The sequence below is a fragment of the Rania fehmarnensis genome (assembly GCF_056494185.1).
The window spans coordinates 6,994,863-7,110,205 of record NZ_CM151398.1 but is presented as its reverse complement, the minus strand read 5'-3'; the positions used below and the strand labels follow the sequence as shown (position 1 = coordinate 7,110,205).

Below are 115,343 nucleotides of genomic sequence, written 5' to 3'. Positions count from 1 at the left end.
ATGTAATCGCGCAGCTGAGCAGGGGTCATATTGATGCCCAGCGACGCGGCGCGTGCTAGAGTCAGCGTTGCAATACCGGTGGTCAGTGGAGTGGCAGACGAAGTACCGCCGAAACCGTTGGCCCCAGTGCCGGTGTAGTCGCCTGGGTCGTAGCCAGGCGCACCAAGGCGGTCGGTGGTGTCAATAGCCAAGTAACCACTGCGAGTGTCGTTGCTCGGCGCAACTATGTCCAGTATTGGACCGAAGTTGCTATAGTTGGAGCGAGTGTTTTTGTTGTTGCTGGCCCCAATTGCAAACACCCCGGGAATGTTGGCCGATTGCAAGGCAGGTTGCTGTATCGCGCCGAATCCATTGCCGGTCGCGAAGAAATAGGAAGTCCCTTGGCCTTGTCGCCCAGATGTCGTTCCCCAAGTCAATGCCGCGTTGATCGCCGCGCTATTGGCACCACCGCTCCAGCTGTTGTTGACTGTGTCAGCAGCCGACCACGTGCCTAAACCATTGGCTGTTCGTCCGGCAGAGTAGTAAAGCGCTGCAGCAATATTGGCGTCATTGGTGGCGCCATCGTTGCGAAAGATGGGCGCTGCCATAATCTTGGAACCTGCGGAGGAACCTGTTACCCCAATACCATTATTGCCTCGGGCAGCGGACACCCCTGCCACGGCCGTGCCGTGATTGTCATTGACGATTCCGGGTTCGGGCTGGGTGCCGGGGGTATCGGTGAAGAAGTTCCAGCCGTTGATGTCATCGATCCATCCATTGCCGTCGTTGTCTTCCCCATCCGGAATTTCCACCGGATTGACCCACAAGTTCAGATCAGGATGGCTGGCCACCGGGGTATCGATGATACTAATGACCATGTTGGCCGAACTGCTCGGAATTCCACTGAACACATCCCAGGCTTCCGGCATGTCAACGTCCGCGTCGACGACACCGCCACCCTGTCCGGTGTTATGCAAGTGCCAAAGATTCTCAAAACGGATGTCATTGGGGGTGTAATTTGTCTGCCAGCTTTGATAGAAGTTCGGTGACACAAATTGCAGTTGTGGATCGTTCTCAATTGCGTTGAGCACGCTCAACGCAGCAGGACCAGTACCGGCTGCAACCGTGGCGATGAATTGATCCGGCGTGCCTCGCAACGGACGATAAGTCGTAAAGGTTGGATTATCCGTAAAGTACTCAGCAGCGGTAACACCCGGTTGGAGCGATACGATCAACTCGTCGAACAACACTGCGTTGGAACGCGATTCTTGCGCGAAGAAAGCTGGAATGGAATCTTCGATTAATCCCGCAGCCTTGAGTTGATTGGTATCAATCGCACTACTGTCGATCGATTCATAGAGTGCAAAGCTACCGTTGAGCTCGCGATCAAATTGCAAACCAAAGCTGCCAAGGGTCTCCGAGGTCACACCGGGGCTCAGCTTGAGGGCCATCTTGGCTGGATGAACGACCAAGGTAACTGCATCGCCATCGACGCCGTAAGAATAAGCAGGAGCTAGCGCTGCCAACTGGTCTTCCAGCGCAGCCACTGCTTTCTCGGTTGCGCTTTGATCCTGATACTTGGTGGACGTTAGTTCCAGGCCCAAGTCGCTGGCCAACAACTGGCGGGCTTCCAATCGCTCACATGTCAAATACTTTTTAAGCCGATACTGATTTCGCTTCGCAATTCGATTCTGACGAGCATGCATAGATGTATTCCTAGAATAAAGGCCTCGGGACTGAACAATCTAAGAACTTGTCGAGGTTGCTTGGCGACCGCTTACCCTATTTCAGGTGAGCATCATCAGTCGCTTTCAACAAAAAAGTTTTGGGTGCCAACAACATAGTTGGTCCAGCGGCAACAAGATAGCTCGGGGCAATCTTTATGCGAAAATAGTGAGAATTTTTAATACGCGTTAAACCTGCGTTTTCACAGCGAAATGCCATCTTCAGCCCCCCAATCGCGGGGCAGCTTTGGAGTGCTGTGGCCTCAGCCACAGCTTTGATGTGCTAACCCAACTGTACCGCGGCCTGTGCGAACCAGTGGTCACGAACGTCCTTCATTCGCGGAGACTGCGGACTAGTCACACTCCTAACTAAGCCGTAGGCGTTAGCCTCGGTTATTTGTATTGCTGTGGGGTGGCCACAGCTTGGATGTGCTAACGCAATTGCCCGCACGCACGAAGCGACGCTCATGACCAAAGGTTCGTACGGGCTGCGGAACAGTCAACACTTACATCAAAGCGGTGCCTTGGGCACCGCACTCCAAGGACTTCGGGTACGATACAGCCCGAGTATGCGTCCCATGGATGATCTGAAAAGGAAAGCCCGGATTGAGTACGAACTTCGATGTTATTGTTATCGGATCGGGTATCGGTGGGCTGACAACCGCTAGTTTATTAACTCAAGTGGCCAAGAAACGCGTACTGGTATTGGAAAGCCACTTCAAGCTTGGTGGGTTGACGCACTCTTTTCAGCGGCATGGCTATCACTGGGACGTCGGTCTGCATTACGTTGGCGGCATGGCTGAGGGCGAAATGACACGCCGCTTTATGGACCTGGTTACCGGCAGCGGCGTTCAGTGGCTGAAGATCGAAGATCCACTGGAGCACTTTGTTTATCCCGAGCACCACCTGCGCGTGCCGTCTAACGAAGCCGACTATAAACGCACTCTCAAAGAACACTTCCCCAACGCGGCCGCCGAGATCGAAGCCTATTTTCGCCTGGTTCACAAAGCAGCCGGTTGGATGGCACGCTGGTTCGCTACGAAACAGATGCCTAAGTTCCTTGGCGCGATGCTGAAGTATCCCGGCAAGAAGTTGCCCCTGATGACGACCAAAGCAGTGCTGGATCAAACGATCCGCGATCCACAGCTACGATCAATACTCGCTTCGCAATGGGGTGACTATGGACTGCCGCCCAGGCAGAGTGCCTTTGGTGTGCATTCAATCGTGGCCAAAGATTATTTCAAGGGCGGTTACGTGCCCCAGGGCGGCGCTTCGCAGTTGGCCAAAACGATCGTACCCATTATCGAACAGGCCGGCGGTCAATGCCTGGCCGGCCACAAAGTGACCCGGCTGGAAGTGCAGCATGGTCGCGTCACGCAAGTATGGGCCCAGCGCAAAGGCCAACAACTATCGTTCACGGCCCCGCTAGTGGTTTCAGCGGCTGGGGCATTGAAAACTTTTCGCGATCTTGTGCCGGCCGATGTGAATATGCCGGAACGTCAACACTTAAATGACCTCATGCCGCCGCCCACTGCCACCAACATTTATATTGGATTCAAAGCAGACCCGCGTTCCATCGGAATGGATGCGGGCAATTATTGGCTGGCCGAGAGCTACGACCACGATGCAATTCATGCCGAGCGATCCAAACTGGACAATGGCCAGCCGATACGACATTGCTTTTTGTCTGCAGCTACGTTGCGCGAGCCGCAGGCTGACAAACATGCGGCCCAGATCATTTGCTTCAGCGACTATGCTAGTTGGCAAAGCTGGTCCACCCAACCTTGGCTCAATCGCGATGCGCCATACCAACAGCGCAAATCGCAAGTAGCCGAGCAAGCCTTGGCGTTGGTCGAGCGACACTTGCCGGGCTTTGGAGAGCTAGTCGACTACTTCGAAGTATCGACGCCGGTTTCGGTTGAGAGCATGACAAGTCATCCAGGTGGAGCGATCTATGGTCTGGCTGCTACGCCGGAGCGCATTAGCGAAGGATTATTTCATGCGCAAACTTCCATCAAGAACTTGTTGCTGTCTGGGTGCGATGTGGGCAGCGTGGGAATCGTCGGCGCGATGATGGGCGGCGTGATGTCAGCAGCTTGGGCCTTGGGACCAACCGGTTTTTTAAAATTGTTGTCAGCTGCCAAGCGACACGTAGCGGCGTCTCTCCGAGACGCCGATTTGTACACATCCGAGTCTCGGAGAGACTCGGCTACGCGGGGCACATAACTGTGCATGAGTTAACTCAAGAGCTAAAGAGCCAAGCGGCTCAGCTGGGCTTTATTCTCAGCGGTGTCACCGCGGCCGCTCAGCCCACGCGTTATCAAGAGTTCTTGCGGTGGTTGGACTCAGGCATGGCTGGCCAAATGCATTACCTCGATACGCGTCGTGATGCCTATGCGTCACCGGCCAGCATTCTGGATGGTTGCACAACGTTGGTCATGTTGGCTTACTCCTATCGCACGACGGAACCGGTAACGCCCGCAGCGGGATCGGGTCGCGTGGCCCGCTATGCGTGGGGTGAGCCGGACTATCACGATCTAGTATTCGAACGCCTGCAACAACTCAAGTCATGGTTACATGCTCAGCAACCTCAGGCACGTGTGCGGGGCGTCGTGGATACTGCTCCACTACTGGAGCGCGACTTTGCCGAAGCAGCGGGCCTAGGCTGGATCGGTAAGAACACATTACTGTTGAATCGGAAGTGGGGCAGCTACTTTTTTCTGGCAGCGCTGCTGACCGATTTGCCGCTCACACTCGATCAACCGTTAACGCAAGGGTACTGCGGAACCTGTCGCGCGTGCTTGCAAGCTTGCCCAACCCAAGCCTTTCCGGCACCCTACGTGCTCGACGCGCGGCGATGCATCAGCTACTTGACCATCGAGCATCGCGATACGATCGACCCAGAACTTGCCAGTCAAATGGGAGACTGGATGTTTGGTTGCGACATCTGCCAAGAAGTATGTCCCTGGAACCGTCGCCTTGAATTGTCCAGCCAGGCCATTCCGCAGCCTATGACCAGCCTGGCACCGGCCGAACTGCTGGAGATCATCAGCCTCGACGACGAACAGTTTCGACAACGCTATCGAAGAACTCCTCTGTGGCGAGCCAAACGCCGCGGAGTCATCCGCAATGCCTGCCTGGTGCTCGGCAATCAACGTTTCGTGGCCGCCCTACCAGTACTGGAACAACTGACACGCGACGAAGATCAGCTGATCCGTCAAGCAGCTCAGTGGTCCATAAACGCCATTCAAGCCGCTGCCAGCGAGAATACCCAGTAGCCACCGCTGCCAAGCGGTGGATGCGACTAAATTGTCAAAGTGTTCGGAGATGAAGAGTGACTTATGGCGAAATAGTGACTTTATTATATTGTGAATAATAAGCGGATCTAATCGAAGGGTCTCCCCTTCTCCCTCAATGAGTACATTGAGGGAGAAGGGGGGCCCTGCGGTTAGCCATTACTTTATATGTAAAGTAATACGGCTTAAAACCAGGTTAGACTCTTCGTTGTGGTGTAGGGTCCACCGTCTGGCGACGGTGGCTACGGTTTGCCCACTGCATTAAGGGATACGCACGATGATGACGCGATCTTTTTGATCGATAACTTCGACGTTACCGAAATCGATCGCTCGGGCTACGATTTGAATATCACCAGCAAAGTCCAAGGTGATCGTCGCATTGGTACCAGAGCTGGAATAGCTGTAGTTGCTTGTCCCGACCTTCTCAGCCAGTGTTTGAGCGGTCTTCTTCAAGTCACTCTTGACGTTGATGAGCGTTAACTTAACCGAAGTAGCCGTTTCCATCTTCGGAGGCACGAAGTCGCCACCGGGCATTCCGGGGCGGCCATTGTAGGCATCGCCACGATGAGGCCACCCACTACCCGGTATGCGCGGCATGAATCCAGGACCCGAAAACGGGCTGCGCGGAGCATAACCCGGCGGAATGTTACCTGCGCTTGGAGGTGGCGTCGACGGCGAGTTGTCCGCAATGGAATTACTGCCGAGCGGACTATTGCCCACAGCTCCACTACTGCCCGCGCTGGGCGAGGTCGCAGGTACGGTAGAGTTGGAAGCCAGCGGAGAGTTGACCAGCTCATTGGAATCGACCAGCGGCGCATAAGGATTTACGTCGGTCATCGACGGCATCTCAATATCAGGTGCCAAGTCGAGACGGGGTTTGGCGACCAGGTCACGTTCGACCTGCCGATTCTCGTAAAACGGATCGCCGGCGGCGTGAATGTTGGTTGCGGCGCGTTTCTGTTTGTTCTCGGCGAATTGATCGCGGATCTTCAGCTCGCTGCTGCCGTGCGTGGCGTCGAGAATCCGCTGCCGAGCATCCAGGAAATTAGCGACTGCATCTTTCAGCAGTTCGTCTGGCTGGGCATCGCGTTTGATGCGCACAATCAAGGCGCGTTGGGCGGCCATGAAAGCGACGTCCTTCTCAACGTATTCGCGCGGCACTACTTCCCAAGAGTTGGAGGGCAACTTGCTGCGACGAATGGCTAACTGCAATACCTTTTCCGAAAGACCATCGATCTTGGCAGCCGCAGCAGCGCACTGACCAGAACGCCGCACATTGGACAAGGCTTTCAAGTACTCATGCACCAAGTCGGCTTCGTCGTAGTAAATCTGTTCAGGTTGGTTGGCCGGGGTCGGTAAATCGAACAGACCTTGAGTGAGGTACTTGATTGCGGCCAGGGTCATCACTTGAGCATCCAACCAACCGGGCGTGTTGGTCAGCTCCTGCATTTTCTGCGCATCGAACGCATTGACAGGCGGCGGTTGTCTTGACTCGCGGATCGCCTTCATCCGAGCTTCGATCTGGGTGCGATATTTCTGCTCGATCACTTTCATGCGATCGCGAAAGGTGACGCGTTCTTCACGCGAAGCCCAGTTCATGCGCACCGCTCGCACCAACATGTCTTCAAACTCGCGTCCCTGCTCCAGCCCGCGTTTGCGCATCGTTTCCAGATCAGTTTGCACGCCGTTGAGTGTATCAAGCGTTTGCTGACCATTCCGTTCAGTCAGTTGGGCGATTTGGTCCAATAGTCGGGTATGCGATATCGGAATCAGACTGAAAGTTGACCAGTCGGTATTGGCGACCCAATGCCAGCCAAACAGGCCGATGGTCACGAGCAAGGCCACGCCTATAACGCCGCTCACTCCAGCCAGGATGGGTTTGAGATTCAGCGGCTTGCGCTTGCGAACCAGGTTGTAATTGATCGGCGCCATCGGCAACGGCGAACCCAAGGGATCGTTCAGCGGATCGTGCAAGGGATCATGTATCGGTGCACGCAACGTCGGTGAATGTGGCGCAGGCGACGAATTATCCAGATACGGGTTAGCTGGTTTCTTGGGGGCGGTGGGCACGACTGGTTTAGCGGCGACGACCGACCCCGGCTTGCGTTTGACCACTTCGGCCCCGACGACTCCATCGCGCGGTGGAGGCACTTTGGCTACGAACAGTTTGGCACAGGCCGGGCAAGTCAGCGGCACGCGTTCTTCGACCGTCACGGTCGCTTCAATGGCCGCCTGACAGGCGGGACACTTCAGTCGAATAATGCGTTGCATAAGAGATTGGTCGCGATTTCGGGCCGAGGGAATACCGCTAAGTTCTCTACAAGTGTAATGACCGCGGCCGGCAATCGCAACCTGACAATTTCAGCGGTACTAACCATCTCCACAGCCAAGACCCCTCCCGAATCTCGCTACGGCTCGATTCGACCTCCCCATGCTGCGCATGGAGAGGTGACCGTCACCTCTCCCAAGCTTTGCTTGGGGGAGGTCGGAGCCAGCGTTAAGTTAGGCTCCGGGAGGGGCTCGTTACCGAAGTGGAAGTGTCAGCAGCAGGATGCACCACACAAATTGTTTCGCTGCAACGAGTTAAAAGCTGTACAATTTCTACGCTCCCGTAGGGGCGGGAGGGGGCACTACGCCGGTACGTAATAGATTTGGTACAGCATCATATAAACCATGACGCCCGTTACCGAAACGTACAACCAAATCGGCCAGGCATAACGCACAATTTTTCGATGAGCGAGGCGATTGTTTTTCAGTCCCTGCACCATCGCGGCAATCGCCAGGAAAGGAACCGTCACAGCCAGCAGGACATGGCTGAGCAAGAGTGCATAATAAAAGTAGCGGGCCGCCGCTGGAGCTACCGAGGGATCGGTCGGAAATTTTTTGCTCGGCACCTGAAAGTGATAGGTCAAATAGCACACCAAGAAGAGCGCACTGACCACAAAGGTCGCGATCATCACATTGCGATGCGCTCGCTCCTTCTTCCGCTTGATCAGTATGAAACCGATGACCAGCAACACGCTAGCGAGCGCATTGAGCGAAACGTTGATGTGCGGTAACCACTCGGTCACTTGGTTTGCTCCGAAACTAATTTGGCCATATCGCGCTGCAGGGCTTGCCACTGGCCTGGATCGGACCACGTGTAGTAACCGTAGATCTTGCCTTGAGCATCGACCAGAGCAAATTTCTCTGGGTGACCGCGACGCATGACACCGATCTGATACATCTCGCTGCCGACGCGCGAAATGTAATCCATATCACCGGTAAAGAACAGCCACTGCTCGGGGTCGGCCTGAAATCGATTTGCGTACTCAGCCAGTACTTCAGGACGATCAACTTCGGGATCGCATGTTATTTCGATCAACCGAATTGGCTGGCCCTTAAACTTGTCTTGCAGAATCTTGAACTTCTCGTTTTGACGAACGCAGATCGATGGACAAGTTGCATAAAAGAACCCGATGACATAAGGCTGCCCGAGAAACGACTGGCTGCTGATCAGCTTGCCACTGCGCTCGGTCAGTTCAAACTCTGTCAACCACGGCTTTTCGGAACCCTTGGGTCCGCCGGCTTTGGGTTTAGGTGATTCGACCACCTCATGAGGATCTGGATTGGCGCGCGACTTGGCTTGATCGCTAGAGGTCGATATCGGTTGCGTCCGTTTATCGGGGCGATTCTCGGTAATCCGACGCACCGTACCATCTTCATCTTCGATATAGGCGATGCCAGCCTGACCGGCAGCCGGGGCACCAGGACGGTAACGAACTAACATGACACCGCCCAAAACTAACAGCGATAGGGCCACTAGGCTTAGTAGATTGCGTTTCATTGCACCTCTCCTCGAGCGTTGCGACTAACCATGCGCCATGCGCCGACAAAGGTTAGCAACATGAAAACAAAGGACACGGCCCAACACGCAGCAGTTCCTGGAATCCAATACGCAGCGGAGGCTGTGCTGAGTTCAGGTACCAGGAGGTGTCGCATTCCTCCAATGATATACGTGACCGGGTTGAAACGCATGGTCCAGTGCATGAGCGTTTGACCGATTGGACTGCCGGCCGATAACGCAGGCACTGGGAAAAATGCTCCGCTGAGCAGCCACATTGGCATCAATACCAGGTTCATAATCGCGTGAAACCCTTGGGTCGATTCCATCGGCCAGGCAAAGAAAACTCCCAATGCGGTCATGCCCACAGCGGCCATAGCCAACAAGACCAGCAGCGGCACCAGGTTCCAGTTAAACGCCACGCTGCCTAAGAGCAGTGCCAGCACCAGAAACAGCACAGCCTGCACCCAGGCGATAGCTGCCCCACCTAGAATTTTGCCTAAAGCGATTGTCCAGCGCGGCACAGGTGCGACCAGGACACTTTGCAGAAATCCCTCGCGACGATCTTCAATGATCGAAATGGTGGCAAAGATGGCCGTGAATAATACGATCAGCGCCATTGTCCCAGGCAAGTAATAAGACATGAAGTCTTCACCGGCGCCTGGGCGAAAGGCGCTGTGCATACCGGTTCCAAAGAGCAGCCAAAACAGAATAGGTTGACCAACGGCGCCGATAACTCGATTGCGCTGCCGAAAGAACCGCGTCCATTCGCGCCAAGCCAACATCCACACGGCACCACTGGCCGATCCGTGAGGAGTGGCCGATTCTAACAAGGGCCCGGTCGATGATCGTATCGTGGTGCTCATCGCCGCGCTCCCGCTGCTGTGCCGCGCTTGGACGATTTCTTGCCGCGCGCATTATCATCGACCGTGGCAGCGTTATTGTCCCAGAACTGGTGACCCGTGCGGGCGATAAAGACATCTTCGAGACTGGGTTGGCTGAGCGACAGACTTTCAATCGTATTACCCAGTTCACCAGTCAGCGGTGCAATCCACTGCGCAGCATGGCCACTGGTGACGCGAATCTGATCCAGTTGCATGGTCGCTTCGACCGATCGAGCCTGGAACCATTCGATGACTCGTTTCGGGTCGTGTGCTTTGATAATCAAGACACGCTCGCCCAGTTCGCTGCGTAGCTGAGCCGGCTGGCCTACAGCAACCATACGTCCGGCGTGCAAGATGCCGATGCGCTCGGCTTTCTCGGCTTCTTCCAGCAAATGCGTGGTGAGCACGATGGCTACACCATGTTCATCGCGCAAACGCACCAGCGCATGCCACAAATCCAAACGCGCTGCGGGATCCAGGCCAGTACTCGGCTCGTCCAGCACCAACAATCGCGGCGCGTGTAACATGCTCTTGGCGATATCCACGCGGCGCTGCAAACCACCGGAGAGTTTTTCCAGATACCAATCCAGACGATCAGTAAAACCTAACTCGGATGCGACCTGGTCGATGCGGGCTTCGCGGGCCGCGCCGCGAAGTCCAAAGAGCGCGGCCTGACAACGCAGGTTTTCGCGCACCGTTAGTTTGCGATCACAACTTGGATTCTGAAACACCACGCCCAGCAAACCACGCACGCTGGCTGATTGAGCGGGTAACGCCTGGCCAAAGACCTGCAGTTGTCCATGCGCAACTGGGACAAGCGTGCATAACAGGCGGAAGAACGTCGTCTTGCCGCTGCCGTTAGGCCCCAGCAGGGCAAAGATCTCGCGGGGCTCTACGCGCAGGCTCAGTCCAGCCAGGGCAGTGTGCTCACCATAGCGATGCACCAGATCAATCGCTTCGATGGCTGGAATGTTGGCGTTCAATTCTTCAGTTGGTTTCCGTAGGCCCAAGACGACCACTATGGATGCTCGGCCGCCGCTACCGGGGACTCAGGCTGACTGACTTTCAACTCCGGACCGACCGTATAAGGCATCGGCTCGGGGGCTGCCAACAAGCGATTGGCATCGTATTGCTCCGTGCGCTGACCGATGTCGGGAATCAGTGACAAACACAACAGCAGGCTGACGACCATCGCCGGAAACGTAACCACATATTTCCATTTGCTTTCCCACCACAAGTGCATGAAGAAAGCCACCACCAGGTATGCCTTGGTGAATGAAACCGTCATCATTACAGCGCGACCCACATTCTGTGGTACTCGTTCTTGCCAGAACGGCGTATAGGTCAGCAGCGAAGCGCACGTCAAAACGCACAAGGCAATGAACACTTTCAAAGCCACCGGCCCAATCGATCCATGATCGTGATCATGAGCGACGGCGTCAGTGGGATCGTGTTGGACTGCAGCAGACTCGTGCATAGCGAGAGTTCAATCAATACTAGAACAAGTAGATCAGCGGGAACAAGAAAATCCAGACGATATCGACAAAGTGCCAATACAGCCCCGAATTCTCGAGCAAATTTGCGTGGGCAGGTCCCAAGTTCAATGTCAGGATAATTACGAAGACCACCAAGCCAATCAGCACGTGAATCGCGTGGATACCGGTCAACAAGAAGTAGGTTGATGACCACATGTGACCGCTGGGGATGCTCATGGGCAATTTCAGCCAGGCATAGTGATGATTCAGTCCACCATGCACATGTTCCAATTCAGCTCGAAACTCTTGGCGAGCTTTGGCTGCGTTCAGTTCGCCCTGCAATCGCCCTTTTTCAGTTTCGGCGACCGTCGCGGCTTGGGCGCTCTCAGCCACGGACGCAGCTGCGGCCGTCGATTGCGACTCAATCGCGGCGAGCCTGGCAGTTATCTCAGCCCGGCGGTCAGGCTGAGCTGCTACAGCCGCAGGTGCCGATTCAGATTCAGGCACTTGAGTATCCGCAGTTGGCTCGGCTGGGTTAGCTTGTTCGGTTTGCTGGTCGTCTGTATCGTCAGCATCGTCTGCATCGCTGGCTGCATCGCTGGCCGTTGGCTCGGTGGCCGGCTCTGCTGGACTGTCGTTACTCGGTGTAGTTTCCGCAGGTTGATCAGCGGTTGGCTGCTCAGCCGTCGGTTCTTTATCTGGTGTTGCGGCTGGTTCTGGCGAAGCAGTAGTCGCAGAATCTTCCGCTGCCGCCTCCGAACTCGCAGGCTCAGGCGCAGGCGTAGGTTCTGGCAGAGCTGCCAATTCTTCGTTCAGCTTGGCCGCCTCGGCCGCTAATTGATCGACAACTGTCTGTGCGGCATTCATCTTCTCTGTGGCTGCCGCCCCCGTGGTGGTTAACTCCGCCATGGCTGCATCGGTATCGCGGATTAGTTGCGTGAGCTGGGTAGATTCCATTTTGGAATACTGCCCCGCGACCTGCTCGTACATCGCCAGAGGATAGATGTCGTTGGCCAAGGCCACCATCGCGCTTTGACCGGTGATAGCATCGGGATCGCGACCGACGGTTCGCGAAGTCCATTTGGCGGCCACATCGGAGAGTCGATTGACGACTTTCAAACGTTCAGCCCGCTGGGCCTCGTCGGCTTGCAAGCGCGCCAACTCATGGCGCATCAGTGGGGCTTCACGTTTGAGTTTGGCCAACGCCTGGCTCTTGGTCATCAACTCTTTTTCGAGCGTTACCAGTTCAGCTTCGGCCGATTTCAGTTCTTCGCCCGCAAGCGGTTCAGGTGACTCGCCACTTGTTTCGCCTGCCAATGGTTTGATGCCGGCAGCCGTCTTGCGACCGTCAACAACTTTTTTCGCCAATTGCCCGCGCGAGTCGCGCAGCGTTTTCACTTCATCACTGAGCGAGGTCAATTCATCGGGCAGTGATTCAACTTGACCAACCAGTGTGTTCTGACGCACGTTGGCTGTATTGATCTGTGTCGAAAGATCTGCCAGTCGTTCCGTCACGGCGCCGACGTAATAGATATCAGGCCGATCGTAAATGTTGCTATGCGGCGGAAACGGTACCAGGGCGTGGACATACTTGGCTCGATATTCATAAGCTTTGAAGCCTAAAAACACACAACCCAGCAGCAAGGTTGCCAATACCCAACGCCAGGCTTGCAAGCCAAGATTGCGTTTGGCGGCGTCGTGGGCCAGCACGATCGACACACTGGAACAGATGAGCACAAACGTATTGACCGCTCCCACCCATTCTTCCACATGCACGTCAACAGGTTTGGGCCACGACCCGGTCGGCACCCCGAAACGTACGACGATGTACGTGCCAATCAGCGCGGAGAAAAACATGATCTCGGTGGACAAGAACAGCCAGAGCATGGTCTTGCCACGCGACATGGGCAAGGCTGGTTGATACACCAGCGTTACATGACCGTGACCATTTCCATGACCATGCTCACCGGAAGCGTGGTCATGTGGATGTCCAGCCGACGATCCAGATGAAGAAGCGGTATTATCGATCGTCGTGGAACTCATGCTGGCCGCAAGCTAAGGTGCATCGAACTCAGGGTGTTGGGATTCGGTTCAATTCAGTTTAATTTGAGATGACTATCCAAACAGGCGTGCCAGCAGGATTACCAGCATCATCAGTGGCAAATGCATCAGGCTCACACGCAACATGCGGCGGGCCGTTTGCGCATTCTGATTGCGACTGAATTGGATCGATGATTGCAACATCCATCCCGAGACAGCCAGACCCAGGCAGCACAGAATGGCTCGCCCAATATCCAGTGGCGGTAGTGCCGCCACTGTTAGCGGCATCAGAATCGTCGAACCAATAATCGCATGCAGCGACGCGCCCAGACCACTTGGATCGGTAACCGTTATCATTTTGTAACCGGCCGATGCATACTGTTCGCGGTACAGCCAGGCAATCGACATAAAGTGTGGCAACTGCCAGGCAATGAGAATTCCCAGAAGTGCCCACGCGCGTGGATCCAGCAGACTGCCACCGGCGGCTGTCCAACCCATCCATACCGGCAGCGCGCCCGGCAACGTACCGATCAACGTGTTGGACCAGTGACGCAGCTTCAGTGGCGTGTAAACAGCTACATACAAAAACCAGGTTGCCAGTCCGCAATACATGGTTGGCAAGTTGACCAGGTAACCCAAGATCAGCGAACCGGCAATCACCATCACCCAGCCCATCCAAGCAGCTTGGCTGGCGGCGACTCGTCCTGTCGGCAGTGGTCGGCGACTGGTTCGCTGCATAACTGCGTCGCGGTCACGCTCAATCCATTGATTGAGCACGCTGGCACTGGCGGCAGTTAGCGTAGTGCCCAAACAGGTCCAGAGCACGACCCAGGCATCGAGCGTCAGGCCGGTGGCGACCATAGCCATAATGGCCGTGAGCAGAATCATGACCAAGATGCGCGGCTTGGTCAGTTCGATGTAGTATGCGACCCGGCTGGAGGTGCGAGCAGGCATCGTCCCCAGCGCGCTAGCCGCACTTTGCCCTACGCTATTTGTCTTTTCCACTGCCATGTACTTTCAGGCCGAGATTGTATCGCCGCACTCAAGGCTCGCGTCCGCCAAGCTGCAACTGCTGCGATGGTTGAAAAACAGATGATAAGTGAACCAGTGGCCACGTGAGCCGTGACTATGATGCTTTCGAAATATCCCCGAGCCTGGATCGTATAACGCGCCAGTTCATCCGGCGCTCCTGCCCAAGGCGACTGATAGTTTACCAGCCAAGTGCCAATTCCTAAAGCGACTTGAACCAGGACCAGGAGCACCAGGCCCGTGGCAGCTCGTCGCGTCGGCGGCGCCGCCAAAGGAGTGGCGGACCACCACAGCACAAAAGTCAGCAACACAATTAATCCAGCCATGGTCAAATGCAGATGCACAAAGCTGGTGAAATACTGAGGCGAAGCATTGCCCGTAATGTGCCGCAACTGGGCCCCCACCGTTAATTGCATGAAACTGGTCACTGCCATTAATGTGGCAATCCAGCGGGCCAGGCCGCCGGTGTTCCAATAGCGGTTTTCGTGGGTGTAATACCAGAACTTTGACGTCACCACAGCCGTGGCCGTCGCCATGGCGAAAAACAGCGAAGCCGTGCAACCATGAATCAACGCTAAAGTACGAGCATCTAAGCGCACCCGCATGCCACCCAGCACTCCTTGGCCAATGATGGCCAGCAGCACTAGCAAGGTCCACCAACGGAACCATGTGCGTTGGTCAAAGATCCAGGCTGATACGACCAGTCCGATCGTTATGAGGCCCGCTACTGTTCCCAACAAGCGATGGCTGTGCTCAGCCAAAAGATCAAACGGACCAAATAGCCAGGTTTGCGGCGGATACAAAAACATGTTGTATCCGTAAGTGGTTGGCCAATCGGGCACAGCCATACCGGCATCATACGTAGTTACCAGCGAACCGACCCATATCAGCGGAAACACTGACAGCACCAACGCCAAAGCGAACAGATGAACGGTGCGCGAATAACCGGCTGGTCGGTAGTCGGGATAGACGGGCATTAGTGGGATGCCTCCCCGGCCGGACCGCTAGGACGTTCCGTTTGTGGTCGAAAATCGCGATCGCCCGCAGTGGGATCACCATACTCATAAGGGCCGCGATAAACAATCGGTTGGAAGTCGAAGTTGCCGTGTCCCGGAGGACTCGGTGCAGCCCATTCCAGCGTATTGGAGTTCCAGGGATTGCGACCAACTCGCTTGCCCCAAAACAGGCAAGTCAAAAAATTGAGGGCAAAAATCAACTGGGCCGCCATCGACGCAAAAGCACAAATCGAAATGAATTGATTCAGTGGCTGCATGTCAGCAAACAGCTCGAAGTGATACGGGTCAGCATAACGTCGCGGCATGTTACCCGCTCCCAGCAAGTGCATGGGGAAGAAGGTGCCGTTGATGAAGATGAAGGTCAAAGCAAAATGCACTTTGCCCCAAAACTCGTTCATCATGCGTCCAAACATCTTGGGGTACCAGAAGTAAATACCACCAAAGATCGCCATCGTGGCCGCGCCTACTAGCACATAGTGAAAGTGGGCCACGATGTAATACGTGTCGTGAATTACGATATCAACCGGCGTGGAGGCCATTAGAATGCCACTTAAGCCGCCAATAATGAACATCGATACAAAACCTAATCCAAACAGGAGCGGTGTGGTCATCTGTATGCGACCACCCCAAAGCGTACCCAACCAGTTAAAGACCTTAACCGCACTGGGAATGGCAATCATCACTGTGGCTGCAGCAAAGGTAATGCCCAGCACGGGACTCATACCGGAGGTGTACATGTGGTGGCCCCACACGATAAAGCCCAAGCCGGCAATGACGCACAGCGCCATCACCATCGGCCGATATCCAAACAGCGGTTTGCGCGAGAAGGTCGACAATATATCGCTGACCATGCCCATGGCAGGCAGAATCATGATGTAAACAGCTGGGTGCGAGTAGAACCAGAACAAGTGTTGCCACAGCAGTGGCTGGCCACCTCCGGATACAGCGGCTGAGTTATTGGCCGACGCCAGTTCAGGCAAATAGAAGCCTGTGCCCAACAATCGGTCGGTCATCTGCATAATGGCTCCGGCTGTCAACACCGGCAGAGCAAAGGCTTGCAGAATGGCCGTGATGAATAGACCCCAAACCGTCATCGGCAGCCGCATCATGGTCATGCCCGGTGCCCGCATCTGAATGATGGTCGTCAAGTAATTGACCGAACCCATCATCGAAGCAATCCCCACGCAGGCCACTCCACCGAGCCACAACGTTTGGGCCATGCCACTACCCGGCGATGATTCGGTCAGAATCGAAAGCGGGGGATACGAGGTCCAACCTGCGCCTGCACCGTAGGGTGGCACAAAGAAGCTGAACCCAATCAGCATGAACGCAGGCCACATCATCCAATACGAAAACATGTTCAGGGTCGGAAAGGCCATATCCTCGGCCCCAATCATCAACGGGATGAGATAGTTACCGAAGGCTGCGGTCAGAATCGGAATGATCACAAAGAATATCATCACCGTCGCATGCTGAGTAACTAGCGACGTATAGAACTCGGGTGATATTTGCCCGCCTTCGCCACTGAAGAGCATCGGTCCCACGATCGGCATGTTTTGCCAAGGCCAGGCCAATTGCCAGCGAATTGCCATCGCCAACATGCCGCCCACGAAAAACCATATCAGTGTCGAAAACAGAAACTGCAGCCCGATGATCTTGTGATCAGTGGAAAAGATGTACGAGCGCAGGAAATGCACAAAACCGCTGCCGGAGTGCGACGCAGAACTGCTCCACTCCACTTTGGTATCGACTGCCTGGTTGCCGGGTACGGTTGCACTCATATTGTTTCGCCTGCTTTATTCAATTCGGCCGATAGTGTCAGTGGCCGCCATGGCTGGTTGTTCGGCTGGCGAGACGCTTTTCTCACTTGGCGCACCGCGATCGTAACTGCGCTCAAACTGGACTTGTCGCAAGTGTTCGAGATAGGCCGCAAACTGTTCAGGTGTTTCGACGACGAAGCGGCCCTTCATCTTGTAGTGGCCCCACCCGCATAACTCGGTGCAGACAATTTCATAGTTGCCAGGCTTGTTGGCCTGGAACCACACAATCTGCCGGGTACCAGGGATCATGTCGTTCTTAAGTCGCAAGGCCGGAATGAAGAAACTGTGCAACACATCTGCCGCTTTGAGCGATCCGACCATCCGCTGTTCCAGGGGCGCGTGTAGTTCGTTGACTTCACCCAAAATGTCGTCGGCTGTATCGAGCAACTTATCTGCGCCCGCGTAACGAATACGCCATTCGAACTGTCGACCGACCACTTCGAAACTTGGAGGCTCGGGCTGATCATCGACAGTTCCCAGCTGACCATCGGGACCAGGCAACATGGGGCGATTAATCTTTACATCGGCATAGACTTTGAATTGATAGACAGCCAAGACGATCAGAATGACCGCCGGTATGACCGTCCACCAGATTTCCAAGCGATGATTGCCATGCACAAACTTGGCCTTCTCTGGATTGGTAGCCGCGTCGTATTTCCAGATAAACCAAAAGAGCGCTAGACTGGTGCCAATGAAAACGATGCCGATCAGGGCCAAAATAATATCGTGCAGGTGATCGATTTCGTTGGCCAGTGGATTGATGTTCTCAGGGAACCACATGGCCAATGGGCCGCTAGTGGCGAACATGCCCATCAAGAACATGGCCGTACCCAGCACTGGCACTAGCAGAAACAGGATGCCCCAAACTTTACCCATGCTCATCGCTGGTGTGCCTCTTACGGTTTTTCACGAGTGAAAGGGGGCACGCCAACCGCTGCGTGGCTGATGTGTTCGTATGGCAAGCTGAGCACGTAATTGACTACGTCCCACACTTCCGATTCGGTCAGACCCAGTGGGTTATTAGACTTCATCGCCGCCGCGGGCATGGTCGTGCCATCGATGCCCAACACGATGCGCATGTAGATATCGATCGGTTGGCTGCCGCCGCGATACATGCCGCTGCGCAAATTGCGCGGCACGATATTGCGCGGCTTGAGAGCCCCCAGCTTTAAATAAGGTGCTAACTGTTCGCGGTTCTTGGGATCGAGATTGAGCGTCTGCATCCAATCCTTGGTCCAAATATCAAAATCGTTTTTGGCCCCATCACCTAGAGCCGTGTTGCCATGGCAGGTGCCACAGTTAGCTACGTTACCGTGAAATATGCGGCGACCATTCGCAATCGATTCCAGCAGTTGCTCTTGCGCCTCGCGCGAACCGTCTTGATCGCGAGTGGCTAGCGGAAAGTCTTCATCGGGTGCTTCGACTACCAATGCTTGATCGGCGGCTTTGTCCCAGCTTTCAGCCACGTTAACGACTGTTTCGTCAATGGTTTCCAGCTGGGATTCAAATTCGTCAGGGTCCTTCTCTCTCAGCCCACGATCATAAAAGTGTTCGCCTTCGCCGAACTCGACGTCTTTGGCTTGGAAGAGCAGGCGTCGTTCGACTTCGCCCCGAATCGACAAGTAGATGACGTAATCGGTCAGGCAGTCCAATTCTTCCGGCTTGAGCAATCGGAACGAGGGCATGCTGGTGCCCATAATACCTTCTTTGAGAATGCGTTGCAGATCCTCCCGAGTTGGCTTACGTCCCACCGGCGTCGACTTGAATTTGAAGATCCCAAGTCGGAAGTCGCGCGGGTAAGGATTCAAAAACGAAGCGGTCGGTCCTAACCCATTACCGGTGGTTCCATGGCAATGCACACAGTGCTCGCGATAGAGTCCGAAGTGTTTATCCTTCTCGTCGCTACGCACAGCGCCGGCGGCCCGCTGGAGATTCTCCAAGGAAACCAGCGCGGCTAGATGATCTTCGGCCAACATGGCCGGTGGAAGCTTGGGATTATCGGGAGTGCCGAAGTAATCGGTCAACAGATTCGAGACTTCATTGACTGCGACATCGAAATTCTCGAGTTGGTCTTTCTCGGCCAGCACTTTGGCATGCAGATGATTGGGCTGAAATTCAGCCACCGGCACTTCGCAGCCCGCCAAATAGAGTGCGCACAGCGGGACGATCGCACTTAAGACTATTTTTCGACTCACCAGTTCGCTCGCATCAAGGGTTGGCACAAGTGCCCACTGGCCCACCTTGGGCGGCCGCAGGCAACTATATAGTGAACCAGCCCAGCCCCAAGCTCGCAACGCGAAATGCAGTGGGGCAAATTGTCGCCACCGCAAATACCTCGATCGCGACGGGCCGCTGTCCGCGAAGAAACTACTTGACTGATTCCATCAGCAATCCTAATCCAACGCCGCCCATCGAGAAGGCGTTCAGAGCAAAGTGCAGCACAAAGCTTGGCCAAATGGAATGCGTAGCTCGGTAGAGCAATCCGAGCACAATTCCCAAAACAATTAGCGGGACGAAACTCACTCCGTAGTCATAATGGGCCAGGCCAAACAGGGTGCCAGCCACAAAGACCGGCCAGATAGGTGGTTTGAGATCAGCTGGCAGGGCTAAGGGGCCTACTGGTTCCAGCGTCGCCAGTGGCATGGTTAACCCGGACGCGTAGGGATTGGGGTCGGGGGCGATCAGCAGCGGAGGCTGGTCGCTCATAACTTCAGCTTCAATCACATCTGCGTGGGCTTCGGTCATGACCGAGCGGCTTTGCTCTCGATTGGCGCCCAGCAGCCACCACAAACTGCCCAGCGTAAAAGGAATCGATTGCAGCCAACCCTGCAGCAAGACTCGAAACAGAAACTCTTCCACCAGCGGGGCGGCTACAACAGCGCAAAAGACCGCCAGCAAATAGGAACTGAGCGTGCCATCTTCAGTCAACTTGTTAATCAATGGGTGATCATACTCGCGGCCAAACGCCAGGCTGACGCCCGCCATGATCAATAATACAATCGGCAGCCACATCGTAGCGGCTCCCATACCCAGGGCGATCCGTTGCCAAAGTCGGAGCAGCGAGAAGCCAATGTGGTCCAGTGTCGCCGAATAACGCAGCAGCAACCAGCCCATGGTCATCACCATTGCGGCCAGCAAAGTGAGCGAACCAACAGCCATCGCCGTGAGCGTATCAGTCTCTTGGTCTTTCAATTGACTTAGTTTGATTCCATTGGCATCGGCCCAGATCTTGAAGCCGATCACTTGCGAGGAGAGCACTAAGAAGCCTGTGAGCACCAGGTCGAGCAGTCCCCAGCTACGAGGGCGCCAGGGCTCGACTACTAAAACTGGTTTGCCACCCACCCAGCGCACGACCGCCCAGATCCACATCGACAGGCAGCCGGCCAGTAGGGCGACCACCAGCAGCGAAAACAGCGTGAGCAGCAAAGCCAATCCAGGATTGGCCTGCAGCATTTCGGGCGTCAGCTCAACGTCGCTTTTAATGATCGGTCACTCAATTCTAAGAAACTCCGCCCAAAACCTCGAGCAGTTTGGGCGCGTTGGCTTCGACGCTGAACTGCTGGGCAACCAATTGTCTTCCTTGTTCGCCCATCTGCTGTCGCAATTGTGACGAAGATAGGAGCTTTCGGAAAGCCTCAAGCCATTGTTCGGTGTTGGCAGCCGCAAAGCCAACGCGATTTCCGGCCAAGATATCTGCATTGACGCCGATGGGCGAAGCAACTGCGGGAATCTGTAGCGCAAGATACTGGATCAGCTTGGTGGCCGCTTTATATCGCATCCACTCGCGGTCCGGTGGCAGAGGCATGATGCCGATGTCCATCTGGCTGAGATGTTCTAGCTCTTTATCTGGATGCCAGGGCTCGAATCGCACGTTGACGCCACTCAAGTCGAGTTGCTTGAGATGTTGGTCGTGGTTGGCAATGACCAATAGCTGGTAGTTGATTTCTTTGGCCAGGCAGCGAAGAGCTTCAGCACATTGGGAAATGAAGGCCGCATTGGGTGCCGTACCGATCCAGCCGATGGTAGCTGGTGATTGGGCGGCGATGCCAGCACGTGGTGCCAAGGGCAACGTGTAGCGCTGCAAACTGACCGAGGTGGGGATCAACGTAAAGTTGGATGTGTGTTGACTTACATACTGACTGATCGAGGGAGTGGCGGTCACCACATGATCACTCATCGCGATCAGTTGTGGAATTTTATTGGGGAATTCCAGAAAGATACCGTCGTCGACATCCAACACTAAGCGCCGGGTCGCGGCACGAAAGCGGCGGTCCATGTTGAGGGTGGCTTCGTGATAGACGCCGCGTTCCAAGTAGATGCAGTCGGGTTGAAAGAAGCGCGCGCGTAGCAACTGTTGCCAGCGGTTAATCCGCTTGATCAGCGTGCTGACTCGCCAACCAATCTGCGGCCAATAATCGTAGACCGAGGGTTGGCTGGTCCACACCCGCACGTCATGGCCCTGAGCGCGAAGATACGGCACCATGGCTTGGAATCGAAAACGGGTCGAAGGCACGTTGGCCCCAAGCGTCACCATCCCGATGCGCATGCTTGGCCTCTAGTATGAGAGCCGCCAGCCATCAACCGACCTTGGCTCGACTGATCGATACCAGGCGATCCAATAGTGGTGGGCAAGCTTGTTCGAGCATATCTAGTACATTTTGAAAACCTTCCGATCCACCGTGATAAGGGTCCGGAACATCGCGCGGTGCGTCGGCGGGCAGAAATTCAGAAAGCAAATGTAGTTTGGTACTCGGTTCCCCAAAGACGGTGGCCAGCTCGCGATAGTTATTGCGATCCATGGCAATGATCAAATCGAAACGAGCATAATCGCGCCCCGTGGCCTGCCGAGAGCGGCTGGTTAGTTCGAAGCCGCGCGCGGCAGCGGCCATACGCATACGCCGGTCGGCAGGCTCGCCGATATGAAAACTGCTGGTCCCCGCCGAATCGACCTGAATCTCATCGTCTAAACCGCGTTTTTGGATCAGATCTTGCATTACACCTTCGGCAGCTGGTGATCGACAGATGTTGCCGAGGCAAACAAACAAAACAGATGCTGGCATAGTAATGGGCTGGTACTGGAATCAGTTTGGCGCAAGAGTTCGAACGCCGAGCAAAAAAGTTGTAGCATTTGCCGGCAATAGTGAATCTTGGCCTAGATTTTTATACCAAAGTCAGTTAGTAGTTAAGGGTTGTGGGAATCTACAGTTCCCTATCCGGGTGTTTGACGTGGAGGACAATCCGGCATGCGCACGAATTTCGCAGTAGGTGATCGGGTAATCTACACTCGCGATAAGTATAGCAATAGACCCGGGCCACGTGCCAAAAACGTCTCTCCGACCGTCCACGGCGAAACCTACGCATATCAAGTCGATAAGTTCTGGGTGGTTTCCGCTTTCACTCCCGACGGTTCTATCGTCCTACGCACACGTCGCGGCAAGCAGCATACCATTGCAGCTAACGACCCCCGCTTGCGCAAAGCTCGCTGGTGGGAAAAGTTGCTCTACTCAGGCCGCTTTCCAGACGCGAATCCGACCCTCTCCCTGCCAGCCGGCGAAGTCTCCAACGCCAAAGCTGGCTAGAATCGTCACCTCTCCCGCGCAGCGGGGGAGGTCGCAGACGAGGCGTTAGCCGATGTCTGCGGGAGGGGGCACAGCACTAGGCAAGACTCCCGCGGTACTAACCACCTGCACTTCCAAAGACCCCTCCCGAATCTCGCACGGCTCGATTCGACCTCCCCAAGGCGAAGCCTTGGGGAGGTGACAGACGAGGCGTTTAGCCTTCGTCTGCGGGAGGGGGCATAGCACTAGGCTAGACTTTTGCGGTACTAACCACCTGCACTTCCAAAGACCCCTCCCGAATCTCGCTAAGGCTCGATTCGACCTCCCCAAGGCGAAGCCTTGGAGAGGTGACTGTCACCTCCCCTGCGCAGCGGGGGAGGTCGCAGACGAGGCGTTCAGCCTTCGTCTGCGGGAGGGGGCATAGCACTAGGCTAGACTTTTGCTGTACTAACCACCTGCACTTCCAAAGACCCCTCCCGAATCTCGCACGGCTCGATTCGACCTCCCCAAGGCGAAGCCTTGGAGAGGTGACTGTCGGCAGATTTAGCGACACGCACTTGGCAGGCCGGCTATAATAAAGGGTGTGAAGCAAACTTTTGTAGCCAAAGTGGGTGCATGTCTAAATCGATCTGGCCTGATGCCGAAAATACGACAGATCTGTTACGCGAAGCCAAGGACGGTGATAGCGACGCTGTCGAGCGGCTGTTGACGCGACATCGCGAGTCGCTGCATCGCATGATCCAGTTGCGATTGGATCAACGTATTAAACGTCGCGTCGACGTGAGCGATGTCGTTCAGGATGTGCTGATCGAAGCCAACCGACGGTTGAAAGATTACCTGCAGAATCCGGTGATGGCTTTCCATTTGTGGATTCGGCAAATTGCCAAAGATCGGCTGATCGATGCCCATCGCCGCCATCGCGTATCAGCCAAACGCTCGATTGACCGCGAGCAGTCGATGCAGGTCTCGGGCAATGTCGACCAGTCATCGCTGGATATCGTTGGACAGTTGTGCGATCCAGGCATGACCCCGGCGGCAGCTGCTACGCAGCGCGAACTGGCAGTGCATGTCGAAGGCGCGATTGCCCGGCTGGGAGATACCGATCGAGATATCATCTTGATGCGGCACTACGAGCAATTGAGCAATGGTGAAATTGCTGCCGCGCTGGGACTGACCGAGCCGGCGGCCAGCATGCGTTACTTGCGGGCCATCCGCCGCTTGCGCGAAATTCTGGACGCCGATGCGGCTGCTTCGCAATCGGGTTCCGAAGGGGGCTGAAGCTGTGACCGCTCCCGAAGTACAGGCCAAGCACGCGCACGATCCTCTTGCAATAACTACTTCATTGCCGCCCAGTGATGACAGCGAAGTCAGCGATGATGCTCTGGAACAACAGCTAGCTGAGATTGTTACCGCACAGCTCGATCAAATGCAACGAGGTAAGTCGCTCGACCTGAACCAGCTGATTGCCCAGCACCCCGAACTCGAAACGCATTTGAAAGAGGTGTGGCCCGCATTGATGTTGGCCGATGTCGCGGGCTTTAATGCCAGCGATGAAATTAAACAAGGCAGTTCACGCGGCTCTCACGGCAACGTGATCCTGGGAAGCGATCAGACGCCGCAAGCCCTGCCCTGCCGGATGGGCGACTACGAATTGCAAGAGCAGATCGGCCGCGGCGGAATGGGAGTGGTCTTCCGAGCTCGACAAATTAGCTTGGGACGATTGGTCGCCGTCAAGATGATTCAGCGCGATCGCCTGACCTCGGCACATGAGCACGATCGCTTTTTGGCTGAAGCTCGAGCCACTGCCAGTTTGGATCATCCGGGCATCGTGCCGCTGTACGAAGTTGGTGATTTCGAAGGTCATCCTTACTTCAGCATGCAACTGATCACTGGTCAAACCCTGGCCGAGCGCTTGGCCGACGGCCCTTTGCCGCAACGCGAGGCCGCCAAAGTTATCGCCAATGTCGCCCGCGCCATCGATCATGCCCACCAACAAGGCATTTTGCATCGCGATATCAAGCCTTCGAACATCATCATCGGCGCCGATGGTCGGCCATTGGTAACCGACTTTGGTTTGGCCAAGTTTATTGATGCGAACACGTCGCTAACGCATACCGGCGCGATCGTTGGCACGCCATCGTACATGTCACCTGAGCAAGCAGCTGGTCGCGGCGCCTCCAGCGGCCCGGCTTCGGATATCTATTCGCTAGGTACAGTCCTCTATCATACGCTCACGGGACGGCCACCCTTTATTGCGACCTCTCCGATTGAGATGGCGCTGAAGATCATCGAACACGATCCTCCTCTATTGCGTTTGCTCGATCCATCGATCGATCGCGATTTGGAGATGATTGTCATTCGCTGTCTGCAGAAGCCGCCCGACTTGCGATACGCCTCTGCCGGCGCGCTGGCTGATGATTTGGAATCGTTCACGCGCGATGAACCTGTCGCGGCGCGTGGTGGAACCTTTTCCGATATTGTCGGGCGTTGGTTTCGCGAGACGCACCATGCATCGGTGCTGGAAAACTGGGGCGTACTGTGGATGTGGCACAGCGTGGTGCTACTAGTGGCATGTATCCTGACGCAATCCCTGGCTTGGGCGCACGTCGAGAATCGTTTGTATTATGCCGCCTTGTGGACGATCGGCTTGGGTGCCTGGGCGGCCGTCTTTTGGGCCATGCGCCGCCAGGTAGGCCCCGTTACTTTCGTCGAGCGACAAATCGCACACGTGTGGGGCGCCAGCCTGGTAGCGATCGGCATGTTATGGCCTTTGGAATGGTGGCTGGAACTGAAGCCACTGACGCTCTCGCCGCTTCTGGGTGTGATTACGGGCATGGTCTTCATGATCAAAGCCGGAATTCTGACCGGCGCCTTCTATGTGCAAGCGGCCTGCTTGTTCCTGACCAGCGTGGCCATGGCAGTCTTTCCCCAAGTTGCGCATATCATTTTCGGAGTCGTAGCCGCTACTTGCTTTTTGGTGCCTGGCCTTAAATATTATCGTTTGAGAAATGCGCTCGAGCGCGGCTAGAATCAAGGACTCGTTTGCCCTTTCTGCCTTTGAGCCAACAGCCATTAAGCCCCAACCATTAAGCCAAGTCCCATTACGGTGTAGCTAGAGATGAATATCGCCTTGCGCTTCTTGATCATCTGGTGGCTTGCAGGTTGTGCCTGTGTCAGCGGACAAGATCCGAGTATTCCACTCGAATCCGCAGCCCAGAATCTAACACCGGCCGTTGATGAGCCCACTCCCGATACCAACACATCCGAGGACAAAGTTGAAGACAAAGTTGAAGACAAAGTTGAAGACAAAGTTGAAGATAAAGTTGAAGATAAAGTTCCCGCTCGAGCCCAGATAGATCCGCTGCTGGTTCGGCCCTATAAGCATGCCATGGTGATCGATGTCAATGGGCCCATTTTCGGAGCCTTGCGCGCGTATTTGACCAATCGCTTGGAGCAGGCTCAGCGCAAGAACATCGATTTGATTATCTTTCGCATTACCAGTCCCGGAGGCGATTTGGATGATTCTGAAGCCCTGGCCACGATGATCAGTCAAGTCGATTGGGCCACGACCATCGCTTTCATTCCCGAAGAAGCATATAGCGGTGCAGCTATTCTGTCGCTGGGCGCGGATCGCATCTTCATGGAGCCTCGCGCTCTGTTGGGTGACGCGGGCCCAATGTTCGTCGATAAAGGTGCGTTTCGCTTTGTCGAACCGAAATTGATGAGCAAGATCGCGGCTGAAGTCCGACAGATAGCTGAGAGCAATGATCGCCCCGGCGCCCTGGCTGAAGCGATGGTCGATCACAAACTGGTCATCTACGAAGCCACCGAAAAGGTCACAGGTAAATTCGAGTACCTGACGTCCCATCAAATTGCACAGCCCAATATCGCGGCCCTTTACAACATCGGACCCGCCGTACCTGAAACCGGGCAAGAGCGATTCTTGACCGTCAGCGGGACACGTGCAGTTGAATTGCAGCTGGCCGAAGCTACGTTCGGCTCGGAACAAGAACTATTAAAGGCGCTCAAGTTTGATCAGATCAGTTATACGCAACGTAACTGGGTGGATAGCACAGTCTTCATTTTGAATCGTCCCTTTGTGACTGGTCTGTTGCTGCTGATTGGACTGATCGGACTGTACGTTGAGATGACTGTACCCGGCATCAGCGTGGCCGGTTTGTTATCGCTGTTCTGTTTTGGCATTTTCTTCTGGAGTCATGCACTCGGCGGAACCAGCGGTTGGCTGGAAGTAATGTTGTTTGCCTTAGGGGTGAGCACACTGGCGATCGAGATCTTTATCTTGCCGGGTACCGGGATCTTTGGATTGACCGGCGTGGGTTTGATCGTGTTATCGCTGGTGATGGCCAGCCAAGACTTTGTGTTTCCGCAAACCAGCGTTCAGTGGGAAACGATGGGCCGTAACTTGTTGGTGGTCGTGGGTACCTTGGCTTTGGTGGGCATTGCGTTTATTGTTCAAGTCATGGTCTTTGACTGGATACCCGGCATGGGCAAGTTGCGTTTGCAAACCCCCGATGGTTTGGGCACGCCCGAAGCGGAGAGCCTGGCTGCCTTAACCGCCAGCATGACGTTTTCGCCCGAGCTCGGCCGGCGTGGTGTAGCCGATTCTGTTCTGCGACCGGCGGGTAAAGTGCGTTTTGACAATCATATTGTCGACGTTGTGACCGAGGGGGACTTCCTCGATCCAGGCACAGAAGTGCACGTGATCAAGCGCGAAGGCAATCGCATTATCGTACGTCGCGTTTGAGCAAAGCGCGCCGCAAAATGCGCTAGCGCTCTGTCTGATGTTGCGAGCGAGTGTTGCACAATGCTGCATTCTGCGATGGAAATTCCATGCAATCACCGCTGGTATGGCAATTGCAAATAGCTCAGCTGCCTATTCCGCTTGCCTCGCGCTTCCAACTATCTCGGATTCGAGGATCCTATGCAGCGCAAGAATTTACTCATCTGGTCGGGACTCTGCTTTGCCTGGTTCAGTGTTCCACTGCTCGATGCCAAAGATCCATCGACGTCAGCCAAGTCGTTAGCGAAAACGGAACGCTCGTCGGAACGTATCAAGTTAGAACGCGCGGTGGATTTGTTCACCGCCATGGACTCTGGCGAAATCGAAGCTGAGTTGATTGCTCCTTCGGCACGACAGATCTACTTGCGCGTGACGAACAAGACTTCCGATTTGCTCACGATCAACTTGCCCAAGACCTTTGGTGGTGTGCCGATCTTGGCACAGTTCCAACCCAATGGTGGACCCGGGATGGGACAGCCCTGGGGTGGCGGACCAGGTGGTCAAGGACAACTTGGTCAGTTTGGACAACTCGGTCAAGGTGGAGCTGGTGGTGGAGGCGGCAGTCAAGGTTTGGGCGGCGGCTTTGGACAAGGTCAAGTCGGCAATCAAGCCGGAGGCAACCAGTTTGGTAATCAGCTGGGCAATCAATTTGGTAACCAGCCCGGCAATCAATTGGGACGAGGATTCTTTCGAGTGCTTCCCGGTCGCGTGGGCAAAGTAAGCGCTCAGACCGTATGCTTGGAACATGGCAAGCCAGATCCCAACTCGAAGCGCAAGTACCAAATCGTACCCTTGGAAAAGATGCCTCAGGCCGATGCCAGGATTGTCGAAGTCTGCCAACTACTAGGTAATCGGCTAATCTCACAAAACGTTGCCCAAGCAGCGGCCTGGCACGTAACTGACGGATTATCTTGGGACGAACTGGCCGCCAAGAATCGTTCGGAATCCCAGTACACGGGTAACGTCAAATTCTTTACGGCCAGCGAACTCGATTCCGCCAGGTTATTACTTGAGCAGATGGAGCAGGTCGCCCAGCAATCGATCAGGAGCTATGCTAGTCGATGACTTCGAACATCGATGGCATCCATCCCGGCAGCCTCAGCCGCGGCCAAACCTAGATCGGCATCTTCATATACCAGGCAGTCGTTCGGCGCGACGTTCATGCGCCGGGCGGCTTCCAGGAATACGTCCGGAAACGGTTTGTGTCGCGTGGTATCTTCTGCCGACACAATCGTATCAAACCAATCCGCGCAGCCGATGGCTTCGAGTTGACGTAGGATGATGCTCCGAAATCCACCGCTGGCGACGGCCATTGGCAGCTTGCCGCGATAGTGCGCGGCGACTTCCAAAATGACATCGATGGGTTCGAGCATATGGATCAACTCCAAGAAGGCGGCTTCTTTTTCATCGGCGGCCACACTGGCATTGATGGTCACGCCCTGTTCTTGAGCGAGTTGTTCAATAATGCGGTCGGTAGGCACTCCGGCCAGGGCATAGAATCGCGACTCGGGAAAATCGATCCCATAGCGGCGCATGGTGCGATCCCAAGCGAGGAAGTGGACGGGCATGGAATCGGTCAGTGTGCCATCACAATCGAAAATAATGGCAGCATAGTTTCGCGCAGGAAAATGAGGCTTCATCAACGTTGTTTACCTAAGGCACTGTTGTGCCATATCACTATGTTTGGTTTCCCAACCGGTTTTATTTCACTCTGTAAGTGGATGCGCCCGCGAGCCTAGCTCCAAAGTCCCAACACAGGCTGGCCGCCTTCGACGATCTGGGTCGGTCGTGACTCTGCATTAAGGACGCGCATCTCGTGATCGATGCCTAGGGCATGATAGACGGTGGCTGCTAGATCTTCCGGGGTCACGACATTTTCGACTGGATAGGCTGCGTCTTTATCCGAGCGACCATAGGTCTTACCGCCGGGGATGCCACCGCCGGCAATCAAAGTCGAAAATAGTGTGCTCCAGTGATCGCGTCCCCACTCCGCATTGGCCTTGGGCGTGCGGCCCATTTCACCGGTGGCAATGACGATCGTTTCGTCCAGCAATCCGCGCTGGGCCAAGTCAGTGATCAGTGCGGAATAGGCTTGATCAAATGTCGGCAGCAAGCTCTTCTTGACATCGTCGCTATTGCGATGCGAGTCCCAACTGTACCCATCAACACAGTCATAGTGGACAGTTACAAAACGCACTCCGGCTTCGATCAAGCGGCGAGCCATCAAGGCTGATTGGCCAAATAAATGGCGACCATACAGGTCGCGCACCGCCTCGGTCTCGCCGCGAATATCCAGAGCTTGGCGAGCAGCTGAAGAAGTAACGAGCGAGTAGGCGCGTTGGCGAAAGGCATCAAAGGGCGCTGGAGCGTCGCTGGTTTCGATCCGCGCCCGGGCGGCGTTGAGTTGTTCTAGCAGTGAGTGGCGCGCGTGCAATCGATCCAGCGTAATGCCATCTTGACCAGCCATGCCGGATATTGCAAACGTCAGTTCCGTATCCGAACAATTGCGCCAGTAAGGATTGTCTTGCAGATCGCGTTTATCGACTTTGGTTGTCAGTGGATTGTAACGCTGGCCTAGCCAACCAGCATGTTCGCCCGGCCGCGGATATTGACCGGCTTCTTGCAGGCGACCTAGCGAATTGGGGACGACCATATACGAAGGGATGGCTCGCGAAAGACCAACGGCCTGTTGGTCGTGGTACTCAACGATTGATCCCATCGAAGGCCAGTCTTTGGGAGTGGGAGCAAAGCCGCCTCCAATTGGCACGTGCCACCGTCGACCAGTTTGGATGTAATGAGCTCCGCCGCTGTGATCATTGAATGAATGCGACATCGTGCGCACCACGCAGAAGCGATCGGAGATATTCGCAGTGCGTGGTAAGTGTTCGCTGATCAATAGTCCGGGAGTGCGCGAACCGATTGGCCGAAAGGGGCCGCGGATTTTTTCGGGCGCCTCCGGCTTCATATCGAAGGTTTCAAGCTGGCTGGGACCACCAAAGAGCAACAAGAAGATGACCGACTTGGCCTTGGGAGGAATGCGCATCAAGGTTTGTGGCTGGGCGGCAACTTGCGCCCGCGCTTCGGCTGCCAGTAGGCCGGGCAAAGACAACCCCAACATCCCGACGCCACCTGCCCGCAGGACCTCACGCCGCGAGACCCCATCACAAACGCGATGACTGGATCCAATAATGCTCAGCATATCCCGCCACCCCTTCTAGTCAAAATGCCGACAGCCGTTGCGCACTGGCGATGCGCGTGGCAATTCTGAATCGTGTTTTGCACCATGTTCAGTAGGACACTTATCGTACTACAAAACACGATCGGCCGCTTTCTCGGTTCACTGGAGTCATCTGTTAAATGTGCGGCTGGCTATAAAAGACATTTCAGTAGACATGAAATCTGTTGGTCGGTGTGTAGAGCAGAGAGGCTGATTCTTAGGCGGGCGGTGCCGGGGGGGACGGTGGGTGGACGAATGGCCGGTACGTAACAGCCGGACCCTTTCAGCCGATCTCGCCACTTGAGGGCTTGGCTCGAATCACCCACGATGATCGGGATGATGGGCGAATGACCATCAGGGACTGGCCAGCCTTGCTGCAACTCGGCGCGCAACTGCTTCGAAAGCTGAGTTACTCGCGCTCGCTGCGGGTCGAGCTGGCCCATGATCTCAACTGCCGCGATCGTAGCCGCTACCACCGGCGGTGCGATGGCAGTGCTATAAATATAACTGCGACAATGATTGACCAAAAATTCGATGAATTCCCGCGATCCAACCACAAAGCCACCGCAGGTGCCCAGCGCTTTGCTGAGCGTTCCCAGTTTACCCAACCAGCGATGATGCAGCTCTAGAGCGTGTCCAAGTCCTCGACCTTGCGGACCCAATACGCCGGTCGCGTGCGCTTCATCGACCAGCATGCCGACATCATAGTGCTCGCATAGTTGTGTCAATTCCACCAAGGGCGCCTCATCGCCATCCATGCTGTAAATCGACTCGCATACCAGCAACGCGCGTTGATACCGATGGCGCTCGGAGTGAAGAATCGTCCGGACTGCCTCTATATCATTGTGCGGGAATACTCGCTTGTGGGCTCGACTCAGCCGGCAGCCATCGATCAGGCTGGCATGATTGAGTTGATCGCTGAGTACTAAGTCGTCGCTCCCGACCAGCGCGCTGATCACGCCTACATTCATCGCGAAGCCGCTGGTAAAGACGAGTGCTGCTTCCGCCTGTTGCCAGTGGGCCAATCGTCGTTCCAGTTCCGCCAGCGAAGTGCTGTATCCGGTCACCAGAGGACTGGCTCCCGCGCCCACTCCGCCAGCTGCCAGGCTGTGCGAAACCGCCCCGCTCAAGCGGGCATCGCGCCGCATGCCAAGATAGTCATTGGTCCCAAAGTTGATGAGCTCGCGGCCGTCGGCCTGTAGGATTTGAGTACTGGAGTGATCTACGTGCCAAGTTCGACGACGCAACGAGTCGCTTGCCAAGCGATTGGCAAGAGCGTGCCGAAAGTATTCTTGCCACTGCATGTAAGATGATTAGGAAGAAGGTGGTGTGGCTTTGGCTCGCTGCGCCTTGTACGCTTCGATTGCTTTGGCTCGACGATCAGGATCTTTCTTTGGGAATCCCACTGTGCGTTCTTGGATGCCCACTACATCTTCGATGACGATTGCTGGAAAGAGCGCATGCAAATCGAATCCAGCCAGTTTGCCACCAGCAGCCATGGCCATATCTCCAATTGTCTGCTGATACAAAAACTCGTTGCTGTCTGGGACAATCAGAGGCTGGGCATTCGGTGGTGGTTGGGCATCGACACGCACATCACCAAAAGACGAAGTCGGCAAGAACTCATCAACAATTTTCGAATTGCCAATGAATTTATCGATCAGCGGAAGATCGTCTGCATCACCAAAGTTGGAGAGGATCAAGAGAGAGCGCGCCATCAGGTCAGGTTCTAAATCGGCCTGGAGCGCTCTCCGGGCCATGTGGCTGCCTTCGGGAATGCGAAACAGCTTGGACCACACGAAAATCTCACCACAGTAAGCCACTGGAGCTCGGCGAAACCAGCCGCCAATCGTCTTGCGGGCCGCTGTCGTGGCGCCCGGAATGTTCATCAGGCGATCGAGAGCACCTTTTATACATTCCATGCGGATTGCTTCATGGATGTCTTGCAGTGGCTCGGCCAGTCGCTGCTCGGCAACCAAGAGCGCAATCAGATCTCCAGCGTTGGATTCTTCCAGGCCATTGCTCAAGTCATGCCGAATTTCCCCGCAGGTCTTGCCCACCACCGCGCGCAGTCGAGCTTGAGGATCTTCGGGCAATCCATCAAACAGGCCCTGAGGAACTGTGCCGCCATCGAGCGATTCAAGACATAGCGCCAGAATGCGTCGCCGCTCGAGCATCTTCAGGAAAAGTCGTTTGGCGGGCCGCGACGTCCCGGCCACCATCGAAAACGATTTCCATCCCGGCAAACCATAACTGGCTGTTGGATCGGGATCGCGTTTAAAACTCTTTGAGATACTCTCGAAACTGTCCTGCTCGATACGCTGGCGAATCGCCTGGGCCCGCTGTCCTATTTCGATATCTGTGCCGCGCTGCGCGGCGCTAAGGGCCAAGAGAGCCGGTTCGCCAAGTTCCAATAACTTGGCTGACGCTTGTTCGCGGTCTTGAAACTTCGTAGAGCCCAGTTGCTCGATCAGCTTCTGAATTTGCTCTTTGGTAGGCTGTGACGCTTCGTCGCTGAGTATGGCAGTCGTCGATTTATCCGCTGGCGGTGCGGCGGTCTGAGCTCGACCAGTAGCGATTGCTGCAAGCAGCACAATCAAGCTGGGCAATCCAATTCGCGGGCTCACTAGTTCGTCTCACATCAGTTGAAGGGCCGTGGCACTACTGTCCAATTGTAACAATCTGCCCGCCGCGTTGGGAGCAGAATCTTGGGGCGGACACCTACTTTGGCTTACGCTAGCGTGCTGTTGCCGGTATAAATTCTTACATTCACATACTCCCCTAGCTTTACTAGCTCGCCCCAAAACGCGATCGATGGTACCGCTTGTTAAACCGTCCAATAATCGACTACTGAGGGGCGGAGGAAACTTCTATGCAACTTGATCGTCCCCTAAACCCAACCGAACGCGTCCTGATGGGGCCTGGCCCGAGTACGGTGCCCCAACGGGTGCTGCGAGCCCTGGCAGCGCCGACGCTTGGTCACTTGGATCCGGAATACCTGGCCATCATGGATGAAACTCGCCAGATGTTGCGGCAGGTCTTTCAAACAAATAATGAAATGACATTGGCCATTTCCGGCACCGGCAGCGCCGGAATGGAAGCTGCCGTTTGCAACCTGGTCGAAACCGGTGACGAGATGATTGTCTGCGTCAATGGAGTGTTCGGCGGGCGCATGAAAGATGTGGCTCAACGCTTTGGCGCAGTGGTGCACACGGTCGAAGCACCCTGGGGACAAGGTATCGAACTGGAACAAATTGAGACCGCCCTGCAGGCGCATCCCAAAACCAAGATCGTGGGCATCGTGCATGCCGAGACCAGCACCGGGGAACATCAACCCCTAGAAGCGATTGCCAAACTCGTCCGCTCGTCCGGCCGATTGCTGGTTGTCGATGCGGTAACCAGTCTGGGTGGCATTGATATTCCAGTGGATAAGCTGGGCATCGATGTTTGTTACAGTGGAACTCAAAAATGTCTCAGTTGCCCACCGGGCCTGGCACCGATCACGTTTTCTTCCCGCGCCGTTGATGCGATCGATCGTCGCAAGAATAAGGTAACCAGTTGGTACTTGGATGTTTCGATGCTCCGCAGTTATTGGAGCAATGAACGCGTATACCATCACACCGCTCCGATCAACATGACCTATGCGCTGCGTGAAGCCTTGCAAATTGTTTTGGAAGAAGGGCTGACAGCCCGCATCGCGCGCCATTTGCGTCACCATCAAATGTTGCGCGCAGGCTTGGAAGCGATGGGCTTGGAGTTTATTCCTCAGCACTCGCTAACCACGCTCAATGCGGTCAAAATTCCCGCCGGCGTTGATGATGCTACCGTTCGCAAAGCACTGCTGAAAGAATTCAACATCGAGATCGGTGCAGGCTTGGGACCCTTCAAAGGCCAGGCCTGGCGGATCGGTCTGATGGGAGCAAGTTCCACAGAAGCCAATGTCACCTTGGTTCTCAGCGCGCTGGAAAAATTGCTCATCGAACAAAGTTACAAACTATCGCCTGGAGCGGGTTTATCCGCTGCCCATGCAGCCGTTGCCAAAGCGTAATTGGACATCGCTACATTTCACACTGAGTAGCCACCGTCGCCAGACGGTGGACTCGCTGGGTAGCTACCGTCGCCAGAGAGTGGACTCGGCGGCGAAATCCATCGCTTGGAAGCGTTGGCTACCACTGGATCATCACCAACTAAAAGTCAAGACTCATGAGTATCGACTACAACGCCTTTATGCAACTGTTGCGAGAGATCTTGCCCGATGAAGATCGCTTGCTGGAAGCTCCAGCTGCGTTGACGGCCTTTCAAAGTGATGGTCTGACTGCCTTCTCCGTGAAACCGAAAGCGATTGCAATTCCGGCCACCAGCGAAGACGTGGTTGCGATCATCAAGTTGTGCAACGACTTCAATGTGCCGTTTGTGGCGAGGGGCAGCGGTACCAGTTTGTCTGGTGGTTCGCTGCCGCATGCCGAAGGCATCGTCATCGCGCTCAATCGACTCGATCGCATATTGCGCATTGATTTGCCGGGACGATTGGCGGTTGTACAGCCTGGTGTGATCAATAACAAACTGACCAGCGCGGTGGCCCCAGCCGGATTGTATTACGCACCGGACCCTAGCAGTCAACAGGTTTGCACGCTCGGCGGTAACATTGCCTTCAACTCGGGCGGCGCGCATTGTCTGAAGTATGGCATGACCAGCAACCACGTCCTGTCCATGAAGATGGTGCTAGGCGATGGATCGGTCATCGATGTGGGCACCGAAGGCGGCGAGGCAGTCGGTCCCGACTTGTGTGGCTTGATGGTGGGCAGCGAAGGTTTACTGGGTATCGCTATCGAAATCACTGTGAAACTCATGCCCAAACCCGAGAGTTTTCATACAGTCTTGGCCGGCTACAAAGAACTGACAACAGCCGGTGAAGCGGTCGCCAGAATTATCGCTAGTGGCCTGCTGCCAGCTGCTTTGGAAATCATGGACGTGCTGAGCATGCGGGCAGCTAGCGCGGCGGTGGGTGCCAAATACCCCAGCAACGTGGAAGCTGTTTTGATTGTTGAATTAGATGGAACTGCGGAAGCTGTCGCCGCCGAGAAGATCAAACTGTCGGAACTGATCGCCGCTAGCGGTGCCAGTGAAGTTTGGGTCGCGCGCGATGCCGACGAACGAGCCACGATTTGGAAAGGACGCAAGAGTGTCTTCTCCGCAGTCGGTCGGCTCAGCCCAGACTTTATCGTACAAGATGGCGTGGTGCCACGTGGCAAGTTGGGCCATGCTCTCGAAGAGATTCAACGTCTCAGTCGAGCAGCTGATATAAAAGTGGCCAACGTGTTCCACGCAGGCGATGGCAATCTGCACCCGCTGATCATGTTCGACGGCCGCGAGCCGGGTGCATTGGAACGGGCTGAACACCTGGCGGCGCAGATCGTTCAACTGTGTATTGATCTCGGTGGCTCGATCACGGGCGAGCATGGCGTCGGTATGGAGAAACGTCAATTCCTCAGCGGTCAGTTTAGCGAAAACTCGATCGAGGCCATGAAAGCCCTACGGCTGGCCTGCGATCCGCTCGAGATCGCCAATCGAGGCAAGATGTTTCCTAGCGCCGAAGCACCGGCCCTTTCGCTTTACGGTGCGCATCCTCTGGAAACGGCTGGCATTGCCAGTCGCATGTAACTCCAGTTCTTTCACCCATCGTTGTGCTCGAGGTGCTTGTGTCCAACAGCGTGCGTCCCGAAAGTTTTCAACAAATCGTCGATGCTTGTGCATCGGCCCAACACGTTTTGCCCATGGGCGCTGGAACGAAGTCAGCCCTGCTGGCCAACGCCTCAGATTCGAGCAACCTTGCCTTAGATATGCGTGGCTTTGCGGGTATCGTCAGTTACGATCCTTCGGAGTTTTTGATCTCGGCCCGCGCCGGTACATCGATTGCCGAACTGAGCGAAGTATTGGCCAAACAAGGGCAATACTTGCCGTTTGACCCGGTGTATACCCAGCGAGGCGCGACGCTGGGTGGTTCCATCGCCAGCGGAATCAGCGGTCCCTGCCGCTTGCTATATGGATCACTGCGCGACTTTATGCTCGAAGTCCAACTATGCGATAGCGCCGGTCGGGAAGTGCGCGGTGGCGGCAAAGTGGTCAAGAATGCTGCCGGATTCGACTTGCCTAAACTCGTCGTGGGCAGTTATGGGCGCATGGGCGTGATCACCGAAGCCACCCTGAAAGTTTTTCCCAAGCCTGCAGGCTTCCAGACGATTCGAGTACCTGCGCCTAGCCTGCGCTCGGCGCTGGATATTGCTATGAAGCTGCTGGCCATGCCTCTGCCATTTGCGGCCTTGGAAATCGAAGCTCCATCGACGATTGTTTTGCGCTTGGCTGGACCCGTAGACTCACTAAGTGGAATGGCCAATCGTGTCTTGTCAAGTTTGCCTGCGCGTGGAACGGCCACGTGCGTCGAACCAGGACCTGACGAGGCGAGCCATTGGAGCGAGCGGGCTGAACTGAGTTGGAGCAATGACTCGGCTGCTTTGGTACGTGCCGCCGTCGTTCATCATCAATGCCTCGACCTATGGCAAGCTCTTTCGCAATGTGGCGATGCCTATCGATGTGTGCTCTCGTGCGGCGCGACCGTCGCATGGATCGCAACGCGATCCCTTGACGACCTGCCGGCCCTGGATGGGCTGCTCAGCCAGTTAAAACTGGCCGCAGTTGCCGTCCGTGGCCCCGAGACACTAACCCTACTGGGCGATCGACGTTGGGTCACACCCGCCACGCGCATCCAAGCCGCGTTGGACCCAGCCAAAAAGTGGTTGGCCTACGCATAGTCAAAGGGATCTGGCGAACAGTTAGTCCAGCTGTTAACTTTCGAATTGCAAAAAAGGGGCGTGCATGCATGCTTGTTCCTACTCCTACTCCTACTCCTACTCGAAAATTCTGCGAGTAGGAGTACGAGTAGGAGTACGAGTACGAGAGAACCCTTTGCAATTCAACAGTTAAAGCTGTACGATCTCGAAACGGTAGGTGGTCGCAGGGCCGCGCTAAAAAGACCTGCCCCTTTTTTAGCTGGCAACCGGTACGAGCACTGCGTGTTGAAAGTACATCACATAGATGCCTTGCCAGGCGATGAACTGGGCGATGTACAAGGCACCGACGTACGTTAGTGCGGCGGCTACGCATAACAATCTCGATGACCAACGCATCACAAAGTTGCGTGGCTTGGGGCGACGCGCGCCGTAACCCATCGCGGCTCCCAGCGCAATTTTGGCCGGGAACATCATCGATACGAAGAACAAACTTGGTAACCAGGTTAGTTGTTCTGGTGTGGCTTCGATACGCAGCAAGTAAAGCGGTATCGAGAGTGCAAAAAGAAAGATCAACGAGAATCCCATCGCCAACGGCGCATGACGGAATCGCTGTCGAACTTGTCGCAAGTTGAAGATCTCGCTGAAGCGATTGCGCTCGGCCATCAGGATTTGCAGGAACGGCAAATACAACATGACAAAGGTCAAACTGAGCGCACCGATCAAACCAACTAAACCGAGCAGTCCCGCCACTTTCACCTGTTCGGCTCGCAGGCCGATGATCATCAGCGACACCGGCACGACTAACCATATCAAAGCTCCGGTTGCAGCCCGCAGGCCTAACCACCAGAGTTTCACAAACTGCGTGCGCTGGAACAGCATCCACAAATCATCTGCGGCCTTGTTCCATGTCGAAGGTCTCCAGATCTGCTTGATGAATTTGATAGGTGCGGGCCATAGCAAATGCCACCATCTGCCACCGCGCATCGCGGCCCAGCTAATCCATGCCAACCACACAAAGGCGATGACAAACGCGCCGCCTCTCCAGGCAGCCGACTGTGCTGTCTCCGGCCGCAGCAACTGAACTGAGTAAGAAAGATCCGTTACCAATAGAACCGGTAACCACAACAGGGCGGCCCACATACCGAAGGTTGCCAGGCGACCGGCCAAGTGCAAGCCAGGCAGGGCGGTCGACCAACTGCGTCCTGCCGACAGATTGGCTGCCGCCCGCAACAAGTATCCCAGGCTGGCCAATTGAACGATGGGCACGGCAGCCACGATCGCCAGAAGGACCATCAAGCTGGCAAAGTTCCAAACATTTCCAGCCGACGTCGTTGGCCAATGCCACGCGAGCTTGTTCAGCCAGCTGCGATGCCGAGGAAGCGGCTGTTCCGCGGCGTTCAATACGTGGCTCGCGCCAGCTCCTTCGTCCACCAGCACAGCTTCTGTCGCAGGCAGCTCAGGCGGCGCGACCTGTGGCAGCACGACGGCCTCGACCGGCGATGACTGGTGACCATCAACAATTGGCGGATCAACAGCTGCATTGTGCGCTGTGGTCGGCATGATGGTCTCCGAAAGTTACTGACCAAGTGGATATCGCAGCAATTCTACGATGATAACCCACCTGTTATTCGGAGACCAAAGAAAAATCTTGGCCACTAGAAATCTAAATTCCCAATGTAGCCACCGTCGCCAGACGGTGGACACTCGTGGCCGCGAAACCCACCGCTCGGCTGCGGCACCTACCTAGGCTGCCATACGCTGGGATTGCTCGGCCGGAATCGCAATGCGAACCAAAGCCTCACCCTGTTTGGTGGCAGCCAAGACTATGCTATGCGGATGCGTGATATGCAGCAGCCATTGACCCACTGGTCCGGAAAGCGGCGATGCAGAGTCGAACTCGCCATCGACGATGACCAGATCGCTGGCCCCGATCTTGTGGGCCACGCGCGGCATGGCCGATTTCAAGTCACCGGGAATCAGATTGGCTCGCAGGCCCAACCCCGTGGCTTGTTGGTGAGCTTGTTTGAGCGTGAGGTGAACTCCGCCATCCTTGGCCGATTCGAAACCATCAACGCCCACGTAACGCAGTTGCTCTACACCCGGCTTTAATTGAGCGAGCTGGCAAATGCGCTTCATGCGCTCGCCATTGCCCACTCCCACCTCCAGGACGGAAGCAATCGGGGTGGCCAGGAGAGCGCGAAACATTTCGCGGTCTGTGACTGGACCAGCCAACCGTTGCCAATAGAACCGTTGAAACCAATTCAAGCGGCTCATAACTGCGCAAGCTCCCCTGCTTTGAGTTACCAAGCTTTAATCTGGTCCAAATCCATTTAGACCATCCACTGATGCCGAACAGCCAACGTCCCTGCCAACTGATCGGAGCAAGGCATCCATTGCCAATTGTTCGCGAGCGAACAACTAATCAATGCATCATCGATGCCGCGTGCATCCTTGCTCGCAAGCATCCATGCCACACTCTTGCAAGAGGCGAATCCTTCGCCACTATACTAGCCATCCCGGCTACTAGAAGAGTGTTTGCCAGTGTCGAGCGAACAGTGGTTTCGCCGACACAGGCGTTATCGGCAACCGAACTCCCTTGGGCTGCTAGATGTTTTTCAGCTCGGCAAGGTTTACCTTACTTGCCTTGTTCTCGGAAACCTTCCAAGTCCTCATCCAACTGGTCTTCTCTGCGAGCTCCGCTTCTCTGCGTTTTAGAGATCGTACAGCTTTTAAGTCAGTTGTACGGAGGGCTTGATGTCACCTCTCCCAAGCTTTGCTTGGGGGAGGTCGGAGCCAGCGTTAAGCTAGGCTCCGGGAGGGGGCTCGTTACCGAAGTGGAACTGTTTGCAGCAGTATGCACCACACAAATTGTTTCGCTGCAACCACTTAAAAGCTGGACGATCTCTTCAGAAACAGGGAACTGTGAGTTTGGCGACTACTTCTTGCGATAGAGTTCCACGTGATAGGGTCCACGAAATTGCAACATGAGGGCATCGGAACGCGCGTAGCGATCGAATACAGCTCGCATGAAATGTTCTTCGCCAGGCCAAGGGTAAACGAAGACCAAGGCAAAGTCGCTCAATTGCACATCGTGTTTGGAGTACGCCGAAGGGATTGTATGGGTCAGGCTGACTAAAGGGTCGGTGTCTTCGGCCAACTGCCGGGCGCCTGCGGGTAGAAAATTTCCCTGCCAGATTTCGGCTTGCACATGGTTCTCGTTTAGCAATCGCCGCGCATGTTCGCAGAGAAATTCTTCAGCTTCGATACCGATGGCATCTAAATTCAGCAATGCAGCCAGGCCGGTGACCACGCCGAAACCGCAGCCCCATTCGCAGAACAAGCGGCCATCAGTCCAGTCCCTTTCAACTACGGTGCGCAGAGCTTGCGCGACGTAATCGAAATCGCACTCGATGTATTGCGGCAGAGGTTTCTTGGGGAACTGATCCCAATACCATTCAATGCGGGCTCGACCAGCTTCCAGCCAACTCGACAAAGGAGCCTCGAGTTCGCGTTGATCAACGACCAGGTCCAACTGCTTGAGCGTCATGAGAGCTTGAGTCAATCTGTAAAAGATCTTCGAATTTATTTGGAGCAGGAGAGGCTTTAGGGGATTTTCGACTCAGAGCGGTGGCTCTTCAATTCCTTAACCAACTTGCCCTGAATGTCCAGTAGAGTGCATGATCACTAGTCGATACCCCGACAGAGGTCTTGTCGTAGGCTACTGCCCCTTGTTGCAGGCAAGACCCATCAGCTCGAGGTCTGTTTTTGAAATCGGTCGACGGCATGAATTTCACACGTTCAAGTTCTGAAACGATGACCAATTTCCAGGCGACTCTGGTCAATGTTGGCTACGGTCAACTGGCTTTGCGAGATAGCTTGGGAAGGATTTCCCAAAAGTGGACGTTGTCCAATCCAAAGTGCGTTATTGGAACCGGCACGAATTGTAACGTTTCCTGCAACTTGCCAGGTATCGTTGATCATCATGCACTTTTGGTAATTGGAACTCGCCAAGTGTTCCTGCGTGCCTTGGCTCCTGGACTAACCCGCTGTGGTGAGAATATCTCCGAAATTGTCATTTCTGGCAATGAAGCGGAATTTGCATTCGAGTTGGCTGGCCATCACTTCGTTTATTACCGCCATGCCAATACCCAGCCGACGCGCAAAGAGTTCATCGTCGAACCCGCCCAGACAGTGACTGCCAGCTTGTCGCCCGAAACCTCCAACAGCCAGAGTGTCAGCCGTTCGGTTCCCTCCCCTCTCGTACCGACCACCCCTGCCATGACCGCTCCAACCGCAACCGCCACATCTACATCATCAGATCGCCTGCGTTTCACCTTTGTACGCGCCCTAGAAAAGAACCGCGCACAAACACAGGCTGGCTCTTCAGCTAATGCCAATGACAAAACTAATTCAGGCGATCACCCAGCCTGGGTCGAGGAAATTGTTCGACAGGCGCTTCGCCCCGTCGAATCGCGATTGGATGATTTGTCTGCTCCGCTCATTAACATTCAACGTCGACTGCGCCGCGACGCGCGGCAACGCAAACTGCGCCGCAACTCGCGACGGGCCAACCCAGCCCAACCGCAGTCGGCTGCCCTGCCACCGGAACTGATTCAATCTCAATCCAACGTCGAGAAACTTGTCGGTCAGCACACTAGTCGCTTGGAACAAATCAATCAGCATGTCAACCAATTGGTGACTCGCTTGTCCAGCGTTGATCAACTGCTCAACAACTCCACCAGCAGTCACCAAGACCTGGCCCGCAAATCGATCCAATCGAACTTTGAAATTAGCAAGCTGCAACAAGAAATGCTGACGCTGTTTGCCCAGCTTCAGTCGCAACTGGAACGACCCTCAACGAGCGACGAACAACGCTTGTGGCAATCGGGGGTTGAAGCGCAACTAGCCGAACTTCAGTCGTCGATGTTAGCGTTGGACGACATTAAACATGCGCTCGAAATGGCCGTTTCCCAAACAACTTCGATTCGTAGCGATCTTGATCTGCAACGTGATCAGATTGTCGATGCAATTCAGCGTCCCGATGTAGTCGCGCCTTCGATCGATCAAATCAATCAGTCGATCAACGAAACGGTCGCGCGTTGCCTCAGTCAAGAGCTGAACGATGGGATCCAAGCATCGCTGCGCAAGTCCCTGTTGGGGCCTTTGACCCAAGAGGTATCCGACAGCCTGGCCGCCAATTTGGCGAGTCAGTTAGCCGCCATCACCGACCAGTTCGCCGGCCTGACCAGCCGCCTGAACGGAATCCCAGGTGAATTGTCGAGCACGCTCGCCGGAGTGCTACAGAATCAACAGCCTCCGGTTTCAGCTTCAGAGCTGTCCGAACGCATCGCCGCGTCGCTGGGCCAATCGATCAGCGATTCACTGAACTCCTCGCTGTCGGATTCACTAAACGCATCTCTCAGCGCGTCGCTGAACGAGTCCATCCAGGCATCGCTGGGCGAATCGCTCATGGCCTTGCCTTTGCTGACCACGCCTGGCAGTGAATCAATCGGACAACTGAACGATATATCAAACGCGGCGCTGCATCAGTCGTTATCCACTTCGCTGGGGCAATCACTCAAGACATCGCTGACCGACGCGCTCGGAGAAACGCTCGGCTCGTCGCTCAGCCAGTCGTTATGCGAATCGCTGAATGAATCGCTCAGCTCGCGCTTAAATGAGTCTCTGAGCGCTTCGTTGAACTCGCTGAACGCAACCCTGGTGGCATCGGTGGCTGCAGCGCTTAGCGAGACACTGCCGACGGTCGTGGCCCAGTCCCTCTCGCAATCATTGCCCCAACCGATTTCTCAATCGATCATTCCCAGCGTTACCGAATCGCTCTCGCAAGCCTTGTCGGCTTCTTTGACCGCATCCGTTTCGCACACGATCGAACAATCCTTGGCTTCGCTACCACAGGTTGTTCCAGTCCAAAACCACATCCCATTGGCAACCAGTCAGCAACTGGCTCCACTGGCTGCGACTGCGTACGAAGTGCCAGCTGCGCTGAGTTTGCCTACTGTTAGTGAACTGCTACCTGCGCAGGCTGGTGCGCCTGAGATCGACTTGACGCCAGTCGACGACGAACCCGGCTTCCAGTCTCAGCCCTACCGGGGGCTGTCTTATCTATCAGAAGCCTATCAGCAGCCCTCGTCGCCCTCGGTCGTTTACGATTCGCAGCAAATCGAAGCAGCGGGTTCCATTTCTGCCGATTATCAGTCGGACGCGTATCAACAACCGGTAGTTGAATCAGCTGAGCTTGAAGAAGTAATCGAACTGGAGCCAGAGATTGAGCTGGAAAACAACCAGTCGTATCTGTCCTCGGAAGTAGTCGAGGCAGCACCTGAGACCAGCGAAGGCTTTGAAGTCGAGTCCGATCTGCCTGGCGAACTGCCGAGTTGGTGGACCAAGCAACAAACAGATTCGCGACCGGTTACCGGCAGCCAACCGATCGAGCCTGAAGTCGAAGCGCCGGCGCAGTCCAATTGGCCCGGCCAAAACTACTTCGAACGCAATTATTTCCAAAGCGGACAAGAACCCGGCGCAGTCGCGGCAGAGGATCAACTTCCACCGGCCGATGTCTATGGATCGCAGCCAGCCAGCGAAGGCTACGCATCCTCCGCTTTCTCCGACGAGCAACTGGAAATCGTTCCTGAGGTCGATAATACCTTCCCCAGCGGCGTTTACGAACCTGGCGCAGCCCAAACCGCCGCCGAGGGTTTTGATTCATCGCCGTACAACCCCTATGCGCCTATTGGCTATGAACCAGAAGTCGAAACCGGCCAATACTCGCCCAATAGCCAGGCAGCCGATCTGGATGACAACGAGCAGGCCGAAGCTGCCTACGCAGGCGTCGGTCCGGTTGGTCACGGCGGATATTCACCCGAAGCTTACGGGCCCGAAGAAGAGATGCTGGACGCATATCAGCCTGCACCGGAGCGGCCTACGCAGTCGGTACAGGCCGCCGAAAACCCCACGGTGCGCGCTTCAGAAGTCGGTGGCGAACACCAAGAAGATGGCGATGAGAGCGTCGAAGATTACATGCGCCGGCTATTGGCTCGCATGCGCGGTGTAAGCGAAACCGAAATCAGTTTGCCAGGCATCGATCAAAACAAGCCCAGCAATCAACCGGCCCCCAAAGATCCTTCGGCCGTTAAGCCATCCGCGACAACGGAGCCAACCGCCAACGCTGAACAAATCACGGAAGACTGGACTGAGCCATTCGATCCCGATAAGTACGTTCCGCGCGGTGCGGCCCCTGAAAAGAACAAGGACCTGAATGCTCTGCGCGAACTGGCCAACAACTCCGCCCGCTCGGCGATTCAAGTCAGCGCTCGGCGCCGACAGGGCAGCGCAATCCTGCTGAAGTCGGCCATCGCCTTCGTCGGTCTCTTCGCCGGTGTCGCCTTGGTTTCGATCAATGGAGCACGCATTAACATTGCGTTCATCGCCACTATTGCCTCGTTCTTAGTGGCTCTGATCTGGGGTTACGATACCATCACCTCCATGCGCCCGCTTGTTCAGGCTATGACGGGTCCCAAGGACCCCAGCCCTGAACCTCAAGAGCCAGTGTAGCGGAAGCCGTCAAGGCTTTCGAACCTGAAACGCTCGACGCGTTCCGCTACCGAGAACTCTGTAGCGGAAGCCGTCAAGGCTTTCGGATCTGCAATGCTCGAAACGCTTGACGCGTTCCGCTAGTGTGGCTTTCGTACCACATTTTTGAGACGGGTTGGGAAGGTCCGGCCCCAATCGAAAACTCTTTTGCTACAATCTGCTTACTCGGCTGACGGGGAAAAGTTGTTCCGCGGGCGCGCTGTTTGCCGATAACATCAACATTTCGCTTTCTCACTTCGAGAGCCAGCGTTTATCTGTCGCGTATCTTCCCCATCTTAACGGCAGCGAGGCTATGACTCATAACGTGCGTTTGTGTTTGGTATTGCATAACCACCAGCCCGTGGGCAATTTTGATGGGGTCATTGAGCAGGCATACCAAGATAGTTACTTGCCGTTCTTGGATGTATTTGAAGACTACGGCGCGCTCAGAATTTCGCTGCATACCTCCGGTCCTCTGATGACTTGGCTGGCCGAAAAGCATCCCGAATACGTGCGCCGCGTGGCGGCGCTGGTGGCGGCCGATCGTATTGAGATCATCGGTGGACCGTTCTACGAACCGATAATGCCGATGCTGCCTAGTCGCGACCGTATCGGGCAAATTCGCCGTTATACCGAATACCTTAACGAACTGTTCTCAACGGATGTGCAGGGCATGTGGATGCCCGAACGCGTTTGGGAAAGTCCACTGACAACCGATATCGCTCGGGCTGGCATTGCTTATACGGTGTTGGACGACTATCACTTCAAAGCTGCCGGCTGGGGCGAAGACGATCTGCACGGATACTTCGTTACCGAAGATGATGGCAGCCTGCTGCGCATCTTCCCTGGCAGCGAAAAACTGCGCTACCTGATTCCATTTGCTGCCGCTCAAGACACGATCGACTATGCTCGTAGCGTCGCCAATGAGCATCCCGATGCCGTTTTGGTCTTTGGTGATGATGGTGAGAAGTTTGGTACCTGGCCCGATACCAAAGTGCACGTGTACGAGCGCGGTTGGTTGCGCAGCTTCCTGGATGCGCTAACGGACAACCAATCCTGGTTGCAGACCTGCCGCCTGAAAGACGTGGTCGACGACCAACCGCCACGCGGAAAGATCTATCTGCCCGATTGCAGCTACCGCGAAATGACCGAGTGGGCATTGCCGGTGCCCCAACAAGATTTGTACGAAGATGTGATGCATGTGCTGCACGAGCATCCACGTTGGGCAGACATGCAACGTTTTGTTCGCGGCGGTAACTGGCGCAACTTCAAGGTACGCTACACCGAAGCCAACGAAATGTATTCACGCATGATGTTGGTTAGCCGCAGGTTGGAGCAAGCCAAACAACTGGGTGCCGATGCCCAGGTGTTGGCAGAGGTCGAAGACCAGCTCTATCGTGGGCAGTGCAATTGCCCGTATTGGCACGGTGCCTTCGGTGGCATCTACTTGCCGCACTTGCGCAATGCCATCTATCGCGAACTGATCCAAGCGGATACTCAACTGGATCGCTTACAACATGGCGACGGATCTTGGGTCGAAGCCACGACGGAAGATTACGACTTCGATTTGCGGCCAGAAGTTCGACTGGCCAACGATCAGATGATCGCCTTTGTCGCTCCCGCGCAAGGCGGCATGTTGTACGAACTGGATATTCGTGACGTATCACACAATATCTTGGCGACTCTTCAACGCCGACCTGAAAGCTACCACCGCAAAGTGCTGCGGGGTGCCTCAGGTGCTGACCAGGCGGTCTCCAGCATTCACGATCGGGTGGTCTTCAAACAAGAAGGTCTCGACAAACGATTGCAGTATGACCGCTTCCCTCGCAAGAGTTTCCTCGAACACTTTTACGATAACGACGTAACGCTTGATCGCGTGGCTGAAGGCCTGGCGGACGAGCGTGGTGATTTCGTAGCGATGCCTTTCGAGGCCAAGTTGCGTCGTGGTGCTGGCAAGATTCAATTGCAGATGACTCGCGAAGGCAACGCGTGGGGTATTCCACTGAAGCTAACCAAAGCGATCACGATGGAAGAAGGCGATCCCCGCCTGTTTGTGGCCTACATGGTCGAAGGTGCTCCGCGCGATCGACAAATTCATTTGGCCTTGGAGTGGAACTTTGCCGGTATGCCTTCGGGTGCAGACGACCGTTTCTTCTATAACGGCAGCGGCCAGCGCTTGGGACAACTCGGTACGCGATTGAACTTGAGCAGCGAACGTCATCTGGGCTTGATCGACCAATGGCAAGGACTGGATGTTTTCATCTCGCTCAATCGGCCGGCCGGTTTCTGGACATTCCCAATTGAGTCGGTCAGCCAGAGCGAAGCCGGTTTTGAACTGGTTCATCAATCGGTTTGCGTTATGCCACACTGGTTAGTGCAAGGTGATGCCGAAGGCAAGTGGTCGGTACAAATGGAAATTCGTATCGTGCATTCGCACCAGCCATGCACCGATGCGATGACGCATCAGACCGTGGCAATGAGCTAAAGCGAGCGCTGATGGCCGAACTAATCGATTGCGGTCCGGTAAATGTTCTGGTCTCAGCCAGACACGGACGCATGTTGGTCAACCGTCACGACATTTACATAGGACGTTCGATCATCGAACTCGGAGAGTTTTCCGAGGGCGAGGTAGAACTGTTCAAGCAGGTCGTTCGCCCCGGCAGTTTTGTGTTCGAAGCTGGGGCAAACATTGGCGCACATACGGTGCCACTGTCGAAACTAGCCGGGCCCACTGGCCACGTATGGGCCTTCGAGCCGCAACGGATCGTCTATCAAACGCTGTGTGCCAATCTGGCTCTCAATAGTCTGCTAAACGTAACGGCTTTGTGCGCGGCAGTTGGCAATCAAGCGGGGCAGCTGCTGATCCCAGGTATCGATTACACGCGCGAGAACAACTTCGGGGGACTGGGACTGGAGGGCCGAACCAGCGGTGAGCCCGTCCAAGTGCTGACCATCGACTCAATGCGGTTACCCCGGCTCGACCTGTTGAAGGCAGATGTGGAGGGTATGGAGCAGGTTGTGCTCGAGGGTGCGCGCGAAACCATCACCCGCTGCAAACCCATTCTGTATGTCGAGAATGACCGTCAAGAAAAGTCAGCCGCCTTAGTTGCGCTGATCAAGCAGATGGGATACATCGCTTACGAACACTTGCCGCGCATGTATTCACCGACCAACTTCTTTGGTCAAAACCAAAACCCCTTCGGCAATATCGTCTCGATGAATCTATTGGCCATCCATCAATCGATCCCCGCCAATATCCAGGGCTTGAAGCAGCTGTAGAGTGGTAGTCGGCAGCTGTGGTTCTCATGAGTTTTCTCCGCGGGCTCTGCGCACTCTGCGTTTCAAATACATTTTTAAACGCAGAGACGCAGAGGATCGCAGAGTAGGGTATCGCGGTGCGATTGGGCCGCCAACCTTCAATTACTTGGCTTTGAACGTATAAATGCGTCCACCGGTCGTTGATGAAAAATAGACTTCGCCCTTTTCATCTTCACCGAAGGTCACGATTGGCAGCGCAGCCGGCCAGGCGACGACTCGGTTCTCGGTGGCTTTGCCCGAACCATCTAGCTTCAAAGCCCACAGTTTACCGGAGACGTAATCACCATACAGGTAATAACCAATCAGTGACGGATATTTGGTACCGCGATAGACTTGGCCGCCTGTGATCGACTTACCCCAGGCGTCGGTGTGTGGGTATTCCCAAACGGGATCGACAAAGTCTTTGGACTTGGTGACCAAGTCGTTGTCTTTGAATTCTTTGGCACCTGGCCGTGCGACGTGAGTTGCTTCTCGTTTGCTCCAACCGCAGTTTCCGCCTTTGGGAACGATGTTGATTTCTTCCCACAGATTTTGTCCGACATCGGCACACCACAGCTCACCGGTCTGGCGGTCGAACGAAATGCGCCATGGATTGCGAACTCCATACGCAAAAACTTCGCCACGCGCGTTGGGTGTTTTCACGAAGGGGTTGTCTTGCGGAATGCCATAGGCCAGACCGGGCGACTTGTTATCGACATCGATCCGCAAGATCTTGCCGAGGATGGTGGAAAGATCTTGAGCCGACTTGAGCGGATCGTCGCCCATGCCACCATCACCAAAGGCGATGTAGAGGTAGCCGTCTTTACCGAATTCGAGTGTGCCGCCATTGTGATTCCAGAACGGCTGCTTGACCGTCATCAGCACTTCTTCGCTGGCTGGGTCAGCTTGCGTGCGTTCCGCGTTGGCTTTAAAGCGAGAGATCACCGACAGGTGTTCTTCGGCTTTGCTGGTGTAGTACACAAATAACTCGCCGTTCTCTTTGAACTTGGGATGGAAGGCCAGCCCCAATAGTCCTTCTTCATTCATGCGGTCATCATAAGCGACCTTGTCTTCGATCTCGAGAAACGGTGTGGGTTCCTCGACTTGTGGGTCGTTGGGCATGACATAGATCGTACCCTTTTGGCCGACGACAAACACGCGATTGGTACCGTCACCCGCATGGGTCACGACCACCGGACGATCAAATTGCAGTTTGGGAAAAGCGACTTCGACTTCGACATTGAGCGGTGTTTGGTTGACACCTTTAGCCATTGAGGGTTCGGCGGCCACGCTGTTCGATACGGCACTGCTCAGCCAGGCCGCACTCAAACCGAGGCAGCCAACCAGGAGTCGAGATTTCAACATAGATACCTGCTTTTCGAGTTGGGGTTTATCTTGTTCAGTTGTTCCTACGCACAGATTAGGCAGGCCAGGACGAACATGCAAGTGTCCCCGACCCATATGCACGTCAACACCTCCCATTCGGGATTAGAGTACACACGGGAACCGGGGATAGTGCAATGCCGCCTGCGAGCTTGAAGCCGTTTGTCGCGAACCGCTACACTTACATTGGCTCCACTATTGGCTCCACTTACAAATTCTCGGCTGATCGCTCACTTTTCGGACGGTATTTATGATTCGCTGGCTAGCTTGGTTATCCCTCGTGGCCGTGTCGCACTCGTTGTTGTCCGCCGAGCCAAAATTGACTCAGACGGAAGTCTTTGTTGCGGGCCAACACAGCATTGCCCTATACCGCATTCCAGGCCTGGTCGTAACACCCAAGGGAACAGTCCTAGCCTATTGCGAAGCTCGGCGCGACAGCCGTTCCGATTGGGGCGAAATCGAAGTTCACTTGCGCCGGTCCACCGATGGCGGAAGGACCTGGTCCGATGCGCAGCATGTGGCCCATCGAGCGCCGCGCATCGAAGGTAATCCCACCAAATCCACCGGCGGCGAAAAAGAACAAACCGTCAACAATCCCGTAGCCATCGTCGACTCGCCATCGGGGGCCATCGAGTTTTTGTATTGCATCAACTATGCACGGTGCTTTTCCATGCGCAGTATCGACGACGGAATTAGCTGGAGCGAGCCGGTCGAGATCACCTCAGCCTTCGAGCCACTGCGAAAAGAATATCCATGGACGGTAATAGCCACGGGCCCGGGGCACGGCATTCAACTCAAAGGTGGTCGACTGGTGGTGCCTATCTGGTTGGCCTATGGCAAGAACGGGGCCCATCATCCGTCGGCCACCGCCACTATTTATAGCGACGATCACGGTCACAGTTGGCAATGTGGCGAGATTGCGGTGCCTGACGTCGAGCCCTTTGGCGATCCCAACGAAACCATGCTCACCACGCTCAGCGATGATCGAGTGATGTTGATGACGCGTAGCGTCTCCAAAGCTAATCGCAAAATAGTCGCGACTAGTCTGGATGGCGCCAGCCAGTGGAGCCAACCACAGTTCCACCCTCAGCTTTGGGAACCAATATGTATGGCTAGCATCGTCAACTATCCGTTGCGGAAAGGTACGTTGCTGTTCAGCAGTCCACATTCACTCGGTCGGGACAAAGACGGAGAGGAGATTCCCGCTGGCCGTGGTCAGCGTGAAAATCTGTCGATCAAGCTCAGTCGCGATGACGGTCAGACTTGGCCCATCAGCCGCACGCTCCAGCCCGGACCAAGCGCCTATTCGGATCTGGCCGTATTGCCCGGTGGCGATGTGCTCTGCTTGTATGAAAGCGGCAACCGTATCATGTGTGCCCGCTTCAACTTGGAATGGGTGAGCCAAGCAGCACATTAAAATCGCAGTGATAACTTGCGTGGACACTCGCGGTTACGTCGCGTCGCACTCACCAGTCACGCACTTCTTCGGACACTTTCCAGTAGTCGTGCCATTATGGTGTCGCAGAGAGATTCATTTCTTCTCGCGCTGCTCGATGCGCTCAAGTGCCCAGATAGTGGCAAAGTGGCCTGGGGCAGGAGGATCGTCTTTCCAACGCACCAGGCTCTGGCGAGTAGCCGGATCGGCGACCCACCCCAGCGCAATAGTCGACATGAAGCGAACGCTGGGTGATTCGGGAAAAGGCCCGATCTTATCGGCGATGCGAACTTCTAATTCGTCGGTTAGTTCTTTGTTCTCGCCATTTTCCCACAAGCGCCCACAAGCCCAAATCGCAGTCATGCGGGTGATCAACCCACGGTTCGGATCTTTGGGCACAAACTGGATCAGCATGGGCTTGGCGGCTTCGAATCGTCGCAGTCCCATCGCTTCGAACAAGTGAGCCATCCGGCGCAGGTCGCGCTGTTGAAACTTTATCGTGGTCGGATCGTTCCGGCCTTCGATCCAAGTTGTCAGGAGATCACACCACACCGTCAAGTGCGCGAAGATCGCCTCCAAACTGGCTTGATCCGTAGCCAGATGCCTGAGCGCCCAACCGGCCGTAATGCAGACTTCCGATCTCGAATGATCCAGCAGCTTGAGTAGCTGTGGTACATGCTCGGGCCTCTGGAATTCGACGGTCAGGCGAATAGCTTGTTCAAGTGGTCGCCAGCTTTCACTGTTTAAAACTGCTGCCAACTGATCATGTACTTGCTGTGTGTGTTCAGGCGATCGATTGCCATGCGCAATAATTCGCAAGCGCGCCTGGTCACGCAAGCTCGGATGCGGATCATCCAGAGCAGAGATCAAGCTTGGCAACGTGTCTTCATTGTCTAGCTCGGCAATTTGATCGATGGCCAGCGAGCGAACTTGCGAGTCAGCATGTTTCAGGCGTGCCTTGGCGGTGCTCTGCGCTACCGCAGGATTCTTTCGACAGAGCCACTGGTAGGCGGCGCGTTCGGCAACCGGAGAGCTTTTGTCGGCGATCTCTTGAATAAAGGTGCTGACACTTTCTGCCGGTGCGCTGGCCAACACGCAAACCGCCAGTAGCTCTGGATATTGAGCCCCAGATTTCTTCAACTGGGTAGCCAACTCGAGTTGGCTGTCCTGAGCCAGGTTGCCGATGGCGCGCGCCGCGGACACTCGCACTGGCTCGCCTCGCGTTTCATCCAGCACGATTGACTTCAGTGCGTCTAGATCTTCGGTCGACCCCAAGGCGGCTACGCCGTCGATTGCCAGTTGCAATTGCACCGGGTTAGCCCGTGAGTCCTTCAGTCGCGCACGCCAGGTCGCCAGCGCCTGAGGTTTGCGCCACTTCAAACAAGCCGCTTCGACGACCGGTTGTATAAGGCGGTCTCCACTGCCGATCTTCCAGTACAGATCGACATGTTCGCCCGTATCCATTTCGCAAGCTGCGGCCACTAACTCTGCGCGGACATAAGGATCGGTTTCGCCACTTTCTAATCTCGCATTCGTGGCCGGCAATAGCTCAGAACGATTGAGCGTCGGGCTGTCCGGCACGCGCAGAATCGCTTGAGCGGCTCGCATGCGCTCCGAGGAATAGGGCGATGCCAGTTGCCTGGCGTTGACTTGAATGTTGGGAGTCTCGTACTCAGAATCCCAATTGATGTTCAATTGTGGATCGCTCTGCCACAAGTACTCGACCGGCACCGGATCGGCGGCATGTAAGGCTGCTGAAATCGAACCGATCCATACTAGTAATATTCTGGTTAAATTTAGCATGTTCTCTTAATCGGGTCGCGTTAATTGCCAGGTGCGAACTGCCAGGATAAGCAGGCAACTCACCGTCATTCCAATTCCAATCCACCAAGAGGTGGGCAGCAATGAATACTCTTCAAATCCAGGCGTACGAATTTCAGCCAGGGCGGCAGCCGCAGGATTGATCAGCAAGACGCGTTCGACAAGCTCAGGACCAAAGGGCTTACCACGAGCGAGCCATACCAATAGCGTGCCGGCAAAGAGAGCCAACAACACACCGTAACTGGTCGCCGTCGCCGCGGCGGCTGATTTCAAGAACGCGCTGACCATGGCGCTAATCGCAATGATCAACATGGCCGACAGGATCAGTGACACGAGCACTCGCTGAACTTGTGGCGCGATCGAAGGTTGAATCCACATCATCACCACGTAACCGGGCAATGTCGCCAGCAAGATAAGCGCCATGGTCCATACTACGCTCATCAGTTTGCCAACCACGATCCGTACGGCCGACATGGGCGTCATGCGCAACAAATTCCAACCACCGGTCTCTCGCTCGCCAGCTATCAAACCCGCTGCCAGGCTGGGGCCAAGCACAATCAGCAGTGATGTTTGCATCAAGACCAAGGTGGCGGCAATTCTATTTACGCCCCAACTGACAGTGCCAGTGGCAGATATGACCGTTAACAACAACGAGACAATCGCGCAGATGGAAACCAACCGCACCAACCAGTGAAGCCGACCGAATTTACGCGTGCGAAATTCCTTGACCATTACCGGATTGATCCACAGCGGGATACCCGCGGATCGGGATTGTGGATCGATCAAGTAACTCACTCGACGTACCATGCGTCCCTTTTCGCGATCTTGGGACATGACCCCGGTTGGCTTGGGGCGATCTGATCGATAGGGGCTGAGCGCGTTATAGGTGGCAATGGCACAGACTGCACTAAAGAGCACTGCGGCTAGGCAATACCCCATCCAACCTTCGGCTAGCGCCAGATCGGAAGTGACAGCATCCGTGCTCGTTAACGAACGCAGCGCGCCCAGCGGCGAGAGTTGCGTCAGCAGGCGAGCGAGCACACCTGAGATACTCGCCACGTTGCCAATGATCGCCGATGGAGCCAACGAGAGCACCACTAAGGCCAACACTGCGGCATACGTCCAGCGCAGGCTCGAATCGCTAGTCGCGGCCCGCGAACTGACCCACAAACCTACGGCGCTGAATTGCAGCGACATCGCAAACAGCACAGCCAAAAGCGGCAGGATTTGATCGCGTGCGGTCAGGCCACCCATGGCATAACAAGCCGCCAGCGCTGGCAAACTAACCGAGATGATCAGCCCAGCCAAAATAAAATTGCTGAGCAGCTTGCCCAGATAAATATCCCAGCGATTCATGGGCGAATTCAGCAGTAGCGCCAGCGTACCGCGCCGTCGCTCCGTGACGAGCGCCGTAGCCGGAAAGGCGGGCACGAGCAGAAAGATGGCCGCTGCCAAGGCATAAGCCAGCGGACCGAAAACCTGCATCGATCCTTGGCTGACGGTATCAGCCTGGCTGAGCAAATTTGTTTCGTTAACTACGCTTACACGTGAATCGCTCGGCCAGCGTATCCACACCAACACGCTCGCCAACAAGGCACACGCAATAATCGAGGCCACCGTGCGCGTGGCTCGCAGGCGATCTAATAGTTCGCGACGAAGGACGGCAGTGTTCATCATTGTTTAGGACCAGCTACACTCAGGAAGGCGTCTTCGAGGTCACTGGCCACTTCACGGAACTGGGCGATTTCGATTTGTTGGCCGACCAGGTGTTGCAACAATCCAGCCAACTCGCCCTCGGTACGCGAAGTAGGAAAGCGTAGTACGCGCTCCGTTTGACTAACACTGAGCGTCTCGTCAGCCTGCACCCAACCTGCCAAGACCTGCTGCGCATGCTCGATTTGTTCGGGCCGTAGCAATTGGATTTCAAAGCTTCGGCGCGGACAAAGTTGGCGCATCACGTCGTCTAAACCTCCGAAGGCTCGCAACTTGCCCCCAGTGATAATCGCGACGGTATTACAGATGCGCGCCAACTCGGGCAGAATGTGACTAGTGACAATCAGAGTCTTCCCACTGGCGGCCAGCTTCAGCAGTAACTCACGCATTTCAATGCGCGCTGTCGGATCCAGTCCGTTAGCAGGTTCATCCAGAATGATGACTTCAGGATTATGCAGCAGCGTTCGCGCGATGCCAACACGTTGTTGCATACCATGACTGAGACTCTCAACAAATTTGTCCTGCATATAAGCCGAGTTGGTCGTCTCGAGAACTTCGTCGATCCGCTTCTTGCGATCTCGTACCGATATGCCATAGGTTGCGCCAAAGAAGTCGAGATACTCACGCACCCGCATGTTGTCGTAAGAACCAAACCGATCGGGCATGTAACCCACCAACTGTTTGATCTTGCGTGAACCTTGCGCACAATCGACACCAGCGATCGACGCGCGGCCAGAGGTCGGTCGCGATAGACCGACCAAGATCTTGATACAGGTTGTTTTGCCAGCGCCGTTGGGGCCAATAAAACCCAGGATTTCACCACGGCGCACACGAATGCTGAGCGCATCCAACGCCGTGAATTCACCGTAACGTTTGGTCAACTGATCGGTTTCGACAACGATGTCGGGACTGCTCATTGTTGGCTTTCGAGATTAACGTTGGGCGACTTGCCCATCAATGTTGATACGAAGGTAGTCGACCTGCCAGTTGGCGACTTGACTACCCATGTCAAGAAGGGACCTGCCTTCTGGATTGGTGATGTCCAGTTCCAAGTCGATGAATCCGCCACGGGCCAGTGCCAGTACGGCAGGGTCAGTGATGCGAACTTGCAGCGCACTGAGAGGGCTGTTGAACTGTTCCAGCTGCACGCGTTTATTATCGACGATGGCTGATAGTTTTACAGTACGCTGCGGGGCGCGCATTTGTAGTTCGACTTGAATTTCGCTGGCTTGCAGCGGTTGAACTTGGGTGGGGATTTCAAAACGCAGTGCGATCTTGGCACCAATCGATGTTTCCTGTCGCCACCAACCAGCGGTGTTGGAAAAGTTGGCCGCAAACGAGCCCTCAAACTGAAATGTACGAGCTCGTAAAACCGTATGCGGAACGTGCACCTGTTGGCCAGAGGGCACCGGCTCCAATTTCAATGGCAGCACGACCAAAGCGGACCCTCGTTCGTCGCGAGGTTGATCCCACTTGATCGGAGTCGGCCAGAGTTTGGTCCAACCCATTACGGCTGGATAACTCGGATAACTTAAATCGCTCTCGGTGGCTTGCAATTGTTTGTAGAACTCATCGCGTCGAGTTTGTTCGTCATTGACGATCGTAGTGCCCAGCCAAGAATCAGCCAGCGTCAAATGTTTGGTACCAACCGGCGTCTGCTTGCCCGGCTCTAATCGCTGCGCCGGCTGCGGATCACCGGCCCAGTATTGCACCACGGCATCTTCCAAAGGTTCCATGCCCTCAGGCAATTGGATCGATAAACCTTGCTGATCGATGACTCCAACTACATCTAACGTTTGCGGTGGTATAGCAAACTTGGTTTGCATGCGCCACAGTCCATTGGGCCAACCAGAACTAGATAGCTCCCACTTGCCATGATCGATCCAGGTCCAGCGACGCAGGTCTAGTTGTTCCGTCGTGCGCGGCCAGTCGACCAGTGAATCGCTTTCCGCAGTCAGCTTGGCCTGATCTACGCCCGACATATACGTGGCGGTCCACTCGGTGCCTTGCAATATGTCGGAACCAGGTTGAACTTCGATCAATTGAACATGGGCAGAGGTGTTGGGGATGTCGCGGCGCAAGTTCAGCGAGGCTACCAGCAGAGGCAGCGCTGACGCGATGGATATCAATGGCACTAGCCAGCCCAGTGAAATCAATTTACCGAAATACCAACATACGGTTCCGCATGTGCATAGTGCCAGGCAGAATCCAAAGACGACGGTTAGCACAAAGCCGCGATCGAGAACGGGATTGCCGATATGTCGAACCGGATAGAGAACATCAGCAGTATCAAGAGGCGTCGCCGTCGAGCGATGCTCATACAGACGATCGGAAATCGGTTGTGCCCAACCGCGCATTTGAAAGTTCGTGTTGTAATCTTCACCAGGCTTACGTTGCGATTGGCGAGGCTGTATCCACCCGGCCGCGCCCAGTGTCGTAACCAACAATCGCCCTTTGCCCACTTGGTACCAAATGGCTGCAGGAAAGCCATCGATGGTGTGGGAGACATCGCCTCCGACTTGAGTTGTGCGCCGTAATCGAATCGGCGTATCATCTTCGACCGTGCGGTCTTGCTCTGATAATGGCGAGACCATCGCATGTTCCACCACAAAGCGATTCAGTTCAATATCGTCTAGCATTTGACAAGACATGCCATCGGATAACAGACGGCGGAGATTCTCCGGAGTTATCAGATCAAACATTACCCACACGCGACCACCGGCGGCCAGCCAGCGTTTCATGGCATTCATTGCCGCCAAATCGCGAAAGGGTCGGTCGTTGGCGATCACGATGACATCCAGTCCTTCCCAATCCACCATTTGACAGGGCAGGTTTTCGTAATCGATCGACAACATCCGCCGGCTCAAGTCCGAATCGACTCGGGCTGCAATCGCTAGTTCATAGGAGTAGTGTGGCGGCAGAGGTGGCCATTGCCATTCGGCTAATCCCGGCGCATCAGGGTCGCTTGCCAAGGCTGTGATCAGTGTGTCGGTGGCCATCATGGCGCGCAGCGAATCGATCATGGGCGTGCCGGCTTTGCCCACCAAGACGCGCTGTGGATTCTGCGGATCGTTCAGCGAGAAACTGATCTCGACAACTCCGTCGGGCCTCAAGTTGGCAGGCACACGTAGTCTCAGTTCGATACTTCTCATGCCCTTAGGCGGAACATAAACATTCGAAGCAGCCTGGAGGTCCGGGGCTGTATCGATCTTGGCAATGGCTACTGCATTACGACCCTCGGTCGAAGAATTGCTAATGATGGCTTGTAACGCAATTGTTTTGCCCGGCCGAGGGCGACTGAACGGGGCCATCGTAACCCCTTCCAGTTTTAGACCCTCAGCATTCAATGCTTGTTCAGCGTTTTGCGCTTGGGCGGGCAGCGTACTGCTGATCACCGACCACAGCAGGACAAGTCCCCAGAAAGTGATTGGATGGATCCGAGAAGACAACAGCATGGGAGGTAGACTAGCGAATCAGCAAGTGGCAGGGAATGAGGAGCCCCCAATCATAGACGGTTTCAACAGCGTATGCCACTATCGACGCACTGAAACTACTTGGCCCAAGACATTAGCCGGCCAACGCCACTACCTGGTTTGGCTAACGGCCACGCGCTTAGAATACTCCTGGGCTGGAAACCCTCGGCATGGAACTCGATTAATCACCCCGCTGACTATTGGACGCGATCATGCGACTTCGACTGCTGCTTTGCCTGTTGGCCCAATGGCTGTTTTCGGCAACTCTACCGGGTGCGGAACTTATTCAGCTGAACGAGCAGAACTTCGACAAGCTTTGCCCACGTGGTAAAGAGAGTGATGCGATCTACGGGGACTGGGTCTTACGCAACGAACACCTGGTCGCCGTGCTTGCACAACCAACTTCGACACGTAACGCAAATATGGGTGTGCGCAATGTAGGTGGAATGTTGATTGACATGACCTTGCGCGGAGTCAATTCCGACCAGCTGGGTTGCTTTTATCCAGGGGGCGGACGATTCAATTTTCATGACATGGCTCCAGCCACAGTGCGAGCCGATGGAAAACAAGAGCCACTGGGTTCCAATACACGCTTCGAAGGGCGACGACTTGAAGTCAGTTTCGGTGGTACTCCAACCAAAGGCAGCGATAGTGTGGCACTGGTCACCTATCAACTGGGCGATGGCGACGAAGCCCTGGGCTACGCGGTCGAAGTAACCAATAAACTGGCCGGCCAACTGGAGATCCTTGCGCTCGACACGCTGCGCTGTGATGGTCCTTCGTTCAAATCGGAATACGAAGACACTCTGCGCACCGTCTGGGCTGCTGATCAATACTTCGGCCAAGCCTACGGCATCTTGCCTACCGTCGGTCCACTGCAAGTGGGCAAAGAAGCTCGCATCCTTTCGCTAACACATAAAGAAGTTCCGACAATCATCGAGGCTGGCCAATCGCACAGTTGGAGTGGCCAGGTAATTTGCAGCCAAGGAGTACCAGGCATTCGATCCATCGCCGGCGCGCTGCGAAACAATCGTCCGATTCAATATTATCAATTGGAGCTGAACGCGGCAGATGGCGCCGTCAGTAGCTGCACAGTTGAATTTAAACGTGATGGTAAGTCGTTAGGTTTGGTCAACTCTGACAGGCAAGGCTGGGTGCGCATGCGCTTGGAGCAAGGCGACTACGACGTCTTGATCCGCCCCTACGCTCGTCCCACGCGAGAGCACAAAATTAGTCTCGGCGTTAATGCGCTGGCGCAATCGCTAACCCTTGCGCCGGCATCGCGTATCAAAGCCAAAATCGTGGACCAAGCCGGCACGCCCATACCGGCCAAGCTGCAGGTAATCGGCATTGAAAGTAACGGGGCGTTTACCGAGTCGCCCAACTATGGTCCCGACGGCGCCGATTTCGGCGTTCGCAACTTACTCTATACGGCCGACGGCACCGTGTCCTATCCGTTGGCACCCGGCAAGTATTCTGTGCTGATCAGCCACGGACCTGAATATGATGCGGTCACGAAAGAACTCGAAGTCAAAGCCGGCCTGGTGGCTCAGTTGAATGCCGAGCTAATTCGTTCGGTAGATACGACCGGTTGGATAAGCGGCGAATTTCACAGTCACAGTAGTCCCTCGGGCGATAACACCTCCCATCAACTTGGCCGCGTGCTGAATCTGCTGGCGGAACACCTGGAGTTTGCTCCGTGTACCGAACACAATCGCATCGACACTTATGAAGATGATCTGCAACAGCTAAAAGCTACCGCGCTGCTGGCCACGTGTACCGGGATGGAGTTGACCGGTTCACCGCTGCCAGTGAATCATCAAAACGCCTTTCCGCTAAAACGAACTCCCCATCTGCAAGATGGCGGTGGGCCGATTACCGATGTCGATCCCGTAGTTCAAATCAAACGCCTGGCTATGTGGGATGACAACAGTGACAAAGTTGTTCAGATCAATCATCCTCATCTGCCGCAGATTCTGGGTGATCGCGATTTGGATGGCCAGGCGGACGCTGGCTTTCGTGAGATGTTTGACTTGATGGACGTGGTCGAGATCCATCCGCTAGAACGTATCTTTTCTGTGCCAGCGGTGGATCTTGCGCCGCGCGATCGCGGTGAGAATCGTCCGTTTGCCTGGCTGCAGTTGATTAACTTGGGTTATAGCTCGCCGGCCGTGGTCAACACCGATGCTCATTACAACTGGCATGGATCGGGATGGCTGCGCAATTACATCGCCTCTTCCACCGATGATCCGGCCAAGATCAAGCTCGAAGAAATGTTGGCGGCCATCCAGGCTGGCAACATGACGATGACGACGGCTCCCTTTCTGCAAGTTGAATTGCGAAACCAAGGGGATAACTCCGTGCGGCGCACCATCCCAGGTAATCGAATCGATTTGTCGAAGCTGGCGGACAAGCAGACCCGGTTGTGGATTCGCGTGCAATGCGCCAACTGGTACGACATCAATCGCGTTCAAGTCTTTGCCAATGGACGCCCTGTGCCCGAGATGAATTTCACGCGCGGTACTCATGGCAGCCTGTTCGGCACTAGCCATGTTCGGTTCGAACACGAGTTGGAAATTCCTGTGCTCAGCCAGGACACCCATTTTGTGGTTGCCGCCATTGGCGAAGGGTTAACGCTGGGCGAAGTTTTCGGGGAAGAGTTCGGTAAAATGCCGCCTGTGGCCCTCTGCAATCCCATTTACGTAGACGTCGATGGCGGTACATTCAAACCCAACGGTGACAACCTCGGAGTGCCTTTTATGCTGCCCGAGGGAGTCAGTACACCTGCGAGCGCCAAGTCTCCTTGAACAAGCTATTCCCCAAAAATGCCCGCAATACCTGATGCCATACTAAAGGCCATACCACATCGACCACCGATGTTGCTGGTCGACGAAGTCGTTTTGCAGGATGCATCCAAGATCCACTGTCGTAAGACGTTTCGTGCGGATGAATTCTTTCTCCAGGGGCACTTCCCTCATTTCCCTCTCGTGCCTGGTGTGATCCTATGCGAATGCGCTCTGCAAAGCGGAGCCATCTTGCTGGCTGATAAAGTGCCTGAGGGTAACAAAGTCCCGGTGGCCACACGTTTGGACGGCGTGAAGTTCAAACAAATGGTGCGGCCTGGCGACACGGTCGATATCGAAGTGACGCTAACCGAAGTCGTTTCGACGGCCTATTTCATGACCGGTAAGGTTATCGTCGGTGGCAAACTGGCTGCCCGACTGGATTTTGCATGTACTGTTGTTTAAAGGTTTGACGCATGAATTTTCTACAGTTGGCGGGCAAGCACATTCTGGTATTTGGTGTCGCCAACAAAAAGAGTGTGGCCTATCGCATCGCCCAAGTGCTGACTGAGGTGGGAGCCAACGTTGTCTATGTAGTCCGCAGTGCCCAGCGCAAAACGCAACTGGCAAAGCTGCTGGGTGATGCACCTGTGTATGTGTGCGATGTCGAGCGACAAGCGGAAATCGATGCGCTGGCTGCACAGTTGGTACACGACTTCGATCAATTTCATGGTGTGGTGCATTCGATTGCTTTTGCTGACTACAGCGATGGCATCAAACCGTTTCATGAAACGGGTCGAGCGCAGTTCTTGCAAGCGATGGACATCTCCTGCTTTTCCTTGATCGCCATCGTCAATGCGCTCAAGAGCCAGCTAGCCAGCGATGCCAGCGTGGTCACCATCAGTATTTCGACCACGCGCATGGCCAGCGAATCGTACGGTTATATGGCACCCATCAAGGCCGCCCTGGATTCCTCGCTGGCGTTCTTGGCAAAGTCCTTCAGCCGCTTTTCGCAAGTTCGCTTCAATGGTGTCGCAGCAGGTTTACTGAAAACCAGTGCATCGGCGGGCATTCCAGGTTACGTCGATTCGTACTTGTTCGCGGAAAAGGTTATTCCTCGGCATGAAGCGGTGCAGACTGACGAAGTCGCCAATACCGCTGCCTTCTTGCTCAGTCCGCGATCCTCGGGTATCACGGCTCAATCCATCGTCGTCGATGCTGGTATGTCCATCAACTACTTTGATCAGGCTATCGTTAGCCAGATCGCACAGAATATGTAGTCGGAACACATGGGAAAATTTATAACGCTCGATGGCGTCGATGGCGGCGGCAAATCGACTCAAGTTCAACTGTTGGTCGAGTGGTTAACCGGCCAAGGCAAATCGGTTGAGACCTATCGCGACCCGGGTAGCACAAAACTCGGTGAAGCACTGCGCGAAATACTGCTGCACAAACAAGAGATACCGCTGGCGCCGACCAGCGAGATGCTGCTGTACATGGCCAGTCGTGCACAACTAGTCAGCGAAGTCCTGCGGCCCGCGCTGGCCGCAAGCGACTTTGTGATTACCGATCGTTACTTGCTGGCCAATGTGGTTTATCAAGGCGTAGCCGGAGGTCTATCGCCTCAATCGCTGTGGAGCGTAGGACGTGTGGCTACCGGCGGGCTCGATCCCGATGTGACGATCGTTTTGGACTTGCCAGTCGATATCGCAGCCCAGCGGATCACGCGAACCCGCGATCGACTGGAAAGTCGAGGCAGGACCTATTTTGAGAATGTGCGCCGCGGCTTTTTGGAGCAGCACACTTTTGCCGGCGGCAAGAGCTTCGTGATCGATGCTACGCAGAGTGTTGAACAGGTGCATGCAGAAATCATCGAGTGCATCCGCTTTGAGATTTGAGATCATCAATCATCAATCATCAATCATCAATAAAAATAGCCGGCGCTTTCACGTCGGCTATTCTTGTTTGTTTGCTGAAGCAATCGCTTAGCGTCGGCCGCGGCCACCGCCGCCGCTGCTGCGACCGCCACCATCTCGACGTCCGCCACCGCCACCGCTACGTGGACGACCGCCACGATCGCCACCGCGATCTGGGCCACGGTCTGGGCGTTCTGCGCGCTCAGGACGTTCGCCAGCTTCGCCTTCGGTCAGGTTAGCAAACTCGTCTTCAACGCCGAGTTCTTCTAAGGCGCGGCGACGGCTCAGCTTGACGCGGTCTTGTTCATCGATGTCGATGACGATGACCTTCATGGCATCACCGACTTTGCAGATGTCATCGACGCTGGAGACAAATCCGCTGGACAGTTCGCTGATGTGACAGAGTCCATCGCGACCGGGGAGGATTTCGACGAACGCACCGAAGTCGCGGATGCTGGAAACGACGCCGTCGTAGATCTTGCCGATTTGTGCCGTGGCCGTGCAAGCTTCAACGCGAGCCAAGGCTGCCTTGGCAGCATCACCGTCGGCAGCGGCGACTGTTACCGAACCATCATCTTCAACATCGATGGTGGCACCGGTGTCTTCTTGGATGGCGCGGATGTTCTTGCCGCCAGGGCCGATCAAGAGGCCAATCTTGTCTGGATCGATCTTGGTGCGTAGCAAGCGTGGCGCGTAGCGACTGGTCTCGGTACGTGGCCGAGGAATCGCTGTGATCATCTTCCGCAAGATTTCCATGCGCGCTTCGCGAGCTTGCTTCAGAGTTGCGCGGACGATCTCTTCGCTGATACCGTCGATCTTCAAGTCCAACTGAATACCGGTGATACCATCGGGAGTTCCCGCGACCTTGAAATCCATATCGCCGTAGTGATCTTCGTCGCCGATGATGTCGGTCAGCAAGACCCACTGGTCATGGGATTGCTTGACCAGGCCGATGCTGATGCCGGCCACGGGATTGGTGATCGGTACTCCAGCGGCCATCAAACCGAGCGTAGCTCCGCAAACGCTGGCCATCGAGCTCGAACCGTTCGATTCGAGAATATCGCTGATGACGCGAATGGTGTAAGGGAACTCCTCGTGATCTGGTAGCACGGGAGCGACACTGCGTTCTGCCAGGGCGCCGTGACCGATTTCACGTCGACCCGGACCGCGAATCGGACGGCATTCGCCGACAGAGAACGACGGGAAGTTGTAGTCGAGCATGAATTTCTTGCTGTATTCTTCGACCAGGCCATCGACGCGCTGTTCATCGCGAGCGGTACCCAAGGCGACGGTGATCAGCGATTGAGTTTCGCCGCGTTGGAAGATCGCAGAGCCGTGGGTGCGAGGCAGCACATCGGTTTCGCATTCGATGGCTCGCAGGCTAGTGCGATCGCGACCGTCAGGCCGCGTTCCACTCATGATCAAATCGCGCACGACCTTCTCTTGTAGGTCATGCCAGACGGACGAGAACTGGTTGGGATCAACTGCTGGGTTAGCAGGGTCGGGAGAGATTTCCGACCAGGCTTTTTCTTTCAGAGCTTTTACTGCGTCGGCTCGGGCATGCTTGCCTTCGGTCGTCTTGGCAGTGCGGAACTGATCGTAGTAAGTGCTGCACAGGCGATCGAACAGGCCGTTGTCCGACGGAGCGACGAACTCCATCTTCTTGACACCGACGCGATCGGCCAATTGGCGCATCAGGCCGATGACTTCGCGAACGATATTGTGTCCATACACAATCGCGTCGACCATTTCGTTTTCGGGCAGTTCTTGGGCAAAGCCTTCGATCATCAGGATCGAATGTTCGCTGCCGGAGATGATCAGATCCAATTCGCTCTCGTCGAGCTGATCGGAATTTGGGAAAGCGATCAACTCGCCATCGATGCGTGCCACGCGGGCCGAGGCGATTGGCCCCTGGAATGGCAGTGGCGTAATTAGCAGTGCGGCTGCGGCACCGTTCATAGCGATGACGTCGGCATCGTTAATCAAGTCGCTGCTGACGACCATGCACTGGATTTGAACTTCGTCGTTGTATCCTTTGGGGAAAAGCGGACGAATGGGGCGGTCGATCAGGCGGCTGGTCAACGTTTCTTTGGTGGTAGGCCGGCCTTCACGTTTGAGGAAACCACCTGGAAATTTACCGGCGGCGGCCATGCGTTCGCGATAATCGCAGGTCAATGGAAAAAAATCGGTGCCAGGTCGCGATGGTCCGTTGGCAACGGCACTTAGTACCAATGTGTCGCCATACTGCGTCATAACGCAGGCGGCTGCTTGTTTACCCAATTGCCCTGTTTCAAAGGACAGGACTTGTGCGCCAATTTGTTTTTCTACTCGAATCTTCACTTCACTATTTCCTACTACAAACAACTACTACATGAGTGCGAGGCATTGGACAGGCACGTCGCCAGTCGGCCGGCAATGGCCGGCAATCAGTGATTCTCGCACTTGGGTCGCACCGGGTGCTGGGTAAAGAACCTCAGAGGCGACAACAGTCTTATGTGCCAATCGATTGGCGACACACGACGAAAACAGGGCCAGCATCAGAAGGCTGGCCGCAAACGGTACCATTAAAGTGGCGATACCGCTTGTTCCAACTAATGATTCCTAAAAAGCTGCACACACAGGCGTAACCAGCGCTGCTTGCCCTGCCAAGAAATTCCCGTAGAAGCTTCTCTCGTGCAGGCGACCAAGAATCCAAGTGCGCAGACGTGGGTAGCGAAAAGCAATTGACAACAAGTGGGGCCTGGCAGAATGGCAGGACCAGACCCGAACTTAAGCTGCAAAACTATTTGCGGATATTCAGGCGACTAATGATGTCCAAGTATCGCTGAGGGTCGTGTCGACGCACGTAGTCCAAAAGACCACGGCGCTTGCTAACCAAACGCAGCAAACCACGGCGACTGGAATAGTCTTTGGTGTTGGTGCGCATGTGCTCGGTCAAGTGATTGATCCGTTGCGTTAGCAGCGAAATCTGCACGGACGAACTGCCCGAATCGTTTTCGCTACCACGAAATTGCTCAATTGCCTGACGTCGTGAATCGGTCGAAATACTCATAAGTCCTTAACACCACTTGTGTTACATGCCGCCTTGCCAGGCCGACACACTCGATAAAGCTTTAAAATCGTAATTTGTTTGGACCAAAATGTACCCGAAATTCAAGAACTTGCAAGGCGAGTTACTTGCAGCCGACTCGTAGAGCGGCTGTCCCCAGCCGCTCAGCACCCTCTAACCCCAGCCCCCTCACACCCAACGTCTATCCCCCGGCGCGCCCGGGGACAGAGCACGCGCACGCGCTCAAAAGTCCAATGCTAGCCAATCAGCCCAGGGTCTGTCCCCGATCGTAGAGCGGCTGTCCCCAGCCGCTCAGCACCCTCTAACCCAGCCCCCTCACACCCAACGTCTGTCCCCCGGCGCGCCCGGGGACAGAGCACGCGCAGGCGGTCAAAAGTCCAATGCTAGCCAATCAGCCCAGGGTCTGTCCCTGATCGTAGAGCGGCTGTCCCCAGCCGCTCAGCACCCTCTAACCCCAGCCCCCTCACACCCAACGTCTGTCCCCGGGCCCGCCCGGGGATGTCCCCAATCGTCGCGCCGGAGATTGGATGAACCAAAGTCTGGCGGCGTCGGCTACCGGGGCGGCCGCCGGGGCCATCTACAGATAAGAATGCCTTAGGTGAATAGGTTCCGGCGAAAGATGAAGAAGGCGGCGCCCAGCAGGCAGAGGCCGGCCCACAAGTAGTCCCACGTCAGCTTCTCACGCATGTAATACACGGCAAAGGGGACAAATACCGCCAGCGTGATAACCTCCTGCAATATCTTGAGTTGCCCGAGCGTCATGACCTGGTGCCCCAGTCGGTTGGCCGGCACTTGCAAGACATACTCGAAAAACGCGATCCCCCAACTCGCCAGAATAGCCACCAAAATTGGCCGGGTTCCCAAGTTCTTGAGGTGACCGTACCAAGCAAACGTCATGAAAATGTTGCTGCATACCAGCAGCCCAAAAGCTATCAAAAATATTCGCATACGCATCTATTTGAGGATTAGGGAGCAGGCCAGCTCTTGCTAGCCTGACAAGAAGGCATTCAAAATCGAACGTCGCCATTGTAGTGGCGAAATTGGAAGCAAAGAGAGGGTTCGGCGGGCTCTGCGAACACTGCGTTTCAGAAAAGAGATGCGTGAAGCAATTCGACCTTCGCCGCGGTCGCAAACGGTCAGAATCGCACACAAAATTCTCTGCCATTGAAAAACTAGGCAAAACACGGCGACTGTGCCGGCTGGCGTGATTGAAATCTTTCAGGGGCGTGATAGAATTCAGTCAGTCCAGCGATGGTTGGTGGGCAGATCCGGGCAGGCACGAGGATTGATCCATGAGCAGTGCGATGACGTCCGAACAGCGGCGGATGAAGCTGTTGGAACTAATTCGCGCTCAAGGCTTTGTGTCCATACCGGACCTGCGAGCCGCGCTGGAAGTAAGCGAATCGACGATCAGGCGCGATCTGGATGCGCTTGAGGAAACAGGAGAGGCTCAACGAACGCATGGCGGCGTATTCTTCACCGGCCCGACAGCTAGCTTGAGATTGTTCGAGAACAGGCGGGCTGGGCAGTGGGAAAAGAAGCGGCAGATCGCCATTGCGGCGAGTCGGCTGATCGAGCCGCATGACACGGTTCTGATGGACGGCGGTAGTACGACTTACGAATTGGCCAGGCAACTCGTGGGACGCCCGTTACAGATCGTGACCAATTCGTTGCCTTTGGCCAACTTGTTCGCTGCCAGCGAGCAAGTCGATTTGGTGTTGCTGGGCGGCTACGTTCATAGCCGCACCGGCGTTTCACTAGGACCTTACGCCAACCAGATGTTGGCATCGCTGAATGTTCAAAAAGCGGTGTTGAGCATCGCGGGGGCTGATCAGCGTGGGTATTACAACAGCAATTTACTGCTCGTAGAAACAGAACGAGCCATGATGAAAGCAGCGGACACCACCATCGTGGTGGCTGATAGCAGCAAGTTTGGTCGCAGTTCGCTGGCCCGGTTATGCGAGTTATCCGACGTAGACACGGTCGTCAGTGACGATGAGTTGGATAGTACGTGGCGCGAGCGTCTCAGGTGCGCTGGCGTCGAACTACACTTGGCGGAGACCGCCAATATTAAAGAACAAGATGACCTCAGCGCCTGAATTTGAATTCTGAAAACTGAAAACTCAAGTTTCAGAAGTCCAACCCAACCCAATCCAAGCCAACCCAACCCAAAAGCAATCCATCGATGAGTGCATCCGGCATTGATCGCTCGCACGTCGAACAGCTCGTTCGTCAAGTCGTTCGTCGTATCAGCAGTTCCAACGGCCACAGTTCGGCACCGATTCCCGTGACCAGCCAGCCCGCAGGCAAGCAGGCCACGCCGTCGCATTTAGTGGTCAGCATTTCAGCTCGACACGTGCATTTGACTGACGAGCATGTCGAGAAACTCTTCGGCCCTGGCCGCAAGTTGACTCCCGGCAAAGCTCTGTTTCAAGATGGTTTCTACGCCGCTGAAGAAACGGTCATGGTCGTCGGTCCACGGCGCCGCATGTTGCCCGAAGTGCGTGTGCTAGGACCAACCCGCAATTTCAGTCAGGTCGAACTGGCGATGACCGATGCGATCTCGCTGGGCATTCAAGCTCCAGTGCGACACAGTGGCAACATCGAAGGCACACCTGGATGCGTGCTGGTTGGCCCAGCCGGCGCAGTGGAACTGACTCAAGGTGTGATCCGCGCCGCGCGCCACGTGCATATGAACTTTCAAGACTGCGAACTCTTGGGCGTCAAGAATGGCGAACTGATGACGCTGACGATCAAGAGCCCGCAGTGCACCGTCTCGTTCGAAGACTTATTGGTGCGAGCTGACAAGAATGCCAAGTTGGAAGTTCACATCGATACCGACGAAGGCAACGCCTGCAATCTCGATGCGGCCACCGAAATTATCATCAAGCCCCAAGGCAAGCCCTGCAGCTGCCAAGGACACTGATGAAGTTTGAAGTTTGAAATTAGTAGTTTGAGATCTGAGGGTAATGACCCTTTCGATCTGAGAAACGGTTTTAAGGTACCTCTTCAATGGCGAAAGCTAGGAGAAAGACAAGTATGGCAAAGATTTCTGAAGCCTTAGGCATGATCGAAACCAAGGGTTTCGTTTCGTTGGTCGAAGCGACCGATGCGATGATGAAAGCCGCCAATGTTCAGTTCTTGGGTTGGGACAAAGTTGGCAGTGGCCTGGTTTCCGCATTTGTAACCGGTGACGTGGCTGCTGTGAAAGCTGCTACCGATGCCGGCGCAGCGGCTGCTGGTCGCGTGGGTGAAGTTGTCAGCGTGCAAGTGATCGCTCGTCCTCATGAGGATCTGTCGCGCGTATTGAAGGTTGGTGGAACGGCTGGTCCTGTTTCCTAAGCTTCATGTTTGTTTTGATCCCATCACATAAATTCCACTTCAATCGAGTTACGGTACGAATATGCAAAAAGCAATTGGTCTAATTGAGACAAAGGGTCTGTTGGCGTTGGTCGAAGCGACCGATGCAATGGTCAAAGCAGCCAGCGTTGAAATCGTCAAACGCGTCGACATCGGCGGTGGTTTGGTGACCACGGTTGTCAGCGGTGATGTGGGCAGTGTTCGGGCTGCAGTCGAAGCCGGTGCAACGGCTGCTTCGCAGGTCGGTGAACTGGTTTCCAGCCACATCATTCCACGTCCCGCCGAAGGACTCGCCGAAGCGTTCTTCAGCTAAGCTGACGCAGGTTGTAGTTGCCCTTCGACGTTGACGATGAAACTGTCTGCACCCACACGTAGGACCAAGGATGAAAATACTAGTAGCTAACTTAGGATCGACCAGCTTCAAGTATCGCCTGCTGGACATGACGACCGAGAGCCAATTGGCGCGCGGTGGCGTGGAACGTATTGGTTCACCGTCCAGCCCCTGCAAGGTTGAGATCGGTGCCTATCAAGGCCAATTGGAAATGCCGGTGCCGCATCATGGCGTCGCCGTTCGTGCGTGCGTAGAACAATTGACCGATCCGACCCATGGCTGCATCAAAGATGCATCCGAGATCTCGGCTATCGGATTCAAAGCGGTGCATGGCGGCAAGCTGCAGGGTGTGTTTCGCATCAACGAAGAAGTGCTCAATTGCATGGAGCAAGTCAACTCAGTGGCACCAGCTCACAACCCGCCTTACCTGGCGGCGATGAGGCAGTTGGCTTCCACTGTGCCCGACATACCATTGGTCGCAGCCTTCGAAACCGATTTCCATCGTACGATTCCTCCTGCTCGCCAATACTATGCTTTACCCAAAGCCTGGTCCGACGCGCTGCCGATTCGCAAATGGGGATTCCATGGTGCCAGTCATCGTTACATTGCCACGCGTTCAGCCGAATTGTTGGGCCGCAGCGATGCACGTGTGATCTCGTTGCATTTAGGTGGTTCGAGCAGTCTGACTGCAATTGCCGCGGGCAAGAGCGTAGCCACGACGATGGGCATGAGTCCACAAACGGGCTTGCCACAAAACAATCGCGTGGGAGACCTCGATCCGTTCTGTTTGCCGATGATCATGGAGCACACTGGACTGTCGCTAGCCGATACGCTTAAAAAACTATCGACTGAAGCCGGCTTGCTGGGACTATCCGGTGGAATCAGCGGTGACATTCGTGACTTGGAGCAAGCCGCCGATAGTGGCAATGCAGATGCGCAGTTGGCACTGGATGTCTACGTAGCCGAGATTCGTCGACAGCTAGGTGGCATGCTGGTGGCGCTCTGTGGCGCAGATGCCATCGTGTTCACAGGCGGTATTGGAGAAAACGGCCAGCGCATTCGCACGGCAGTGTGCGCAGGCCTGAGTGAACTGGGCATCGAACTTGATGCCGAGCGCAACCAAAACGCTCGCGGTGAAGCTCGCTTGGAGAAAGCTGGCTCGCGCATCCAAATTTGGATCATCCCTACCAATGAAGAGCTGATCGTTGCCCGTCAAACGCTCAGCGTACTGAAAGGTTAATGCGCGATGTTTGTCGCCAAAGTCACCGGTTCGGTGGTCAGCACCGAAAAAGTTGCCGCGATGAAAGGGCAGAAATTGCTCATCGTCGAACCTTATCGCTTGGATACGAACAGTCGTGACAAGTTGGTAACCACGGGCCGAACGTTTGTAGCCGTCGATGCTTTGGGCGCTGGCGTCGGCGATATGGTACTGATCTCGCAAGGTAGTAGCGCTCGCTTTACGCCCGAAACCAACAAACTTCCGATCGATACGGTCGTGATCGGCATCGTCGACACAGTCAGTATCGAAAAACAGTCGGTCTACAGTCGCGCTGGCGACAATCAACCTAACACTTAGTAAACAGCGAAGCTGGTTATGCAAATAAGCGAAGAACTCATCCGTAGCGTAGTCAACCAGGTGATCCGCGAAGTCCGCGGCGCTGGCGCAGCGCCTGCCATCGGCAGCGCAGGTCGCTACGGCATTTTTGATGATGCCAACGAAGCGGTTGCCGCCGCTCGCCGCGCGTTTGAACAGCTGCGCGAACGTTCGCTCGAAGATCGCAAGAAAGCCATCGCTCACATTCGACACATCTCGATCGCCCAGTGCGAAGAGCTGGGTACGATGGAAATGAACGAAACCAAAATCGGCCGCCTGGTCCACAAGATCGAAAAACTCAAAACGCTCGGTGAGCGCGTACCGGGCACCGAGTTTCTGACGACCCAAGCCTACAGTGGCGATCGCGGCCTAGCGGTGATTGAACATGCGCCTTTCGGTGTCATCGGTGCGATTACGCCCGTGACTCACTCGCTGCCGACCATCACAGGTAACGCAGTCAGCATGATCGCTGGCGGCAACACACTGGTGGTCAATCCACACCCCAGCGGACGCAAAGTGGCGGCCGAAGGTGTCAAGCGCTTCAACCAGGCGATCTACGAAGATATTGGTATCGACAATCTGATTTGCGTCGTTCGCGAGCCCTCGCTCGAATCGGCGGCCGCAATTTTCAAGAACCGCGATGTCGCGCTCATCTGCGTCACCGGCGGACCAGCCGTGGCCCGCGCTGCACTCAACAGCGGCAAGCGAGCTATCGTGGCTGGACCAGGCAATCCGCCGGTGGTTGTAGATGAAACAGCCGATCTGGATCGCGCCGCCCAGTGCATCATTCAAGGCGCATCGTACGACAATAACTTGCTGTGCATCGCCGAAAAAGAAGTCTTCGTGGTCAGCAGTGTCTTTGACAAGATGATGGCTGCCATGGAACGCGCCGGCGCCATTCCGCTGAACGCTGCCCAAGTCGACAAGCTCACCAAAGCTGCGTTCTCTGAAGTTGGCGAAGGTGCTCACAAACACTTGGCACCCACCAAAGATCTACTGGGTCAAGACGCCTCGAAGTTGGCCGCAGCAGCTGGCGTCACGGTCGATCCCAAAGTCGAACTGCTCTTCGGCGAAACTAGCGAAGACCATCCGTTTGTCGATGTCGAACAGATGATGCCCTTCGTCCCCTTTGTCCGCTGCCGCGATGTAGATCACGCTATCCAGCTGGCCAAACACTACGAACATGGTTATCGGCACACCAGCATGATTCACTCGCGCGACGTGCGCAATATGACCAAGATGGCTCGGGTCATGGATACAACCTTGTTCGTCAAGAACGGTCCCTGCATGGCCAGCTTAGGACTAGGTGGCGAAGGCTACTTGTCGTTCTCGATCGCTGGTCCCACCGGCGAAGGTGTCACCACACCGCTCACCTTCACACGTGAACGTCGCTGCAGCTTGATCGATGATCTGTGGGTTCTCGGCAATCCAAAGGTTAGCTAGTCCCATGCAAGTTGCTTTGGTTTGCGGACACGCACATGCGACGGTCAAACATCCCACGCTCGCCGGTTGCAAGCTGCTGCTAACGCAGCCGCTATTGGCCGACGGCGTCAGGCCCGATGGCGCGCCGACGCTGGTCATCGATCGGATGGGCGCTGGACCTGGTGACCGCGTCATGATCACCAGCGATGGAGCGGCCATCCGAGAAATATTCGGCAAAGAAAATTCGCCCATCCGCTGGGCCGTCCTAGGCATCGTAGACCAGAACTAATCAAGCGGTAATCAGCTTAAATCTACAATCACCAATCGTAAATCGTAAACATGTCCAATCCTCCGGAAATCGAACAGATCATTCGCTTGGTGCTCGAGCGCCTGGCGACTGCTGGCGATTTAATGGCAGGTGTTGGACAACTTGCGCAGCCCCTGCCCAATGAACTGGTCATCGATGAACGCGTGGTCACACTGGCAGCCATCGAAAGTCACCTCGCCGGTAAACAGCGAGTGCGGGTCTCCGCGCGAGCAGTTGTTACGCCGGCAGTGGTGGATCTGCTGCGTAGCAAGAAGATTGAACTGGTGCGGGGAGCAGGCAGTGCCAGATCGGTTGTTAAGTCGGCCGCACCCCTGCTGGTGTGTGGGACCGCGCCCTGGTTTGCCAGTTTGAGCAAGAGCCTGTGTCCGAAACAGGCCCAAGTCGAAGCTTGTGAAGATAGCCAAGCTACCAAGTTGATCGCAGATCATTTGCGAAGCGGCGGAGCGCGGGCTATATGGATATCAAGCACGCCGTTTGCCGCCAGTATTGCTGCGGCCAGCGCGGGATCTTGTCGCGCCGTGATGTTGCCATCGCTGCGCGAACTGAGTGAGGCGATCGCCCAAGCCAATCCCCAAGCGTTCATCGTCGATGCGCCACGCTGGACGGTGGCGGCGATCGGCAACCTGGTCCGTACCTTGAGCCGGAGCAAGTGAAGCCAGTATGCACATTTATAAAGTCATCGGCAATGTTACTCTCAGTCGCTGTCATCCGAGCTTTCAAGGAGCTCGGCTGCTGGCGACAGAACCGGTCGGCCTGGCATCGATCGGTGGACCAGCCCCGGTCGATCCCGATTTAGTCATCGTGTGGGACGACATGGGCGCAGGCCTCGGATCGCAAGTCGCCGTCAGCGACGGAGCCGAAGCAGCCCAACCGTTCAAGCCAGCCATGAAACCGGTCGATGCCTACTGTTCAGCCATATTAGACGAAGTCAGTTACGATTCACGAGTCACTGAAAGTTTGAAGTTTTAGGGTTAACGCATGATAAACGCTCACAAGATCAAACAAGACATCTGCGAAATCGGTCAACGCATTTACAACAAAGGCTTTGCCGCTGCCAACGACGGTAACATTACCGTGCGCATCAGCGACAACGAAGTCTTGTGTACCCCGACCATGCAATCGAAAGGTTTTCTCAAGCCTGACGACATCTGCCTGATCGATATGAACGGCAAGCAACTGGCTGGACGCAAGAAACGCAGCAGCGAAGCTTTGCTGCATTTGGAAATCTATCGTCAGCGATCGGATATCAAGTCGGTGGTCCATTGCCATCCGCCGCATGCCACTGCGTTTGCTGTCGCACGCGAACCGATTCCTCAGTGCGTGCTGCCCGAAGTAGAAGTCTTTCTGGGTGACGTTCCAATCACGCGTTATGAAACGCCTGGTGGCCAGGCCTTTGCTGATACGATTCTGCCGTTCGTTCAAAAGAGTAACGTCATTATCTTGGCCAATCACGGCACGGTCAGCTTTGGTGAAGATGTCGAACGCGCTTACTGGTGGACCGAGATTCTCGATGCCTACTGCCGCATTCTGATGTTGGCCAAGCAGCTTGGCAAAGTGAACTACTTGAATGAAAAAGAAGAGCGTGAACTGCTGGCTCTGAAAGACAAGTGGGGCTTTGCGGATCCACGCAACACCGATGACTACAAGAACTGCGATATCTGCGCCAACGATATTTTCCGCGAAAGCTGGGGTGCTGCCGGCGTCTCGCGCGGTGCCTTCGATGCTCCACCGTCGATGGGACCGAAAGCCACCAGCGCTGCCGCACCAGCTGCAGCGTCCAGCTCTTCAGCACCCACAGCCGGCATCGACGAAGAACGCCTGGTCAAGTTGATCACCGATCAAGTAATGGCTCGCCTCAAGGGATAGTCAGATTTTAGATTTTAGATTTCAAACTTCAAACTTCACACTTCACACTTCACACTTCACACTTCACACTTCACACTTCACACTTCACACTTCAAACTTCAAACTTCAAACTTCAAACTTCAAACTTCAAACTTCAAACTTCAAGACGCATCCATGAAAGTTAGCATTATTGGTGCCGGTGGCTTGGTGGGTTCATGCGCAGCTTTTGCACTGCAGTGCGGAGGTCGTGTGCGCGAGCTGGCTTTGCTGGATGTCAACGAAAACCTGGCTGCTGGTCAGGCTTTGGATATTCTGCATGGTACGCCCAGCGTGGCCGATCAGAAGATTGTCTCTGGATCCTATGATCACATTCCTTCGAGCGATATCGTTTGCATCACCGCTGGTCTGCGTCGCAAGCCCGATGAAACTCGCTTGGATTTGATCAACCGCAACACCGACTTGTTCGTTCAGATCTTGGCTCAAGTCAAGTCCGCAGGTCTGAAGCAATCAGCGATCGTGCTGGTGGTTAGCAACCCGGTCGATATCTTGACCTATGTAGCAGCGCAACGTTTAGGCTTGCCAGCATCGCAAGTCATCGGCTTGGGGACACAGCTCGATACGATTCGCTTCTGTAGTTTGATCGCTGATTATTTGCAAGCTCCACCGACTCAAACCAAGGCGCTGATCCTGGGTGAGCATGGTGACAGCATGGTGCCCATCTGGTCGAGCGCGACTGTTGGCGGTTTGCCACTGGAGAAGTTCGAGAAATGGAATCACAACACGGCCACTCAGATCTTCACTCGCACCAAAGGCTCCGGGGCTGAGGTTATTTCGAAGAAAGGCGGCGCTGGCTTTGCGGTCGGAATCGCCATCCGCGATGTGATCGAATCGATTGCTCTGGATCAACGCCGTATTCTGCCAGTCAGTTCCGTGCAAGCTGGTGCTTACGGCATCCGCGACGTGGCTTTATCGGTACCTACCGTTGTTGGTCGCACGGGCGTGATCGATCGCTACGAAATTGAGCTGTGGCCGAAAGAACTGCAAGGTTTGCGCGGTAGTGCCGGTGCATTGCGACCCACGCAAGATGCCGTCATGAAAAGAATCGGCGGCTAAGGCACAACGCTCCGACTACTGAACGGTCAACACTTCCAAGCGTTCACTGCGATAGGCTTGAACGCTAACGGGCCCTTCAGCCTTCTTGGCCGCGGCGTAGAATTCTTCGGGCGTATTGACGCGCGTGCCGGCGACCGAAACGATGAAGTTGCCGGCGCGCAGACCCGCTTTCCAAGCCTCCGAATCAGGTTCGACGGTCAGCACCGCCAACTTGGCATTGGTACGACGTTGAGCCAACCCACCCCCGCGCACCAGTTCACCGGGTACGGCAGTAGCATATTCGACCAACATGCCACGCCACTGTTCCGGCCCGTGGATCGCGTAAGCCGGTCGAGAGGTCGAGATGTATTTCTTGCTGAGCGTAGCCTTGAGATGCATGGATGCGTAAGTGGGTTCACCGCGCTTCTTGCGTTGCACAGTCAAATCGACTTCGGCACCGGCCGGTAGTTGGCTGAGCTCACGAAACAGTCCATTGCGGTCTTCGATCGGTTGCGAGTTGACTTCGACGATGCAATCTTCATTGCGCAGGCCAGCGGCATCACCGGGCAGCCCAGGTAGCACCGCTGCGATGCGGGCACCCTTCAGGCCGGCGGCGCGCTCGTGAGCTTGTAACTCCTCGGGCTGGATGCCCAAGAATCCGAACTCGGGTAAGTGTCCGGTCTTCAGAGCATCTACTACACGCTTGAACATGTCGTCGACTGCGATGGCATAGCCAGCGGATTGTTCAAAACCACTTAAGGCGGCGATGGAAGTGGTCAGCCCTACCATCTCGCCGCGCAAGTTGATCAAGGCTCCACCACTGGCACCTAGATTCAAGCGAGCATCGGTTTGAATCAGCGTGCCGAACTGATGTTGGCTTTCCTTGGTCAGCAGAGTTGCATCGTTGGACTGCTTGCCCACTGCCGTGCGGCGCAAGTTCGAGACAATGCCCCAACTGGCACTGGCCTGGCCATCGCGAGCCGTGGCATACGGGTTACCCAAGCTAATCACAAAGCTGCCCTTGCGCAGTTGTGACGCATCACCAAAGGTCATCGGGGTTAGATCTTGAGCATCGATCTTGATCACGGCCAGGTCGGTGTACGGATCGGAGGCTTGAACCTGGGCAGGCTTGGACACGATGCTGGCAGAATACACGCGGCGATCCAGCCAAACGTAATAGTTGTATTTGGTTGCATCGTCCAGTGCGTGCGCACAGGTCACGATCATTCCATCGCTGGAGATGACCACGCCGCTAGCGAACTCGCTGGGAACAAAGTCTGGATTCTCCGGTGCGTCAGCAAAGGGGAATTGCTTGGGAACAATCAGCTGTTCGGCGCGAACTCCATTGGCTTGATCCTTGCGAATGCGGGCAATGGCGACCAGCGACTGCTCCGCTTTCTTGATGGCAGCGATGGTCGACTGTTCGATACTGGCAACAATGGCCAATCCTTCGGCTGAAACCGGTTCCTCAGCGGAGGATCCGAGGTCGGGGTCCTGGGCGCTGGTGGAAGGCGCGAGACTCAAAAGAGCCAAGGCTACGAAAGAGAGGCGTGTAGCTCGCGATCGTGAAATCCGAAATTTCAAATTTGAGTTTTCAATTTTCAATTTCAATGGCCACATATATTCATGCGTTCCCTAGCACATCCCGGGTGTTCACTGGCAAGTCCCGTCTTCCATTGTACCCGTATACGAGTACAAATGCCTTCATGGAAGAACCACTTCGAAAACTGGCGATCGTGCTGCAAATTGCCTCCACGGGCGGCTGGCGATATGTGCAGCGTTTGGTTGAAGGATTGAGGCAGGCCAGGCCACAGCTGAAAATCACTTGTTACTTGGGTGCACCCCTGCTAGAGACGTTTGCTAGCGATCAACCCAGAGCGACTTTGGAGGCGTTGGGTGTCCAGGTTTTTGCCTGGCCAGAAATTCCTGAAGCGCCGCCAGCGAAAAAGTTTCGTCCCCTAAGGGCCTACCGTCATCGACGGGCGACGGCGGAGTTTCAGCGGTGGTTGGATCAGCTCAATGGGTTCGACGCCATCTTCTTTGCCTGGCCTTACGGTTTGGCATGTCCCGCGCTGACTTGTCCCATCTTCTTTATTCCCCACGACTTCAATTACTTGCACTTTGCAGGTAGTTGGACCATGGCTGCCGCAGATGCTTCCGTTCAACGCGCCATGCACGTGCAATGGCTGCGCTGTGGTACACCGATTGTTTCGACCCAGTTTATCGCTCAAGAGTTAGCGGACAACTTTGCCGCCGAATTGCGTGCGCCCCCTGAGGTAATTCCGCTGACGCGATTATCCAAAGAATCGCGATTGCCCGATGCTCAAGCTGCAGAGATTGTCCGTCACCTGGGCATCACGGGCCCTTATGTTCTCAGTCCGAACAACGTAGCGCATCACAAGAACTTTGGTCAGGTCTTGGGTGCCTTTCACTACGTGCAGCAGCGCTATCCCGACTGGCAATTAGTGGTGTGTGGTCACAATACGGCTGGGATTACGGGCTATCTACGAACGCCGCTGTACGTGGATCGCATGGAAGGTACCGCATCGATGGATGAGCGTCCGCATGTTCTGAGCGTGGGTATGCGCAGCGATCGCGAAGTGGCGGCGCTCATTCAGTGTGCCCGCCTGGTGATCAATGCGTCACTGTACGAAGCGGGCAATGGTTCGGGACTGGATGCGTGGTCCTTGGGGACACCAGTTGCGATGTCCAATATTCCCGCCTTTGTTGAGCACATCGGCACCTTGGGCGTGCGTGCCGAGTTATTTCATCCTCGCGATTGCTTTGACATTCGCGATGCGATGTGCCGGTTGATCGAAGAGCCTGACCGCGCCCGGGAGATGGCCGCAGCGTCTCAAGCTGCCATAAACCGCTACACCTGGATCGATGTAGCGCGACGTTATTTGCAAGTCTTTGATCGCGGCCTTACTTCCATTCATAAAGACTCATAGCCTTCAGTTCACGCACCGCGACTTGTCCGCCGGCGATAGCCAAGTGAGCCCAAGTTTCCGCTTCGGTCAGCTCGCGTTTTTCGATTAATTCGAACTCTCGGGTGTTAGCGAGAATCAGGAATAAATCTCCCTTCTGATCGAGTGCCAAGATCCGATCGCCATTGGCAATCATGCTCCAGTACTGTCCGAAGGGGCGCGTAGTCCATTTCGCTTCGCCTGTCTTGAGGTCGATGCAGGTGAAACGGCGATTCTTCAGATGCAGATAAACATGATCATCGATTATGATGGGCGAGGACATGTACCCTTCCGCTTTGTAGCTCCAACGCTCTTGGGCTTGCCATTTTCCGTCGATGAACTTGATGTCGATCAGGAACGACTTGCCACCGTAACTGCTGGTGAAGATGGCGTCTCCATAAATTGTGGGTGTGAGAATGTTCATGCCGCGAAAGGCCGGCACTTCGAACGACCAATACTTCTCGCCATTTTCGAGATCGACGCCCACCAGTGTCGTCCGAGTTTGTACAAGTAGCTGGCGTTGGCCGGCCAAGGTTGCAATCACGGGTGAGCTGAACGCGCTGCCGTTCATGCCACCACCGTCCTCCAGAGCTCGCCAGACAAGTTTACCTGTCGCCTTTTCCAGCTTGGCCAGGCCTCCACCGGCTTGAACATACAGAAAGGGGCCGTCGACCAAAGGTGAGCAGACAAAGCCGAAGGCAGGCAGTTCGCTCTCCAAATCTTGAACAAAATCGAGCCGCCATATTTCTGTGCCGTTTTGGGCATCTAAGCACACCAACACATCGCGCATGCCGGCCACGTACAGTTTGCCTTCGTCGTAAATCGGGGTGGAGCGAATCCAAGAGCCATTGGAGGAAGCAAAGAAAGGCACGGTCATCGATCCCGGCCAGGAGGCTTGCCACAATTCCTTACCCGTGGCCCGGTCGAGAGCCCGCACGCGTTCGGTTTCCTTGTTGACTGTTTCGGTGACGAAGACTTTATCACCCACCAGCAGCGGACCTGAGTAACTTTCCCCCAATTCAACGCGCCACTTTTGTACCAAAACCGATTCGCTCAAGCTGCTCGGCCATGATGATTGCGAAACGAAACCATCGCGGTTAGGCCCGCGCCACTGCGTCCAATTGGCCGCGTCCGGGTCCTCTGCATGGGTGTAACCCAGCGAAAACGCCAATATCAACAGTGAACTAGTGATCATCTGTACATAAATGCGTGTGATTTTGGTCATGCTCTCGCCCAAATAAGAATCGGCCCCGTACAGCAGCGTGAATGACTTACATCCTTTAGTATAGGGAGGCGTCAAGGGCGCGCAGTCCGTAGCCGAAGTCGCCAGACTTTGGACGAACCAGCGTTTTTCCTGGTAGCCGAAGTCGCCAGACTTTGGAGCATGAGCGCTTGCGCCCATCCAATCTCTGGCGAGATCGGCTACGGAGCAATTCCAAGCTCTGGCGAGATCGGCTACGGGGCCATCGGCACTTTCGCCCGGCGGGTCACTTCATTACACTGATGGGCGTCTGATCCTTTATTGGCTTTTTGAGTACCGAGCATGTCTGTTCAGAAGATCCGCCTGCTGGCTGTAGCCTACTTTGTGGTGGCCGTAGCTCTGCGTTTCCTGCCACACGGGGTGAATTTCACCGCCATCGGCGCTCTAGCCATGTTTGTGGGCTGTTACCTGTCGCTGACGCAAGGTGCGCTGATCGCCTTGGGAGCGATGGCTCTGACAGATTCCGTCGGGCATTGGCTGGATCTGGAGCATATGAGCTTTTATGACCGGCCGACCATGTTGGCTGTTTATGCAGGTATGGCGTTGCCCAGCGTTTTAGGTTGGGTCATACGTCGTCGAGTGTCAGCGATCACGGTGCCCAGTGCCGCCGTGGCCTCATCGGTGCTCTTTTTCTTGATTACCAACTTTGCTTGTTGGCTCGACCCGAATATGGGTTATGCAGCCACGCCTGCCGGACTGGTCACTTGCTATGTCAACGCCATTCCCTTTGCCGGCAATCACTTCCTGGGCACGATCATTTTCTCGTGCGCGTTCTTCGGCGCATATAGCCTTCTAGGCCGGACCGCTGAAAGCCGAAGCGTAGCCTAAACCGTTGGCGTTAGCCTCGGTTATTTACACGTTCAGGGCCGGTGGACTGGGGAACCGGGGCTAACGCCCTCGGTTTAGTGGCTCTACCAGGGTAAGCCGACGAATACGCCAGTAACCGCGCCAGCTTCAACGAGTGCTGCATCGGTGCTCCAAGGGAGCGTATCGCGGAGGGCCGGCGTGCAAGAGCCGGGTCGGAAGTGGCCCAAAGTGTAGCGATTCTCACAGGCTGGCCATAGTGTTGCTCTGTACGGGTACAGCAGCAGGTTGCCCACAAACTTCGATCCCGAGACAACCGGTTGGATGTAAGTGGGGCAACGATGCAAACCGTTGCGTTCCAACATCGGCTCTTCAAAGTACAGCGGCAGATGACAGATGTTGGCTGCTTGCCAGCGATAAGTCAGGCCAGTGAACATGCGATCTTGACCATCTGGTAGTGGTATTTGACCAGCAGCGATCTTCCCAGCCTGGTCGTCCGGCAAGACCTTCGTTCCAATGGCGGCGACCGCGATATCGGCTGCGGCGATCGGAGCGCGAACTCCTTCCATGGCGATTGGTGACAAGCGACCGGTCTCGGGAGAAGTGGGCGGCCTCTTGACATCGTCCAATCCATCTTTGGGCGATGGAGTTAGCGTGTCGTCTTTCTTGTCCGCACCGCCTAAATCTTGATCCCCAGTCGCATTGTCTTTACTAGCATTGGCGTCCACGGGCGGCTGGATCGAGGTTGGTCGCAAAGCGATGATTACGCTGCCACTGGAACTAACCGGAATGGCAGGTGTTCGCTGCACTCCCGCTTCGTATTGTCCCATCACCGAAGTGCCGCCCATGGTCGTGCAAGCGATCAAGGCAACCAAAGTAGGGCGGAGTTTTCGCGTGGCCATAACATAACCTCTGTACGTGCTTTGCAAGCAAAATACCGATAAAGCCGGGTATGTGGCTAATCATCGGAAGTTCGGCAAAATCGTGTTCATCCATATGCTGCCGGTCGGTACAGCTTGCCCGAGTGGACCGGTCCGACTCCCTCCGCTTCCCGGTAGCCGGGTAGCCGAAGTCGCCAGACTTTGGACGCATCGGCCTTTGCGCCAATCCAGTCCAATCTCTGGCGAGATCGGCTACATCTCGATGGCGAGATCCCACCACCGCTCCGAAATAAATTTTCACTTTGCCGAATTTTGCGTAAGTGACCTTGCGGTGTTTGGACGAATTTTTCTATCTAGTGAACTGTTTTGGCTCATGCTCTGAAATCGTAGCAGCTTGATTAACCATCCCTGAGCACACATGCGCATGAGCCCCCAGCTGTAATAAGCGCGGCGGCGAACCCCGTAACGGGTAACGCCGGTCGGGTTTCATGCGTTGAACGGATTGTGTGTTGAAGTACTATGCACTGAACATTTGGGGAGGCCAGGGATGGTTGCCAACATCTTGCTCATGCCACTGCTGTGGTTAGCATCAGGATCCAATGATTCTCAAACACTGCGAGAATCGGTTGACCTGATCGAACTGAATCACTTCTATGATGACCTGGGACGTCACACGTACGACCAGGTCATTTTTTATGAATGGTCCGTAGAGTATTCGCGATATCACGTCATCGCCTGGTGTTTAGTGGAAGAAGACCAATCGCGGCTGCCGGTTCTCTTACCTGGTGGTCGTGAAGTGCAAGTGCGCTGGTACGATCGCGACATCAAGAGAACTCGTGAAGTTCGCTCGCGGCTCTACCGCGAGACCTGGACCCAATCGGATCCCGAGCGTGAAAATAAAAAACTGCTCGAGGAAAAATACCGCGGTAGCCTGTCGAAACTACCGCAAAAGAGCAAGTAAGGCATCCAGCCAATAAAAACGTCCCGCCAAGCCGTCGCTGATGAGCAATGCACGCTTGTTGCCGAACCGATGCCACGGGCTTTTAGACTGTCTCACGCAAAGGCGCCAAGGCGCAAAGAAGTTGACGCAAGTATCTTTGCGCCTTTGCGTGAAATATGCGGTCTAGTCGAAATTATTGCTAGATTTTTTCGCAATCTGCCTACGGATTTCCGTGCCGGTTGTCACTAATTGCTATAGCCGAGCGCACTGCTGCTGGTGCGCCCTCGCCAGGCAACTAAACGCGACAATTGGGACGTGAGCTGAAATGCGACTGACACTGCGGACTCTTCTGGCCTACCGCGACCGAGTGCTGAAGCCGACGGAAATCGAAGACATGCACGCTCGCGTCCAGCAAAGTGTGCTGGCCAGCAATTTGATCAAACGCATTGATGCTCTGGGCCAACGCACCAATTTGTTAGCTCCTCCCATCGAAGGCAAAGGCCTGGGCGCTGATGCCAACTCAATTGCCGAGTATCTGGACGATACGTTGGGTGGGGAAAAAGTCCCTGAACTCGAACGCATCTGTTTGGAGTCCGATGTCCAGCTAGCGGAACTGGCTCAGTGCCATCAACTACTCAGCGATGGATTATCTGCCAGTGTGGAAGTGCCCAAAGAACTGCGGCAGCAGATCTTGGCGTTGGCCGATCCACATGCGCGACACATAGCTCTGCAGCGTCGCCAAGGCCGCTCGACACTCGAACCCGAAGCTCCGCCGAAAAGTTCCCTACCCGCACGCAACGAGGTAATCGATCGATCGGAGTCGACTGGAGTGGCCGGCCGCCTCGTCGCAGACAAAGCCGACCGTGGCGAGCGAACCGGACGCTTTCGCGCCGATCCGGCGCATGTGCCAAGTTCCAGCAACGGAAAAGGATCGACAGCGGCTACTACGCCTGCGCTGGTTGCTCAATCCGTGGCTTCGCCGATGATCGCCTCGGGCGGCGATTCCATTCGCACGCGCGGCCTCGACTTGGAAGGCGCTCACCTGGCACACGAGGTCCCCGAGTATCTGCGCGGACGCAGTCGCGATGGTTGGCTCGGACCATTCGCCATTGGTGGCCTGGTAGCAGTCCTCTGCTTGCTGGTGTGGTTGTCGATTGGCTCATGGGACTCGGTGCGCGATATGTTGGTGATGAACTCCAACGAGCCAACTACCGGCGCGGCTACGCCCGCCAATGCCAATCAACCTGCAACTAACAAAGATTCGTCCGATGCAATTGCGGCAGATGCGTCATCAACTAAATCAGCGGCATCCAAGGACGCAGCAGCCAATGCTACAGGGGCCAGCGCAGTCGATCTGAATTCAAACGACGTGTCGGCAATTCCCGGCTTGTCCATACCTCAGGTTGATCCAGCAGACAAAAGCTCGCCATCCAGCGGAACTGGGCAACTCAGAGCGCCCGAGGCGTCAGAGCCTGCTGCGTCAGAGGCGGTGGCCACAGGCGATGCCGTGCTTCAATGGTTACCTACCGGCAGTGATGCGATGCAAGCTGTTATCTTGGTTCAATCCGAGCGACAACTGCGACGTCTGAAACCGGCCGAGGGTATCGGCAGTGGACAGCCGGTGTTTGTGCCGCCATCGTATCGACCACAACTGGTTTTACCTGGTGGTCTGACGTGGACGGTTGCAGGTATAACGCACTTGGTTGCGTCGACTGCCGATGGTGCAGACAGCTTGCCACGCGTTGATTTACAGTTAGCTCAAGCCATTGTGTCGGCGACCAAGGCTGGTGCAGGCATTGAATTGGTAACACCAGCGGGCGTCGCTAAAGTGCGGCTCAGCGATGCCGATGCGCAAGTGGCGGTGGCTTTGAGTTATCCAGCGGTGGCTTTCAGTCCAGTGACCGATCGCACGGCGCATCCGCCCACGTTGTTCTTGATGACGTTAGTCGGCGCAGTCAATGTAGACGTTGCTGGAACCCCAATCAGCCTGGCCGCGGGACAAGCGTTGACGCTCAGTGGTTCGCAGATTGCGCAATCGCAACCCACGGCCGCCCCGGCTTGGGTGGATCCTGCCAACGACCGTCCTGTCGATCAATTGGCCGCCAGCGACTTGGCGACTCAATTATCCGACGACACGCCAGTGGGCGGCAAGCTCCTCGAATTGGCTAGCAATCGCCGACCCGAGATGCGCGCCTTGGCGGCTCAAACTTTGTCTTTATTGGGTAGCTGGGAATGGGTGGCTGACCCCAAGGGCTGCTTGAATAACCCTCGCGATCGCAGCTTCTGGCAACTTGTTCTCGATCGCACTCGGCAAATCCTGGCTGCTCATCCCGACAATGTCGAAGCCCTCAGGGCGACCCTGGGCAATCTTGACAATTCAGCAGCTGCCTGGCGAGCCACGATGTGGCTGGGTCTATCCAAGCCCCAGATCGATGGTGACGGCCTGGCTCAGTTGGTGAAGAGTTTGGAGAGCGACGCCCTGATCGAGCGAGTATTAGCGATCAATCAATTGCAACGTTTGACCGGCAAAGACATGGGATTCCAGGCCGATGAGGGGGGCAGAACGGCGGCGCAAAACTGGGCTCGAGAACTCGCTGCGGGCCGCATTTCACTGCTGGACGTTCCGCGCTAGAGTCGCCAATGGGCTGGTATTTGATATACTGCCAACAGGTTGATTTGTATGGGCTTCCAGGCCCATGCACGCGCCGACGCCGAGTTGGGTTATGGAGAAAGTTGATGTTTTTGCGAGGCCACCACTACCAGAAGTCTTGTCCAAGCGGGCATTGGCGTGCGCTATTGATCGCGCTGTGTTTGCAGATACTGTCGCAATCGATCGAGGCTCAAGACTTGGCACCGAAGTCAGCTACCGTCAGCGCTGACAGTGCCATCAGCGAAATTAATGATGATCTGCTACGCAAGCAGATCCAGAATCTGAACAACCCCAGTTATCGTGCGCGGCAACAAGCCATTTGGTATCTCGAACAATATCCGCAGCAGGCCTTGCCTCTACTACGTCAAGCTGGCAAGACCACCGATCTGAATATCGGCGCAGAAGTGATTGCGCTGCTCAGTTCACAAGCCATGTCGCCAGACACCAACGTCAGCGTAGCAGCTCACGAAGCCCTCCTGGAAATTGCAGGCGGCAGTCGGAGTGTGACGGCAGTCTCGCAACTGGCGCTCGACTCCTTGGCCGGAATAGCGGACCGACAAGAGGTCTTAGCCAGGCAGGCCATCGAGGACTTGGGCGTCATCATGGGCGAACTGCGTTTGACCATAAATGGTGCCATGCAAAATAAAGGTCTCAGTCCTGGTGCCAGTCAGATTCTTTATGTCAATGATGAGTTTCGCGGGCGGCCGGAACACTTTCGGCTGTTTCGATTTTTGCGTTCCTACGATACCGCCTACTTAGAGGGCAAGGCGGTCAACGAAGACTTGGTGCGCGAAGTACTTGAAATGCCGTACTTGAGACGCTTGGTGCTGCGCGGGCCCAACATAAACAACTCGATGTTGCAGACATTGTTCGATGCCCGCGAACTAGAACACTTGGAGTTGGCATACGCCCCAATCGACGATGAAGCCATTGATACCTTAGTCGATTTGCCACTGGTAGGTTCGTTGCGAATGTTCGGGACCAAGTTATCGGCCGAAGGCACGGCGCGTGTCAAACACGAATTGGATGGCCTGGATATTTACATCGGCAGAGGTGGTTTTCTGGGTGTGCAAACACAAGTGACCGACCTGCGTATTTCGCATATCGCCAAAGGCAGCGCTGCTGAATTAGGTGGTATGTTGCCTGCCGACACGATAACGCATATCAATGATAAACCGATCAAGTTGTTTGAAGAGTTGCGTACGGAACTAGCGCACTTCAGCGCGGGCGAACATGTGTCGGTAACCGTTGATCGCCCCACCTATGAATCGGCGCGTCCAGGTAACCAAACAGTCAAGTTGGATGTTGTCCTGGGCGAACAACCCGCGCAGTCCAACTAAGGCACTGCCAATCAACTTGTGGGCTGATCGTAGCGACAATGAACCAGTGGGTTTCAAGAGTGGCCCAATTGTAAGGATGGCTGTGGGCAAGAAGTCTGAATCGTCAGCGGACAATCTGCAGTCGGTGGCTCCTCACCTGACTAGCCAGTGGCGGAGCAGTTATCGCCGAAAACTGCTGGCCTGGTTTGCCGATCATCGCCGCGATCTGCCATGGCGTGAAACCTCCGATCCATATGCGATCTGGATTAGCGAGTCCATGTTGCAACAAACGCAAGTTGCCACGGTCATCGACTATTATCGACGCTTCTTGAAGCGTTTTCCGACGGTACAAGCGCTGGCTGAGGCTGATGAACAAGAGGTCCTAGCGCTTTGGGCTGGGTTGGGCTATTATCGTCGCGCCCGGCAACTGCATGCGGCCGCTCAGCAAGTTGTGGCCCAACATGGCGGACAGTTTCCCGCTAGTGTTGACCAACTTGAAAAGTTACCGGGTATTGGACGATATACGGCCGGCGCGATCGCTTCGATTGCTTACGATCTGCCAGCCCCTATCGTTGAAGCCAACACGCAACGAGTTTATGCGCGCCTGCTGAAACTCGCTTCCCCCAGCAATGAACTGCTCTGGCAATTTGCAGAGTGGCAATTACCCGCTACACAAGCGGGTACACTGAATCAGGCAGCCATGGAACTGGGTAGTTTGGTCTGCAAACCAGCGGAACCTCTGTGCATGGCTTGTCCTGTTCTGGCACTCTGTCCAACGGCAGCTGCTGGCATGCAAAACTCCATACCGGCGCCCAAGGCCAAGAAACAAATGACCGCGCTCCATCATGTGGCACTAGTCAGCCAACGGCAAGGGCGTTGGTTGGTGCGCCAGAATCCTGCGGGCGCATGGTGGCATGGCCTGTGGGATTTTCCGCGTGTCGATATTACTGCTCTGCAATTTGCGAAGAGCGACCACAAATCCAGTCAACGACACTTCACTCCCCAGCAGTTGCAGCAAGTTGCTCGACTGGCCAATGACAATTTATTTTCCACAGTCGTCATCACCCAAATTCACCAAACGCTGATGAGCCTTTCGCATGGAGTTACACGCTATCGAATTCAGCTCGACTGTTTACCGGCTGAAGTTGATGAGCATGCGCCGGAACTGGACGCCAGTTGGCAATGGGCCGACCGCGCTACCCTGGATACCTTGCCATTGACATCCACCGCTAAGAAGATGGTCCAGAAGTTGTCTAGCGCTTCGACGCCTCCGAATCGGGATGAGCGGCAAACAGGAATCGAGCATCGAGTCCGGTAGTTTATTTTTTACAGGCTCATAAAATTAGGTGATGTCGCTACACTGTGTGCATCCCTCGCTAACGCGTCGGGGCGCGATAACATCTCTTGCAGGCTTTTTTCGATGCACTGTCCGTATTGTCGAGCTGATAACGACCGAGTCCTGGATTCGCGAGCGATCGAGGATGGTCGCGCAATTCGTCGCCGACGTTTCTGCAATCAGTGCCGCAAGCGATTTACGACTTACGAGCGAGTCGAGACGTTCACTCTGCAAGTCGTTAAAAAGGACCAAGCGCGTGAACCGTTCCAACGGGAAAAGATTGAACGTGGCGTCGAGCGGGCCTGTTGGAAACGGCCAGTCAGCACTGAAGACATTCGACAACTGGCGGCATCGGTCGAAACCGATCTGCAGGCCGACTTCGAAACCGAGGTGCCCAGCGATCGCATCGGCCGCCTGGTTATGGAGCGTTTGGCCAATGTCGATCAAGTAGCTTACGTGCGTTTCGCCAGCGTCTACCGCGAATTCAAAGATGTCGCTGACTTTGTGGCTGAACTACAACCGATGGTCAAAGCGCCGAAAGAGGATAAAACAATCGTCGTCCCTGAGGTAGAATAAGCGGCTTGGGCAGATTTGTACGGCTCCTAATCACAGAAAGTAACCATGTTCAAGAATCTCACCGGCTTTGCTCAGATGTTGCGGACAGCCAGCACCCTGGGACCGCGCATTAAAGAACTGCGTGATCAGATGGGTCGCGAGATCGTGACCGGTTCCGCTGGTGGACATGCCGTAACGGTAGAGCTGACCGGACTGGGTGAAGTCTTGAAGGTGACGATTGCTCCCGACCTGGTTGCTCAGAACAACGCACAGCTGCTCGAAGAACTTATTCCCGTGGCCATGAACGAAGCTTTAGCCAAGGTTCGAAAAATGCACGTCGATATGGCTCGTGAAGTTACTGGCGGTATCGACCTGCCAGGACTGGATGAAGCGTTGGCGGCGCTATAAGCCAAGATTATGGAGTTCTCCCAATCGGTTGCGGATCTGATCGAACACTTGGGTCGCTTGCCCGGCGTCGGCCGCAAGTCGGCGGAACGACTTGCCTATCATCTGCTGCGGACCAACAAAGCCGAAGCGCTAGCGCTGGCCGACGCGATTCGGGCGGTGCGCGAGAATGTGCACTACTGCGCTGTTTGCTTTAACCTGGCGGAAGGTGATTTGTGTAACATCTGCAGCGATCCGCGGCGCGATCAAACGCTGATATGCGTCGTCGAGCAACCACGCGACTTGATTGCCCTGGAGCAGGCCAGTGCCTTTCGCGGACTGTATCACGTCCTGCTGGGACGGATCTCGCCATTGGAAGGTGTCGGCCCAGACCAGATCACCATCACCCAACTGGTCGAACGCGTGCGTCGCGGCAACTTCGTCGAAGTCATCATGGGCACCAACCCAACGGTCGAAGGCGATGGGACGGCGCTGTATATTTCCAATCAGCTATCCGAATTTCCAGTTCAGATTACGCGCCTGGCGCGTGGCGTGACCAGTGGTAGTATGCTGGAACATGTTAATAAAGATATCCTGGCCGATGCCCTGGTCGGCAGACAAAAACTTTAGTCCGCTTTCTGCCTAGACTTCCCCAGTCGACTCTCCCATTTCGAAACGCGAGTTCGCATGCGCACACTACTACTGTTTTGTTTGCTGGTTAATTGCTCAGTTGCCAGCGATCCGCTGCTGGTGGGTGTGGCGGAAACCGACATCACACCTCCGCTGGGCTTTCCGATCGCTGGCTATTATCACGAGCGACTAGCCGAAGGCACGATCGATCCGCTGAAAGCCAAAGCGCTAGTCTTCAAACAAGGTGATGTTCAAGCGGCCATGGTCGTGTGCGATCTGACCGCGATCTCGCGCGACCTGTGTCTGGCCGTTCGCGACCAGGTCAGTGCAAGCACAGGCATCGCGCCTGCGAATATTGCCGTAGCTGGAACGCACTCGCACACCGCGCCTGACTATGGCAAAAGTCTGCATGAGTATTTGAAGACTAAGAAGGCTGATCCGGACAATCCCAAGCTTCAATATGCGGAACAGTTGGTCTCTCGCATCGCTCAATCAATTATTGATGCTCATCAGCACTTGCAACCAGCAGTCCTGTCAGTGGGAACTGCTCAGCAGAGTGTGCCCATCGCTTTCAATCGCCGCTTTGTGATGAAAGATGGCAGTGTGCAAACCTGGCGCAGCCTCAGTGATCCGCAAGTGGTCCGCGCCGCTGGACCGATCGATCCCGAAGTCAGCGTGGTCTCGCTAGCCACGCGCAGCGCGCAGGGGCAAGCTGAACTGAAAGGGGTGTTCACGAACTTCGCGTTGCATTTGGACACCGTCGGTGGCATGCGCTGGAGTGCAGATTATCCCTACTTCGTAGAACAATCGCTGCGCAAATCGACTGGCAATGATCGCTTGGTATCCATCTTTGGTAATGGTTGCTGCGGCGACATCAATCACTCCGACCCGACCAAGACCGAACGCAACAAGACGGACTTTATTGGCAATGCATTGGCCGAGACCGTCCAGCAGGCGATTCAGCAACAAAGACCTCTTAACAGTGATCAGTTGGTTGTGCGCTCGGCAACGGTGAACGTGCCGCTGCAAGAAGTGACAGCTCAACAGCTGGATCGCTCAATTCAGTTGCTCACCTCGATACAGCAAGGCAGCAAAGTAGAATTTCTCGACCATGTCACGGCCTACAAGACGCTGATGTTGGCTCACTATCGCGGGATGGACTCGCAAACGCAGTCGACCAAACATCTTAGTTGGGGACTATCGCACGCTTGGAAAGGCGTCGGAGCCGCGTTGCCGGTGGATGTGCAAACCATCACAGTCGGTGATGACTTGGCTATTGTTTTCTTGCCCGGCGAAGTCTTTGTCGATCTGGGCTTGGCCATCAAACGTGGCTCGCGTTTTCCTACCACCCTAATTGTGGAATTGAGCAACGCGGTTGAGACTGCCTACATTCCGACACACGCGGCCACAGCCGTCGGCAGTTACGAAGTCACCAACTCCACCGTGCAACCAGGCGCCGGCGAAATGCTAGTCAGCGCTGCGTTGCAACTCTTGAAGAAGTGATCGTCACCTCTCCAAGACTTTGCCTTGGGGAGGTCGAATCGAGCCGTAGCGAGATTCGGGAGGGGCGAGTCCGTGAGGCGTGAGTCCAACGTAGCGCTGAGCCCCCTCCCGCAGACCTCGGCTAAACGCCTCGTCTGCGACCTCCCCCAGCGAAGCTGGGAGAGGTGGCCTGCTTGGTGGCCGAGCGACTCAAGCGATTGCGTAGCTCGGGATCGAGCAAGCCGATCTTGTTCCAAGGTTCGATGCGCTGGCGAAGTCGATCGATAAACTGCTGCCGAGCGATGATGGATTCATGAGCGGTTCCGCTGCGCAGTTCCGTAGCGGTGGCGAGGACCATTTCTTGCCACTGCGTGCGTTTGAATCCTAGAAATCCGTGACGCAATTGACCGGTGTCGCGCAGTTCTTCTTCGCAAGTATGCGCGGCGATAAAGTAAAACACGCAAGCAGCCGCAAACAGCTCGAACTCGGGCAAGCCAGCGTAGCAGGTCGATACCAGGCGATCGATCCACAGGACTTCGCTGACTACATCCTCGCGATAAGCTGCCAGTAACGATCGGGCATCCGCATCATTTTTGTGTAACAAGATATGTGCCGCTCTTAGCACGCCGCTGAGCGCATGCGCGATCCCAGTACTATGCAGCGGGTCGATGACCCCGACGGTGCTGGGCAAAGCGAGCCAGCGATCCCCGGCTGCTGCGGACCACAAGCGACTGATGCGCGGCATCCATCCCAAGCGTGCCGCACTGGTCCCAGGCTCACTTGGTCCAACCAGCTTGGCCTCACTCATTAAATCGACGAGCGTCGGATAGCGTGACAACTGCTGGCTCCACGCGGCGTCCAGGTCGCCTTCAATGGCGCTGGGCAGCGACCAGGCACTGGTGGGACGAGTAATACCTACTGAAGTAATGCCGCAATCGAATCGCAGCATCCACATCCAACCGTCGTGGAGAACTTGATGCTGGGCGGCGTCATCGCTGTCGAAAGGATCATCACTACATGGCACGTTATGTTGCCGTAACCAGGCGGGCATCGCGCCTACGCCAGTGAAATGGCCAAACAGCGATCCAGTTTGAGTCAGCAGTTGATCATCCAAACGTCGCACGCCGTTGGCCTGAGGCACCAACCCGCCGCCGCCAGTGGCATCGACCAACCAGTTTGCGCGCATGCTCAACCATTCATCGTGCTGCTTGACCTTCACCTGCCACTGGTCACCATCGTGAGTTATCGAATCGATCGAAGCCGATTCGAAGAGAGCTGCACCGTTGGCGACAGCGCGTTGGCACAGCCACTGATCCACATCGGCCCGCATCCAGTGTGTATCGCTAACCTCGTCATCGGAACTGGCGGCCACCAGGAGCGATTGGGCATGCTGGTGGTCATCGCAGTGTTCTTGACCTGGTCGATGTCCGTAATAACTGAAGCCACGTTTCTTTCCGGCTCGCAATTCAGGATAAGTTCGAGTCCAAGAACCCCAGCGCGACAGCGGCCGCAACTCGGGCAACTGAAACTCGTCCGCCATTTTCTCGAGTAGAAAATCGGCCAACGGTGTGGATGACTCGCCGATCGCAAAACGCGGATGTTGACCGCGATCGACCAGCGCGACTCGCTGGCCGTGCCGAGCCAAAATCCAAGCCAGCAAGCTTCCCGCGCACCCCGAACCACAAATTAAGATATCGATCGCTTCAAGGTCCTTCGTCGTCGGCATCGCATACTTCGCAAGAGATTGGAGGAAGGAGAGCGCGGTGCAAATTCATGGCTTCCAACCGTTGGCGTCGCGCGGCTGAGCATCGTAAGCAGATGCCGCTCAGATGCTGCCAGTCCCAAAGGTCCACACTGACCACACATTGCTCGCGCACCAGATTATCCATTAACAAGCGTTCCAGCGAGTGGGCAGTTGGCGAGACCAATCGTCCAACGGCCCGAAGTTGTTGCATCGCGCCGAGCCCGTCGCGCATAGCGATGACGCTCACGTGCCTCACGCCACGCTGTATTGCCCAATCGATCGAACGCTGGCACCACCTGATAGCCTCCCTTGGGTGCATGTCAGGCAATCCCAAGATCACAAAGGCTCGCACATCGATATCTCGGGCTCTTAGCCCGCTGGTTGCTTCTGCGAATTGCTCGAGGGTAACTTGTTTATTCAGCCCAGCCAATGATTCTGGATGAACGGTTTCCAGTCCCATCGCCACTTCCAATCGGGCTGGCAACAGTTGTTCTCGAAAGCGTTCGATCGTTTCCCAAGGCAAGATCCGCGGATGGTTCTCGACGATAACTCGCTGAAATTGGCGAGCCGCTTGGGCAATGTCGCTTAGGTCTGCCTGCGGTACGTTGCGAGTATCGAAAAAGTTGCTGGCGTTGTAGAGTTTAAGCCAGCGGTCGCCAGCAAACGTTGCAGGCGCAACTTCACTTGGTAGTTCGAGACCATGTTGAACTTGTTTGGCGATACTGCCGGCTCGTGTGGCCTCGGTGTGTGTGTATTGCCAAAGGTCGCACATCGTGCAGTGGAAACGGCACTCGCTGCCACGCAGGAACAGCGTACGCACCGCGACTGGTTGGCCAGTGGGTTGACTGGCTTCCCATTCGTCTTGCCAACCTAGCAATTCGTCACTGGGCTCAGGCCGAGCCAAGAGGGGACGTTGCGACACCACCCAATCACTGTGCGTCATTTCGAGATCGGCTTGACCTTAGAGATGCCAGGCTGACGATACACCATGAACAAAAAAAGACGCCGCAAGTCGACCAGGAATCAGACTTCGGCGTCTTTCAGTTTCGGGTGGCATCAGCCACTACAGCGGAGGGCACGGGACTCGAACCCGCAACTGGCAAGCCAGCGCCTGATTTCGAATCAGGTTCCTAACCATTCGGATACCCTCCGGACCTTTGGTTTGCCGGGGGCTATTTTTCCGCATTCGCGGCTTTTCCACAAGTCCTCTATGGTTGTCCCCCTATTTATATTGATCCTCGGCGCGAGCGGAAGGTTCATAAAATCGCTCGCTGGCGTGCGAAATTGGGCGACTTCTGACATAATAGTTGTGGAGGAGTCCCGCCGACGCGGCGCGTCGACTAACCAGTTTGCGGCTCTGACGAGTCTCGGTTCCACGATTAGGTAAGTCCAGCATGGCAGCAGATAAGCCGCTCGAAATCCCCGCCAGCATTCGGCAAGTGCTGGCCCAAGTGCGGCAGAAGATTCGCTTTCGAGTGCTCGTCGATGGATTGCTAGTAGCCGCGATCTGCATCCTGGCCATCTTCTGGGTTGGCGGTCTGCTGGATTATTTGCCCGTAAAACTCGGCTCCAACGAGACGCCTTATGCCCTGAGAGCCGCCTTGCTAATCGCCATGGGCGGGCTAGTGATCTGGGCACTGGTGTGGCGACTAGCCCGGCGCTACTTTGCCCGGCTCAGCGATCGCAATCTTGCAGTGCTGCTGGAGAGGCACTTTCCGCAGCTGAACAACGAACTAGTTACCGTAGTCGATTTATCGCAACGTCAAACCGAAGAAGTCTCCAACCCAGTTGCCTATCGCGCTATGCTCCAGCGCGTCCATCAGTCGGCCGCCTCGCATGCTAGCCAACTCGATACCGGCACTCTCTTGAATTGGCGACCGGTTTGGTGGCAAGGCTGGGCAACTGCTGCCCTTGGCCTACTGACACTAGTCATGCTGGTGGCCCAACCGGCTTGGATGAACTTGTGGTTTCAGCGATTGTTTATGTTGTCCGATGAACGCTGGCCGCGGATGGCGCGTTTAGAGATTGATGGAGTGCAGGTCCAGCTACCCGCCTTTACCGGGCAATTGGCTGCCGATCGAGCGGTATTACCATTTATCGACCACCAAGTGCGTGTGCCGCGGGGTGGCGCCGTCACCTTGAATGCAAAAGCCGATAATGGCGCTCAACTGGTGCCCGAACTGTGTACTGTGTTCTATCAACAGGCCGATGGCGCGCGAGGTCGAGCCAACATGCGGCGCATGGGTGCAGCCAGTGACGGCTGGCAAACCTTCATGCTCGATGGTCCTCCGCTAGTCGATCTGGCTAGCGATTTGACATTCGACATTGTGGGCGGTGACGCTCGCTTGGATGATTATGTATTGAATGTGGTGGATCCGGCTGTGATCACATCTATCAGGTTAGATGTTACGTATCCCAGTTACTTGCTGGCCAGCAAACCCAACTTGCCGCCGCGCGAATCACTGGAGTATCGATCGGGTCTGCGCATTCCGGAAGGGACTGCGCTGGTGCTGAAGGGTGTGGCCAGCGGCGAACTGAAGGCAGTGCAATACGTCGTGCGATCATCCTCGAGTGCTTCGACGGATGCGAAATCGGATGGCGCGAACACGACCGGCGAAATCTTGGTCCAAGCGGTCGAGCCCCAAGGCAACCAGTTTGAAATAACGCTGGGCTTACTGCAGAGTACGCAAGTGCTCGAGATCCGTTTGCTCGATCAATTTGGATTGGCCAGCGATCAAATTCCTCGATATACCATTGCCATGTTGGAAGACGAAGTTCCCGAAGTGGAAGCCCGGCTGGTCGGTATCGGAACGGCAGTCACGCCCAAAGCCGTCTTGCCGATGTCGGGCAAAGCGACCGATGACAATGGGTTGGAACGCATTTGGGCGACGGTGGTCGTCAATGAGCAACCGCCGGTGGAACTGGATGTAACGGTCGATAGCGAAGGCAAACTCGAGCCGCGCATCGATTTGCAGCAACTGCGTGAACAAGGCAAACTGCGAGCCGCACCGAATTCGACGTTAGGCCTGGCGATATCGGCCACCGATCGCTTTGATCTAAATGGCATCAAGCATATGGGCAACGGCCAGCCCTTGCAGTTGGCTGTGGTCGATGAACAAAAACTGCTTGTCATGATCGATCGGCAGGAATTGGAATTGCGGCAGCGACTCGAACTGATCATCAACGAATTGACTCAACTGAAAGACGTGTTGCAAGAACAAGCGGCGATTGCCATGCCTGGAGCTGCGATGAGTAAGTTGCCCAGTCAGTCACTGGTGTCGCTACGCCAACCGCCCGGGAGTAGCTCGGCCCAAGATGACAACCCTGATCAAGACGATGATGCCCCGGCAACCAATCGCGATCCTGAACAGATGCGACGATTGATGCTGTTGCGCGCCCAGCAGAGCGTTGTTCAAGGCGACAAGTCACAACAAGAGCTCATTGGTTTGGCTGGTCTAGTTGACGACATTCGTCTGCAATTGATCAACAATCGCATCGACAGTCGCGATCGCCAGGTGCGTTTGCAAGAGAAAGTCCATGCACCGCTCAAAGCCATGTTGGCCAATGAAATGGAAGCGTTGCGAAGTCGCTTGAGCCAATTTACTTCGGCGGCCATGTCCAACGGCGGACCCGCGCAGGCGGCTTTGGCAGTCGAAGAGAACCAGCGCGTGCTAACGGCACTCAATGGCATCGTGGCGAACATGCTCGACCTGGAATCCTTCAACGAACTAGTCGATGAATTTCGCAAGTTGGTCGACGACCAAGAGGAATTGCTCAAGGCCACCGAGACCAAACGCAAAGAAGACATCCTGAAATCGTTGCAATGATAACCCGTAGCGGAATGCGTCAAGCATTTCGGGCAGCACGCTTGGTAGCGGAATGCGTCAAGCATTTCGACTTGCCCGGTGAACCGCCGAAAGCCTTGACGGCTTCCGCTAAAAAACTTGGTAGCGGAATGCGTCAAGCATTTCGGGCAGAGCCGGGTGAACCGCCGAAAGCCTTGACGGCTTCCGCTACGATGGAATTCGATACAACACACTCAACGGGAAACCGTCATGATTCTAAAAATGCAGTTGACGTTCAGCGCGCTGCTGTTGGCCTTGGCCAACGCGGGTCTGACCAGCGTTAGCCATGCTCAGCTCGACGGGCTGGCAGGCGGCGATCAACCACCGACCGATCAGCCCGGGGCCAATCCGCTGGCTGAAAATCAATCGCAAGTTGCGCAGCGTTTCAAACGGCTTGAATCGGTTCTGCTACGGAGTGCAGAGATCGAGGCAGCTACCAATCCAACTCGGGCAGAATTGCTTACCCAGGCGGCCAAGCTGGCGCAAGAGCTGCAACTGGCCAATTCGCTTTCGCAAGCAGCTAAGAGTTTGGAGCAAAAACAATATCGACAAGCCGTTGATGATCAAAAAGCCAGCCGCGATAGCTTGAAGAAGATATTGGAACTACTGCAATACGAGAATCGACCGGAGCGCGATCGTCAGCAGCGCGATCAAGTCAAACGTTGGATCGAAGAAGCAGATCGTTTGCTGCGCCTGCAGAGCTCGTTGCGCGGGCGTACTGAAGGCGGCACACAAACCGAGAAAGCAGCTGGCGATCAATCGAAGCTGGCAGATAAAGCTGGCGAAATTGCCAAGGAGTTGCAGCCGGAGGACGCGACTAAAGAAGGTCAGCAGCCGGGCGATGCCAAAGAAGGCCAGCCAGCAGATTCGTCTCCAGAAGGCGACAAAGCCAAAGAATCGCCCGATTCCAAGGGTGAATCTGGTAAGCAGCCCAACGACAAGAACAAAGAAGGCTCCGACAAAGAAGGTTCCGATAAAGAAGGCTCCGATAAAGAAGGCTCCGATAAAGAAGGCTCCGATAAAGAAGGCTCCGACAAAGAAGGTTCCGACAAAGAAGGTTCCGACAAAGAAGGTTCCGACAAAGAAGGTTCCGACAAAGAAGGTTCCGACAAAGAAGGTTCAGACCAGAACGATTCGAAAAAGGATGACGCCAACAAGGATGGCAAGGGCGATCAACCTGGGAAAGATGGTCAAAAGTCTGACGAGAAAGGGCAACCTGGCTCGGATAAACAATCTCAACCCAACCAATCATCGCCTTCTCAGTCCCAAGACTCACCACAATCCGAAGGGCAAGAGGGACAGCAAGGACAGCCAAGTCAACAGGGACAGCCTCAGCAACCTCAACCCAAGAATGCAACCGAGCGAGCCGCTCAGAAGATCAAGCAAGCGCAAAAACGCATGCAGGAAGCCCAAGAGAAGTTAGAAGACGCAGAACGCGACGGAGCGGTCGAGAAGCAGCGTCAAGCTGAACAAGAGTTGCAGCAAGCGATCGAGCAGCTCGAAGAAATTTTGCGTCAGCTGCGCGAAGAAGAAATCGAACGTTCATTGGCCGCTTTGGAGGAACGCTTGCGACTAATGTTGCGGCTGGAGAACAAGGTGCTCGATGATACGCGGCGCCTGCAAGAAATTGGCGGTAGCGGTACAGATCGGCAAGTGGAAATCCGCGCGGGCAGCCTGGCGGGCGAGCAACGCAAGATTCTCAACGAGGGGCAGCGTGCGCTGTTGCTGCTGCGCGAGGAAGGCACCAGCGCCGCGTTTCCGGAGAACCTGGAGCAAATCATTGGTGATATGCAATCGGTAGCCGATCGACTGGCCAAAGCCGATATTAGCAAACAAACTGTCGATATCGAACAGGAAATCGTGAGTGCCTTGGAGGACCTGGTCAATGCCCTGGCCGAGGTTCAGAAGGACAAAAAGGATCGTAAGCAGCAGCGTCAAGCACCAGGGCAGGGACAGCAGGGCCAACCGGGTGAACAACCTTTGGTCGACCAATTGGCCGAAATGCGGCTAATCAAGACCATGCAGTTGCGGATCAATCGCCGCACGCAATCGCTGTCGGAAGCACTCAAAGACCCCAACGATGTTATCGGTCAGGCACAAGCCGAAGACATGCTAGGCCAGCTGCGTGATTTGGCCGACCGGCAGTCCAAGATCAAACAAGTTACCCGTGATATCGTGACCGGGAAGAACAAACAGTAAATTCTGGACTGGGCAAGTTGGCCCCCCATGCGGGTCGACGCCTTGTAGCGGAACGGGTTCACTATTTCTGGGTTGAGGCTATAATCAGAAGTTGGCGGGTAGAACCTAACCGGACTTTCCCATGTCTAAGGTCTGGTAACCCAAGCAATTGACTTGTAACCCCCGATCAATCGAAGAATCGCGAGGCTCCACCTCCAGCACATGCAGAACGACGTAAATCCAAGCGTAGAGAAGCCCAGCTCGGCCAAACCTGGCTCGTCCAAGTCCGGCAAACGCAAATCGGCCGATGAGACGATTGCAGAATTGGTCTCGAGCACGATTACCCCTGTTTGTGAAGAACAGCGGGCCTATTCTCTGCGCATGGCGTTGGCTGCAGTAAAAGCGGCGGCCGAGAATCGTGGCCAGGACATCATGGTTATTGACTTGACCGAGCAGACGTCGATGTTCGACTTCTTCGTAATCGTCACTGGTTCGAGCCGTCGACAATTGCACGCTGTCGCCGCTGAAATCGATCGCATCTTGCGTAAAGAAATGGGCGAAAATCGACTGAGTGAATCCGGCTACGACGAGAGTCGCTGGATCGTGCAGGATTTCGGTTCGGTCGTCGTGCATCTGTTCGATGATGAAACACGGACTTTCTACGACCTCGAATCGCTCTGGGCCGACGGCAAGCAGATCGATGTCAGCGAAATCGTCAATGCCGCTTCAGCTCAAATGACCCGTCTATAGACGCCTTGGAGTGCTGCGGCGTTAGCCGTAGCTTTGATGTCCTAACCCAACGTTACCGCAGCCTGCTCGAACTAACTGACTCCAGGCGTTCAGAGTAACTCAGGCTGCGGCATGAGACTTTACTTACATCAAGGCGGTGCCAGCGGCACCGCACTCCAAAGGGGACGCCTTGGAGTGCTGCGGCGCAGCCGTAGCTTTGATGTGATAACCCAACTGTACCGAAGCCTGAAGTAACCGGGTGATGCAAGCGTCAAGAGCGACTCAGGCTGCGGCATGAGACTTCGCTTACATCAAAGCGGTGCCAGATGGCACCGCACTCCAAAGAACCGAGGCTAACGCCTACGGCTTAGTTGACCACTAGCCCTATGCGTCGACGACTGTGCCTTCGATTTGAGTGCCGTGGCCGTCGTGGATGACAAGCTCAAAGCGGCTGCCTTCGAGTGCTTCGCTTAGGGCGTCGTCGAGGCGTTCGAGGAAATCGATAGGTGTCTCTTCAGTGAGCCCTTGAGCGATGGAGATCGCCAAACGATCAGGACAGTGTTCGGTCGGTACCCACTCATCGCGGCAGCTTTCCAGGGCAGCTTGCATGCGTGAAGCTCGCTCGACGGCAGCTTCTTGCGAGCAACCTGGCAAGAATACGCAAGCCGTGTTAGCGCGGTATACGCACACCACATCGATGCCACGCAAGTGCGATTGAATCAGCCCAAGGGCGGTGTTCCAGCTGGCCTTGGTTTGCGCAGAATCCATTTCGGTCGACCATGTCGGCGCGATCAGCATGCCCGTTGCGGGCAGTTCTGCGCGGCGGAGTTGATCGAAGTAGACAGTGGTCCGCGTCATAAAGGTTGGCAAGTCCAGGACATCGCCCAGGGCCTTGCGGTACAGAGTACCGCCTTCCAATTCACTCAAGTCCTCGGCGCCTGACTTGCCTTTACTGCCGCGGTCTGAGTTGCCTTTGTGCTGAGCTTCTTTGGCTTGACGATCTTGGGCAGCTTGACGAATCAGCGACTGTGCATCGGCTGGTTTGTCTTGTATGTCCTCGGCAATCTCTTGCTGCGGGAATGGATGCCAGTGCGTGATATTCAGCCAAAAACCTTGATTTCGTCCAGCCTTCTTCGCGCGATACAGACCTTCGTCAGCCCGATCGTAGGCCGATTGCAACGTATCACCCTTGGCCAAAATGCAAAGACCTGCACTAGCTGTGATCTTCAGTTGCAGATCTTCCCAGGCGATAGTTTGTCCGCTGACAAACTTGCGCAGTTCCGAAGCCCGTTCGGCCAGGGCACTGCCATCGCGACCGGTGAGGATCACGGCGAACTCTTCGCCACCATAACGGGCGGGATAACACTCTTGGTTGCAGAATTTCTTGATGTTGCGGGCAAAAGCCGCAAGTACCGCATCGCCGGTCGTGTGGCCATACGTGTCGTTGAAGCTCTTGAAGTGATCGATATCCAACAGCAACAGTCCGGCGCACTCTTCTGGCTGGATCGCATCCAGGCAGCTCTGCAGAAACTCGTTCAAAGCCCGGCGGTTAGCCAAACCGGTCAAGGCGTCTGTGCGGGCTTGTTGCGAAGCCTCTTCAATCATATCGGATTGATGAGCGATGCGTTTGCGCGCGTCGGCCAATTGACTTTGCATTTGTTGATTGGCGGCAACCAGTTCATTGATAGCCGAAAGAATATGTGCTGGCTGCGACGCCTCGGGCTCGTTCAACCGGTCATTGATCGCTTCGACTTTCTCGCTGTGGGCTGACACATCGGCCGCCACGCGATAGGTCAGGATGCGCAGTTGGTCTGCGATCCCTTGAATCTGAACAGGCTGTTCCAGGTCGCTGGGCTTTTCAGACTCCGGCGCCTGCCAACGCGTGCGATCCCCTCTGGCCTGGATAATCGCGGCCACAATCGCCACGCCAGCCAGAATGCCTGTGATGGTACAGAGTAGCTCAACCATGAAACTCGTTCCGTTTGAAAAACTATATCTTCGGCCTAACGGACGTTAGGTCGTGAAATGCTAGCAGTCAAACGATTTTGCGTGTCTCGGAAACTTGTTGCCGCACGAGAGGGATACAGAACCCAGAGCATGTTAAAATGGGCGGTTGTTCCTGCGCAATTATCCGCCAATTTATGGGAAGATTCTTGACATCGCGGATCTGCAAGCCATATTTCAGGTTGGCGCTCGGACCACCTAAATGAGTTCGTTTTCTGTCGTCTGTAACCAGACGCGTACATGGAGGTTCCGGACCATGATTGACGCCGGAATGCGTGATGTAACTGCCCGAGTTCGGCAAATCCTTGCCGACAGCCCGCTGACTGAACTACGTACCATTCAAGTCGAGCAACGAGGGAATCGTTGCTTCTTGCGTGGTAAGGTGCGGTCGTTCTATGCCAAGCAAATGGCTCAGGAGAGCGTGCGCTGTGCGGTGCGAGGTTTGCGACTGGTCAATAATTTGCTCGTCGATTGACGGCGGGCTCAGCGCGTGATCGTGGTGCCCGCTTGCGATATCTTGGCCACATCGAATGTCCAGTAGGACAGCGGATCACTTTGAACCGCCTGCAAGTAGGCCCGGCTGCTCGCAGGCTGGTTACTAAGCACACTGCCCAGATCGGTCAGAACTGTCACATTGCTGCCGTAATACGAATGGCCGATCAAACTGCTATCGATTGAGGTGGCATCAATCGTTTCGATACCCGGCAGCAGCAGAATTCCGCCGGCTGAATCACCTACGCGCTGGCCATGATTGAAATAGCGTGAAGCAATCAACGCCAGATCCGTTTGCGACGTATACAGCGTGATATGTTTGGCTTTGGTCAGAATGGCAGGCGCGATGCGCTGCTTGAAGATATCAGCATCGATGTCCGGTGCAGCCAGCACTACTTGATTGAACATCGGTTCATCGGTGGTTTGTTCGATCTCTTTTAAAGCCTGTGTCAATCCGACATTGCCCATGCTGTGTGCAACCAGGTTGATAGTCTCTGCGCCTGAGCGCTGGGCCAGGTCGACCAAGAACTCTTTGATCTGCGTCACGCTCAGTTCAATATTCTCTTTATCCGTAGGATAGCCGTACCAATTGGCTTGCGATGGCCAACTGTAAAACACTGGTGCGCCGGGGAACTTCAGATCGAAGGCCATCTGCCCGGTGCGCCTGGCAGCATCTTCAAACGACACGTTGTAACCATGGACAAAGACCAGCAGATGTTTGCCCTTGCTCTGAAGTGAACCGTGTAGAGCATCAAAGAACCGATCCTTCTCGAGCGGTTGCACATTGGTCAGCACGACATGTTTGTCGAGTTCTTGTTTGAATTCGAGCTTGAACATGTTGGGAGCTTCCAGTTCGCCAGGTTTGTGGCCTGGAGGAATCGAAACCTGGCAGACCCCTAGTTCAACCTGGTCGCGATAAGAACCGTCATAGTTGACGGCAATCTGGATCGATTCCTTCGCATAACGTGCGGCCGCTTGATAACCAAACGGCGCAGCCACTGCGATCGCGACGACGGCCACCAGAGCGAACATGCGATTGCCGCTGCGCACAAATCCGATCAGGCACAGCAGCATGGCCAGCATGCCACCGCCGGCTGTGGCCAACACGTTGATTGCCAGTTTCTTATTGGAATTGTCTTCGGCCACGCGTCCACGATTGGTGCCGTAGAAAACATCCACGACTTGAGGTTTGTCCAGCGAAGCCACCGGAGCGACCGGGACGTTATGGATAGGCATCGGAGGTTGTGGGGCAGTTGGCTGGACGACGGCTTCTGCCGGTGGGCTCGCCTCAGCGGCCGATTCAGCCACCGTGTCCGCCGCACGCGCCAAACTCTTCATTGCGCTGGGTTGTTGCAGAGTCAATCCTTGCCAATCTTGAGCGTCTTCGCCGGCACCTAAACCTTCTGGTGACAGCAAGCCAGCGGCACGTGCTTGAGCGGCCGGGCGCAAGCGTTGGCTTTCAATCAGCTCCAGTATGCTCTCCATGCCTTCCGAAGTTTGCACGGGCCCTTCGGCACAGATCGCAAATTCATTACCCAATTCAGCATCATCCAATAGCGGCAATAGCTTGTCCCATGACGGTATTTCAACTTCGCACGCCAGGCGATACGCAGTCAAGCGCGCTGCATGATCGGCTTGCGTGTCAGCGGCAACTTCAATAAGCCACGGATGGGCCACATCGCGCATGTCTTTAATGGTACTGGCGATCACCTCGTCGCTTTCCGAACCGTTCAGTAAGCCCACGAGTGCAGCAAAACCACTGCGCGAGTCACCCGTCAGATGTCGAGCGAAGGCAGCTGAGGCTTGCAGTAACACCGAATCACTGTCTTCGAACGCTGGCAACTGCGTCATGGCAGCCGCAGCATCGATCTGCGCCAGGGCGATCAAGCAAGCTGATCGCAACTGTTCCTGAGCGGTCTCACGGCATAGTTCGATAAGTTTCAGCGATGCCGTATGAGCGTTGCGTCCAAGCGAGCCCAGCGCAGTGGCCGCAGCGGCACGGGTGCTGAAGCTGTTGCGCTCTTCGCTTAGCGCGGTCAGGCAGTCACCCACCAAGCGATCGATCATCTTGGCAATGGCTGGCTGGCGATTGGGTGCCCGCTGGTCCATGTTCATCGCGGCCAGCGCATGAAACAGATCGTGCATCACCGTTTGATCGGCAGCGACCACGGCGGCGTTAATGCGTGACGACAGTGCTTCCAGGCCGACGGGGTCCATGCTATTCAAGGCGGCCGCGATGGCGTTCTTGACCGGCATCTCTTCGTCCACGCTGGCGATGTGGTCGACCAGTACCCTGGCGACTTCGCGTGAACTGGAGCCAGTGCGAGCTAACGCGTTTACGCACTTCAGCCGCGTGAAGGAGTCTTGATGACGCAGGCCGCGCAGAAGATGATCTTGGCACAAAATCGCGGCTGGACCAAACTGACTGACCGCATCTACTAAATCGATAAATAGGGGACTGTCTTCGCCAGTGACGCTTATCTCGGCATGGATCGCCTGGACGGCCCGGTGGGAAGTGGGAGCGATGGCGGCGAGTGAGCGCGCGATGATTCCACGCATGGCTTCGTCGCGGTTGCGGGCCAATAATCCAATCAAGCGTTCTTCACCAGCGGCCGCTTGAGTTCCTAAAACTGCCACCGCTTCCAGCAAGGCACCGCGCAGGGCCACATCTTGCGAATCATCATCGATGAAGACCAAACATCGGTCGAGAACATCACGATCCACTCGCGGACATTTGCCGAGCGCCCCGGCCGCGGCCCAGCGTACCTCACTGGCCTGGGACGCATCGACCACCAGGCTCAGCAACGACCTTTGAGTTTCAATGTCCCATGGAGTCAGGTCGACGAACAAAATCTCGTCTTCCGGTGGCAGAGGTCCCACGGCCATGCGAGCCGCAATTAACTTGGCCAACATCTCCTGACCATGACGACCCCAACGCTCGATCGCATAATAGAATACGCTTGGATCGGATTGTTGACTTTCCTTTTCTATCAACATCTCGCGCAACTGATTGGGATAAGCGTCCCAATTGGCTAGTCGCCGCACGAGTTGATAACGTCCGACCACATCGGTTGCCCGGACCATGCTCTCGATCATCTCTTGGGCTTGCAGTTGTTCAGGAGTGGGCCCGGTGGGTTTCGGAGCTTGGACAGTCACCACTTTAGGTGGCAGCAATTGTTCGATGCGTCCATGTGTTAATTCGACGGCGATCAAATGTCGGGATTGATGTTCGCGCGAGCGCATCTCTTTCATGGCTTTGGACAAGATCGCCATCAGTTCAGCCGCTTGGGTGCCATCGATGTCTGATGGAATGGTCACGGCGATTCGGGCTACGGACCATTGGGCAGAGTAGCGCACATGTTCGTCTTTATCGGCGAGCACCGGCACCAAGGCAGTTAATACTCGGATCGGATCGTTCTGCACGCAGCCAAGTGCATATGCCGAGACCAAGCGCATATCGGCTTGCGTATCACCTAAGGCTGTGATGAGCGTGTCAGTAGCTGCGCTGGCCGCCTGGCCGCGACTGGCCAATTGCCGCGCCGCATCGATGCGCCCGCCGGGAATCGATTGATTCAGCTGCGCGATCAGCCGGTCGATCGGTTCCTCAGCCAGCGCCGGCAGGCATACCAGCCAGGTCAAAGCGAGAATCCAATAACGTGCTCCGGTCAACATACTCAGGCCTCCGTGCCTGCGGAAAAATCTTTTTGCCTATTCCAGCAACTGTGACATAGCAAGTTCAGCTGGTGGCAGCAATTGCAGCTTGCAAATTTCCGTCCGCAAATTTCAGAAATCGAAAATGAAATTTGCTAAACTCTCCACTTACCCTCGCAGAGACTCTGGAGTCACCATGTTTTTTCGTCTGCTTGTTTTGTTTGCCCTTCTGCTCGCCCTTTTATTTTTGCCCGTGACCTTACCCGCGCAGGATACGGCTTGGCGACGTATTGCGCCACACTTTCAAGTTCCGCCAACCTATGCTGGCGACTTTGGAGCGTATCGCGAGTTGCTAAAGATGGACGATGGCTCGCCGGTGACGACGGCCCAGCAATGGCCGCAGCGGCGGCAGGAGATTTCGAAGTTCTGGAATCAAACCATGGGGCCTTGGCCGGCGGTGATCGAGTCGCCCAGACTTGAGGTGCTTGAACAGTCGATACGCGAAGGTGTTACTCAAAAGCGAGTTCGGCTCGAGATTGCTCCTAACCAGACAGGTGAAGGTTGGTTGCTGGTGCCCAAGTCCGAGCAACCGCTGCCGGCTGTGTTGGTCGTGTTCTACGAACCCGAGACCAGCATCGGCTTAAAAGATGACAGACCGGATAGAGATTTTGGGTGGCAACTGGCCAAACGCGGGTTTGTCACTCTCAACATTGGTACGCCTGGCGGTGATGCTTATCGCCCAGAGATTGGTCAAGCTGAATGCCAGCCTCTGTCCTTTCATGCTTATGTGGCGGCCAATTGTTGGCAAGCCTTGTCGCATCTGCCCGAAGTCGATGCACGCCGCATCGGTATCGTGGGCCACAGTTATGGTGGCAAGTGGTCGATGTTCGCCGGTGCGTTGTGGGACAAGTTTGCGGCAGTGGCCACGAGCGATCCGGGAATCATGTTTGACGACTCGCGACCAAGTATCAACTACTTTGAACCATGGTATCTCGGTCGCGATAGGCAGGTTACGCGCCAGAGTGGTTTGCCGACTGACGACAATCCTACCACGGGTGCCTATAAAACTTTGCGCGATTCGCATCACGACTTGCACGAGATCCACGCCTTAATCAGTCCACGTCCATTTTTAGTCAGTGGTGGCAGCGAAGATCCACCCGCGCGCTGGTCAGCCCTCAATCATTCGATTGCAGTAAATAATCTATTGGGAGTCGAACATCGGATCGGTATGACCAATCGTCCTGATCATGGTCCCACTGCTCAGTCCAACGCGGTCATAGTGGACTTCTTTGCTCACTTCTTGATCGATCAAGAGGTTCCATGATCAGTCTCGAAGACATGCAATTCATGCAACTGGCTTGCCAGCTGGCCGTGCAAGGCGAAGGGCACGTCGAGCCCAACCCGATGGTCGGCTGCGTGCTGGTGCGCGATGGCAAAATCATTGGTCAAGGTTATCACGGTCGTTTTGGTGGTCCTCATGCCGAACGCGTTGCGCTGAACTCCGTGTTGCCCGAAGCGAGTGGTGGTGGAGCTCGAGGTGCCACGGCTTATGTAAACTTGGAACCGTGTTGCCATCATGGCAAGACGCCACCTTGCACCGATGCGCTGATCGCAGCTGGCATCGCCCGCGTGTGCTGCGCGACCCTGGATCCATTTGCGCAGGTCAGTGGACAAGGGATTGCGCAACTGCGCGCCGCTGGCATTATGGTCGATGTTTTCAGTGCGGATCAATCCACCGCAACTGAGTTGCTCGCCCCTTATCTCAAACGAGTCATTACGCAGTTGCCGTTTGTCATTGCCAAGTGGGCCATGTCGCTCGATGGCAAGATGGCCACACGCACCGGTGACAGTCGCTGGATCTCCGGCCCAGAGAGTCGGGCGCATGCCCATCAGATACGAGGCCGGATGGACGCCATTATCGTCGGTTCACGCACTGCCCAAATCGACGATCCACTATTAACAGTCCGGCCCCCCGGTCCACGCACACCGCTGCGCGTGGTGATCGATTCTCAAGCGACCCTAGCCCTTGAGAGCCAGCTGGTGCGTACGGCCAACGATGTACCTGTATTGATTTGGACTTCTGCCGATGCATTGCCTGAGAAAGTGGTGGCGCTGCGGGAGGCTGGTTGTCGAGTAGAAAGTTCTTCCAGCACAGCTGAACGCTTGACTGAGTTGTTGAAGTTTCTGGTCGCGGAGTATCAAGCCACCAATGTCTTAGTCGAAGGTGGTGGACAGTTGTTGGGACACTTGTTCGACCTGGACTTGATCGACCAGTATCACATCTACATCGCTCCCAAGATTATTGGTGGCAGCCAAGCCACCGCGCCCTGCAGCGGCTTGGGACTGCAGACCGTGGCCGCCGGACCCAGCTTAACCGTTATGGAACGACAGACCTTGGGCGAGGATTCGTTTCTACGCGTTCGACGCACTCGCTAACGCCATGTGCATTAGCCTTGATTGTAGATCCCTTTTTGAAACGCAGAGTTCGCAGAGTCCGCAGAGAAGACGCTGAGGAAAAGACAGTTCTTCTCTGCGATCCTCTGCGTCTCAGCGTTTTGAAAAAGGACCCCCTCTGAATGTTTGCAGTCACACGCGTGAAACGGAAACCGCGGATAACTAACGCCCACGGCTTAGTTTATCGAGGTCCCAGACCAGGAAGCCTTGATTGGCGAGCGTGGCCACAATTCTGCGGCCTTGCGAATCGCAGGCGATAGATTGCGTGCGTTCGGTCTGGTAACCATCTCTTAACTCCAAGAGCTGACGACCTGTGCGGACATCGTTCGCGGTCAAGGTGGTGCGATCAACTGCCAGCAACCAACCTAATCGCTCATGGTGCGCAGCTAACGATTTTTGATAGCCGCTGGGCCGTTGGATATCGTAACGAGCGATGGGACCTTGTCGTTGGTCAAGTTCCCAGATCTGGTACCTGGCATGTCCACTAGTGAGCATATAATTCTTGCCATCGAAAGTCGTGAACGCCAACTCGCCTCCTTCGAGTGCTTTAATTTCCCAGCGAGCACTGGGCCCATCACGCAGTGACCAAGCGTAGTTCAGCGGCGAGTGTTTTTCAGCTGCAGCGGCCCACTGGCCGTCAGCGCTCATACTTACAAAATGGAATTTGGCGCCGGGTTCACAAAGCCATGACCAGCCCGAATGTGGATCAAACAGTCGCACCCCGCCTGAATGAGTGCTGGCGACAATCCGCCCCCCAGCTTCCGAGAGACACATGCGTTCAACTTGATCGGCATCTTCGATGCGCAGGGCCGAAAGTTGTTCATCGCGTAGTTGGCACGTCGACTGTCCTGAATGGCATAGATCCTTTAACTTCGACAGTTCCACCCGATACAAGCCATGGCGCGTGGCCAAGTAAAGCCATTGGCGCTGACGATCGTATGCCAGGTCGAATAACTTGTCGCATTGAATCGTCAATAGAAGTTGGCGGGAGGTTGTATCCCACACATGCACATCATGGCCTCCGGTGATTAGCCATTGATCATCATTGGCGAACAGAGCCGTATTCGGAGAGGATTGGCGCTCGGAATCGGCATGTTCATGCCAGACAACATCATCCAGGGCAATATCCCAAAGGCCGATGGAATCATAAGTGCGAAACCCGAGTTGATCTCCTGAAGGTGAGAAACCGTTGGCATGGCCGTCACATACGAGAACGATTTTTTCGGCTGATGTATCCCACAGACGCGTCTTGCCGTCATAGCCATAAACCGCTAGCCATTTTTGCGTTGGGTGCAAATAGATGTTAGCGATGATTTCGTTGGGACCTTGAATGCGCGAGATTCGCTGTGACCAATCAGTGCAAGCATACAAACACACTGCCGTTCCATCGGAGAAGGCGAGGCATGATTCATCTTTCCCCCAGGTTACGGAAAAGCTTTGTTCTTCGGTATGCCAATCGGCCACGATTTCGCCGGATTGGATGTCCCAGACGACCACTTTTTGCGGGTCGGGGAACGTGGCTGCCACCCACTTGCCACCGGGCGAGAGTTTGACTTGTCCCACCCAAGCTTCGGGACCAGTGAACGACTTGAGTGTCTGGCCGGTTTGTTGATCGAGCAAAACAATTTGTCCTCCGCGCAAACCCAGGGCGCATATCGACTGGCTGTAACACATGTCCAGAGCGTAGCGAGATGGTCTTGACGGAAATTCAGCCGCGGTTTTACTCCATAATCTTTTCGAATCGGCTATTGAGAAGAGTTCCAAGATCGGTTGATCTTCGGGTTCTCGCAAGATACCCACGCGTTGATTATCACCCGAGAAGCAAACGGTCATGGGTGAGGATGGCATGGTGAACTGACTGAGTTGGCCGGCTGCGCGATCATACACCACTTGACCTTGATCACTGGAATAGGCTGTCCAGTAACCTAGATCGTGACTAAACACAGTGCTATCCAGCGAGCCACCAGCTTGCCGGTGGAATCGCACCGATTCCTTCAAATCATTCAAGCTGAGGGATGTAGCCTGTATACGACGCAGTTCGCGATCTTCGACTGAGTCGGGTTGAATTGTGCCGCCCTGGGCCGCAGCGGCTAGTGCTTCTAAGGTCGAGAATCGCTGACCAGGTTGGCCGCTGGTAAGCAACGCGCGGGCCTCGGCGAGATAACTGGCCGCTAGTTGATGCTGTAGCTGGTTGCGTGTCTTCACCAGGGATGCGGCGAGAATGCTCAAGCCGATAACGAACATGATCAAGGTTGCAGCCAGCAACAATAACCAACCGGCTCGCATTCGGCTCCAACGCGTCATGCGCTGGGCCAGCGATAATCGTCTGGCCAAAATGTTGTTTCCAGCCAGCCAGCGGTTCAAGTCATCCGCAACTTCGGCGGCGGTGTGATAGCGATCAGCGCGATCTACCGCGATCATCTTTAACAGAATGGTTTCTAAATCAAAAGGAATACGATTGGAACTGGGTGGACGTTCACCAGCGATAATACTGCGCAATTGTTCGGACCGGTCGCTGGCGGTGATTAACGGCTGTGCGAATAGCAACTCATAAAAGGTCACACCCAGTGAATAGATATCGGTGCGTTCATCCAAGCCCCGCGAGCCATTGCGGGCCTGCTCGGGGCTCATGTATCGCAATGTTCCGACTAACTCACCGGTGCGCGTAAGCGTGGCGGCAGTCGGGAAATCGGCCAATCCAAAGTCGACAATCCACGCATGACCTTGAGTATCCAGCAACAGGTTGGATGGTTTGATGTCGCGATGAATCACGCCGCGCTGGTGTGCGTGAGAAAGTCCATCGGCTACGTCGCGGACGATCCTGGCCAGGTACCGCAACTCATCCAGCGATTGTGGCAGTCGGTAAGGAAGCGATGCATCGGCTGGAGTAAGTTTGCCCTCCATCCACTGAGACCAGTTCCAGCCATCGATCCAACGCATAGCATAGAAATGGTAACGCCCGATGCGTTCGACGGCGTAGACCGGAACGATATGCGCGTGGTCCAGGCAAGCCACGGCTCGAATTTCGTTGTTGAAGCGAATTAGTTCCGCTGTACCGCTGGCACCGCCTTCCGGGTTGGCCATGACCTTGAGAGCCACAGTTCGTTGCAGCGACAACTGCTCGGCTTCATACACCATGCCCATGCCACCGCGGGCAACAAAACGAAGAATACGAAAGTCGCCCAGCACCTGACCAGCCTGAGGCGTAGACTCTTCGCCGCCTAGAGAGACCATCATGCGCGCGACGCCTAAGGCGTGCCGCAGTGGTTCACCAATAGCCGCTTGTTCCACGATCCTGGCTTCGATCCAGGCGTCTGCCTGCAATTTGGAAGCGCCCGCGCGAATGAACTCCGCAAACTGATCACACAATCGGCCAATCAGTAATTCATCGCCCGGCGCTACTCGATCGATGGTCGAATTGGAATCTTCGCGATCCGCTTCGGTATGCTGGGTCAATACTGGCTCTTGCTCGTGACTCATTGCCGAACCTCGTTTGTCAGAGCACAGACAAGCTCATGCCTACTACTTCTAATCCTGCCGACGGAGCGCAGCCAGGACAGCCTTTAGAAAACTTTTATCTGTTTACGCGCAGCTCCAGGTTTGGCTTGAAGAATAGCGTATTGATAGGCGATTTGTCGAGAACTACAATTCCGGGATGTTAGTTATCAGGCTCGCTCGCACCTTGACTGCCAGATCCATTGGAAAGCGATTGTCATGGGAGAAACACTCTCTTTCGAGGAGCTTTGCCAGCACTATCGGCCGATTCTGCGCAGCGTGATTGAGTCCCGCCTGGATCAACGCTTGCTCCCGCGACTGGATGCTTCCGATGTGGTCCAGGAGGCACTGCTCGAGGCCTTCGAACGCATGGAAGAGTATCAACGCAAGCAGCCGATGCCGTTGGCCGCCTGGTTGCGGGAGACGGCTCTTCAGCAATTAAAGCGTGCCTGCCGCAAACACCGCGGCGCCGCTCGCCGATCGGTGACGCGTCAGGTCTCTTATGATCAGTCCAGCGTGTTTCGCCTGGCTGAACGCTTAACGGCGGTCACTAACACCGCCGAGCATCAGCATCAAATGGTCGAAGAATCGCAGCGCGTATGGCAATGCCTCAATCATCTGTCCGACAACGATCGAGAGATTCTCATGCTGCGCTACGTAAACGGACTAACCAATCTGGCAGCTGCACAACTGCTGAATGTCAGCGAAACAGTGGCCAGCAAGCGGCATTGCCGAGCTCTCTTGCGCCTGCGGGTGGAGTTGACCGATGATTCCAATTAGCACATGAACGCGGCTGCTCGGCTTACGCGCTGAGTTGCTTCGACAACGTCGTTCGCAAGCGCTCCTGCGCTAAGAGATCCACTAGTTCGTTTTCATTCCAGTCAGTCCCTGACCGTTGACGGCGCATGAACGTGTTGTAATCCACGGGCCAGGCCAACCAAGTCGTTTCATCTGCGGTAGTAACCAACTTTTCCGTCGTACCGGTTCCGGGGACACCGGGCTCGAAAGCCCAGTCTTGGCCATCTTCACCGAGTACGCCATCCACGACACCATCATTGATAACGGTTTGACCGTCGACCAATCGCGCATTCAGTCCCGCTGGGCCAACACCGGCTTGAATGCTCGCCACGCGCTGGGCGTAGCTGGCTGCTCCCAGCCATTGGCGATGAATCGTAAAGATGGATTCCAGCTCACCCAATACATCGGTCAGTCCAGTGGATCCAAATATATTTAACCATCCACCGATCAAAATATCATCGTCATTGCCACCAAAGAGCGAGTCGATTCCACCTGAGCCCACCACTACATCGCGTCCGCCAAGCCCACGTAACGTGTCCGTACCAGCACCACCGATGATCACATTAGGTTGATTGTTGCCTACAAAGTTGTAGCTGACCGAGGTAGTGCCGGCGATGAGGTTCTCAAATGGACGACCATCAAAGAGTGTGTTGACATCCAAAGCTTGCCCTAAGGCTTTCAGCATGATCTTGGTGTTGGGTGTGACTCCTGTGGTGAAAGCAGTCGGAGTCGCACCACCAGGGTTAAACGTACTCAGATCAAACGTGATGCTGGGCGAATTGATAAAGTGCAGCGAGTCTTTGCCACCTGTGGAAAGCAGGCCAGAATCAACGGTGTCATTGGCTTCCACCAACACGTCAACGGAGGTGTTGGCCCAATCAAACCAGAATACGTCATTGCCCTGACCGCCGTAGATGGTGTTGTTGTCAGCACCGCCGGTCAGGACATCATTGCCTTCACGCCCGTCGAGCGTGTCATTGCCTCCCCGACCATCCAGGCGATTGGCTCGACTATTGCCAGTGATCGTATCGTTGGCTGGGGAACCGATAACGTTTTCGATCCAAGTTTGGAAGCCTGCGATGGCTTGTGGCATGACTTGGCGGATCGGCGGTGAAGTGTAAGGTACTCGAGTGTCGACGGAATGGAAAATCAGGGGCACACCCGGCAGACCGAGCAACAATACATTGATGTTGGGTGTGAAGAGCACATTGGTCAAATCGATTGTGTCTTGGCCACCATCGACGACTTGCGGCAGACCCGCAGTGTCGAGCACCGGTGCGCCGCGCGAGTCGAGCAGGATGTCTGGGTCAGCAATAAAGCCAAAATCCGGAGTAAAGAGATAGCCCGTGCCTGGATTAATTCCCAATAGCTCGCGATAGCGATACACATCATTGCCTGTTCCACCGACCAGTCTATTGCTGCCGTACAGTCCATCGAGAGTATCGTTGCCGGGACCACCTACTAGAACGTTGCCAGCAGCCGAACCAGTAAGCGTATCATTGCCCCGTCCGCCACTAGCGTTTTCAATGGTACCGCCCGACCAGCGCACGTCAAAACTTCCTACGCTAGCGATGTTGGTTCCCAAGTTGATCGTCACGTTCCCTAAGACTGGCTCGACTTCACCAAAGCTGATCCAATCGTTGCCTTCGCCCGGATTTTCAACCAGAGTTTCATCGCCGCCAGTGACGGTGGATTGTCGATAAACGTACAGATCGTTTCCTTGACGACCTGCCAGCACGTCCGCACCTGGTCCGCCATCGATATAGTTGTCAAACAAATTTCCGTTAATGGTGTCGTTACCGCTTCCACCAATGACTTGCTCGAAATGCACATCATTGCTCACAACCCGCGGTGTCAACGTCGTTCCATTCAACATGGCGAAGTTTGGACCAGGCGCGTTCAGGTCGATTCGCAGCGGCGTAGTGAAACTGGAGAAATCCACTCGATCGATACCCTCGTCCACCAATTCAACCACAGTGTCCACGACATTGTTATTGAACAGAACATAAGTATCATTGCCTCGGCCGCCGATATACGAGGCTTGGATTGCGCCGTCAATAAACGTATCATCTCCTGGAGAGCCAACGAACTGCTCAGCGGTTTCTGTACCCGGGCTAGATCGGGTGATCGTGCGCCCAGTCATCGTGGCAATCACCGTGATTGGACTTGTGGAATCACGAATGTCGATGACCAGATTTTGATCGGGCGAGAGAGCTGAGAAATCCAGCGTGTCCATACCAACTTGACCTGACAAGTTATCTTGCTCGTTCGCGCTCGCATCAGCAAACACAAAGAAGTCGTTACCATCCCGGCCGAACATCGTGTCCGAGCCGGGCCCGCCTGTGATCACATTGGCTGAATCGTTTCCGCGCAAATCATCAGACTGGCTGCCGCCAATAATGTTCTCGACGATTTCGCCAGTGGTAGTAGTGCCCAACGTTAATCGCAAGGTGATGCCTGCGGTACTGACGCTGCGTCCCACGTCTTGAATGGCTGGATTGCTCAAATCAACTTCGATGCGGTGCGACTCGGTAGCTGAGAAGTCGAGCGTATCGATGCCACTAACGCTGTTGGTATCGGTGGTAAAAGTATCAGAGCCGAGGTTGTTGTCAGCATCAAACGCATAAACGTCGTCACCCGCATTGCCATCCAGCAGGTCATCGCCACCACCGCCTTCAATACGATCGTCGTAAGGGCTACCGCGCAATACATCACTACCTGGGCCGCCGAATAGTTCCACGGGCCCCAACGTAAAAGCGCTGGCATTGAGCGTGACACCGACGTTACCAGCCTTTAACGTAGCCGTATAGATATTCGTCAGGCGATCGGTGCCTTGGCCGGT

At 55.3% G+C, this 115,343-nt stretch carries 88 protein-coding genes and 1 tRNA gene (2 of these 89 cut by a window edge); 47 read left to right on the top strand and 42 right to left on the bottom strand.

Annotation, left to right across the window (positions count from 1 at the left end):
• Positions 1 to 1,685 carry the beginning of a proprotein convertase P-domain-containing protein gene (locus SH573x_RS24145; RefSeq protein ID WP_479350513.1) on the bottom strand. Its footprint begins 3,403 nt before the window's first position, so only the first 1,685 of its 5,088 coding nucleotides appear in the window; it begins with the start codon at positions 1,683 to 1,685; its stop codon lies off the left edge, out of view.
• Positions 1,686 to 2,309: 624 nt separating this feature from the next.
• On the opposite strand from SH573x_RS24145, the gene SH573x_RS24140 reads away from it, so the two are divergent.
• Together SH573x_RS24140 and queG are read left to right on the top strand one after the other, a co-directional pair.
• Complete coding sequence (locus tag SH573x_RS24140) at positions 2,310 to 3,929, top strand: phytoene desaturase family protein (protein ID WP_479350512.1); 1,620 nt, start codon at positions 2,310 to 2,312, stop codon at positions 3,927 to 3,929.
• Positions 3,930 to 3,931: 2 nt separating this feature from the next.
• A complete protein-coding gene (gene queG, locus SH573x_RS24135; RefSeq protein ID WP_479350511.1) occupies positions 3,932 to 4,981 on the top strand; it encodes a tRNA epoxyqueuosine(34) reductase QueG in 1,050 nt (349 codons plus the stop codon).
• 279 nt (positions 4,982 to 5,260) lie between these two features.
• Here the strand turns inward: queG and SH573x_RS24130 are convergent, their stop codons facing one another.
• From SH573x_RS24130 to SH573x_RS24060, 15 genes are all read right to left on the bottom strand, one after another.
• Complete coding sequence (locus SH573x_RS24130) at positions 5,261 to 7,270, bottom strand: hypothetical protein (protein ID WP_479350510.1); 2,010 nt, start codon at positions 7,268 to 7,270, stop codon at positions 5,261 to 5,263.
• A gap of 359 nt (positions 7,271 to 7,629) precedes the next feature.
• A complete protein-coding gene (locus tag SH573x_RS24125) occupies positions 7,630 to 8,070 on the bottom strand; it encodes a DUF420 domain-containing protein (protein ID WP_479350508.1) in 441 nt (146 codons plus the stop codon).
• Positions 8,067 to 8,825, bottom strand: coding sequence for an SCO family protein (locus SH573x_RS24120; RefSeq protein WP_479350507.1), 759 nt, complete (start codon positions 8,823 to 8,825; stop codon positions 8,067 to 8,069). The genes SH573x_RS24125 and SH573x_RS24120 overlap by 4 nt, the downstream gene beginning before the upstream one ends.
• Positions 8,822 to 9,688: an ABC transporter permease gene (locus SH573x_RS24115; protein WP_479350505.1), complete on the bottom strand. Its 867-nt coding sequence runs from the start codon at positions 9,686 to 9,688 to the stop codon at positions 8,822 to 8,824. The genes SH573x_RS24120 and SH573x_RS24115 overlap by 4 nt, the downstream gene beginning before the upstream one ends.
• Entirely contained in the window at positions 9,685 to 10,725 is a 1,041-nt protein-coding gene (locus tag SH573x_RS24110; protein WP_479350503.1) for an ABC transporter ATP-binding protein, read from the bottom strand. The genes SH573x_RS24115 and SH573x_RS24110 overlap by 4 nt, the downstream gene beginning before the upstream one ends.
• Entirely contained in the window at positions 10,725 to 11,183 is a 459-nt protein-coding gene (locus SH573x_RS24105) for a cytochrome C oxidase subunit IV family protein (protein WP_479350502.1), read from the bottom strand. The genes SH573x_RS24110 and SH573x_RS24105 overlap by 1 nt, the downstream gene beginning before the upstream one ends.
• Before the next feature lie 19 nt (positions 11,184 to 11,202).
• A complete protein-coding gene (locus SH573x_RS24100; RefSeq protein WP_479350501.1) occupies positions 11,203 to 13,224 on the bottom strand; it encodes a cytochrome c oxidase subunit 3 in 2,022 nt (673 codons plus the stop codon).
• 72 nt (positions 13,225 to 13,296) lie between these two features.
• A complete protein-coding gene (gene cyoE / locus SH573x_RS24095) occupies positions 13,297 to 14,226 on the bottom strand; it encodes a heme o synthase (protein ID WP_479350499.1) in 930 nt (309 codons plus the stop codon).
• Positions 14,205 to 15,227 (bottom strand): COX15/CtaA family protein, encoded by a 1,023-nt coding sequence (locus SH573x_RS24090; RefSeq protein WP_479350498.1) that lies wholly within the window; start codon positions 15,225 to 15,227, stop codon positions 14,205 to 14,207. Before SH573x_RS24090 ends, cyoE begins: the two co-directional genes overlap by 22 nt.
• A complete protein-coding gene (locus SH573x_RS24085) occupies positions 15,227 to 17,047 on the bottom strand; it encodes a cytochrome c oxidase subunit I (RefSeq protein ID WP_479350496.1) in 1,821 nt (606 codons plus the stop codon). Before SH573x_RS24085 ends, SH573x_RS24090 begins: the two co-directional genes overlap by 1 nt.
• A 15-nt stretch (positions 17,048 to 17,062) precedes the next feature.
• Positions 17,063 to 17,968, bottom strand: a complete 906-nt coding sequence (locus SH573x_RS24080; protein WP_479350494.1) for a cytochrome c oxidase subunit II — start codon at positions 17,966 to 17,968, stop codon at positions 17,063 to 17,065.
• Between the two features lie 14 nt (positions 17,969 to 17,982).
• Positions 17,983 to 19,281, bottom strand: coding sequence for a cytochrome c (locus SH573x_RS24075; protein ID WP_479350492.1), 1,299 nt, complete (start codon positions 19,279 to 19,281; stop codon positions 17,983 to 17,985).
• Between the two features lie 172 nt (positions 19,282 to 19,453).
• The gene (locus SH573x_RS24070; RefSeq protein WP_479350490.1) at positions 19,454 to 20,539 is read right to left on the bottom strand and encodes a CPBP family intramembrane glutamic endopeptidase; all 1,086 of its coding nucleotides are present in this window, start codon (positions 20,537 to 20,539) and stop codon (positions 19,454 to 19,456) included.
• A gap of 46 nt (positions 20,540 to 20,585) precedes the next feature.
• Positions 20,586 to 21,632, bottom strand: a complete 1,047-nt coding sequence (locus SH573x_RS24065; RefSeq protein WP_479350489.1) for a glycosyltransferase — start codon at positions 21,630 to 21,632, stop codon at positions 20,586 to 20,588.
• A 31-nt stretch (positions 21,633 to 21,663) separates the two neighbouring features.
• A complete protein-coding gene (locus SH573x_RS24060) occupies positions 21,664 to 22,146 on the bottom strand; it encodes a low molecular weight protein-tyrosine-phosphatase (protein ID WP_479350488.1) in 483 nt (160 codons plus the stop codon).
• 183 nt (positions 22,147 to 22,329) lie between these two features.
• Between SH573x_RS24060 and SH573x_RS24055 the strand changes: the two genes are divergently transcribed.
• The 5 genes from SH573x_RS24055 to SH573x_RS24035 all read left to right on the top strand — a co-directional run bounded on the left by SH573x_RS24055 (position 22,330) and on the right by SH573x_RS24035 (position 28,510).
• Positions 22,330 to 22,665, top strand: a complete 336-nt coding sequence (locus tag SH573x_RS24055) for a hypothetical protein (RefSeq protein ID WP_479350487.1) — start codon at positions 22,330 to 22,332, stop codon at positions 22,663 to 22,665.
• 594 nt (positions 22,666 to 23,259) lie between these two features.
• Positions 23,260 to 23,922 (top strand): sigma-70 family RNA polymerase sigma factor, encoded by a 663-nt coding sequence (locus SH573x_RS24050; protein ID WP_479350486.1) that lies wholly within the window; start codon positions 23,260 to 23,262, stop codon positions 23,920 to 23,922.
• 4 nt (positions 23,923 to 23,926) lie between these two features.
• A complete protein-coding gene (locus tag SH573x_RS24045; RefSeq protein WP_479350485.1) occupies positions 23,927 to 25,672 on the top strand; it encodes a serine/threonine-protein kinase in 1,746 nt (581 codons plus the stop codon).
• A gap of 90 nt (positions 25,673 to 25,762) precedes the next feature.
• Positions 25,763 to 27,409 carry an NfeD family protein gene (locus SH573x_RS24040; protein ID WP_479350483.1) on the top strand — a complete coding sequence of 549 codons (1,647 nt, stop codon included), beginning with the start codon at positions 25,763 to 25,765 and terminating at the stop codon, positions 27,407 to 27,409.
• Positions 27,410 to 27,586: 177 nt separating this feature from the next.
• Entirely contained in the window at positions 27,587 to 28,510 is a 924-nt protein-coding gene (locus SH573x_RS24035; protein ID WP_479350481.1) for a hypothetical protein, read from the top strand.
• Here SH573x_RS24035 and SH573x_RS24030 read toward each other — a convergent pair.
• The 4 genes from SH573x_RS24030 to SH573x_RS24015 form a co-directional block, all read right to left on the bottom strand.
• Complete coding sequence (locus SH573x_RS24030; protein WP_479356799.1) at positions 28,495 to 29,085, bottom strand: HAD family hydrolase; 591 nt, start codon at positions 29,083 to 29,085, stop codon at positions 28,495 to 28,497. The two genes, SH573x_RS24035 and SH573x_RS24030, sit on opposite strands and share 16 nt — an antisense overlap.
• Positions 29,086 to 29,180: 95 nt before the next feature.
• On the bottom strand, positions 29,181 to 30,644 hold the full coding sequence (locus SH573x_RS24025; protein ID WP_479350479.1) for a DUF1501 domain-containing protein: 1,464 nt from the start codon (positions 30,642 to 30,644) through the stop codon (positions 29,181 to 29,183).
• Between the two features lie 170 nt (positions 30,645 to 30,814).
• Positions 30,815 to 31,966: an aminotransferase class I/II-fold pyridoxal phosphate-dependent enzyme gene (locus SH573x_RS24020; protein ID WP_479350478.1), complete on the bottom strand. Its 1,152-nt coding sequence runs from the start codon at positions 31,964 to 31,966 to the stop codon at positions 30,815 to 30,817.
• A gap of 9 nt (positions 31,967 to 31,975) precedes the next feature.
• Entirely contained in the window at positions 31,976 to 33,289 is a 1,314-nt protein-coding gene (locus SH573x_RS24015) for a hypothetical protein (protein WP_479350476.1), read from the bottom strand.
• Between the two features lie 245 nt (positions 33,290 to 33,534).
• Here SH573x_RS24015 and SH573x_RS24010 point away from each other — a divergent pair, with 245 nt between their 5' ends.
• From SH573x_RS24010 to SH573x_RS24000, 3 genes are all read left to right on the top strand, one after another.
• A complete protein-coding gene (locus tag SH573x_RS24010) occupies positions 33,535 to 34,710 on the top strand; it encodes a pyridoxal-phosphate-dependent aminotransferase family protein (protein ID WP_479350474.1) in 1,176 nt (391 codons plus the stop codon).
• Between the two features lie 155 nt (positions 34,711 to 34,865).
• A complete protein-coding gene (locus SH573x_RS24005; RefSeq protein WP_479350473.1) occupies positions 34,866 to 36,323 on the top strand; it encodes an FAD-linked oxidase C-terminal domain-containing protein in 1,458 nt (485 codons plus the stop codon).
• Between the two features lie 38 nt (positions 36,324 to 36,361).
• Positions 36,362 to 37,471: an FAD-binding protein gene (locus tag SH573x_RS24000; RefSeq protein ID WP_479350471.1), complete on the top strand. Its 1,110-nt coding sequence runs from the start codon at positions 36,362 to 36,364 to the stop codon at positions 37,469 to 37,471.
• A gap of 234 nt (positions 37,472 to 37,705) precedes the next feature.
• Here the strand turns inward: SH573x_RS24000 and SH573x_RS23995 are convergent, their stop codons facing one another.
• The 4 genes from SH573x_RS23995 to SH573x_RS23980 form a co-directional block, all read right to left on the bottom strand.
• A complete protein-coding gene (locus SH573x_RS23995; protein WP_479350469.1) occupies positions 37,706 to 39,010 on the bottom strand; it encodes a DUF4013 domain-containing protein in 1,305 nt (434 codons plus the stop codon).
• Positions 39,011 to 39,193: 183 nt separating this feature from the next.
• Complete coding sequence (locus SH573x_RS23990) at positions 39,194 to 39,724, bottom strand: hypothetical protein (protein WP_479350467.1); 531 nt, start codon at positions 39,722 to 39,724, stop codon at positions 39,194 to 39,196.
• 56 nt (positions 39,725 to 39,780) lie between these two features.
• Positions 39,781 to 39,915, bottom strand: coding sequence for a hypothetical protein (locus SH573x_RS23985; protein ID WP_479350466.1), 135 nt, complete (start codon positions 39,913 to 39,915; stop codon positions 39,781 to 39,783).
• Positions 39,916 to 40,385: 470 nt separating this feature from the next.
• On the bottom strand, positions 40,386 to 41,012 hold the full coding sequence (locus tag SH573x_RS23980; RefSeq protein ID WP_479350465.1) for a class I SAM-dependent methyltransferase: 627 nt from the start codon (positions 41,010 to 41,012) through the stop codon (positions 40,386 to 40,388).
• 221 nt (positions 41,013 to 41,233) lie between these two features.
• Here SH573x_RS23980 and SH573x_RS23975 point away from each other — a divergent pair, with 221 nt between their 5' ends.
• The 3 genes from SH573x_RS23975 to SH573x_RS23965 all read left to right on the top strand — a co-directional run bounded on the left by SH573x_RS23975 (position 41,234) and on the right by SH573x_RS23965 (position 48,319).
• Complete coding sequence (locus SH573x_RS23975; protein ID WP_479350463.1) at positions 41,234 to 45,022, top strand: FHA domain-containing protein; 3,789 nt, start codon at positions 41,234 to 41,236, stop codon at positions 45,020 to 45,022.
• A gap of 331 nt (positions 45,023 to 45,353) precedes the next feature.
• Positions 45,354 to 47,525, top strand: coding sequence for an alpha-amylase/4-alpha-glucanotransferase domain-containing protein (locus tag SH573x_RS23970; RefSeq protein ID WP_479350462.1), 2,172 nt, complete (start codon positions 45,354 to 45,356; stop codon positions 47,523 to 47,525).
• An 11-nt stretch (positions 47,526 to 47,536) separates the two neighbouring features.
• Entirely contained in the window at positions 47,537 to 48,319 is a 783-nt protein-coding gene (locus SH573x_RS23965) for an FkbM family methyltransferase (protein ID WP_479350461.1), read from the top strand.
• A gap of 141 nt (positions 48,320 to 48,460) precedes the next feature.
• On the opposite strand, the gene SH573x_RS23960 is transcribed toward SH573x_RS23965, so the two are convergent.
• Entirely contained in the window at positions 48,461 to 49,702 is a 1,242-nt protein-coding gene (locus SH573x_RS23960; RefSeq protein ID WP_479350460.1) for a PQQ-dependent sugar dehydrogenase, read from the bottom strand.
• Between the two features lie 268 nt (positions 49,703 to 49,970).
• On the opposite strand from SH573x_RS23960, the gene SH573x_RS23955 reads away from it, so the two are divergent.
• Positions 49,971 to 51,137, top strand: coding sequence for a sialidase family protein (locus SH573x_RS23955; protein ID WP_479350458.1), 1,167 nt, complete (start codon positions 49,971 to 49,973; stop codon positions 51,135 to 51,137).
• Between the two features lie 114 nt (positions 51,138 to 51,251).
• On the opposite strand, the gene SH573x_RS23950 is transcribed toward SH573x_RS23955, so the two are convergent.
• The 4 genes from SH573x_RS23950 to SH573x_RS23935 are packed head-to-tail and all read right to left on the bottom strand — an operon-like array spanning position 51,252 to position 58,144.
• Positions 51,252 to 52,958, bottom strand: coding sequence for a HEAT repeat domain-containing protein (locus tag SH573x_RS23950; RefSeq protein ID WP_479350457.1), 1,707 nt, complete (start codon positions 52,956 to 52,958; stop codon positions 51,252 to 51,254).
• 6 nt (positions 52,959 to 52,964) lie between these two features.
• Positions 52,965 to 54,653 carry an ABC transporter permease gene (locus tag SH573x_RS23945; protein ID WP_479350455.1) on the bottom strand — a complete coding sequence of 563 codons (1,689 nt, stop codon included), beginning with the start codon at positions 54,651 to 54,653 and terminating at the stop codon, positions 52,965 to 52,967.
• Positions 54,650 to 55,606, bottom strand: a complete 957-nt coding sequence (locus SH573x_RS23940; protein ID WP_479350453.1) for an ABC transporter ATP-binding protein — start codon at positions 55,604 to 55,606, stop codon at positions 54,650 to 54,652. Before SH573x_RS23940 ends, SH573x_RS23945 begins: the two co-directional genes overlap by 4 nt.
• Before the next feature lie 15 nt (positions 55,607 to 55,621).
• The gene (locus tag SH573x_RS23935; RefSeq protein ID WP_479350452.1) at positions 55,622 to 58,144 is read right to left on the bottom strand and encodes a hypothetical protein; all 2,523 of its coding nucleotides are present in this window, start codon (positions 58,142 to 58,144) and stop codon (positions 55,622 to 55,624) included.
• A gap of 230 nt (positions 58,145 to 58,374) precedes the next feature.
• Here SH573x_RS23935 and SH573x_RS23930 point away from each other — a divergent pair, with 230 nt between their 5' ends.
• Genes SH573x_RS23930 through tmk form a run of 4 tightly spaced genes read left to right on the top strand, consistent with a single transcriptional unit; the run spans position 58,375 to position 62,843 of the window.
• On the top strand, positions 58,375 to 60,969 hold the full coding sequence (locus SH573x_RS23930; protein WP_479350450.1) for a CehA/McbA family metallohydrolase: 2,595 nt from the start codon (positions 58,375 to 58,377) through the stop codon (positions 60,967 to 60,969).
• A gap of 18 nt (positions 60,970 to 60,987) precedes the next feature.
• Complete coding sequence (locus SH573x_RS23925) at positions 60,988 to 61,410, top strand: 3-hydroxyacyl-ACP dehydratase FabZ family protein (protein WP_479350448.1); 423 nt, start codon at positions 60,988 to 60,990, stop codon at positions 61,408 to 61,410.
• An 11-nt stretch (positions 61,411 to 61,421) separates the two neighbouring features.
• Positions 61,422 to 62,225, top strand: coding sequence for an enoyl-ACP reductase FabI (locus SH573x_RS23920; protein ID WP_479350447.1), 804 nt, complete (start codon positions 61,422 to 61,424; stop codon positions 62,223 to 62,225).
• Between the two features lie 9 nt (positions 62,226 to 62,234).
• A complete protein-coding gene (gene tmk / locus SH573x_RS23915; RefSeq protein WP_479350445.1) occupies positions 62,235 to 62,843 on the top strand; it encodes a dTMP kinase in 609 nt (202 codons plus the stop codon).
• 87 nt (positions 62,844 to 62,930) lie between these two features.
• Here the strand turns inward: tmk and pnp are convergent, their stop codons facing one another.
• From pnp to SH573x_RS23900, 3 genes are all read right to left on the bottom strand, one after another.
• Entirely contained in the window at positions 62,931 to 65,201 is a 2,271-nt protein-coding gene (gene pnp / locus SH573x_RS23910) for a polyribonucleotide nucleotidyltransferase (RefSeq protein WP_479350444.1), read from the bottom strand.
• Positions 65,202 to 65,643: 442 nt separating this feature from the next.
• Positions 65,644 to 65,913: a 30S ribosomal protein S15 gene (rpsO, locus tag SH573x_RS23905; protein WP_479350442.1), complete on the bottom strand. Its 270-nt coding sequence runs from the start codon at positions 65,911 to 65,913 to the stop codon at positions 65,644 to 65,646.
• 612 nt (positions 65,914 to 66,525) lie between these two features.
• On the bottom strand, positions 66,526 to 66,879 hold the full coding sequence (locus SH573x_RS23900) for a DMT family protein (RefSeq protein WP_479350440.1): 354 nt from the start codon (positions 66,877 to 66,879) through the stop codon (positions 66,526 to 66,528).
• Between the two features lie 344 nt (positions 66,880 to 67,223).
• Between SH573x_RS23900 and SH573x_RS23895 the strand changes: the two genes are divergently transcribed.
• From SH573x_RS23895 to SH573x_RS23840, 12 genes are all read left to right on the top strand, one after another.
• On the top strand, positions 67,224 to 68,030 hold the full coding sequence (locus SH573x_RS23895) for a DeoR/GlpR family DNA-binding transcription regulator (protein ID WP_479350439.1): 807 nt from the start codon (positions 67,224 to 67,226) through the stop codon (positions 68,028 to 68,030).
• Positions 68,031 to 68,116: 86 nt separating this feature from the next.
• A complete protein-coding gene (pduL, locus tag SH573x_RS23890; RefSeq protein WP_479350437.1) occupies positions 68,117 to 68,857 on the top strand; it encodes a phosphate propanoyltransferase in 741 nt (246 codons plus the stop codon).
• 113 nt (positions 68,858 to 68,970) lie between these two features.
• Positions 68,971 to 69,273, top strand: coding sequence for a BMC domain-containing protein (locus SH573x_RS23885; protein WP_479350435.1), 303 nt, complete (start codon positions 68,971 to 68,973; stop codon positions 69,271 to 69,273).
• Between the two features lie 61 nt (positions 69,274 to 69,334).
• Complete coding sequence (locus SH573x_RS23880; RefSeq protein WP_479350434.1) at positions 69,335 to 69,604, top strand: BMC domain-containing protein; 270 nt, start codon at positions 69,335 to 69,337, stop codon at positions 69,602 to 69,604.
• Between the two features lie 70 nt (positions 69,605 to 69,674).
• Entirely contained in the window at positions 69,675 to 70,862 is a 1,188-nt protein-coding gene (locus tag SH573x_RS23875; RefSeq protein WP_479350432.1) for an acetate/propionate family kinase, read from the top strand.
• A gap of 6 nt (positions 70,863 to 70,868) precedes the next feature.
• Entirely contained in the window at positions 70,869 to 71,198 is a 330-nt protein-coding gene (locus tag SH573x_RS23870) for a EutN/CcmL family microcompartment protein (RefSeq protein ID WP_479350430.1), read from the top strand.
• Positions 71,199 to 71,216: 18 nt separating this feature from the next.
• Complete coding sequence (locus SH573x_RS23865) at positions 71,217 to 72,659, top strand: aldehyde dehydrogenase family protein (RefSeq protein WP_479350429.1); 1,443 nt, start codon at positions 71,217 to 71,219, stop codon at positions 72,657 to 72,659.
• 4 nt (positions 72,660 to 72,663) lie between these two features.
• Complete coding sequence (locus SH573x_RS23860) at positions 72,664 to 72,927, top strand: EutN/CcmL family microcompartment protein (RefSeq protein WP_479350428.1); 264 nt, start codon at positions 72,664 to 72,666, stop codon at positions 72,925 to 72,927.
• 50 nt (positions 72,928 to 72,977) lie between these two features.
• Entirely contained in the window at positions 72,978 to 73,619 is a 642-nt protein-coding gene (locus SH573x_RS23855; RefSeq protein ID WP_479350427.1) for a hypothetical protein, read from the top strand.
• A gap of 7 nt (positions 73,620 to 73,626) precedes the next feature.
• Positions 73,627 to 73,935, top strand: a complete 309-nt coding sequence (locus SH573x_RS23850; protein WP_479350425.1) for a EutN/CcmL family microcompartment protein — start codon at positions 73,627 to 73,629, stop codon at positions 73,933 to 73,935.
• A gap of 9 nt (positions 73,936 to 73,944) precedes the next feature.
• Positions 73,945 to 74,832, top strand: a complete 888-nt coding sequence (locus tag SH573x_RS23845) for a class II aldolase/adducin family protein (protein WP_479350423.1) — start codon at positions 73,945 to 73,947, stop codon at positions 74,830 to 74,832.
• A 153-nt stretch (positions 74,833 to 74,985) separates the two neighbouring features.
• A complete protein-coding gene (locus SH573x_RS23840; RefSeq protein WP_479350422.1) occupies positions 74,986 to 75,924 on the top strand; it encodes a lactate/malate dehydrogenase family protein in 939 nt (312 codons plus the stop codon).
• A 15-nt stretch (positions 75,925 to 75,939) separates the two neighbouring features.
• Here the strand turns inward: SH573x_RS23840 and SH573x_RS23835 are convergent, their stop codons facing one another.
• Complete coding sequence (locus SH573x_RS23835; RefSeq protein ID WP_479350420.1) at positions 75,940 to 77,487, bottom strand: S1C family serine protease; 1,548 nt, start codon at positions 77,485 to 77,487, stop codon at positions 75,940 to 75,942.
• A 122-nt stretch (positions 77,488 to 77,609) separates the two neighbouring features.
• Here SH573x_RS23835 and SH573x_RS23830 point away from each other — a divergent pair, with 122 nt between their 5' ends.
• The gene (locus tag SH573x_RS23830) at positions 77,610 to 78,854 is read left to right on the top strand and encodes a glycosyltransferase (protein WP_479350419.1); all 1,245 of its coding nucleotides are present in this window, start codon (positions 77,610 to 77,612) and stop codon (positions 78,852 to 78,854) included.
• Here SH573x_RS23830 and SH573x_RS23825 read toward each other — a convergent pair.
• On the bottom strand, positions 78,829 to 80,094 hold the full coding sequence (locus tag SH573x_RS23825; RefSeq protein ID WP_479350417.1) for a PQQ-binding-like beta-propeller repeat protein: 1,266 nt from the start codon (positions 80,092 to 80,094) through the stop codon (positions 78,829 to 78,831). The genes SH573x_RS23830 and SH573x_RS23825 overlap by 26 nt on opposite strands.
• Before the next feature lie 318 nt (positions 80,095 to 80,412).
• Here SH573x_RS23825 and SH573x_RS23820 point away from each other — a divergent pair, with 318 nt between their 5' ends.
• Positions 80,413 to 80,958, top strand: a complete 546-nt coding sequence (locus SH573x_RS23820; RefSeq protein ID WP_479350415.1) for a DUF6580 family putative transport protein — start codon at positions 80,413 to 80,415, stop codon at positions 80,956 to 80,958.
• Positions 80,959 to 81,041: 83 nt separating this feature from the next.
• Here SH573x_RS23820 and SH573x_RS23815 read toward each other — a convergent pair whose 3' ends face one another.
• The gene (locus SH573x_RS23815) at positions 81,042 to 81,836 is read right to left on the bottom strand and encodes a hypothetical protein (protein ID WP_479350413.1); all 795 of its coding nucleotides are present in this window, start codon (positions 81,834 to 81,836) and stop codon (positions 81,042 to 81,044) included.
• Between the two features lie 526 nt (positions 81,837 to 82,362).
• Here SH573x_RS23815 and SH573x_RS23810 point away from each other — a divergent pair.
• The 8 genes from SH573x_RS23810 to SH573x_RS23775 all read left to right on the top strand — a co-directional run bounded on the left by SH573x_RS23810 (position 82,363) and on the right by SH573x_RS23775 (position 91,132).
• A complete protein-coding gene (locus SH573x_RS23810) occupies positions 82,363 to 82,776 on the top strand; it encodes a hypothetical protein (protein WP_479350411.1) in 414 nt (137 codons plus the stop codon).
• A 304-nt stretch (positions 82,777 to 83,080) separates the two neighbouring features.
• The gene (locus SH573x_RS23805; RefSeq protein WP_479350410.1) at positions 83,081 to 85,387 is read left to right on the top strand and encodes a hypothetical protein; all 2,307 of its coding nucleotides are present in this window, start codon (positions 83,081 to 83,083) and stop codon (positions 85,385 to 85,387) included.
• Between the two features lie 104 nt (positions 85,388 to 85,491).
• Positions 85,492 to 86,745, top strand: a complete 1,254-nt coding sequence (locus SH573x_RS23800; protein ID WP_479350408.1) for a PDZ domain-containing protein — start codon at positions 85,492 to 85,494, stop codon at positions 86,743 to 86,745.
• On the top strand, positions 86,669 to 88,042 hold the full coding sequence (mutY, locus tag SH573x_RS23795) for an A/G-specific adenine glycosylase (RefSeq protein ID WP_479350406.1): 1,374 nt from the start codon (positions 86,669 to 86,671) through the stop codon (positions 88,040 to 88,042). Before SH573x_RS23800 ends, mutY begins: the two co-directional genes overlap by 77 nt.
• A gap of 102 nt (positions 88,043 to 88,144) precedes the next feature.
• Positions 88,145 to 88,636 (top strand): transcriptional regulator NrdR, encoded by a 492-nt coding sequence (gene nrdR / locus SH573x_RS23790; protein ID WP_479350405.1) that lies wholly within the window; start codon positions 88,145 to 88,147, stop codon positions 88,634 to 88,636.
• A gap of 45 nt (positions 88,637 to 88,681) precedes the next feature.
• Positions 88,682 to 89,023 (top strand): YbaB/EbfC family nucleoid-associated protein, encoded by a 342-nt coding sequence (locus SH573x_RS23785; RefSeq protein WP_479350403.1) that lies wholly within the window; start codon positions 88,682 to 88,684, stop codon positions 89,021 to 89,023.
• A gap of 9 nt (positions 89,024 to 89,032) precedes the next feature.
• Entirely contained in the window at positions 89,033 to 89,629 is a 597-nt protein-coding gene (gene recR / locus SH573x_RS23780; RefSeq protein WP_479350402.1) for a recombination mediator RecR, read from the top strand.
• 57 nt (positions 89,630 to 89,686) lie between these two features.
• Positions 89,687 to 91,132, top strand: coding sequence for a neutral/alkaline non-lysosomal ceramidase N-terminal domain-containing protein (locus SH573x_RS23775; protein WP_479350401.1), 1,446 nt, complete (start codon positions 89,687 to 89,689; stop codon positions 91,130 to 91,132).
• Positions 91,133 to 91,253: 121 nt separating this feature from the next.
• On the opposite strand, the gene SH573x_RS23770 is transcribed toward SH573x_RS23775, so the two are convergent.
• The 3 genes from SH573x_RS23770 to SH573x_RS23760 all read right to left on the bottom strand — a co-directional run bounded on the left by SH573x_RS23770 (position 91,254) and on the right by SH573x_RS23760 (position 94,006).
• Positions 91,254 to 92,837, bottom strand: coding sequence for an NAD(P)/FAD-dependent oxidoreductase (locus tag SH573x_RS23770; protein WP_479350399.1), 1,584 nt, complete (start codon positions 92,835 to 92,837; stop codon positions 91,254 to 91,256).
• Entirely contained in the window at positions 92,815 to 93,798 is a 984-nt protein-coding gene (locus SH573x_RS23765; protein ID WP_479350398.1) for a radical SAM protein, read from the bottom strand. The genes SH573x_RS23770 and SH573x_RS23765 overlap by 23 nt, the downstream gene beginning before the upstream one ends.
• A gap of 126 nt (positions 93,799 to 93,924) precedes the next feature.
• Positions 93,925 to 94,006: transfer RNA gene (locus SH573x_RS23760), tRNA-Ser, on the bottom strand.
• A 243-nt stretch (positions 94,007 to 94,249) separates the two neighbouring features.
• Here SH573x_RS23760 and SH573x_RS23755 point away from each other — a divergent pair.
• The 3 genes from SH573x_RS23755 (at position 94,250) to rsfS (ending at position 99,628) form a co-directional block, all read left to right on the top strand.
• Positions 94,250 to 96,682, top strand: a complete 2,433-nt coding sequence (locus SH573x_RS23755) for a hypothetical protein (protein WP_479350397.1) — start codon at positions 94,250 to 94,252, stop codon at positions 96,680 to 96,682.
• Between the two features lie 228 nt (positions 96,683 to 96,910).
• A complete protein-coding gene (locus SH573x_RS23750; protein ID WP_479350396.1) occupies positions 96,911 to 98,899 on the top strand; it encodes a hypothetical protein in 1,989 nt (662 codons plus the stop codon).
• Positions 98,900 to 99,100: 201 nt separating this feature from the next.
• Positions 99,101 to 99,628, top strand: a complete 528-nt coding sequence (rsfS, locus tag SH573x_RS23745; protein WP_479350394.1) for a ribosome silencing factor — start codon at positions 99,101 to 99,103, stop codon at positions 99,626 to 99,628.
• 363 nt (positions 99,629 to 99,991) lie between these two features.
• Here the strand turns inward: rsfS and SH573x_RS23740 are convergent, their stop codons facing one another.
• Entirely contained in the window at positions 99,992 to 101,575 is a 1,584-nt protein-coding gene (locus SH573x_RS23740) for a diguanylate cyclase (RefSeq protein WP_479350393.1), read from the bottom strand.
• A gap of 292 nt (positions 101,576 to 101,867) precedes the next feature.
• Between SH573x_RS23740 and SH573x_RS23735 the strand changes: the two genes are divergently transcribed.
• Complete coding sequence (locus tag SH573x_RS23735; RefSeq protein ID WP_479350392.1) at positions 101,868 to 102,086, top strand: BON domain-containing protein; 219 nt, start codon at positions 101,868 to 101,870, stop codon at positions 102,084 to 102,086.
• Positions 102,087 to 102,094: 8 nt separating this feature from the next.
• Here the strand turns inward: SH573x_RS23735 and SH573x_RS23730 are convergent, their stop codons facing one another.
• Positions 102,095 to 105,775, bottom strand: a complete 3,681-nt coding sequence (locus SH573x_RS23730) for an alpha/beta hydrolase (protein ID WP_479350390.1) — start codon at positions 105,773 to 105,775, stop codon at positions 102,095 to 102,097.
• Between the two features lie 175 nt (positions 105,776 to 105,950).
• Between SH573x_RS23730 and SH573x_RS23725 the strand changes: the two genes are divergently transcribed.
• Positions 105,951 to 107,078 carry a hypothetical protein gene (locus SH573x_RS23725; protein ID WP_479350388.1) on the top strand — a complete coding sequence of 376 codons (1,128 nt, stop codon included), beginning with the start codon at positions 105,951 to 105,953 and terminating at the stop codon, positions 107,076 to 107,078.
• Positions 107,075 to 108,190: a bifunctional diaminohydroxyphosphoribosylaminopyrimidine deaminase/5-amino-6-(5-phosphoribosylamino)uracil reductase RibD gene (gene ribD / locus SH573x_RS23720; RefSeq protein ID WP_479350386.1), complete on the top strand. Its 1,116-nt coding sequence runs from the start codon at positions 107,075 to 107,077 to the stop codon at positions 108,188 to 108,190. The genes SH573x_RS23725 and ribD overlap by 4 nt, the downstream gene beginning before the upstream one ends.
• A 180-nt stretch (positions 108,191 to 108,370) precedes the next feature.
• On the opposite strand, the gene SH573x_RS23715 is transcribed toward ribD, so the two are convergent.
• Positions 108,371 to 111,688 carry a protein kinase domain-containing protein gene (locus SH573x_RS23715; protein ID WP_479350385.1) on the bottom strand — a complete coding sequence of 1,106 codons (3,318 nt, stop codon included), beginning with the start codon at positions 111,686 to 111,688 and terminating at the stop codon, positions 108,371 to 108,373.
• Positions 111,689 to 111,922: 234 nt separating this feature from the next.
• Between SH573x_RS23715 and SH573x_RS23710 the strand changes: the two genes are divergently transcribed.
• Positions 111,923 to 112,483, top strand: coding sequence for a sigma-70 family RNA polymerase sigma factor (locus SH573x_RS23710; protein WP_479350383.1), 561 nt, complete (start codon positions 111,923 to 111,925; stop codon positions 112,481 to 112,483).
• A 22-nt stretch (positions 112,484 to 112,505) separates the two neighbouring features.
• Here SH573x_RS23710 and SH573x_RS23705 read toward each other — a convergent pair whose 3' ends face one another.
• Positions 112,506 to 115,343: the 3' end of a hypothetical protein gene (locus SH573x_RS23705; protein ID WP_479350381.1), read on the bottom strand. The gene runs 10,002 nt beyond the window's last position; 2,838 of the gene's 12,840 nt are visible here — the last part of the coding sequence; its start codon lies off the right edge, out of view; the stop codon is at positions 112,506 to 112,508.

Coding starts and splice junctions, on each gene's coding strand:
- SH573x_RS24130 (WP_479350510.1), bottom strand. CDS start 7,270: ATGCAACGCATTATTCGACTGAAGTGTCCCGCCTGTCAGGCGGCCATT.
- SH573x_RS24120 (WP_479350507.1), bottom strand. CDS start 8,825: ATGAAACGCAATCTACTAAGCCTAGTGGCCCTATCGCTGTTAGTTTTG.
- SH573x_RS24115 (WP_479350505.1), bottom strand. CDS start 9,688: ATGAGCACCACGATACGATCATCGACCGGGCCCTTGTTAGAATCGGCC.
- SH573x_RS24105 (WP_479350502.1), bottom strand. CDS start 11,183: ATGCACGAGTCTGCTGCAGTCCAACACGATCCCACTGACGCCGTCGCT.
- SH573x_RS24100 (WP_479350501.1), bottom strand. CDS start 13,224: ATGAGTTCCACGACGATCGATAATACCGCTTCTTCATCTGGATCGTCG.
- SH573x_RS24090 (WP_479350498.1), bottom strand. CDS start 15,227: ATGCCCGTCTATCCCGACTACCGACCAGCCGGTTATTCGCGCACCGTT.
- SH573x_RS24085 (WP_479350496.1), bottom strand. CDS start 17,047: ATGAGTGCAACCGTACCCGGCAACCAGGCAGTCGATACCAAAGTGGAG.
- SH573x_RS24080 (WP_479350494.1), bottom strand. CDS start 17,968: ATGAGCATGGGTAAAGTTTGGGGCATCCTGTTTCTGCTAGTGCCAGTG.
- SH573x_RS24070 (WP_479350490.1), bottom strand. CDS start 20,539: ATGCTGCAGGCCAATCCTGGATTGGCTTTGCTGCTCACGCTGTTTTCG.
- SH573x_RS24065 (WP_479350489.1), bottom strand. CDS start 21,632: ATGCGCATCGGGATGGTGACGCTTGGGGCCAACGTGCCTTCGACCCGT.
- SH573x_RS24060 (WP_479350488.1), bottom strand. CDS start 22,146: ATGCCAGCATCTGTTTTGTTTGTTTGCCTCGGCAACATCTGTCGATCA.
- SH573x_RS24055 (WP_479350487.1), top strand. CDS start 22,330: ATGCGCACGAATTTCGCAGTAGGTGATCGGGTAATCTACACTCGCGAT.
- SH573x_RS24050 (WP_479350486.1), top strand. CDS start 23,260: ATGTCTAAATCGATCTGGCCTGATGCCGAAAATACGACAGATCTGTTA.
- SH573x_RS24040 (WP_479350483.1), top strand. CDS start 25,763: ATGAATATCGCCTTGCGCTTCTTGATCATCTGGTGGCTTGCAGGTTGT.
- SH573x_RS24035 (WP_479350481.1), top strand. CDS start 27,587: ATGCAGCGCAAGAATTTACTCATCTGGTCGGGACTCTGCTTTGCCTGG.
- SH573x_RS24030 (WP_479356799.1), bottom strand. CDS start 29,085: ATGAAGCCTCATTTTCCTGCGCGAAACTATGCTGCCATTATTTTCGAT.
- SH573x_RS24025 (WP_479350479.1), bottom strand. CDS start 30,644: ATGCTGAGCATTATTGGATCCAGTCATCGCGTTTGTGATGGGGTCTCG.
- SH573x_RS24020 (WP_479350478.1), bottom strand. CDS start 31,966: ATGCAGTGGCAAGAATACTTTCGGCACGCTCTTGCCAATCGCTTGGCA.
- SH573x_RS24010 (WP_479350474.1), top strand. CDS start 33,535: ATGCAACTTGATCGTCCCCTAAACCCAACCGAACGCGTCCTGATGGGG.
- SH573x_RS24005 (WP_479350473.1), top strand. CDS start 34,866: ATGAGTATCGACTACAACGCCTTTATGCAACTGTTGCGAGAGATCTTG.
- SH573x_RS23995 (WP_479350469.1), bottom strand. CDS start 39,010: ATGCCGACCACAGCGCACAATGCAGCTGTTGATCCGCCAATTGTTGAT.
- SH573x_RS23990 (WP_479350467.1), bottom strand. CDS start 39,724: ATGAGCCGCTTGAATTGGTTTCAACGGTTCTATTGGCAACGGTTGGCT.
- SH573x_RS23985 (WP_479350466.1), bottom strand. CDS start 39,915: ATGCTTGCGAGCAAGGATGCACGCGGCATCGATGATGCATTGATTAGT.
- SH573x_RS23975 (WP_479350463.1), top strand. CDS start 41,234: ATGAATTTCACACGTTCAAGTTCTGAAACGATGACCAATTTCCAGGCG.
- SH573x_RS23970 (WP_479350462.1), top strand. CDS start 45,354: ATGACTCATAACGTGCGTTTGTGTTTGGTATTGCATAACCACCAGCCC.
- SH573x_RS23965 (WP_479350461.1), top strand. CDS start 47,537: ATGGCCGAACTAATCGATTGCGGTCCGGTAAATGTTCTGGTCTCAGCC.
- SH573x_RS23960 (WP_479350460.1), bottom strand. CDS start 49,702: ATGTTGAAATCTCGACTCCTGGTTGGCTGCCTCGGTTTGAGTGCGGCC.
- SH573x_RS23955 (WP_479350458.1), top strand. CDS start 49,971: ATGATTCGCTGGCTAGCTTGGTTATCCCTCGTGGCCGTGTCGCACTCG.
- SH573x_RS23950 (WP_479350457.1), bottom strand. CDS start 52,958: ATGCTAAATTTAACCAGAATATTACTAGTATGGATCGGTTCGATTTCA.
- SH573x_RS23945 (WP_479350455.1), bottom strand. CDS start 54,653: ATGATGAACACTGCCGTCCTTCGTCGCGAACTATTAGATCGCCTGCGA.
- SH573x_RS23940 (WP_479350453.1), bottom strand. CDS start 55,606: ATGAGCAGTCCCGACATCGTTGTCGAAACCGATCAGTTGACCAAACGT.
- SH573x_RS23935 (WP_479350452.1), bottom strand. CDS start 58,144: ATGCTGTTGTCTTCTCGGATCCATCCAATCACTTTCTGGGGACTTGTC.
- SH573x_RS23930 (WP_479350450.1), top strand. CDS start 58,375: ATGCGACTTCGACTGCTGCTTTGCCTGTTGGCCCAATGGCTGTTTTCG.
- SH573x_RS23925 (WP_479350448.1), top strand. CDS start 60,988: ATGCCCGCAATACCTGATGCCATACTAAAGGCCATACCACATCGACCA.
- SH573x_RS23920 (WP_479350447.1), top strand. CDS start 61,422: ATGAATTTTCTACAGTTGGCGGGCAAGCACATTCTGGTATTTGGTGTC.
- tmk (WP_479350445.1), top strand. CDS start 62,235: ATGGGAAAATTTATAACGCTCGATGGCGTCGATGGCGGCGGCAAATCG.
- rpsO (WP_479350442.1), bottom strand. CDS start 65,913: ATGAGTATTTCGACCGATTCACGACGTCAGGCAATTGAGCAATTTCGT.
- SH573x_RS23900 (WP_479350440.1), bottom strand. CDS start 66,879: ATGCGAATATTTTTGATAGCTTTTGGGCTGCTGGTATGCAGCAACATT.
- SH573x_RS23895 (WP_479350439.1), top strand. CDS start 67,224: ATGAGCAGTGCGATGACGTCCGAACAGCGGCGGATGAAGCTGTTGGAA.
- pduL (WP_479350437.1), top strand. CDS start 68,117: ATGAGTGCATCCGGCATTGATCGCTCGCACGTCGAACAGCTCGTTCGT.
- SH573x_RS23885 (WP_479350435.1), top strand. CDS start 68,971: ATGGCAAAGATTTCTGAAGCCTTAGGCATGATCGAAACCAAGGGTTTC.
- SH573x_RS23880 (WP_479350434.1), top strand. CDS start 69,335: ATGCAAAAAGCAATTGGTCTAATTGAGACAAAGGGTCTGTTGGCGTTG.
- SH573x_RS23875 (WP_479350432.1), top strand. CDS start 69,675: ATGAAAATACTAGTAGCTAACTTAGGATCGACCAGCTTCAAGTATCGC.
- SH573x_RS23870 (WP_479350430.1), top strand. CDS start 70,869: ATGTTTGTCGCCAAAGTCACCGGTTCGGTGGTCAGCACCGAAAAAGTT.
- SH573x_RS23865 (WP_479350429.1), top strand. CDS start 71,217: ATGCAAATAAGCGAAGAACTCATCCGTAGCGTAGTCAACCAGGTGATC.
- SH573x_RS23860 (WP_479350428.1), top strand. CDS start 72,664: ATGCAAGTTGCTTTGGTTTGCGGACACGCACATGCGACGGTCAAACAT.
- SH573x_RS23855 (WP_479350427.1), top strand. CDS start 72,978: ATGTCCAATCCTCCGGAAATCGAACAGATCATTCGCTTGGTGCTCGAG.
- SH573x_RS23850 (WP_479350425.1), top strand. CDS start 73,627: ATGCACATTTATAAAGTCATCGGCAATGTTACTCTCAGTCGCTGTCAT.
- SH573x_RS23845 (WP_479350423.1), top strand. CDS start 73,945: ATGATAAACGCTCACAAGATCAAACAAGACATCTGCGAAATCGGTCAA.
- SH573x_RS23840 (WP_479350422.1), top strand. CDS start 74,986: ATGAAAGTTAGCATTATTGGTGCCGGTGGCTTGGTGGGTTCATGCGCA.
- SH573x_RS23830 (WP_479350419.1), top strand. CDS start 77,610: ATGGAAGAACCACTTCGAAAACTGGCGATCGTGCTGCAAATTGCCTCC.
- SH573x_RS23825 (WP_479350417.1), bottom strand. CDS start 80,094: ATGACCAAAATCACACGCATTTATGTACAGATGATCACTAGTTCACTG.
- SH573x_RS23820 (WP_479350415.1), top strand. CDS start 80,413: ATGTCTGTTCAGAAGATCCGCCTGCTGGCTGTAGCCTACTTTGTGGTG.
- SH573x_RS23815 (WP_479350413.1), bottom strand. CDS start 81,836: ATGGCCACGCGAAAACTCCGCCCTACTTTGGTTGCCTTGATCGCTTGC.
- SH573x_RS23810 (WP_479350411.1), top strand. CDS start 82,363: ATGGTTGCCAACATCTTGCTCATGCCACTGCTGTGGTTAGCATCAGGA.
- SH573x_RS23805 (WP_479350410.1), top strand. CDS start 83,081: ATGCGACTGACACTGCGGACTCTTCTGGCCTACCGCGACCGAGTGCTG.
- SH573x_RS23800 (WP_479350408.1), top strand. CDS start 85,492: ATGTTTTTGCGAGGCCACCACTACCAGAAGTCTTGTCCAAGCGGGCAT.
- mutY (WP_479350406.1), top strand. CDS start 86,669: ATGAATCGGCGCGTCCAGGTAACCAAACAGTCAAGTTGGATGTTGTCC.
- nrdR (WP_479350405.1), top strand. CDS start 88,145: ATGCACTGTCCGTATTGTCGAGCTGATAACGACCGAGTCCTGGATTCG.
- SH573x_RS23785 (WP_479350403.1), top strand. CDS start 88,682: ATGTTCAAGAATCTCACCGGCTTTGCTCAGATGTTGCGGACAGCCAGC.
- recR (WP_479350402.1), top strand. CDS start 89,033: ATGGAGTTCTCCCAATCGGTTGCGGATCTGATCGAACACTTGGGTCGC.
- SH573x_RS23775 (WP_479350401.1), top strand. CDS start 89,687: ATGCGCACACTACTACTGTTTTGTTTGCTGGTTAATTGCTCAGTTGCC.
- SH573x_RS23770 (WP_479350399.1), bottom strand. CDS start 92,837: ATGCCGACGACGAAGGACCTTGAAGCGATCGATATCTTAATTTGTGGT.
- SH573x_RS23765 (WP_479350398.1), bottom strand. CDS start 93,798: ATGACGCACAGTGATTGGGTGGTGTCGCAACGTCCCCTCTTGGCTCGG.
- SH573x_RS23755 (WP_479350397.1), top strand. CDS start 94,250: ATGGCAGCAGATAAGCCGCTCGAAATCCCCGCCAGCATTCGGCAAGTG.
- SH573x_RS23750 (WP_479350396.1), top strand. CDS start 96,911: ATGATTCTAAAAATGCAGTTGACGTTCAGCGCGCTGCTGTTGGCCTTG.
- rsfS (WP_479350394.1), top strand. CDS start 99,101: ATGCAGAACGACGTAAATCCAAGCGTAGAGAAGCCCAGCTCGGCCAAA.
- SH573x_RS23740 (WP_479350393.1), bottom strand. CDS start 101,575: ATGGTTGAGCTACTCTGTACCATCACAGGCATTCTGGCTGGCGTGGCG.
- SH573x_RS23735 (WP_479350392.1), top strand. CDS start 101,868: ATGATTGACGCCGGAATGCGTGATGTAACTGCCCGAGTTCGGCAAATC.
- SH573x_RS23730 (WP_479350390.1), bottom strand. CDS start 105,775: ATGTTGACCGGAGCACGTTATTGGATTCTCGCTTTGACCTGGCTGGTA.
- SH573x_RS23725 (WP_479350388.1), top strand. CDS start 105,951: ATGTTTTTTCGTCTGCTTGTTTTGTTTGCCCTTCTGCTCGCCCTTTTA.
- ribD (WP_479350386.1), top strand. CDS start 107,075: ATGATCAGTCTCGAAGACATGCAATTCATGCAACTGGCTTGCCAGCTG.
- SH573x_RS23715 (WP_479350385.1), bottom strand. CDS start 111,688: ATGAGTCACGAGCAAGAGCCAGTATTGACCCAGCATACCGAAGCGGAT.
- SH573x_RS23710 (WP_479350383.1), top strand. CDS start 111,923: ATGGGAGAAACACTCTCTTTCGAGGAGCTTTGCCAGCACTATCGGCCG.